Genomic DNA, 114857 nt, shown 5'->3' with positions numbered 1-114857 from the left:
CCGTCAAGGCTGTGCAGGAATTCGGCATCACCCGCATCGATGACGGCGACCGGCTTATCGGCGGTCTGTCAGGTGGCGAGCGCCAATCGCTGGCAATCGCCCGGGCCGTACACTTCGGAGCCAGGGTATTGATCCTTGATGAGCCTACCGCGGCACTTGGCGTCAAGGAAGCGGCCCACGTCCTGCGGATCGTGCTGGAGGCACGCCGACGTGGCCTCGCTGTGATCTTTATCACCCATCAGGTGACGCATGCGATGACCGTCGGCAACCATTTTGCGGTGCTGATCCGTGGCGCGGTTGCCGCCGATTTCCGCAAGGGCGAAAGGTCCCGCGAAGAAATCACCGATCTGATGGCAGGCGGCGAAGCCATGGCGGAACTCGAGGCTGAGATCGAAGGCCATCTCGCAGCACAACATAATCCTCCCGCGGCTTGAAGCCGAACCTGCCCCCGGCCGCCACCGGCCGGGGGTTCTTTAACAGCCGCCAACACTCGGAGTAAAACATATGAAGATCGCTCTCGACCCGTTCATGCATCGCCATTTGAACCTTGAGCAACTGCCTGCCAAGGTGAAAGAACTCGGCTACGACTGGATTGAACTTTCTCCTCGCGGAGACTTCCTTGAGTGGTTCAAGGCGCCCCGCGTATTTCCTGATCGGATCAAATCGTTCAAGCGTGCACTGAAGGATGCAAACGTCGGAATTGCTTCTATCCTGCCGATGTATCGCTGGGCCTCCAACGACGAGGCCGAGCGGCAAGCAGCCGTCAAGCACTGGAAGCGTGCCATCGAGATCGCGGTCGAGATGGAAGTGGATGTGATGAACTCTGAATTCGGACGCGGACCGCATCCCGACAAGGGATCCTGTTACTGCTGCCACACCGGCAGCATGATCGAGACCTGTGAGGATGCATGGTGGCGCTCGATGGAGGAGCTGGTGCCTCTATTCGAGAGGGAAGGCATCAACCTTCATGTCGAGCCACATCCCGAAGACTGGTGCGAGACACTGCAACCCGCCGTGGACATCATCCGCACGGTGAACTCCAAGAACGTCAAGTTCCTCTATTGCGCTCCTCATACTTTCTACTTCGGCGACGATACGAAAGCGATGCTGCGGGAATGTGCTGATGTGCTGGCTCATGTTCATGTTGGCGATACGTTCAATCACAAGGCCAGTTCGGGCTTGCGTTACATTCTCAATCCGCCGGGCACGCAGGCGCGCGTCCATCAGCATCTTAATATCGGCCAAGGCGAAGTGCCGTGGGACGATTTCTTCGGCACACTGGCCGAGGTGGGCTTTGACGGAATCATGACGGCCTGCGTCTTTGCTTGGGAGGACAAGGCCGACCATTCGGGCACGTTCATGCGCTCCGAGATGCAGCGTTACGTGGACAAATACTGGAAGAAATAGGCCAGGGAGGCCAGTGCGCGGAAGCAACCGGACAGGCAAGTTTCAACGAGACAGCTTACGTGGGCGACGGGACCGTCCCGTCGCAGGGCGGAGCTTTGGCAAACCAAAGCCGGCACGAGGCCGGAGGAGAACAGACATGATAAATGGCGAACGACTGATAGAACGGCCACTGCGCTGGGGTATGGTTGGCGGCGGACGCACCGGTCAGGTGGGCTACAAGCATCGGACCGGAGCTTTGCGCGACGGGACCTACAAGCTCATCTGCGGGGCCTTCGATCTTGACGCCGCGCGTGGCCGCGACTTCGGCGTCAAACTCGGTGTCGAAGCTGAACGCTGCTATGCCGATTACAAGGAACTGATCGCCAACGAGACAGCACGTGAGGACGGTGTCGAAGTCGTCTCGATTGCCACGCCGAACTTCACGCATTACGAAATCACCAAGGCCTGCCTTGAAGCCGGTCTGCATGTGATTTGCGAAAAGCCTCTGTTCTTTACAGTTGCGGAATGCGACGAAGTGGCGCAACTGGCCGAGGAAAAAGGTCTGATCGTCGGCGTGACGTATGGTTTCACAGGCCATCCGCTGGTTCACCAGATGGCAGCCATGGTGAAAAAAGGCATGCTCGGCGACATCCGCATCGTCGACATGCAGTACACCCACGGCTTTAACGCTGGTGACGACGTTGGCGCGGGCGAAGCCCTGAAATGGCGCACCAATCCGAAGACGGCCGGCCCAACTTTCGTTCTCGGCGACATCGGCACGCATCTCTATTACCTCTCCGAAGTGGTTCTGCCTGATTTGAAGATCGAAAGGCTCCTTTGCGACCGCAAGGCCTTCATTCCGACCCGTGCGCCGCTTGAAGACCACGCAACAGTTCTGATGCATTATGACAATGGAGCTCGTGGTCGCCTGTGGGTTTCGTCTGTCAATGCCGGCAATATGGGTTCGCAGCGCTATCGTTTCGTTGGCTCAAAGGCTTCCATTGAATGGTCCGACGCGCATCCTGACCAGCTGATCTACGAAGTTCAGGGTGAACCGAACCGTATCCTGCATCACGGCATGCCCTATCTTGAAGAGGAAAGCCTTGCCGTTGACCGCATGGGCGCGCTGCATACGGAAGGTCTCGGCGATAGCTGGTCGAATATCTATCTCTGGATCGCGCAGGCGATCGACGCGAAAAATCGCGGCGACGAAGCCTTCCTGAAGACGCACCACTACCCTGGCATCAAGGCGGGCACCGAAGGTGTGCGCTGGTTGGAAAACTGCGTCCATTCGGCCGATGCAGGCTCCGCCTGGGTCGATTTCAAGTGACCAAAAAGAGGCGCGTCGCTGCCCACGTCATCGAGCGCCCCGACAATCTCTACTCCGGAAAGATAGTACAATGAAACTTTCGATTTGCACCGACGTGATGGGCGACCTGTCATTCACCGATATGCTCGACAAATGTGTAAAGCTCGGTGTTGAAGGCATCGAAATGACTGGTGGCGGCTGGTCCCGCGCGCCGCATTTCCGCGCTGACGAGCTTCTGGCTGACAAGGGGCTCTTGAAAACCAAACTCAAGGAAATCGACGCGCGCGGTCTGGAGATCGCGGCACTGAATTGCTCCGCCAATCCCCTCGATCCCGGTGACATGGGCAAGCGCCATCGCAAGGAGATGGAACAAACCATCCGCCTCGCCGGCGAGATTGGGATTAAGACCATCGTGACGATGTCCGGGTTGCCGGAAGCGGCACCTGGCGACAGCGTGCCCAACTGGCTTGTCTACACCAAGAGCTGGCCCGATGAGATGCCGCAGCGTGATCGCTATCAGTGGGAAGACCGTGCCTTTCCGCTTTGGCACGATCTGGTGAAGCTCGCCAAGGAAGTAGGCGTTGAAAAATACGCGCTTGAAAACTTCTCGGCTATGCTCGTGTGGAATCCGGAAACCCTGTTTCGCCTGCGCAACGAGGTTGGCGCATCCGTTGGCATGAATCTCGACCCGTCGCACCTAATGTGGATGGGCGCCGATCCGATCGCCTCGGCGCGTGCGCTCGGTCCGGCCATCCACCATTGCCATGGCAAGGATACCCGTATCGAACGCGGGCTCGCGGATGTAAACGGCCTGCTTGAACTGAAGGACGTAACCGACGTTGCAAACCGCTCCTGGAATTACGTTGCCGTCGGGGCAGGCCACGACCTGCAATGGTGGAAGGAGTTCTTCTCGGTGGTCCGCATGGTCGGCTACAATGGTTGGGTCAGCCTCGAGATGGAAGACTTCACCATGTCGACCAACGCTGGCATCCAGTCCTCCATTGACGCGCTGCAGGCGACGATTAGCCGCTGATTTCGGCGCGGGCCGCCGTCGCGGCCCCGCCAACTCCTTGAGGACGAGATGGCTAACCCAATCACCATTACTACCGCGCCCTGCTGCTGGGGTGTCGATGATGTGAAGAACCCGCATCTGCCCCATTGGGAGAAGGTGCTCGACGAGGCGCAGGCGGCCGGATTTGGCGGACTTGAGCTTGGACCGTATGGTTATCTGCCGCTCGACCTTGGCCTGGTGTCTGAGGCGCTCAACCAACGCGGCCTGAAGGTTGTCGCTGGCACGATCTTTGACGATCTCGTTTCGCCGTCGAACCGCGACAATCTGCTGCGCCAGACTGAAGAGATTTGCGCGCTGGTCACCCGATTGCCGAAGCCCGAAACCCATCCGGGCCAGCGCTATGCGGCGCCCTTTCTGACGGTGATGGACTGGGGACATGACGAGCGAGACTATGCTGCCGGTCATTCGGACCGTGCCCCACGACTTGACGATGCCGCGTGGGACGCGATGGTCGAAAACATCGGCGCCGTCGCGAGGCTTGCTCGTGACACATATGGTGTACGCGCCACTATCCATCCGCACGCCGGCGGCTATATCGAATTTGCCGACGAACTGAAGCGTATCGCGGACGACGTTCCCGCCGAGTTGGCAGGCCTCTGCCTTGACACCGGGCACATGGCCTATTCCGCGATGGACCCCGTTGCCACCTTGCGCCGCTATTGGGACCGCGTCGACTATATCCATTTCAAGGACATCGATGCCGGAACCTACCAGGAAGTGATGGGCGAGCGTATCCGCTTCTTCGATGCTTGTGCCAAAGGCGTCATGTGTCCGATCGGGCGTGGCTCGATCGATTATCCAGCCATCCGCACACTTCTCACAGAACTTGATTACAGCGGCTACATCACCATCGAACAGGAGCGCGATCCGCGTAACACCGGTTCAATCCTTGAGGATTTGGCGGCCAGCCGCTCTTTCCTCGCGCGTACCGGTTTCTGAATAGCTCGGAGTCTTGACATGAAATCACTCGACGTCATCACTATCGGCCGGTCCTCGGTCGACCTCTACGGCCTACAGGTTGGCGGACGACTGGAGGATATGGGCTCGTTCAACAAATATATTGGCGGGTCACCGACCAATATCGCCTGCGGCGCGGCCCGCCTTGGACTGAGGTCGGGCTTGATTACGAAAGTTGGCGACGAACATATGGGCCGCTTCATCCGCGAGCAACTTCAACGCGAAGGCGTCGACATAGGCGGTGTGGTGACAGATCCGGAGCGGCTGACGGCGCTGGTTCTCCTCGGAATTCGAGATGAGGACACATTTCCTCTGATTTTCTACCGCGAGAACTGCGCCGATATGGCACTCAATGAAGGCGACATCCACGAAAAATATGTTGCGTCTGCTCGCGCCGTGGTCGTCACCGGCACGCATCTGTCCAATCCCCGGACAGAAGCAGCCGTCCTAAAAGCGCTTGGGTTCGCACGTGCGCACGGTGCCAAAACTGCCCTCGACATTGATTATCGGCCGAACCTTTGGGGTGTCGCCGGTCATGGCGACGGGGAAAGCCGCTATGTGGCGAGCCGGCAAGTGACCGATAAACTCCAGTCGACACTCCATTTCTTCGATCTGATCGTGGGTACGGAGGAAGAATTCCACATTGCCGGCGGCACGTCGGACACCGTGGCAGCGCTGAAGGCCGTCCGTGCGGTTTCCGCGGCGACGCTTGTCTGCAAGCGCGGCGCGAAAGGTGCGGTCGCTTTCGAGGGCGTAATCCCGGACAATCTTGATGAGGGCGTATCGGGCGAAGGTTTTCCCATCGAAGTCTTTAATGTCCTTGGGGCAGGGGATGGTTTCTTCTCTGGACTGCTGAAAGGCTGGCTCGATGGCAAGGATTGGGCGTTAGCCCTCAAACACGCCAATGCTTGCGGTGCTTTCGCCGTTTCCCGCCATGGCTGTACGCCGGCCTATCCCTCTTTGGAGGAATTGGAGTTCTTCCTGAAACGTGGCATCCAGCAGCCGGATCTGCGCAACGATGCGGAGCTCGAGCAGATCCACTGGTCGACAAACCGCCATCGAAATCACGCAGAAGACTGGCCCGAATATCGGGTCTTCGCCTTCGATCACCGCATGCAGCTTGAGCAACTGGCGGGGTACACGCTCGAAAAGGGTGGCGCCTTCAAGGAACTTTGCCTTCAGGCGGCTTTGCAAGTTCAGGCAGGACGGCCTGGTTACGGGATTCTGTGCGACAACCGGATCGGACGAAAGGCGCTGCATGCGGCGTCGGGGTCCGGCCTGTGGATCGGACGGCCCTGCGAGTGGCCGGGGTCGCGCCCGCTGACTTTGGAGCCGGAACTGGGCAGCGACTATGGTGGCCTTGGCGAGTGGGCGCGAGAAAACGTCGTTAAGGTGCTTTGCTTTTGCCATCCGGACGACGATGCTGAAACGCGCGCAGACCAGGAAGCAACGGTAAAGCGGTTGTTCGATGCCTCGCGGCGCAACGGCCTGGAATTCCTCCTGGAGATCATTCCGTCAAAGGTCGGGCCGGTCGACGACCAGACGGCCGCCGTTCTGATCCAGCAATTCTATGACATCGGCATCTTTCCAGACTGGTGGAAGCTTGAGCCGATGAAGACGCAAGCCGCTTGGGCGAACACGATTTCCGCGATTGAAAAAAATGACCGTCACACACGCGGCATCGTGGTGTTGGGGCTGGACGCGCCGGAGGCAGAGCTGGCGGCGAGCTTCGAGGTCGCCGCAGCATTCCCTCTGGTCAAGGGCTTCGCGGTTGGCCGGACAATTTTCGGCGACGTTGCAAGGCTTTGGATGACTGGTGAAATGGAAGACGAGGAAGCCATCACAGAGATGGCGGAGCGGTATCGGCGCCTATGCTCGATTTGGGATCAGGCGAGAACCGTCGCACGGGAGAAGGCAGCATGACAAAGACGATCCGACTGACAGCCGCGCAGGCCATGGTGAAATGGCTGTCGGTACAGATGACCGAAGAGGGCGAACGCTTCATCGAAGGCGTATGGGCAATCTTCGGGCATGGCAACGTGGCGGGACTAGGTGAGGCGTTGTATGGGATCGGCGATGCGCTGCAGACATGGCGCGGGCAGAACGAGCAGACGATGGCTCATGCGGCGATCGCTTATGCAAAAACGTTAAAGCGCACCCGGGCACAGGCTGTAACCTCCTCGATCGGGCCTGGGGCTTTGAACATGGTGACGGCATGCGCGCTTGCCCATGTCAATCGCCTGCCCGCGCTGTTCATTCCGGGTGACGTTTTCGCCAATCGCCGTCCGAACCCGGTCTTGCAACAAATCGAGGATATGAACGACGGAACCGTCAGCGCCAACGACTGCTTCCGGCCGATTTCTGCCTACTTTGATCGCATTACCCGGCCAGAGCATCTTCTCACCTGCCTGCCGCGAGCGCTTGCCGTCATGACCGATCCAGCCAATTGCGGTCCAGCAACGCTTGCCTTCAGCCAGGATGTCCAAGCCGAGCTTTATGACTATCCGGAAGCCTTCTTTGAACAGAAGACCTGGCGCATCCGTCGCCCGGAGCCGGACCCGCGAGACGTTGCGGACTTGGCCGCTGCGATCCGCGGCGCGCTGAAGCCGGTAATCATTTCCGGGGGCGGTGTCATTTATTCGCGGGCCGAAGCCGAGCTTGCCGCGTTTGCCGAGGTTCATAATATTCCGTTCGTCGAAACCCAGGCAGGCAAGGGCGCGAATGGGTGGGATCATCCGTTGAATTTCGGGTCTCCGGGTGTCACCGGCTCGGAATGCGCCAATGCCCTTTGTGCGGACGCTGACCTCATCATTGGCGTCGGGACGCGCTTTCAGGATTTCACCACCGGAAGCTGGGCACTCTTCCGCAATCCGGCGCGCCGGCTGGGCTCGATCAATCTTGCCGGGTACGACGCAATGAAGCATGGCGCGTTGCCTTGCGTGGGAGATGCCAAAGTCACGCTCGAGCGTTTGACAGCGGCACTTTGTCCGTTTCGTGTCCCCGACGTCAACGGTCAGAGCCGTCTTGACTGGCATGCTGCCGTTGGTCGGGTGACGGCCGCTCCCGCTTCGGATGGGCCGGACAACCTGCCCACCGACGCGCAGGTGATAGGTGCTGTGCAACGCGTGGCGACCGACAACACAGTCGTCATGTGTGCTGCAGGCACGATGCCCGGCGCGTTGCAGGTGCTGTGGCAATCGGTGCCAGGCGGGTATCACATGGAGTACGGCTTTTCCTGCATGGGATACGAGGTCGCCGGCGCCATGGGCATCAAGCTTGCCCGGCCCGACAAGGAAGTCATCTGCTTCGTCGGAGACGGTTCTTATATGATGGCAAATTCGGAACTCGCGACCGCTGTCACGCGCCGCATCCCGTTCACCGTCGTGCTGACTGACAATCGCGGCTACGGATGCATCAATCGGCTCCAGATCGAGTGCGGTGGCGCCGAATTCAACAACATGTACAAGGACTGCAATGTCGAGACGCAGCCAGAGATCGACTTTGTTGCGCATGCTGCGTCTATGGGAGCGCATGCGGAGAAGGTTGCCTCGATAGCGGAACTGCAAGTCCGGATCGTTGAAGCCCGGAACCGGGATATTCCCAGCGTGATTGTTATCGACACGGACGCTGTTCCCGGCACAGGTATTGGCGGTCACTGGTGGGATGTCGCAGTGCCCCAGGTTGGAGGACCGGGCCGTCTCGAGCACGCGCGCGCGCGCTACAACCAAAACGCTGCCCATCAACGAACGTTTGATTGACGGAGAGAGATAATGACCGGATTGCTGCGCAGGCCATTTGGCTCTCATGGGAAAGTTCATGAGATCACCCCTCAATCCGCCGGCTGGCGCTATGTCGGCTTTTCGGTCTACCGTTTGAGGCCGGGTGAAGTCGTCGAGGAAGCAACTGGCGACCGCGAGGTGATCCTCGTCATGGTCGAGGGGAAGGCGGCTTTCCATGCGGCCGGCCAGGACTGGGGTCTGCTGGGCAACCGTATGGACGTGTTCGAAAAAACGGCGCCCCATTGCCTCTATGTGCCAAATGCGAGTGATTGGCGGGCGGACGCCGAAACCGAATGCACAATCGCGGTGTGCTCGGCGCCCGGCAAGAGCGGCCATCGTGCACGGCGCATCGGTCCCGACGGAATGTCGCTGACGGCGCGCGGCAAGGGAGCTAACACGCGGCATATCAACAATATCGCCATGGAGGCTGAAGACTATTGCGACAGTCTGCTGGTGACGGAGGTATTCACGCCAGCTGGGCATTGGTCGTCCTATCCGAGCCACAGGCATGATGAAGACGATTTTCCCCGGGTTACCTATCTCGAGGAGACCTATTATCATCGATTGAATCCTGCTTCTGGCTTTGGAATTCAGCGCGTCTACACCGATGACGGACTCCTCGATGAAACCATGGCGGTCAAGGATCACGACGTTGTCCTGGTTCCCCGCGGACACCATCCCTGCGGCGCACCTTATGGTTTTGAGATGTACTATCTCAATGTCATGGCCGGTCCGCTGCGCAAGTGGCGGTTCATTCCCGCGCCTGAGGTCGAGTGGATCGTGGAGCGGGATGCAAAATGATCAACCGTGCACTCAATCAGAAGACGGGTCGCCACCTCGGCTATGAAGCAGTTTTGGATCTGGCAAGGGATATTGGCTGTGTCGGCGTCGATCACAAAGAGCCCGACATTCGCGCAAGACGTTGCGAAATCTTTTGAGTCTATCGATGCGTCACGGCAGTTGAGACGAACCTGACCAAACTGATCGCTTTAATCTGTGCCTTTATTGAGGGCCTCACCCTGACTGGAGAAGGTATCCCATGCCGCTTTTGAAGTTCCATCTTTACAAGGGCCGCTCAACGGATGAGCTTGATGGTCTGCTGGATGTCGCCCACGACGTGATGGTCCAGACATTCGGCGTGTCGGCTGAGGATCGCTACCAAATCGTCAACGAGCATGCCCCTTCCCATATGCGAGCACTTGACACAGGTCTTGACATCCCCCGGACGGAAAAGTTCGTTCTGCTGGAGGTGGTCTCGCGTCCAAGGGGAACGCCGGCCAAAGTCGCCTTCTATGAAAATCTCTGCTCCGCCCTCCAAGAGAAATGCGGCGTACCGGCATCCGACGTGATGATCTCATTCACCGAAAACTCCGATGATGATTGGTCTTTCGGGCTCGGTCGCGCTCAATTTCTGACGGGCGAACTGTAACTTTGTATCTTGCAATAGGTGACGAAGACAATATTTGATCACGTTGCGGCAGGCTCTCGACCACGCCTCGGAGAACAACTACGCGCTACTTCAACGAAGACGTTCCGTTGGGGTGTTGACTTTATATTCTTGACAGATCGTTCCAGAATTCCTATTTGGCTTTGCATGGCAAGGATCAAAGAGTTCGACAGAGACAAGGCACTGGATGCCGCAGTGGGCGTATTTCGGGAGCACGGCTTCGAGGGCACGTCGACGGAGATGCTGGTGCGGGCCATGAAGATCGGCAGACAGAGCCTCTATGACACCTTCGGGGACAAGTGGGCGCTCTACCGCCTCGCGGTGGAACGTTATGCATCCGAGGAAACCGATGCGCACATTGCGATGTTGCGCGGCAAACCGCGAGCCCTTGAAGGTATCGCGGCGATGATCGAGCGGGTGGTGGCAACCGCGAACCAGGCTTGCCTCGGCGTCAATTCAATCTGCGAATTCGGCCAGAGTCGGCCGGACCTTGCAGAGGTCCATCAGGCCGCCGACCGTAGGTTGAGAAGTGCCGCAAGCGCGCGGATCAGGCAAGCGCAGGACGCAGGCGACGTGGACAAATCGTTATCGGCAGATGCCGTGATTGATTTCCTCTTCGCCAGCATAGCCGGAATTCGGGTTGCCGCGCGCGGGGGAGCCGATAGCGACAAACTCGCGTCCCTTGGACGGCTGGCACTTCGCGCGATCATATAGCGGCAAAAATTTTACACAATTTTGGAACGATCAGTCAAGAAAGGAATGCAGATGAAAGCTGTTGTCATGAACGGCATCGGTGACACCGATGTCATGGAAGTCGTGGATCGTCCGGAGCCGGCCGCGACGCCGGGACATGTTCTCGTCGAAATCGCCATGGCGGGCGTGAACTTTATGGACATCGGTGTTCGCCAGGGTATGGCCTGGACGGAAACGCCAAATCCGAAAGTACTTGGTGTCGAAGGGGCTGGCCGCGTGCTAGCGATCGGCGAAGGCGTGTCGGAGTTTGCTATCGGTGATCGCGTCGCCTGGGTTTACGCCCCGGGAAGCTATGCGGAACGCATTTCGATTCCTGCGACGTCGCTCGTGAAAGTCCCTGAATTTATTGATGATCGAACGGCGGCTTCGCTCATGATGCAGGGATTGACCGCCAGCCACTTCGCCACCGATTTCCATCCAATTCAGCCCGGGGATACTGCTCTCGTACATGCAGCGGCAGGCGGCGTCGGCCTGTTGCTGACACAGATAATCAGGTTGAGAGGAGGCCGCGTTATCGGTCGCGTATCGTCCGACGACAAGGTCGCAATCGCCAAGCAGGCAGGTGCCGAGGCCGTCATCGTGGATACGGAGGGAGAATTCGCTGACGAAGTCCTGCGCCTGACCGACGGCAGGGGCGTGGAAGTGGTCTATGACGGTTCCGGACCCAAGACCTTTAAGGGTTCGCTCGACGCACTTCGCCGGTCAGGTACGTTGTGCTGGTATGGCCCGGTGCTCGGAGGGCCTGGACCCCTGGATATTATAAGCCTGCCGAAAAGCATCAGGATCGGTTACGCCGTCTTTTCCGACCACATCCATACGCCCGAGCTCCTTCGCGCCCGCACCAGGCAGCTTTTTGATTGGATTGAGAATGGGTCGCTCAAGGTCAGCATCGGTGGAATCTATCCCCTCGCGCAAGCCGCCCAGGCGCACGCGGACATAGCTAGCCGCGCGACCACGGGTAAGCTGCTTTTGATCCCATAAAGGAGCAAGTGATCAGCGATACAGTGAATTGACCGGCCCTGTTGGCAGGGCGCTTGTCGCTTGGCACTTAATTGTAAGAATGCGGCCATTGCGAGCAGAGACCGGTAATTTCTCTGGGGTGACCTCAGCCACGAATTGTTAGCATCATGTGGTTCACCATCGTCGCTTTGTTAACGGAGGCATCGATGGCGTTGGAATGGACGATCACGATCGAGGGCAGGAACGAATTCGGTGAGGTTTGCCGGAAGCAGATCCAGATCGACAAAAGTTGGGAGCGCCTGCGCGACGGTGAGATCGGGCTGTCGATCGAAATGTTCACAGCCGATGTCCGTAACTAAGATAGAAAGGCATCCAAGGCGGAGTGAGGCGCGAGCCGACGCAGTCCTTGAGCGGAGCGTGATGTTTGCGCAGGGCATCGTAATATAGTTATTCGGCTCAATATCTACTAATTCACGATCTCACTCTCCCGGAATACAACATTGGCAACGAGTTCTTGAACATAGCCGCTCCATTTGTTCATCGCCTCGCGCTTCTCGTCGAGGTAATCATAACGGTCATAGACAATGGCCATGCGCATTTTGTTTTTGGGGCGGTGGTTTACCAATAGCTCTGCAATGTGTCTCGGGACCTTCAATCGGGAAAGACCCGAATACATCGTTGCCCTTAGATCATGAATTGTCCATGGCTCAACGTATGGATCACGCTCCTGTTGCAGCAGCAGCCGCCTCGTCGTTGCATCCAGCCGCCGCTTCGAGCCGGGAAAACCTGCCACTATCCCTTTGCCCCTCTCACTCTTGAAGTACAGCCCATTGCGTACGTGTTGTTCAAGTCCCTCGAGAATTTCGACAATTGCCGGAGTCAGAGGAATGAGATTCTCCAAGCCATTTTTTGTGCGCCACCTTGGTATCAGCCACTGCGGATTGTCACCAAAGGTGATTTCACTGCGTCTCATGCCCGCGACTTCACCCCGCCTTTAGCCAGTCAGAAGTGCCAATTGATCAATTTTGCCGAAAGGATAGCCAATCAGGCTACTAGCAAGCCAAAACAGCCGTATCTCATCATCGCTCAGCAGCCGATCTCGGGACTCTTCCACAACTCCTGTGTCGACTCCCGCGCACGGTTTATCTTGTGGTTGTATCCGCTTCTTGCCGGCGGGGCTTGCCAGCCAGTTGAAGAAACAGCTTAATGTGCCCTTGACCCGATTGGCCGTAACGCCTTTGCCACCCTTCTCCTGTATCCGATTCCGAATCGAGCGCAACAATAAGGTAACATCATCAAAGGTGATGTCCGTCGCAAGGCGGTGTTCCCAGTCGGGGTAGATCTCGACTCTGAACTGCCGATCCACTTCCTGCCATCTCTTCCGGTAGACCTTGGCATAATCTTCAATGAAGGCGTCTCCGAGAGCTTTGACTGTATCGTTAGACGCAATAACGGGGGCGGGGCCTATTGTCAGGGATGGTCGCGCGGCTGCCTTTGCCATCGCAGGATCCCTGCCGCTATCCACGTCAACATAGGCCGCTTTTGCCTTCTTGACAGCCTCGCTCAGTGTGAACCCGTTATCATTCGGCGTCTTGCGTTCCTTGAGCACCTCACCAATCGTAAGCTTCCGGACTTTCCCGTCCACTCTGCTACGATAGCGATATGCCCATGAGGCTCGGCCGGTAGGCTTCTTGCCGCCGCAACAAAGTACTTTGCATGGCATGCAAGAGGTCAGCGGTTCGATCCCGCTTGGCTCCACCACTACCTTCAAGTCCTAGCTTGGTTCGGCAGGAGCATCTTGCAGCCTGTATTGCCGGTCGTCTCCCTACTCCGCCTGCGCGAACCGTGCCCTCGAGCGCTCGCGTGCCTTCTCAGCTTCGATGACACGGTCGCGCGCTGGTGCATGAGTATGCAGGGCAGACAGCAGCCGCCGCGCAGCGTCGGAGACTTCGGTGACCGCACGCTCGAAGATTTCAGCGTTCGCCTGCGACGGTTTGTTGAAACCGGATAGCTTGCGCACGAACTGCAGCGCAGAAGCGTCGATTTCATCCTGGGTCGCCGGAGGGTCGAAGTTAAACAGTGTTCTTATATTGCGGCACATAGCGATCTCCTGTTCTCAATCACAAACATAGGAGCGGGGCTCGCCTCGCGAAACACCCACGAATACTTCGGTGGCATCACAAACCTGCCGAGGGGTTCTCGTTGGTGAGAAATGCTCTCACTATCCAACCGCGAAGCAGTGAATTTTGCAAGAACGTGGCCTTGAACGATAACGCAAGCCCAATGGCTTGCCGGGCTTGATCACCGATGGCACCGACAACAAACAAATGGCGCATATAGCGGATACCTGCCTGCGCCAGCGCAAGTGCTAATCACTCTTTGATCTGAATATTGCCCGAAGAGCTAAATCTTTAGATAAGCTACCGCGCGCGATATCTCGGGGCACCATAACTAATTGGTAGTATTTTTTCAGTTTTATCACGACAGGACGAGTAAAGAGATATAATATGTAATGTGGCATTTGCATTCAAACTCTGCAGAGACGGGGAGAATGGGGGAGCAGTGTCCAATAATATTGAAACAAAACGCCGTAGGGCGCGCCATGTGCCGGCCGTCATCGTTATAGATCAACATACCCTTGCACGAACAACTATCGTAAGACTCCTTGCGCATGAACTTGCTGGCTGGGATTTTATCGACATGATGGGCATCGAGAGCCTCGATAGCGCCATTGGAATGGATGTGCGTCTGGTAGCCTTGGATGTGGCAGGCAGGAACGTAGAGAGTTCCAGTTTGCACAACGACCTTGCAGCTATTACAGAGCTGTTTCCGGAGGCTTCGATCGCCCTCCTGTCAAATACGGACGATCCTTTGATGGCATCACATGCGCTTGCGATGGGCATCCGCGGGTACTTCACCACGTCTTTGCCCATTGAAATAGCGCTTGCTGGAATACGGCTGGTCCTTGCAGGCGGCATCTTTTGCCCAAATCCGCTGGGCACGTTTGTCACCGAGTTGCCAAAGAGCGACAAATCTTTCCGGGAACCACGAGGAAACATGAACGGTAACGCACGTTATATGAGCGTCGCCGACTTTACGCCGAGAGAGGCGGATGTCTTGGCGGAGTTGCAGCGCGGTCATCCAAACAAGGTCATTGCGGGAAAACTCAATCTATCAGGCAACACCGTGAAAATGCATTTGCAACATATCATGCGCAAACTGAACGTTCAGAACAGGACCGAGGTCGTCGCGCGGTTGGGTCAAACCACCTCCTCAGGACAAGAATTTACAGCAACATAGTTCATGCATTTCCCCTTGATGAGGTATTTGCGAGCATCTCACTAAGAGTGGCCGCAGCCAGCATGGCTTCGGCCAATAGCTTTTTGAGCTTCTGATTCTCTTCCTCCAATGCCTTGAGTTTTTTGACATCAAAACCCGCGTTTTGTGCCTTGAGTTTTTTGACATCAAAACCCGCGTTTCTAAGCTGCAAGGACTGCCATCGGTAGAACGTTGGTTCACTGATCCCATGTTCGCGGCATAGGTCCGCCACCCTGATTCCGCTGCGATGTTCCTTCAGAATGTCCATAACCTCGTCGTCATTGAATCTTCTTTTGCTCATCGCAATGTCCCTCCGGCGGGTGTGAATTCGAAGTTTGAGGGCATCAGGAAGAGTAGGATGCCGGCCCAGGCTTCGTTGCCTATTAGGCGATCAAGTTTTTGTCAGTCCTCGCGGAATGCCCTGTTGAAACTGTCTAGAAGTGGTCTGACGGCGTAAAACGCCACAGTGCTCTCGCCGGTTTCGATCAATGTTTGGGCTGGCATGCCGGGAACCAGTTCAACATTGCGCATTTTCGCCAGCCGTTCATCCGTCACTCGGATCGTCGCCGCGTAATAGGGTTGACCGGTCGGTTTGTCGACGAGACGATCGGCTGACACGTATTCGACGATACCTTTGAGAAGCGGGACCCGACGTTGATTATATGGGAGAAGATGAACTTGTGCCGACAATCCCGAGTGCACGAGGTTGATGTCTTCCGGCCGAACGTGTGCGGTGATGATGAGCCGACCTTCGCGCGGCACAAGATCAACAAGCGGTTCGCCCGCGCCTATGACTCCGCCCGCCGTATGGATGCGCAAATCCATGATCACACCGTCTTCGGGTGCCTTGATCTGGGTCCTGGAGAGTTGGTCATCGATTGCCCGAAGTCTCTCGCTCAGTTGCAGTACCTGGCTTTCGGTTTCGCGCAGACCCTGTGCGACCTCGTTCAATCGATCATTTTCGAGCTTCACAAGGTAAGCCTGGCTTTCGCCTATCATCTGATAGGCCCGCGAAATTTGTGCCGTTACTTCGCCAAGCTGACCTTCGAGATCCGCTTTTTCTCGTCCCAGATTAAGGAGTCTGCTCTTTTTTTCGATCCCCTTCGTCACGAGCGGCGTAACAGCGGCAAGTTCCTGCCGGGCGATTTCCGCCCTTTGCGTCAACCCCGCCTTTTGTGCGGCGAGCCCTGCAATCTCCTGTTGCACCTGTTCCATCTTGCTCTGTGTGATCGCGATTTCGGATCGCATTACAAGCCTGCGTGTCGCGAAGATGCGCTGCTGGCCCGTCAGAATGCCGTCGACCGCCGGATTCGTGCTTCTGATTGCCTCAAGATCCGCGGTATAGGTGACCCGGTCGCTGCCTTTTTGTTCTGCGCTCAAGCGCGCATGGCTTGCCTCGGCGTCCCAAAGCTGTCCCTGCAGCGCATCACGTTCCGAGCGCGATTTTGTGTCTTCAAGCTGGATCAATACCTGTCCAGATTTGACCGAATCTCCATTCTTGACGAGAATTTGCCGTACGATGCCGCCTTCCAGGTGCTGAATTGTCTTGCGACTCGACTCGGGTTCTACGACACCCGAAGCAATTGCAGCGCTTTTGAGCGGGGCAAAGACAGACCAGATGCCGAAGCCAATAATGAAGATGCAGATCAGCAGGTTGCCGACATAGACGACGGTACGAAGCCTCGGCATTGGAGAGGCCGGCGCCAAGGCCGTAGGACTGTCCGTCGGCGCATAAATCAAAAGTCGTTTCCTGCTTCCTGACCTTCCGATAGACTGTCGGAGTGTGGTCAACGCACCCGCAACTTTCACTGGAATGTCGAACCGAGCGAGGGTCATGATAAGAGCGTTTCCTTATGTCCCTGTCCGAGATGAAGGTTGAAGATAGGTGTCGTAGATTTCGTCACTATCCCCAAAGGCATCGACAGTGCCGTTGCGCATGATTGCGATCTTGTTGGTAACGGGAAGAACTCCCATCCGATGGGTAATAACCACCACGGTCATTCCTCTTGCTTTCATACGTTCGATCGCATTGAACAATATGCGCTCGCCGTCATAATCCAGGCTCGAATTCGGATCGTCGAGCACGACCAGAGATGGGTTGCCGTAAGCCGCCCTAGCGAGTCCGAGTTGCTGGCGCTGGGCGCGCAGTAGCAAGGTTCCGCCTTCGCCGACATCGGTCTCATAACCTTGAGGCAGACGCATGATCGCCTCGTGCAAACCGACAAGTTTCGCCGCTTCGATTGCTTTGCCCGGACCTGCACCGTCAAGCCGTCCGATCACGTCCTTGATGGCACCACCAAAAAGCTCGATGTCCTGCGGCAAATATCCGATGTGGCGCGCTCCTCCACAAAGACGTAAGGCAGATATATCGACGCCGCCAAGGAGGGCGCATCCGCTGGTCGGCTGCAAGACCCCCGCGATAATCCGGCCAAGTGTCGACTTACCCGATCCGGAAGCGCCGATGAGCGCCATGCAATCTCCTGGCGCCAGACGGAGCGTGACGCCGTTTAGTATGGGCCGACCAGCGAACGGAAACGCATAACCGACATTGTCCAGAATAAGACCACTAGGCTCCGGGACCGGTACCATGCGAGCGTCGGCGTCAGACGCAACGGCGATCAGCATCCTATTGAGACGGTTGAAGGCGTTGCGCGCATATGCAAAGGAACGCCAGGCACCGATTGCGCCCTCGACCGGAGCAAGCCCGCGGCCGAGCAAAAGGCTGGCGACAAAAATTATCCCGGGACTGCTATTTTCTGCCAGCACCAGCCATGTGGCAGCTCCCATCACGAGAATTTGGGTCAACGTGCGAATGGACTTCGAGAATCCCAGGATGATCTCGGTCCGATGCATGGCACTGTCTTGCGCTTTCCTTGCAACCTCGGCGTCGCGATAGACGATCTGCGCTGCGCCATCCTGCATACCCATTGCACGGATTACCTGGATATATTTGAGCGCCGTTCCAAACCGCGCGTAGCTCCTTGCCAGCGCAACGTTCGCATATGTGAGTGGTTCACGTGTCGCGAGTTCGGTAAGCAGTGCAAGCAGCAACAGTGCGAGTGCGCTCAAGACACCGATTGCTCCGAGCAAAGGGTGGACGAGGAAAAGCAGAAGCAGGAAAACTGGCGCCCAGGGCACGTCGAAAAGAAGAGCGCTTGCGGGCGAATCGAGAAACTGTCGCAACGAGGCAAGGTCACGGTAGCAATCGGTGGCCACGCCCGTATCGGCTCTTGCCGCGTATTCGAATGATGCGGTGAGGACGCAAGGCCGCAGGCGATGATCCAACCAGCTGCCAATACGAGAAAGAGCTGCGCGCCTTACAATATCGAGCACAGATCCGACTATCACAGCGACCGCGATGATGAGCGTCAGCATCAGTAGCGTATCGGTGCTGCGGCTGGACAAGACGCGATCATATATCTGCAGGAGATAGATGGACGGTGCGAGAAGAAAGAGGTTGTAACCGCAGCTATAGACGAAAACCAAACCGAAGGCCCCGGCACAGGCGCGAAGGGCTACGACCAGATGCGTTGGTGGACGCTGCGATTGTACGACACTTGTTGTCATTTATCAGGTGCTCTCGGTACTGAAAGGGCAGCCGATTGGTCACCCCGTCCGGATATAAGGATCGCCGGTCGCAACCGGCGATCCTGGCGACTTGATCTTATGAACCCAGATCGTGCAGATCGATCGACCCGAAGGCATTGATGAAATGGTCAAGAGCTGTGTTGACCGTCGTGGTTTCGGGATCCGAGTGAACCACTGCCGCCGTGATATCGCCGCCCTGGGCCAGATTGCCGTTACCGCCATTGCCGCCAACACCGGCGAGAATAGTGGCATGCTGATCTGCGAAGAATTGAGTATTCTGCTGCGCAGTCGTAGCTGCAGAAACCGCTGCTATATCGCCACCGCTTGTGTTTCCCTGACTGCCATTGGAATTGGCGTCTCCACCTGCTCCACCAGAGCCATTGTTGGTGATGTTGGACAGGAAACCATTCTCTGCCTCGGCTTCTCCACCGTGCCCGGCAATGCCGGCACCCCAATCGGCTGTTTGCCAAACATGATCGCCATTGTGCAAATCAGTATCTGCTCCATACACTTCTTGTGTGTTGGAGACATATGCAGTGGGGTCGTAGTGGATATTTCCGTAGTTGTATCCGTCACCGCCATTGCCGGCATTTGCATCGCCTGCATCGGAATGGTTGAGCTGGATCGTGTCAGATAATTGTGGAATAGGCATAACTTTACTCCTCTACTAAGTTTTTCCGTGTTTCTCCCACGGCCAGGTACCCGCGACGTCATCGTCAGGCAGAATAACCGCCGTGGAACAGTGCTCGCGATTTGGCTTGCGAACTAGCTGGATATTCGGGGACGTTCTTTTGGGTGGGGTGTGTACCTGATGGGAGCATGTACTGGACGAACAGCAAAATGGTTACATCCGGTCGCGGGGAGGCATATCGGTGACGAGCGGGAAAACCGCTTCCGACGAAAGATCTATTTCGGGAACCTGGAGAAGCTAGGTGTGCAGGAACGAAAGAATATCGTCCACAAGTGCGGAGTGGTTGTCGGCAAGGTTACCCTCTCCGCCATGGCCGCCAATGCCTGCCATTTGCAGCGCGTGCTGATCGTAAAGCACATGATCGATCTGCTGGGCGTCGGCTGTGCCGCCAGCAGGTACGGCGATGTTGATCGGATGGAAGTATCCGATGTTGACGTCGACAAAGCTGCCGTTCGAGTAGCCTGAGCCACCACCGCCGCCGTCATGGCTGCCGGTAAAAATCGTATCCGAACTCAAATTGAAGCCGCCGCCATCGCCGCCTATACCTGCGATCTGGACGCCGCCCTGGTCGAAAATTGCGTTATTGGTCTGATGCGCCTGAGCGGAACCACCTGCCGCGCCGATGGCAATGTTGATAGGTGAAAAGATCGCAACGTTTACGTCGATCATACTTCCCATGAAATATCCGTTGCCGCCATGGCCCGCGAACATGTCACCGGTATAGGTATGGGTTCCGACACCTCCGGAAGGACCATCGATTGCCGCGTTGTGGTCTCCACCGGAACCACCGACACCGCCAATTTGTGTGCCACCTTGCAGCATGACGGCGTTATTTGTCTGATCTGCAATCGCGGAGGAACCACTGCCGCCCGCCACTGCGGTGTTGACAGGGGCGAATACTCCGACATCGGAACTTACAATGCCACCAAAGAAGAGCCCATTGCCGCCGCTTCCCGCATTGTGTATGGCGTTGTCGCCTCCGCCTCCGAGAGCGAGATTGCCGTTGCCACCGTCTCCGCCCATACCAGCTATTTCGGTAGAATGTTGATTGATCAGCGCGTCATTTCCCTGATGCGCTTCGACTGCTGAATTGGGGCCAGCGATTGCGGCATTGGACGGCGTGAAGACGGCGAGGGGCGTGCTGCTGATGACACCCATGGCTATTCCATCGCCGCCGCTGCCGGCCGAATAGGACGGGCCTGCGACATCGAATGGCAGCCATGTTGGTACCAATGCGAGGTGCCCGGCCGCGGAACCAGCGATGGCGGTTTGGCTCACGTTCGTATTAGGCGCTTCTTCCGTCACGGGACGAGTTTCCGGCATTGGGTCTCTCCATTCGCTTCCGAAGTACCACAAAATTTGCGGTCCATTTCCTCGACGTATTGTGAAGTCAGATGAAGAAAAAGAAGAGCCTGCAATTCGGCTACACCCGTTTGGGCGTGCATTGGACGGCAATCGACCGCTCCGTCAACGATCTGCACGACACATCAACCACACTTAAACCAACTTGTCTATGACCGATGCAAGGGACACATTCCATTTTGGTGCGCGCCAATTAAATACGCCAAAGAACCTGTCCGTCGACAATCTGGAGTTCAGCGGGCGCGCTGCCTTTGTCGGATATTCCGCGGTAAGAATATCCCTGACCTCGGCATTGGGGCCACCTTTCTGGCGGCTCGCCGCAAAAATCTCCCTGGCAAACGAACTCCAGTTCGTGTTGCCGGTTCCTGCGAGATGATAAATGCCGAAAGCATCGAATGCCGGGTCCGTCCGAAGCCGATCCGCGACATGTAAAATGCCATCTGCAATATCGAGTGCCGATGTCGGATTACCCCATTGATCCGAAACCACGGAGACAGTATCGCGATTTTCTGCCAGCGTGAGCATGGTCTTGACGAAATTCTTGCCAAATGGACTGTAGACCCATGCCGTTCGCAAGATCAGATGGCGGGAGTTTGCGGCTCCAACAGTCAGTTCACCATCAAGCTTGGACCGGCCGTAGACGCTGCGCGGTCCGGTAGGATCGGTTTCCACATAGGGCTTTTCACCTTCCCCTGAAAACACATAGTCGGTGGAGAGATGAATTATAGGGGCGCCCATCTCTGCGGCGGCCTGCGCCACGGTTCCTGCACCAATCGCGTTTATAGCCTGCGCGAGCTCAGGCTCGTCCTCGGCCTGATCCACGGCTGTGTAGGCGGCCGCGGAGACAACGAGATCGGGCCTGGCGGCGTGAATGGCATCGCCTATCGTTTCAGGTCGCGCCAGGTCAAGTTCCGGACGCCCGAGAGCAATGAGTTCCATAGAGGGATGGTGTGCTGCCCGTTCGATAAGGCTGCGTACGACCTGTCCTTCCCGTCCTGTGACGACAATCCTCATACTTCGCCTTTGGTCGCTGCGCCAAGCCGCTCGCCCGCGTAAGTTTCGCCGCGAATCGGCCGCCACCACCAATCATTGTCGAGATACCACTGCACAGTCCGCTCCAGGCCAGTTTCGAACGTCTCCGTCGGCTTCCAGCCGAGCTCCCGCTCGATCTTGGAAGCATCTATGGCGTAACGGCGATCATGGCCCGGCCGGTCGGTGACAAACGTGATCAGTTCGCGGTAGCGCCGGCCACCGCTCCGTGGACGTTTCTGGTCGAGAATATCGCAGATCGTCTCGACAACGCTGAGATTGGTGCGTTCTGCCCGCCCGCCGATATTATAGCTCTCGCCGGGTTTGCCCTTGGTGACCACCAGTTCCAGCGCACGGGCGTGGTCTTCGACGAAGAGCCAGTCACGGATGTTTGCACCCGCGCCGTAGACGGGCAACGGTTTGCCATCCAGAGCATTGAGAATGACCAGTGGGATCAGTTTTTCGGGAAAATGGAAGGGGCCGTAATTGTTCGAGCAATTCGACAAAACGACAGGCAGGCCATAGGTCTCATGCCAGGCCCGGACCAAGTGGTCGGAGGACGCCTTTGAAGCAGAATAGGGCGATGACGGCGCATAAGGTGTTTCTTCGGTGAAGATACCGCTGTCGAAGGGCAGATCGCCAAATACTTCGTCCGTGGAAATGTGATGGAAGCGGAACGCCGATTTCGCCGGCTCCGGCAGTTCTCGCCAATATGTCAGCGCCGCATTGAGCATGCGGAATGTACCGACAATGTTGGTTTCAATGAAGGCAGCCGGAGCGTCGATGGAGCGATCGACGTGACTTTCAGCAGCCAGATGCATGACTGCATCGATCTTCTCGTTGCGCAAGATACCGAGGATCGTTGTATGATCGCAGATATCGGCCTTGAAGAAACTGTAATTGGTATGATTTTCCAGCGGGCGCAGCGAGGCGAGATTGCCCGCATAGGTCAGCTTGTCGACATTGACAACATGGTTCTTCGGGTTGGCCGCGAGATGACGGCAGACCGCTGATCCGATAAAGCCGGCACCGCCTGTAACAAGAATCTTCATGAAACTGATTGCTCCTCAGGGAAAAATATCGGCACCATCGAGCAAGGGCGCCTTCCGGTCCTTGTCAGACAGCTGAATGGCGGAGGTCTCGAATGGCCAGTCAATGCCTATGGAAGGATCGTCGAAGCGGATATTGCGATCGTGTTCGGATGAATAATAATCCGTCACCTTGTAGATGACCTCGGTATTTTCCTCCAAGGTCAGAAACCCATGCGCGAAGCCTTTTGGAACGAGAATCTGGTTCCATTTCGCCGCGGACACTTCAAGTGAAACCCATTTCCTGAAGGTCGGCGACGACCTGCGAATATCGACAACGACATCAAGTATCGAGCCGCTCACCACCCGCACGAGCTTGTCCTGAGCGCATGGCGGCAATTGGTAGTGTAATCCGCGCAGAACGCCCTTGGCGCTCGAAAGAGAGTGGTTGTCCTGGACGAATTGCAGATCGATCCCCGCCTTGGTGAAGGCCTGCTTGTTATAGGTTTCGGAGAAGAAGCCCCTGTCGTCGCCGAATTTACGCGGCAGGATCTCAAGTACGCCTTCCAGGGCGAGAGGTATGACTTCAACCATCATTTCCTACCTCCGCGGCGCGGCGCCGCAAATAACCGGCATACTCTGTCTTGCCCATTTTCTCCGCTCTCGCGAGAACCTGGTCGGCGCTAAGCCAGCCCCACTCCAGACCGATCTCCTCTGGGCAGGCAATCTTGATGCCCTGCCGGTGTTCGATCGTCCGCACGAACGAGGAAGCCTCGTGCAGACTGTCATGGGTTCCCGTATCCAGCCAGGCATAGCCACGCCCCAATCGCTGGACACGCAAATCGCCGCGCTCGAGATAGATATTGTTGATGCTGGTAATCTCCAGTTCGCCGCGTTGTGAGGGTTTGATGGATCTGGCGATATCGACAACTTCATTGTCGTAGAAATACAGGCCAGTGACAGCCCAGCTGGATTTCGGCTTGACGGGCTTTTCCTCGATGGAAAGCGCCCGGCCCGTTGTCTTGTCAAACTCGACGACACCGTAACGTTGCGGATCCTCAACGTGGTAGGCAAAAACCGTACCGCCTTTCTCGCCGGACGATGCCAGCTGGCAAAGTTTGGAAAGGCCGTCGCCGAAATAGATATTGTCGCCGAGGATCATCGCGACGCTGTCGTCGCCGATGAAGTCGCGCCCGATGATGAACGCTTCCGCCAGGCCGTTCGGATTCGGCTGCTCGGCATAGGAAAAATTCACGCCGAAATCGGTGCCGTCACCAAGCAGTTTCTGGAAAAGCGGCAAATCATGCGGTGTTGAGATCACCAGAATGTCGCGTATCCCCGCAAGCATCAACACGCTCAACGGATAATAGATCATCGGCTTGTCGTAGATAGGAAGCATTTGCTTCGACATGGCAATGGTCAATGGATAGAGACGTGTACCGCTTCCACCTGCGAGTATTATTCCCTTCATTAGACCTCTTCCCTACATAAAACGCGTAAGAGAACGCGGAAAATAATCTACTGGACAAACAGAGCCGATTTCAGCACAAGCGCGGGATGCGGTTCGCTTATCTTTGTGCAGACATTTCGCGGCAATGGATAGACAAGTCAACCGTGCCGAGGGCTCTGTTCGTTCTGCTTCCAACAGATATCATTTATTTTTGTAGCGCGATCGCACCTGATAGCGAACCATGGGTTTGAAATGCAGATTGAACGCCAGTTAGAAGTCAGCGGCATTATCGTCACGTATAATCCTGACTTCGAAGGCCTGAAATTGCTTCTCGCTGCGATCGTACCGCAGCTCGGCTCCGTGATCATCGTTGACAATGGTTCGAAAGCCGACATCGGAGCGTGGCTGCTTCAGCAGGATATCCGTGTCGATCTTGTGGTGCTCGGCGATAATTTGGGCATCGCCAAGGCACAGAATGTCGGCATCGACCATGCACGTGCGAATGGATCAGGATTTGTGCTGCTTCTCGATCAGGATAGTCTTCCGGCACCCGATATGGTTGCAACGCTGCTATCGGCTGCAAAAGCCCAGATTTCCGACGGTGTGAAACTCGGATGTGTTGGCCCACGATATGAAGACACCCGGCAGAACAACCCGCCACCCTTCATCAGGACGAACGGCTTCCGGCTTGAGCGACAGGCCTGCACCACGCCGGATGATGTTGTCGATGTTGACTATCTGATCGCTTCGGGCTGTCTCATCCCGATGCAAACGCTCGATGATGTCGGCGGGATGAGGGAGGAGATGTTCATCGACTACGTGGACATCGAATGGGGACTGCGAGCTCAGAACAAGGGTTATCGCTCCTTCGGGGTTTGCGCGGCGCTCATGAAGCACGACCTTGGTGACAAACCGATTTCGTTTCTCGGCAGGCAAATCCCGGTGCACAGTCCGCTACGGCATTATTACCACTTCAGAAATGCGATCTGGCTCTACCGTCAGCCGTGGTTGCGTTTCAACTGGAAGGTCGTGGATGGCTCCCGCCTCCTGCGAAAGTACATATTCTATAGTCTCATGACTGTGCCCCGGCTTCAACACGCGAAGATGATGACGATCGGTATCCTCCACGGCCTTGTCGGCAAGATGGGAAAGAAGGCCGGCAATGGCTGAACCGCAGGATTTCGAACTGACGGTCTGCATCGTCATATTCAAACCCGACAGGCCGACCGTCACCAGAACCTTGGAAAGCCTGCGGCGGGCGCTTCATTTCCTGTCGCCGTCGCATGTAAGGCTCACCATTGTCGACAACTCGCCGGGCGCGTCCGACCATGCATGGCTCACGAGCGCGTGGGGCGATTTACCCTGCGAGATCATTTCCGGCCAAGGCAATATTGGATTCGGCAGAGCCAACAACATGGTGCTCGACCGCGCGGGCAAATATCATCTGGTGCTCAATCCGGATGTGGAGATGGAGCGGGATGCCATCGAGCAGGCGCTGATGTTCATGCGCGAAAACGCGGATTGCGGTCTCCTTACCCCGCAGGCTTTCAATCCGGACGGCAGCAAGCAATATCTGTGCAAACGGTATCCGACGCTGTTCGACCTTCTCCTGCGCGGTTTTGCGCCGCGCTGGCTCAAATCATTGTTCCAGAAGCGCTTGGACAGATACGAGATGCACGACCAGCCAGCCAATTCCGTCGCATGGGATCCGCCAATCGTCAGCGGATGCTTCATGTTCTTTCGCGGTGACGTCTTCCGGAAATTGAAAGGGTTCGATCCGCGATACCTGCTTTATTTCGAAGACTTCGACATTTCACTGCGTACGGGTGAAATCGCACGCATCGCCTACGTGCCGGCCGTAAGGATAGTGCATGAGGGCGGACGTGCGGCTGACAAGGGTCTCTGGCACATTTGGCAGTTCCTGCGCTCGGCCGCCATATTCTTCACACAGCACGCGATGAAAGTGTTCTAAAGCTTAGGACGCCTCGATTGAAGCCAAGGCCACTTCTGCGCGCTTCAGACCCCACTCCAGAAGCTGATCCGCGCGCTCATCCGTTGCCGCTTCCGCATAGCAGCGCAACTCGGGTGCATTGCCCGAGGCGCGATAATGGATCACTTCGCCGGTCGAAAGCACGATGCGAACGCCGTCGATAGCGTCGTTTTCCCTGATTGCGCCGAGCTCTACGAAAAAGCTTTCCCGCTGGCTGGCATCGAGCAGGTTTTGCAGGAAAGGGCCACTCCGGCTCGCATCAACATGCTCGATCCGGCCGCTGCGCGTAAACCGCGACGGCATGTTCTCCAGGAGCTTCGATAGCGCGACACCTTCCTTTGCAGCCATGCCAAGAACAGCGAGGATGGGAAGCATCGCGTCGCGCGTCGGCAAGGCATCGAGCCGTCCGCCATCCGTGGCGACGGATGAACCCAGCAGAACACCGCCATTGGCTTCGAACCCGACAATGCGCTGGTAGCCATCCTTGCTTGCCTGTTCCATGCCTTCAATGACATATGGCGAACCGACGCGCGTCCGGTAGACCTTTGAAAAAAGGCCGCTGAGTTCGATCGCCGTGTTGGAGGTGACAGGGGTGACAACCGCATCGGCCTGGAGAAAACGCGCCGTCAGAAGCCCGACGCTATCCCCGCGCATAAACACCCCCTGTTCATCGGCGATGAGAGGCCGGTCCGCGTCGCCATCCGTGGAAACCAATGCGTCGAGCTTGTATTTCTTGGCAGCCGCATCCGCAAATTCGATGTCCTCCGGGCGCAACGCCTCGGTGTCGACGGGCACGAAAATCTCTGAACGGCCGAGGGCGACTGCGTCGGCACCCAGTTCCTGCAATATATTCACGATCAGATCGCGCGCGACTGAACTGTGCTGGTAAACGCCGATCCGTCTTCCGGCCAACGCTGTCGGTGTGAGAAGCGAAAGGCAACGCTTGGCGTAGTTTTCCAGAGCGTCGGGGGTGATCACTACAGATTCACCACCTGACGGCAAGGACGCCACTGATTCAAGGTCGAGAGCGGAAAGAATCCCCGCTTCATCGGTTTTGTCGATTTCGCCATCGGGGCGATAGAACTTGAGGCCGTTGCGATCCGCGGGAATGTGGCTGCCCGTAACCATGATGGCCGGCACCTTCAGGCTCATCGCCCGGAACGCCAGTGCCGGCGTTGGTACTGGGCCGCAGTTTTCGACATTCATGCCAAATTCCTGTGCTGCCGATATGCAAGCGGCGGCCATCTGCGGACTGCTTGATCGCAGATCATATCCGACAAGCAGGTTGCCGCCTGAGGGCGTCCCATGAGCCAACTGCATGTGCTTTAGAAATGCCAGGGTATAGGCCCGGCAAATTGCGTCCGGCAGCTCGGTTACAAGGCCGCGAAGCCCACTCGTTCCAAATTTCAGACTTGTCATGAACATCATCATTGTTGAGACGAACGCGGACAGGGCCGAGCCGCAAATTCGACGTTGAGCTTGAGAGGCAATTCACAGGCTCGTGTAACTCTTTTCGCCAGCGATGACAACGAGAGCAAGCGGACATTCAGGAGCAATAAACGTCATGAGAGCCACCCGGATGAGTCCGGGCTTGCAATCGTTTGGAATAAGTCTTTGATTTTGCTGGCTGGGGAACCTGGATTCGAACCAGGACTAACGGAGTCAGAGTGTTTTAATTGAAGTTGTTTTCATTGTGCTTTTTACTGCTATGTCGCGCCTATGTCGCACTCGCGGCGAGCAGCCGGCTTTCAGCTTCGGCCAATGCCTGCCCCTCATCGATTGCTGGGAAAAGGTGTCCGTAGGTGTCGAACGTCACTTGAATGCTGGAATGTCCCATGCGCGATTGTACGGCCTTGGGAGACAATTCGAGGCCACCATCAGCCTTGCTGTTGATGCACCACGACGCGAACCAGTGCCGTAGCGCGTGCATGCCAGTGTATTTCGCTTTGGTCACCACCTCCCCATTCGTGCTCGGTTTGTCGATCGAGACCCCGGCCGCGATCAACGTTGGATGCAGCCCACGCTTGATGATATTCTGATGCCATTCGATGTTGCCCTCGCCGTTGGGGAACACCAGGTTCAGATCCCCCTTCGGGCAGGCGAGCCTCCATTCCCTCAAAGCATTGATCACCATAGGTGCGAGCGGTATTGTTCGTTGACCGGCGTCGGATTTTGGCATGCCGATGACATGGTATTTGTCGGCCCGTTGTCGGACGTGCAACTGCCCTTTATCCAAGTCGACATCGGTCCAGGTGAGGCCGCGAAGCTCAGATGCCCGCAGCCCAGTAAAGATTGCGGTAATCAAGAAGGACCGATACCTACCGTCGGATGCCCGAAGAATGGCCCTGATCTCGTCCACTGTCGGGATATCCACACCATACCGCAGTCGCGCCTTCTGGCGCTTCTCTGCCTTGGCAGCGACTTTGCCACGTTTCTTGGCCATCTCGTGCACGGCATTGCGTACGACCAAGCCGCGCTCTTGTGCATCGGAAAGAATGCTGCCGAGGCTAACTGTCACGCGCTTGATCATGGCCCCCGATCGGCCTTCCTCGCGCAATGTGTCCTGAAACTCTCTCACAGCTGGCACGGTGATTTTGCTCAATTTTATGGATCCGATGGTGGGATCGATGTGGAGATTGAGGTGCTGGGTGTACTGATCGATCGTAGAACGTTCAAGCCCGGCGCTGTCGCAGCTCGCGAGCCATAACTTTCCCGCCTGGGCAACAGTTACGGTAGCGCTATCGGCTACATGCACACCCTCTCGCACCTCGATACTAGCAGTCGACGCGAAGGTATCAGCCTGTTTCTTCAACTTGAACGTTTTCAGCCGGCGCCTGCCTTTGGTGTCGAGGTAGTCGACCACCCAGGCGTGTTGATTGCCACTGAGAACTGACCCGGCAACAAAGGATATTTCCATCGAGAATTGACCCATGTTTGAACCTTGCCCTGCGTGTTTACAGCGGGGGCTACGGAGTGATCGACATGGCATTACTGAGCGTGATCCGACGCTGGCATTTTCGAGAGCATTTATCGATCCGGGAGATTTGCCGCAGGACTGGCTTATCCCGGAACACCATCCGCAAATATCTGCGATCAGACGGCGTGGAGCCGAGGTTCGAGGTACCGGATCGGCCGAGTAAGCTTGATCCCTTCGCTGACCGACTGTCGGCGTGGCTAAAGACGGAAGCTAACAAGCCCCGCAAACAGAAGCGGACCCTCAAGCAGTTGCATGCCGATCTTCTGAGCCTGGGCTATGACGGTTCTTACAATCGTGTGGCGGCATTCGCCCGGGAATGGAAGTTCGACCGGCAAAGAGAGTTGCAGACATCGGGACGTGGGACATTCGTGCCTCTGGCGTTTGAACCCGGCGAGGCGTTCCAGTTCGACTGGTCGGAAGATTGGGCGATCATCGGCAATGAGCGAACCAAGCTGCAGGTAGCGCATACGAAGCTGAGCTATAGCCGCGCGTTCATTGTGCGGGCTTATCTGCTGCAGACGCACGAGATGCTGTTCGATGCTCATAACCATGCGTTCCGTGTGTTTGGCGGCGTTCCCCGGCGCGGCATTTACGACAACATGAGGACTGCCATCGACAAGGTCGGCCGCGGAAAAGATCGTGACGTCAACGTCCGCTTCATGGCGATGGCCAGCCACTATCTCTATGAACCCGAGTTCTGCAATCCGGCATCTGGCTGGGAGAAGGGCCAGGTCGAGAAGAATGTTCAGGATGCGCGTCATCGCTTCTTTCAACCGATCCCGCGCTTTCCATCACTGGAAGCCCTGAACGATTGGTTGGAGCTTCGCTGCAAGGAGTTTTGGCAGCAGACCTCGCATGGGAAGATGCGCGGGACTATTGCCGATCTCTGGGCCGAGGAAGCACAGGCTCTGATGCCAACATCCCGTCTCTTCGACGGCTTTGTTGAATACACCAAGCGGGTTTCCCCGACCTGCCTCGTGCACCTGGATCGTAATCGCTACAGCGTTCCAGCATCCTTCGCCAATCGGCCCGTCAGCGTTCGGGTTTACCCGGATCGCATCGTTGTCGCTGCAGAGGGCCTGATCATCTGCGAACACCGCCGCATCATCAGCCGCTCGCATGATGGACCGGGACAGACGGTTTACGACTGGCGGCATTATCTGGCGGTCGTGCAGCGCAAACCGGGCGCTCTTCGCAACGGTGCACCGTTCACCGAACTCCCAGACGCCTTCAGGACGCTGCAGCAACACCTGCTCAAGAAGCCGGGAGGTGATCGCGAGATGGTCGACATCCTGGCGCTTGTCCTTCAGCACGATGAACAAGCCGTGCTCTCGGCCGTCGACATGGCATTGAAGTCCAGCGTTCCAACGAAGACGCATGTGCTGAACCTGCTTCATCGCTTGGTCGATGGCAAATCCTTCACGCCGCCAACTATCGATGCGCCGCAGGCCCTGATGCTCACCAACGAGCCCAAGGCCAATGTCGAACGCTACGACGCCCTGAGGAAGACGGAGGTGCGCCATGCGTCATAATCCTGCCAGCGGTGCTATCGTGATCATGTTGAGGCAATTGAAGATGCACGGCATGGCGCAAGCAGTCGGTGAACTGACCGAACAGGGATCGCCGGCCTTCGAGACCGCCATTCCGATCCTGTCGCAACTCCTCAAGGCCGAGACGGCGGAAAGGGAGGTTAGATCGACAGCTTATCAGCTCAAGACGGCACGCTTTCCAGCCTATCGCGATCTGAACGGCTTCGACTCCTCAAGCAGCGAGATCAATGAAGCCCTCGTGCGCCAGCTCCATCGCTGCGAATTCCTCAATGAGGCCAACAATATTGTCCTCATCGGTGGACCCGGCACAGGCAAGACGCACATCGCAACGGCGATCGGCATCCAGGCCATCGAGCATCATCACAAGCGGGTCCGTTTCTTCTCAACGGTCGAGCTGGTCAATGCGCTTGAGCAAGAGAAAGCACAGGGGCGTTCCGGGCAGATCGCCAATCGGCTCGTCCACTCCGATCTCGTCATTCTCGATGAGCTTGGATACCTGCCGTTCAGTGCATCAGGCGGGGCTTTACTCTTCCATCTGTTGAGCAAGCTCTATGAGCGCACCAGCATCATCATTACCACCAATCTCAGCTTCAGCGAGTGGGCCAGCGTGTTTGGCGATGCCAAGATGACCACGGCACTGCTCGATCGGCTCACACATCACTGCCACATACTCGAAACCGGGAACGACAGTTTCCGCTTCAAGAACAGTTCAGCCCATAAACCGAAAACCACGAAGGAGAAAAACAGGAACTTGACCACAACACCCGATCCGAAACATACATAAAGGCGGGTCAAATCTCGGTGGAAATACCGGGTCAGTTCTCAGTGGAAATCAACACCATGCCCTCCCGCATGTAGTTTTTGAAATGGCGGCTATACTGCCAAGCGCCGGATATGTTGTGAACGTATCGCAGCACAACAAACACGTCGATTCTGAAAATAATCCATCTCATTTGCTTTTCCTCAGGAGGCAACTTGCATCATCCAGCTAAACCATCCCGGGCTTAATCCTCCAATTTGGTGTCCGGAATGCTGTAGTTTGGAATGGTCCGAGTATTCATCGCGCGGCCGATGATTACTATTCTACCTAAGGTCAGGAATCTGGTGAATTGGTATGATGGTGGTAGCCGTTAGTTTACATTAATACGAACAGCGCACGCTTATTCCAAAGAGCGCCTCCAGAATCAGCAGCAAGCACTTTTCGCTGTTTTTAGAGCATGCGCGCGAGGGTTGAGTTGGTGCTATGGAGGACTCTGGTGATATCCGCCCTCTACGAAAATTCGGGAGACCTCTTACGCTTTCGAGGCGTTCGCGAGAGAGGCTTGATTCGAGGTTTTGAGCTCCTTGACGAGGGCCTGAGCATTTTTATCCGAGGCCATTTGCGGACCTTTGGAGCTTGGGTCATGGGTTCCTGTGTATCAAAGCGTTGCCAATTTCGTCATAGGAACCGCTAACCAGCGTTACCTTGCCACGTCAAGCCAGTCCCGGAGAACGTCTGACCAATCCGACATTTCGAGCGAAGAAAAATCGGCGGTCGGCACCTCCGCGACCATCCTTCTATCAAAACTGATCAGATCTTCGTCGGTCATGGTTCCTACATCGATCTCGGCCATCTCCTATCCCATGTTGCATCCATGTCGCATGGATTTGCGGATAGCGGCAGAAAATCGTTGTAAATCAATGGGAGCCAGTTGCAACATGATGCAACATGAATTCAACCTAGGTGAGACGGTCACACTAAGTTAAGGTACTGATTTTACTTCGGAAAAGTTTGGCTGGGGAACCTGGATTCGAACCAGGACTAACGGAGTCAGAGTCCGTGGGTCTACCGTTAACCTATTCCCCAAAAAAGCTGGCAGCATTGGCCGGTGCGGGTCGTCATATAGTTGAATTCCACCGATATGCAAACCCCTGATCTCAAGTTTTTTGGCAATGAGTAATCGCTATCTCAACAACGACCTTGTGGTTGGTGAAAGCCGGGCGATGTCTGGCGGGGCGATCAGGTACCTTGAAAGCTGCTGTCGTACGGTCTGCCATGCAGGACTACCACCGAGCAATTCGTTGAATGCCGCTTGTGCATCGACTGAGTGGAAACGTGAGAAAATGACGACGACATTCTCACCCAGACGTACGGGCAGGCGCGTGAACGTGTTGGCACTGTGTTCGGAGGTGAAGGTTGCAATTCTGTGTTCGCCCCACGTGCAGAGAATCGGTGAAAGCATCTCCTCGTAGAAGGCAAGGAACCCCAGTTCCGGGGGAACCTTGAGCTTGTAGGTCACAGCCTCGATGACCGCCGATGAGGGGTTGATAGAAACTGGTCCGGGACGTTCGTCCGGGAGTGCGAACCGGCCAGCGTCACCCACAGGATGTAGCAGCAAGACGTCGTCTGAATCGATCATCGTTTCGTTAGCCGTATTGCGATGCGCGGCCCATACAGGACCGTCATAAAATGCGGTCAGTGCCCGGTGGCGAGCCTGCATATCAGCGAAACCGCGCAACCAGACGAAGGCGTCGGGATCATCGATATCGCGGAATTGGCCGATGATCTTCATGCCGCATGTTTCTTGACCTTCGACAAAATACGTATCGAAGAGCGAAATCAGATCATCACGCCGACCCGGATGCAATGTATAGCGCCGCAGTTCCACAATCGGACTATGGAGTTGGCTTTTGTTTGTTGGTGCAGGCGCGACAATAGACATGAGATATTCTCAAAACAAACGGGTCATCCTGTTTTAAATAATACCGGTTGTCCTGTTTTGTCAATTTGCTATTTTAGATACAGACGAGGTTCATGATGACGCAAGACACCACCGAGCGCCCCAAACGCATCAACAATCCGCAGGCGATGCGCGCGCGAATTCTCGATGTTGCTGCCGACCTCTTCCAGCGAAACGGATATAACGCGACCAGCGTCCACGATGTGGTGCGCGGCGCAGCGACGACCGGCGGCGCGCTGCACCATCATTTCGCGACGAAGAAAATCCTCGGTCTCGCCGTTATTGCCGAACGCGTGGCGAAGGAAGTGGACGAAACTGCGATCCAGCCCATCACCACCGCCGCGTCAGCAGCAGTTGGCATTCGCACGGTTTTCAACGGCGTGGCCGATGTGCTGGAGCGCAACCGCGCCGTGTCGGGCTGCCCTCTGAACAATCTGGCGTTGGAATTATCCCTGGCGGATACGGATTTTCGTGAAGCAGTTAACGCTGTCTTCGACCGCTGGCGCTCTGCGCTGTCGCTGAGATTGCGAGCCGACAGGCCGGATCTGGATGCGTCGCGTGCACATGATCTTGCGACACTGGTGGTCGCCAGTTATTCGGGCGCCATGGCTATGGCCAAGGCGAGCCAGAGCGCCGAACCACTGCGGGCATGCGCCAAGCAGCTGGAAACCCTTTTGGGCTAGCTTGCCAAAAGTTTTCGATTTTCGTGCTTTTCGGCTGGATTGGCGGCGGAAAATAGCTCAAAGCAGTCGAAAAATATTTGAATTTCAGGAAACGCCTCATGTCTACCGCCCCGGCGCGCTTTCCCAGCGCGTCCATATCCTCAGCAGCGCGTAGCGGCGTGCTGCTTATGCTCCTCGGTATGCTGATGTTTTCGCTCAATGACGTCATGGGCAAATGGCTCGTATCGACCTATTCCGTCGGGCAGGTGGTTTTCATCCGCAGTATCGCAGCACTCATTGTGCTCGCACCGTTTCTCTGGTTCAACGGCCCCGCAAAGATCGTGCAGGTCGACCGCCCCTGGTTGCAGGCAGCACGCGTAGTCCTTTCCACGGCTGAAGTCTTTGCTTTCTATTTCGCCGTGGTCTATCTGCCATTGGCCGATGTCATGACCTATTGGCTGGCGGCACCGATCTATGTGGCAGCCGTCTCACCATTTGTTCTGAAGGAACCCGTGGGCTGGAGACGCTGGACTGCCATCATCGTCGGTTTTATTGGTGTGGTGATTGCGCTCGAGCCCTCGTCGCAGGCACTGACACCGCAGGCAATCATATCCATCCTCGGCAGCATGTTCTTTGCCTTCATGCTGCTGCTTGGGCGCTCGCTGCGCGGCACGCCGGATACGACGCTGGTATTCTGGCAGATCGTTGGCGCTGGACTTGCCGGACTGGCTGCCGTGAGTTTCCAATGGACACCCGTGAGCCTCCGCGATCTCTTCTTGCTGGCATTGCTCGGCGTTGTCGCCATGCTCGCGCATGTGCTGGTCAACCGCGCATTGAAACTTGCCGATGCCGCGACTGTCGCGCCTCTGCAGTATACACTGCTCTTCTGGGCGATCCTCTTCGGTTGGCTGGTGTTCGGCGATGTGCCGCGCCTGTCGATGCTTGTCGGCTCAGGTTTCATCATCGCGTCGGGACTGTTTATCTTCTTCCGCGAACAGCAGTTGAAGCGTCAGGGCCGGATCAAAGCGCCTGCCGAGACCGTCGTCACGGGCTCGGGTGAAGCGCCTTGATGTCACAGATCAAGCGTTGACGCCGGCACCTTCCAGGGATCTGCCGAGCGCATCCAGGAGGTCTTCGGTACCCCGTCTGCGCAAGGATGGATCGTCGAAATCATCAAGATAGGCGCCTTGTTCGGTAAGGACCAGCTTTGTACCGGTGCCCTCCGGCCGCAGTTCCATCGTTGCCAGCGAAACCGAGATGCGCTTGTCGCCAATATGCATATCGTATGTGTAGACGATGCGCTCGTTCTCGACGATGTCCTGATAGACGGCGTCAAAACGGTGGCTCGGACCGTCGGCCGGCGCAACGCTATTGGACTCGCGTCCGCCAACACGAAAATCCATTTCGTGGTAATTGGTGCCCCATTCCGGAGGTCCGACGAACCACTTTTCCTTGGCCTGTTTGTCGCTCAGCGCAAAAAATACGCGTGCAGGGGATGCTGAATAGCTGCGTTCGATGACGAAGGTGTCGTGTGTCACGGATCGTTTGGTCATTGATCTATCCTTTTTCCTGTTCGGCGAGAAAATCACCCAATCTGTCGAGGCGATGTTCCCAAGTCTTGCGCCGCTCCAGCATCCACTCTTCAGCCGTCTGCAGTGCTGCCCATTCGATATGGCAGGTGCGGACGCGCCCCACTTTCTCGGACCGAATGAGTCCGCTTGCCTCCAGCACCTGCAAATGCTGAACCACCGCAGGGAGCGACATGGCAAACGGCTTTGCAAGTTCGCTGACCGAGGCTGGTCCTCGGCTCAGCCGCTCTACCATGATGCGGCGTGAAGGATCCGCCAGCGCCTGGAACATGAGATCGAGTGGAGCTTGTTGGTTAAGCATGTACTTAAGTATTGTGGTTGAGCAGGATTGTCAATCGAAATTGTTTTGGGTCTGTACGCTTTCGTGGCTGCGGCGCTGCCTCGAAATGATTGATGGCTTTTTCAAACTTGTCACGACAGCCGGGGTTGCAGAACCCGACAACCGCACCGTTATAAAGCGTCAGGCTATCCTCCTTGATCGGATCCCCAGACCAGGGGCAGGTGGTGTTGATCGCATTGCCGATCTTGAGTTCAGACATGATATCTCCTCCGTTCCTGTGAAGTTCAGGTGGGCTGAACTTCGATATGGGTGAGCACGGAATTTGCAATGAAGCATTGCTCGTGCGCGTCATGGTGCAAGTGTTGCTCCGTCTCTGCATCCGGCGCGGCACCCGCATAGGTTACATGCGGCTTGAGTGTCACGCGGCTGACATGGAGCTTGCCTTTGTCGTTTTTTGCGAGTTCGCCTTCCGCGGCATCACGGTATTCGTCAATGACAAATCCCTTCTTGGCGGCACCGCTTAGAAAAAACAGCATGTGGCAGCTCGAAATCGAGGCGACAAAGGCCTCTTCCGGATCGACATTCTCCGCCGTGGAATAGGGCAGGCGGACAATGTGCGGAGAGGACGAGGCAGGCACTTCAGCACCACCATCGAACTGCCAGACATGAGCCCGGCTGTATTTATTGTCAGTGAAGGTAGCGCCTTCCGGCCGCGTCCAGAGAACAGTGGCGCCGAATGTAGTCATAGCCTTGCGTTTCCCGAATCCGATTTGTTTGAGGTCGAGCTTGTCAAAACGCGCCGGAATTGTCGATAAGGGATCACACAGCAAGAATCGGCGAGGACATCATGGATCTGGGTATCAAAGGCAAGCGCGCCATCGTCTGCGCGAGTTCAAAAGGCCTTGGCCGCGGCGTTGCGGAAAAACTGGCCGAGGCGGGTGTCGACCTGACGCTGAATGCGCGCACCGAGGAAACGCTGCGCGCCACAGCTGACGAGATTGCGGACAAGTACGGCGTCAAGGTTCAGATCGTTGCAGAAGATGTGACGACGGAAGCCGGACGGCAGGCGCTGCTGAAGGCAGAGCCGCAGCCGGATATCCTCGTCAACAATGCCGGAGGCCCGCCTGCCGGTGTCTGGTCCGAATGGGGCGAGGAGGAATGGCTGAAGGCGATCAACAACAATATGCTGACCCCGATCCTTCTGATGAACGCCATCCTGCCCGGCATGATCGAGCGGAAATGGGGCCGGGTGCTCAACATCACCTCCGGCTCGGTCAAATCGCCGATCGCCTCGCTCGGGCTTTCCAACGCCGCCCGCAACGGTCTGACCGGTTTCGTCGCCGGCACTGCGCGGCAGGTGGCAAAGCATGGCGTTATCATCAACAATCTGCTGCCTGGATCGCATGATACGGACCGCACCAAAGGCTTCCTCGATCGGACGGCGAAGGCCAAGGGCATCTCCATCGAGGAGGCGCGGGCCGAATCCTATGCGGAAAATCCCACGGGGCGCTACGGCACGGCGGAAGAATTCGGCGCCGCCGCGGCTTTCCTGTGCAGCCAGTATTCCGGCTTCATTGTCGGCCAGAACCTGCTGCTTGATGGCGGCGCATATAATTCTACTCAGGGGTGAGCCTAGCCGCTGATTTCACTCCGCAATAAACCGATAGCCGACCCCCGCCTCGGTGCGGATGAATTGCGGGTTGTTCGCATCGTCTTCGATCTTGGCGCGCAGCTGGCCGACAAAGACGCGCAGATATTGCAAATCATGCACATGGGCTGCGCCCCAAACCGAGGCAAGCAGCTGACGGTGTGTAACCACCATGCCCGCATGCAGGACGAGGTGCACGAGCAGCTGATATTCCTTGCGGGTCACGTGCACTTCCTCACCGTTGCGGCTGACGAGGCGCTTGACCATATCGACGACAAGCCCATTGGCCTCGAAACGGGACGGCACGCTTGTGCCAGCCGCCTGCTGGCGCAGCGCCGTGCGTATACGTGCCAGCAACTCACCAATACCGAAGGGTTTTCCAACATAATCATTGGCGCCGAGATCAAGCGACGCGATCTTTTCGGCCTCGCGGTCCCGCGCCGACAGGACAATGATCGGCACTTCGGAAAAGGCCCGTATTGTCTCGATCACTTCCTTGCCATCCTTGTCGGGAAGGCCAAGATCGAGAATGATCAGATCCGGCGCACTGGTGGCAGCCAGCCGCTCGGCTTCAGCGCCGGTCGAGGCCATGATGACTTCATAGCCCGATGCCGTGAGTGCGGGGTTGAGAAAACGCTGGATCTGCGGCTCGTCATCGACGATGAGGATACGATGCTGGTTCATGCCGCTGCCTCGTCATCGGGATTGGCGACAGGAAGCCGGATAATGATCCGGGTCCCGCGCTTGCGAATGGCGGGGCTTTCCGCCTTGATCGTACCGCCCATGGATTCGACGAAACCGCGGGAGATCGAAAGGCCCAGCCCCGTCCCCGGCGCACGGCCGTCACCTTTGACGCGCCTATAGAACTTGTCGAAAATCTTGTCCAGATCCTTGGGCGGAATCCCCTTGCCCTGGTCGGTAATGCTGATGGCGACTTCCGGGCCGTCGCCCTTAGCGTAGACTGCGATCGGGCCATCACCCGCATATTTCGCGGCATTATCCAACAGATTGAACAGTGTCTGGCCCAGCAGAGAAGCATCGCCGTTCACCATGGGCAAATCTGGGGCGATGCTAGTGTCGATAGCAATCCCGGGCTTGAGCTTTTTCATGCGCTCAATGGAAGACACGATAATTTCGGCCGCATCGACGGGAAGATTTTTGGCCTTGAGGGTTCCAGCCTCGATGCGCGTCATATCGAATAGGTTGGCGACGAAGCGGTTCAACCGTCCGGCTTCTTCCTCGATGGAAAGCAAGAGATCGTCACGCGTGTCGGCTTTGATGCGGCTACCTAGCTGCCGCAGCGTCGTGACGGCGCCGGTAATCGAGGCAAGCGGTGTTTTCAAATCGTGTGAGAGGGATGAGAACAGAGCCGTGTGCAGCTTGTCGCTCTCCTGCAATGCGGCCGTCTTGGCATTTTCCCGCACAAGTTGAGCGCGATCAATCGCGATGGCCGTCTGATCGAGGATAGCGGTGAGCATGCGGTCGTCGTTCTCGCTCAGCGTCGCACGATCCTGCATGGAAAGGCCCAGCACGCCCGCCACTCCATTTGAAGTGAGAATGGGAAGAAACTGCCATCCGATCTGCGGCAATGTCGCCGTATCGGAACCGGCACGCTCATTCTTCTCATAAGCCCAGCGTACGGCGGTCATATCTGTGCCGTCCAGTGTCAGGTCCGGCGGCCATGCGGTCTGCAGCGAGAGGTCGCCGTCATAAGGCATCAGGATGACAACGCCGGTTCCAAAGGTCGAATGCAGATGTGTGGCGGTGGAAACGAGCACATCATCGAGCCGCGCCGTACCGGAAAGCTTGCGCGAGAATTCGTAGAGCGCCTGCATATTCTTCGCTTGGTTGCGTGAACGGGCGACCTGATCGCGCAGACGCCCGGCAAGGTCGCCGATCATCAAGGCAACCCCAAGGAAGATAATCAGCGAGAACAATTGATGCGGCTTGGCAATACTCAGATCGTGCAGCGGTTCGAGGAAGAAGAAGTTATAGAAAACAAAGGAAAGGCCCGCTGCTATGACCGCTGAAAGCCGTCCGCAAATCATTGCCGAGAGGATAACCGCGACAAGGAACAGCATCGAGAGGTTTTGCGCGTGAACGATATCGCTGACGCCAAGGCCGAGCAGTGTGGTCACACCCGTTGCTGCAACGGGAAGCGCGATTGCCTTGGCAAGTTCGAGCCTGGTACGCTTGCGCATCGACGGCGGCACATAGGGCGTGCCCTGTTCCTCGCCGGTGACGATGTGCACGCCGATATCGGTGAAACGTTTGATAATCTCGTCGGGCAGCGAGCGCCGGAAAGGATTGGCAAACCGCGCCGACTTCGGACGGCCAACAACGATCTGGGTGACGTTTTCGCGCCGGGCGATACGGAAAATCTCCTCGACGAAATCCAGGGCGATCACACGCCGTGTTTCTGCACCGAGCCGTTCGGCAAGATCGAGGAGTTCATCGATGCGCTTGCTTGTCTCGGCCCCCGCATCATTGGTCTGAGTGAGCGAAACCACCAGCCAGCGGGCATTCAGTCCTGACGCCAGACGGCTGGCCGTGCGCACGACCTTGTCGGAAAGGCTGTCCGGACCGACGCAGACGAGCAGGCGTTCGCCTGTCGCCCATGGGCCTTCGATAGCGTTTTGGCGCAACAGATCGATCATCTGATCGTCGACACGATCCGCCGTCCGCCGTAACGCCAGTTCGCGTAGCGCCGTGAGATTGGCGGGTTTGAAGAAACCCTCAGCCGCGCGTTCGGCATTACCGGGAAGATAGACCTTGCCTTCCTTCAGGCGCGCGATCAGTTCTGCCGGAGGCAGGTCGACAAGCAGGACGTCGTCGGCCCGCTTCAGAACAACATCCGGCACGATCTCGCGAACAGTCACGCCGGTGATGCTGGTGACGACGTCAGACAGGCTTTCCAGATGCTGGACATTCATTGCCGTCCAGACGTCGATGCCCTGCCAAAGCAGTTCCTCGATGTCCTGATAGCGTTTCGGGTGGCGGCTGCCGGGTACATTGCTATGGGCAAGCTCGTCGACGACGAGAATTTTCGGCTTGCGGGCGATTGCCGCATCGATATCAAACTCTTCCAGCACCTTGCCGCGATAGCTGACCTGTTTTCGCGGGATTCCCTCGAGCCCATCGAGCAGTTCAGCGGTCTCGACCCGGCCATGGGTTTCGGCAAGCCCGATGACGATATCGGCGCCATCCTCCTTCAGGCGGCGGGCGCGCAAAAGCATGGCATAGGTCTTGCCCACACCGGGTGCTGCCCCCAGAAAAACAGTCAGCTTGCCGCGCGTTTCACGGGCGGCAAGCTCCAGCAATTTATCGGGATCTGGTCGATTTTTTTGACCGTGATCGGCCATATACGCCTCAAATTATTCGTTCCGTGCGTGGAGCACCTGAACGTTTAGCCCAGCTTGGCTGCAAATGCCAAGGGGAGGTGCATTTTTGTGCCGAAGCAGGCTTCATTCAACCTACCACGGGGAACTCCGTCGAATCACGCGCAATTGTTGCGCCATGGGATAAGCCAAAATTATCCCCGCGGTCTGATTCCGCTGAGAATAATGCTCAGCACCGCCTGTGCGGTCTGTTCTCTAAAGCCAGGCCGGCCAACCTGGCTACCCATGATTGCGCGCACCTGTACGTCGAAATCCGCGTAATGCTGCGTCGTCGCCCAGATCATGAAGATGAGGTGGTAGGGGTCGACCGGCGCGAGCTTGCCTTCACCCACCCAACGGCGAATCACGGCAGCCTTTTCGTCAACCAATGGCTTCAGGTGCTTGGTGAGAAAATCGCTGATAGCCGGTGCGCCGTGTAGAATTTCGTTGGCAAACAACCGGGACGCCTCCGGGTGGGTCTCGGACATGTTGATCTTCAAGGTGATGTATTTACGCAATTGCTCGATCGGATCGCCCTCCGCATCGATCTCAGCAAGCGGTGCCAGCCATTCCGTCAGCGTCTCTTCAAGCAGTGTTACGTAGATATTCTGCTTGCGCGGGAAATAATAAAGGAGATTGGGCTTGGACATGCCGGCCCTCTCGGCGATCTGGTCGATCGTGGTGCCGCGAAACCCATAGGTGGAGAAGACATCGAGAGCTGCATCGAGGATCAGACGGCGGTTAAGTTCCTGAATCCGCGTCGTCTTTTCGGGCGCTTCCTTCAGTTTCTTCTTTTCCGCCCTTGCCATGCCCTGCGTCCCTTTATCGTTTGCCCGGAGGGGCCTTTTCGTCGCATCCTGGAACTGCTTTAAAGACTTATAAAGCGCTTGACCGCCTTCCTATGCTCTTCTAGCCTGCATTTTGACCAAGTAGTCAAGTTTTTGATTGTGCCGCAGGTTCAATCATTCGGGAACACAAAACAAGCGGTAACATCCGCGCTATTGGAGGCTTCATAAAATGTCTAAAGCGGCATACGGGACCAATAACCTCGACGCGTTCTGGATGCCATTCACGGCAAACCGGCAGTTCAAGGAGAAGCCTCGCCTTCTGGTGAGCGCCAAGGACATGCACTATAAATCCCATGACGGCCGCGAGATTCTGGACGGTACGGCGGGCCTGTGGTGCTGTAATGCGGGTCATGGTCGTCCCAAGATCGTCGAGGCCGTGCAGAAACAGGTCGCCGAACTTGACTACGCCCCCGCTTTCCAGATGGGCCATCCGAAAGCTTTTGAACTCGCCGCGCGTCTCGCCGCAATGCTGCCGTCGCCGCTGGATCATGTGTTCTTCACCAATTCCGGCTCGGAATCGGTTGATACCGCGCTGAAGATTGCGCTGGCCTATCATCGCGCCAAGGGCAATGGCACCAAGGTCAAGCTCATTGGCCGTGAGCGCGGCTATCACGGCGTCGGTTTTGGCGGCATTTCAGTCGGCGGCATTTCCGGCAATCGCAAGACTTTCGGCAATGCGCTTAGTGGCATCGATCACATCCGCCACACCCATGATCTCGCCCGCAACGCCTATACGCGCGGCGAACCCGAGTATGGTGTTGAGTTTGCCGATGATCTGGAGAAGGTCATCGCCCTGCATGATGCGTCGAACATCGCTGCGGTGATCGTAGAGCCTGTTGCCGGATCGACCGGCGTATTGATCCCGCCAAAGGGGTACCTCAAGCGCCTGCGCGAGATTTGCACCAAGCACGACATCCTGTTGATTTTCGATGAGGTCATCACAGGTTTCGGCCGTCTCGGCACACCGTTCGCCGTTGATTATTTCGGCGTGATCCCGGACCTTGTCACCACCGCCAAGGGCATCACCAGCGGCGTGATCCCGATGGGTGCGGTTTTCGCGTCGAAGCAGATTTATGAAACCTTCATGACCGGCCCGGAAAACATGATCGAGCTTTTCCACGGCTACACTTATTCTGGTCATCCGGTGGCTTGCGCCGCCGCGCTGGCAACGCTCGATACGTACGAAGAAGAAGGCCTGCTGACCCGCGCCTCCGAGATTTCCAGCTATTGGGAGGATGCGCTGCATGCGCTGAAGGGTCTCCCGCATGTTATCGACATCCGCAACCTGGGACTGATCGGTGCCATCGAGCTTGAGCCTATCGAAGGTGCGCCGACCAAGCGTGCTTTCCAGGCGTTCCTCGATGCCTATGAGAAGGGCGTGTTGATTCGCACGACTGGAGACATCATCGCGCTGTCACCGCCGCTCACCATCAGCAAGGGGCAGATCGAACATCTCTTCGACACGCTGGCTGACGTTTTGAAAAATCTGGATTAAGGGCTCTAAGCATGGCGCTCACAGGAAATCTCAGGATCAACGGCGACCGTCTCTGGGACAGCCTGATGGAGATGGCGAAAATCGGACCTGGCGTGCGCGGTGGCAACAACCGCCAGACCCTGACCGATGAGGACGGTGAAGGCCGCCGCTTGTTCCAGTCCTGGTGCGAGAAGGCGGGCCTTTCCATGGGCATCGACACCATGGGCAGCATGTTCTTCACCCGAGAGGGGACTGACCCCGATGCGCTGCCGGTCTATGTCGGCAGCCATCTCGACACACAGCCAACAGGCGGAAAGTATGATGGTGTTCTAGGCGTGCTCGGCGGGCTCGAATTGATCCGCACGCTCAACGATCTCAATATCAAGACCAAACACCCGATCGTCGTCGTCAATTGGACCAATGAGGAGGGCACGCGCTTTGCTCCGGCCATGCTGGCTTCCGGTGTCTTCGCAGGTATTCACGATCAGGAGTGGGCCTACAATCGCGAAGACGCCAAGGGCAAGAAGTTCGGCGACGAGCTTGAGCGCGTCGGCTGGAAGGGCGACGAAAAGGTCGGCGCACGCAAGATGCACGCGCTGTTCGAACTGCACATCGAGCAGGGCCCGATCCTCGAAGCCGAAGGCAAGGAAATCGGCGTCGTCACCCATGGCCAAGGCTTGTGGTGGCTGCAGATCACGCTGACCGGCAAGGAAAGCCATACTGGCTCGACGCCCATGCCAATGCGCAAGAATGCCGGCCTCGGTATGGCGCGTATCACGGAACTCGTCCACACCGTTGCCATGGCGCACCAGCCGAGTGCTGTCGGCGCAATCGGTCATGTCGATGTCTATCCGAACTCGCGCAATGTCATTCCGGGCAAGGTGGTGTTCACGGTCGATATCCGTTCGCCTGACCTTGCGACGTTGAACGCGATGAAGGCCGAGATCGAAGACAAGGCTCCCAAAATCGCAAAGGAACTTGGCCTTGAAATTGCTATTGAGGAAGCGGGCCATTTCGATCCCGTCACCTTCAACGAAGGTTGTGTGACCGCAGTACGCAATGCGGCAGAACGGCTAGGCTACAGTCATCGCAATATTGTTTCCGGTGCAGGACATGACGCATGCTGGATCAATCGCGTCGCGCCGACAGCGATGGTCATGTGCCCCTGCGTCGATGGGCTCAGCCATAACGAAGATGAAGATATTTCGAAGGAATGGGCTGCCGCCGGCGCTGATGTCCTCTTGCACGCGGTTCTGGAGACTGCGGAAATCCAGTCCTGACCCGCTAACCCAAATAGACAGCGACACGTTCGGCAAAAAACCAAAAAGGGGAACGGACACATGGCTACGAAAGTGATCAAGGGCGGCACCATCATCGCCGCCGACCGCACCTACAAGGCGGATGTGCTGATTGACGGCGAAACCATTGCAGCCATCGGTGCTGATCTTACTGGCGATGATATTATCGATGCGACCGGCTGCTATCTGATGCCGGGGGGTATCGATCCGCACACCCACCTCGAAATGCCGTTCATGGGCACTCATTCCTCCGACGATTTCGATACAGGCACCGCTGCTGGGCTGGCTGGCGGCACGACCATGGTCGTCGATTTCGTGCTACCGGGCTCAGATGGTCTGCTCGTCGCGCTGCAGGACTGGTTCCAGAAGGCAGGCAAGGCGCGCACCGACTATTCCTTCCACATGGCGATCACCAGCTGGAACAAGCAGGTCTTCGACGAGATGCCGAAAGTGGTCGAGCGCGGCATCAACACCTTCAAGCATTTCATGGCCTATAAGGGCGCCTTGATGGTGGATGATGACGAAATGTTCGCCTCGTTCATGCGCTGTGCCGAAATCGGCGCCATGCCGCTGGTGCATGCGGAAAATGGCGATGTGGTTGCGCATCTGCAGCAGAAGCTTCTGGCTGAGGGCAACAACGGTCCGGAAGCCCACGCCTATTCTCGCCCGCCAGAGGTTGAAGGGGAGGCGGCCAACCGCGCCATCATGATTGCCGATCAGGCCGGCGTGCCGCTCTACATCGTGCATGTCTCCTGCGAGCAGGCGCATGAAGCCATTCGCCGTGCGCGGGCAAAAGGCATGCGCGTCTATGGCGAGCCGCTGGTCCAGCACCTGACACTGGACGAGAGCGAATACAAGAACGAGGATTGGGACTATGCAGCACGGCGGGTCATGTCGCCGCCCTTCCGCGACAAGATCCATCAGGACGGCCTGTGGGCTGGTCTCGCCTCCGGCAGTCTGCAGGTCGTTGCCACCGACCATTGCGCCTTCACCACGCAGCAGAAGCGTTTCGGCGCCGGCGATTTCACCAAGATCCCGAACGGCACAGGCGGGCTTGAGGACCGCCTGCCGGTGCTGTGGACCAAAGGTGTACGTACGGGCCGCCTGACGCCGAACGAATTCGTGGCTGTCACCTCCACCAATATCGCGCGCATTCTCAATATTTATCCGCGCAAGGGCGCAATCCTGCCGGGCTCCGACGCGGATATCGTCATCTGGGATCCGAATGCTACGAAGGTTATTTCTGCTAAGACCCAGAAATCCGCTATCGACTACAATGTCTTCGAAGGCATCGAGGTGACGGGACTGCCACGCATGACCCTGTCGCGCGGAAACATCGCCTATAAAGACGGCGAGGTGCTGGCGCCGACGGGCAGTGGCCGCTTTGTTGAACGTGAAGCGAATGCGCCGGCAAACCGTGCACTTTCCACGTGGAAGGAATTGACGGCACCGCGTAGAGTGGAGCGCGATCCGAAAAACATTCCGGCAGGCGTATAGACCCATGTCAGTCGTCACGCTCCGACCCAAGGCGAAGACAATGCCACTAGCGGCCAAAAACGTGATCGACGTCAAAGACCTGTCGCTGGTGTTCCAGACCAATGACGGGCCGGTCAACGCATTGTCCAACATCAACCTTGCGGTCAATGGCGGCGAATTCGTCTCTTTCATCGGCCCGTCCGGCTGCGGCAAGACCACATTGCTAAGGGTGATCGCCGATCTGGAACAGCCGACCTCCGGCTCGATTTCCGTTAATGGCATGACACCATCCGAGGCGCGGCAGAAGCGCGCCTATGGCTACGTGTTCCAGGCGGCGGCGCTTTATCCGTGGCGCACCATCGGCGGCAATATTTCCCTGCCGCTGGAAGTGATGGGCGTGCCCAGGGCAGAACGGAAAACGCGGATCGCCAAGAACCTCGATCTGGTCAATCTGTCCGGTTTCGAAAAGAAGTTTCCCTGGCAATTGTCCGGCGGCATGCAGCAGCGTGCCTCCATTGCCCGCGCGCTTTCGTTCGATCCGGATCTGTTGCTGATGGACGAGCCTTTTGGCGCACTCGACGAGATCGTTCGCGATCATCTCAACGAGGAGCTCCTGAAGCTTTGGGCGAAGACGCAGAAGACAGTGATTTTTGTCACCCACTCCATTCCTGAAGCCGTATTCCTTTCCACGAAAATCGTAGTGATGAGCCCGCGGCCAGGCCGCATTCACGAAATCATCGACTGCAATCTCGGCCCGGAACGCACGCTCGACATCCGCGAGTCTCCAAAGTTCCTCGAAATCGCCCACCGCGTGCGCGAAGGCCTGCGCCACGGTCATTCCTACGATGAGGCACATCTATGACGCCGGAGCGGGGCGCATAATGATCATCCGTGCCGCCAAACTGCGCGACATGTCCGAATGCGCGGAGATCGTCAATGCGTGGATTGATGCGACGAAATGGATGCCGCGCGTTCACCCCAGGGAGGACGTAGCGGAGTTTTATCGTGATACCGTTTTTACAAGGTTCGAGGTTTTCGTAGCAGAGAATGACAACCACGTTGCCGGTATGGTTGCACTGGCCCCTGACAACACTGTCAGCGCGCTCTATGTGCATGGCGACGAGCGCGGCAAAGGAGTCGGGAAAGCGCTGCTCGACCGTGTGAAAAAAGAAGCCTCAGGTCCTATTGAACTCTGGACATTCGTCGCCAACCGCGATGCACAGGCCTTCTACGAACGCGAAGGTTTCGCGGAAGTCAGGCGCACCGACGGCGACAACGAAGAGAAACTGCCGGACATTCTCTATCGCTGGCAGCCGGATGATTTGGAGATGAAGTCATGAACTTCATCCGCAACAGCGTCATTCCCGTGGGTACCGTACTGATCGCCATTCTTGCGCTCTGGTATGTCTTTGCCGTCATTCTCAATGCCCCGTTCGAGCGCGATCAGGCGGTACGCGCCAATACGACGATTTCGACCGGCCAGCTGATCGCCAACACCATGGCACAGGAGCGTCCCGTCCTGCCCGCGCCGCATCAGGTGGCGGCGGAAATCCGCAAGAGCGTTTTCGAGATCAGCCCGGCGTCGAAGCGCAGCCTCGTCTATCACGGCTGGGTGACGCTCTCCTCGACGCTGCTCGGCTTTGCCCTCGGCACCTTGCTCGGCATCCTTTTGGCGATCGCCATCGTCCATTCGCGCACGCTCGACAAGAGCCTGATGCCATGGATCATCACCTCGCAGACGGTGCCTATCCTTGCCATCGCACCGATGATCATCGTGGTGCTCAACGCGGTGAATATCACCGGCCTTCTGCCCAAGGCGATGATCTCCACGTACCTTTCGTTCTTCCCCGTCGCCGTCGGCATGGTGAAAGGCCTGCGCTCGCCCGAAATTATGCATCTCGATCTGATGCGCACCTATAATGCCTCGAAGGCGCAAGTGTTCTGGAAGCTGCGCTGGCCTGCCTCCATGCCCTATCTGTTCACGTCGATGAAAATCGCCGTCGCCATCAGCCTTGTCGGCGCCATTGTCGGTGAGTTGCCGACCGGTGCGGTGGCAGGCATTGGCGCGCGGCTACTGGCCGGTTCCTATTATGGCCAGACCGTGCAGATCTGGGCGGCGCTGATTGCGGCGGCCTTGATGGCGGCTGTCCTTGTCAGCCTGATCGGACTGATTGCAACGTTGGTCAACCGGCGGATGGGAGTGCGGACATGAAGCGGTCTCCGCTTGCCATTGTTGCCTTCCTGCTCGCAGCGGCGTCGTTGGTGCTGCCGACGGGCGCGGACGGACCGGGGCTCGTCTTCTTTGCAGCTCCTGCCTTGTTGTTCGCGGCATCCGCGGTGGCGCTCTTCGCATCCGCGTCCAACAGCTCTTCGGTCGCGCTGCTCGTGCTGGTCCATATTGAAGCGTTCTTCCTGGTTGGGCTGCTTGGCTCCTTTTCGATGAGCAGTCCTGCAATCGGTTATTGGTGCATGGTGGTCGCCGCATGGTTGCTGGCGTGGCTTGCTGTACAGAGATTGGCGGAGCTACGTCTCAAATCCGTGGACGCCCAGCGTCTTGTCAATCTCGCTCTGCCCGTATTGTTCGGTGCGTGGCTGCTGATCCTCTGGGAAATCATCGTTCGCGGCTTTGGCGTGCCGACGATCCTGCTGCCGCCACCCTCGATGATTGCGACCCGCATTGCCGCTTCAGTGCCAACGCTCTGGGCGGACTTCCAGCAGACGTTCCTGAAGGCCGCGATTGCCGGCTATGTCATCGGTTGCGGCTCCGGCTTTCTCGCGGCGATCATCGTCGATCGCGTACCTTTCCTGCGCAAGGGCCTGCTGCCGATCGGCAATCTCGTCGCGGCGCTCCCCGTTGTTGGCATCGCGCCGATCATGGTCATGTGGTTTGGTTCCTACTGGGAGTCGAAGGCGGCGGTAGTCGTTATCATGACGTTCTTCCCGATGCTGGTGAACACTGTGGCGGGGCTTGCCGCCTCGGGCGCCATGGAGCGCGATCTTATGCGCACCTATGGTTCCACCTACACTCAGACCCTGCTGAAGCTGCGCCTGCCTGCAGCCATGCCGTTTATTTTCAACGCGCTGAAAATCAATTCGACGCTTGCGTTGATCGGGGCGATCGTCGCCGAATTCTTCGGCTCGCCCATTGTCGGCATGGGCTTTCGCATATCGGCCGAGGTCGGCCGCATGAATGTCGATATGGTCTGGGCTGAAATCTTCGTTGCAGCGCTTGCCGGCTCACTATCCTACGGGCTGATCACACTCATCGAACGGGCTGTCACTTTCTGGCATCCTTCCTATCGAACTTAGGTCGTGAACTCATGAATAGGATCGACAATGGCGCCTGAAACGGCAAGAAGATGCGAGGAGAAGCGTGAAGGGCTGGGTGTTTCCCCCGGCCAAGCGGTTCGACACTGCAGCTTGCAGCCGTTTCGGCGTCCGGAGGATATGGTCTTTTCGCCCGGCTACTTCGTCGCAAAGGCTCGAAAATGGATAAACATTTCCGTCGCCTTTGCTCCTCGTATCCGAACGAAAAGCCTCATACCATTTCGACCCTATCCGTGAGTTTACGACCTTATTACAAGAATAGAGGAGAACTGAAACATGAAAAACAGAATCGCATTCTCACTAGGCCTCGCGGCCATGACCTTGATGGCAAGTTCGGCACTTGCCGCCGACAAGCTTGTGCTCCAGCTTAAATGGGTCACGCAGGGCCAGTTTGCCGGTTATTACGTGGCAAAGGACAAAGGTTTCTATGAGGAAGCCGGGCTCGATGTGGAAATCAAGCCGGGCGGCCCGGACGTCGCCCCGCCGCAGGTGATCGCCGGTGGCGGTGCCGACGTCGTGATTGACTGGATGCCCTCGGCGCTGGCTACGCGCGAAAAGGGCTTGCCGCTGGTCAATATTGCCCAGCCGTTCAAGCGTTCGGGCATGATGCTGACGTGCCGCAAGGAAACCGGCATTACCAAGCCGGAGGACTTCAAGGGCAAGACCCTTGGCGTCTGGTTCGGCGGCAACGAATATCCGTTCCTGTCGTGGATGAATCATCTCGGCCTCAAGACCGATGGCGGGCCGAACGGCGTGACCGTCCTCAAGCAGGGCTTCAACGTCGATCCGCTGATCCAGAAGCAGGCTGACTGCATCTCCACCATGACCTATAATGAATATTGGCAGGTGATCGATGCAGGCATTCCCGCCGATGAGCTGGTGACGTTCAAATACGAGGACGAAAAGGTCGCGACGCTGGAAGACGGTCTCTATGTGCTGCAGAAGAGCCTGGATGACCCGAAGATGGTCGACAAGCTCGCCCGCTTCGTCAAGGCCTCGATGAAGGGTTGGGAATATACCCGCGCCAATCCCGATGAGGCAGCGACCATCGTGCTCGACAACGATGCCAGCGGCGCTCAGACCGAAAAGCACCAGAAGCGCATGGTAGCCGAGATCAACAAGCTTACGGAAGGTTCCGATGGCGTCTTGGATGTGGCAGCTGCTGACCGCACTGTTGAGACATTGCTCGGCGGTGGTTCAGATCCGGTTATCACCAAAAAGCCGGAAGGCGCCTGGACGACGAAAATTACGGATGCAGCGAAGTAAAGCGGGACATCTTACCCTCCCCCTTGTGGGGAGGGACGGACCTTAGGTCCGGGGAGGGGTCTTTGCCCCATTAGCAGATTTTAGAAATACCCCTCCCGGCGCTTTGCGCCACCCTCCCCACAAGGGGGAGGGCAAGGGGCGGCATGTCACTCCCAATGATCAGGTATTTGCCGGACAGCGCCACGAGCAGCACTTGTTGCCATGGCACCATAGGCACGCAGCGCAGTGGTAATCTTCCGCTTGCGCTTTTCTTCAGGCTTCCATGCTGCCGTGCCCTTGGCTTCCATATGCCCGCGGCGATCGGCAATAACAGCATCGTCGACGGCAAGGTGTATCCGGCGGTTGGGTATATCGATATCGATGATATCGCCCTCGTGAACCAGCCCGATCAACCCGCCTTCCGCCGCTTCCGGCGAAACGTGGCCGATGGAAAGACCTGACGAGCCACCGGAGAAACGGCCGTCGGTGATGAGGGCGCAGGCCTTGCCGAGACCCTTCGACTTCAGATAGCTGGTCGGGTAGAGCATTTCCTGCATGCCAGGTCCGCCGCGGGGCCCCTCATAGCGGATCAGCACGATATCGCCCGGCTTGACGCCGCCATTCAGGATGCCGAGGACTGCGCTGTCCTGGCTCTCGAAAATACGGGCGGGGCCGGAGAATTTCAGGATCGAATCGTCGACGCCAGCCGTTTTGACGATGCAGCCGTCCTCGGCGAGATTACCGTAAAGCACCGCCAACCCGCCATCCTTGGAATAGGCGTGTTCGGCATTGCGGATGACACCCTTTTCGCGGTCGAGATCGACATCGGCGAAGCGTCGCTCCTGGCTGAAGGCGACCTGCGTCGGCACGCCCCCCGGTGCAGCCATGAAGAAATCATGCACGGACTTGTTTTTGCTGCGAACGACGTCCCAACGATCGAGCGCTGCACCAAGATTGGCCGCATGCACCGAATAAACCGACGTATCGAGCAGACCGGCGCGGTCGAGTTCGCCGAGAATCCCCATGACGCCACCCGCATGGTGCACATCTTCCATATGTACGTTGGCCACTGCTGGTGCCACTTTGCACAGGACCGGAACGCGGCGGGACAGCCGGTCGATATCTGCCATGGTGAAGTCTACCTCGCCCTCATGCGCGGCAGCAAGCAGATGCAGTACGGTATTGGTCGAGCCGCCCATGGCGATATCCAGCGTCATGGCGTTCTCGAAGGCGGCAAAGGACGCGATGGAGCGCGGCAGGGCGGTCTCGTCATCCTGCTCATAGTAACGGCGGGCGAGATCGACGACGAGATGACCGGCCTCGACGAAGAGGCGGCGGCGATCCGCATGGGTTGCCAGCGTCGAGCCGTTGCCCGGCAGCGACAGACCAAGCGCTTCGGTCAAGCAGTTCATGGAGTTTGCCGTGAACATGCCGGAGCAGGAGCCACAGGTCGGGCAGGCCGAGCGCTCGATTGCCTTGACCTCTTCGTCGGAGATGCGGTCATCGGCAGCGGCAACCATGGCATCGACCAGATCGAGCTTCTTTTCCTTGTCGTCCCATACGACCTTGCCGGCTTCCATTGGGCCGCCGGAAACGAACACAACCGGAATGTTGAGGCGCAGCGCAGCCATCAGCATGCCCGGGGTGATCTTGTCGCAATTGGAGATGCAAACCATAGCGTCGGCGCAATGCGCGTTGACCATATATTCGACGCTGTCGGCAATGATCTCGCGCGATGGCAACGAATACAGCATGCCGTCATGGCCCATGGCGATGCCGTCATCGACCGCAATGGTGTTGAATTCCTTGGCAACACCGCCAGCGCTCTCGATTTCACGCGCGACGAGCTGACCAAGATCTTTCAAATGCACATGGCCCGGCACGAACTGCGTGAAGGAATTGACCACGGCGATAATCGGCTTGCCAAAATCCTCATCCTTCATGCCGGTCGCGCGCCAGAGCCCGCGGGCACCTGCCATGTTGCGGCCATGTGTGGTTGTGCGTGAACGATAGGGCGGCATCTGCGTAAATCCTGATGGTAAATTGCTTGGGAAGTATCTTTATAGAAAAACCACTTCCATGGCAAAAGAATGGAGTTTTGTTACCCGGTTGGGGCATTTTATTTGCATTGATTACATAGTGAAGATCATCGCCGCAGAAAACGGGACGTAATGTCTCGTCTAAAGCCGAGGGTCAGAACCTGTTAATCTGGTCGAAATGGTATGAGGCTTTTCGTTCGGATACGAGGAGCAAAGGCGATGGAAATGTTTACCCATTTTCAAGTCCTTTGCGACGATGTTGCCGGGCGAAAAGACCATATCCTGCGGACGCCGAAACGGCTGCAAGCTGCAGTGTCGAGCCGCTCGGACGGGGGGAAGACCCCGTCCTTCCCGTCTCTCAGAGCATGGTCCCGAAAAGTTGTTCGACTTTTCGGGCAAGACCATGCTCCAAAGAAAAAAGCGGCGCATGTATCTTCCGACCCGGCGAAGAGCCGGATCGGAACATGCGCTGCATCTTCTTGCCGTTTCAGGCGCCATTTCGATCATATTAATAGGTCCTGACCCTAGAACGCGGTGAAAGTCATGGTCGACAGCGAGCGCGCAATCCCCTGGATGTCGAGCACATTGTCGTTGATGAACTTGCCAATGTCCTGGTCCTCGGGAATGTAGATCTTCATCAGAAGATCGTAGTCGCCGCTGGTCGAATAGAGTTCCGAGACGATTTCCCGTTCGAAAAGCGCAGCGGCTACCTCATAGGTTTTGCCGGGAAAGCATTGCAGCTGCAGGAAGACGGGTTTCATGAAATTCACTCCGGAAGGTCAGGTCTGATCTTCCATAACCTAATTTGGTTGCAAGGGCAGCGCAATTGCGCGTGAGATCAAGCTGCTTCTATAAACTGCTGTCATTACAGCGGCCTAACAAAAAGTGATTGCCGCGCCTGCCTCATACAGGCCGCTTTTGTGGCCGTACGGCCACAAGCCAAGCTCCGCGGAACCTCGGACAGGCCATTGCGGGTTGGCCTGCATATCCCGTCATGTTATCGTTTTCTTAAGCTCGGGAGGCGAATTTTATCGATCGCAGGTAAGGTTTCTCCGTATCCGCGGCGTGTTTGTGTGTCTGAGTTGGGGATTTTACTGGTTGATGGACTTCAAGCGCCCACAGGCCAGTTTGTTTGGCGCAGCCCTTTTGGCTTGCACTGCGCTCGTTTCGCCCGCCCATGCATTCGATCTTTTTGGCATTCATCTCTGGGGTCAAAAGAAAGACGCTGATGCGGATGCGGTGATCGCCGATCCGCATAAATATACCGTCGAGATTTCAGCAGACGAAGACAAAGAGACGAAAAAGCTTGTCGAAGGCGCTTCCAGCCTCGTCGCCGACAAGGATAAACCTGCGTCCGGAGCTGCCGGGCTGCTGGCAAAGGCGCGTGGCGATTATCGCCGCATTCTCGGCGCACTCTATGCGGATGGCCGCTACGGCGGCACGATCAGCATCAAGGTCGATGGTCGCGAGGCGAGCGATATTCCGCCTGACGCCGTTCTGGCCAATCCAGCACCTGTGATGATTTCCGTCGATCCCGGACCGCAGTTCCTCTTTGCCACCGCGCGCGTAGAGAACATGGCACCGCCGACGCTGGACCCGAAGGATATGGTTGACCGGCCGGAAAACCAGGGCTTTGCGCCCGGCGACATTGCGAGGTCGACGGCGATCGTCAAGGCAGAACGGCTTGCCGTCGATGCGTGGCGCGAGCAAGGCCACCCGAAAGCGAAGATCGTATCGCGCAACGTGCTTGCCAATCACAACAACAACAAGGTTGACACCACGATCGATGTCGACCCCGACCGCCGCGCCGCTTTCGGTCCCGTTCAGGTGACGGGCACCGAGCGCATGGATCCGGAGTTCGTCGCCTTCATCACCGGTCTGCAGCCTGGCGTCGAGTACGATCCGGACGAGATCGAGCGTGCCAAGAAGCGCCTGTCGCGACTGGAAGTGTTCCGTTCGGCTCGCATCGAAGAAGCAGATGCGATCACCAATGACGGTCTGTTACCGATCACGGTTGCCGTGCAGGAACAGAAACTCCGGCGTTTTGGTATTGGAGGTAGTTATTCTACGCTCGATGGCGCCGGTTTCGACGCTTACTGGATGCACCGCAACCTTTTTGGTCATGCGGAGCGTCTGCGCTTCGATGCCAAGATCGGTGGCATTGGCGCGCAGTCCTTTAGTCCCCAGGACTACAATTATCTGCTTGGCGTGACCTTCACCAAACCCGGCGTCTATACACCCGATACGGATTTCTTTACGTCGCTGATTGGCAGGCGGGAGGTTCTGGATGCCTATACCCAGACATCGCTGACAGCCGAAGCGGGTTTCACCCAGATTTTTTCGGACGAACTGACCGGCAAGATAAGTGCGATTGTTTCCAAGTCGCACTTCGATGATGACTTCTTCGGCAAACGGGATTTTCTGACTGCCGGCCTCCTCGGTGGTCTCACTTATGACAGCCGTGACAGCAAGGTCGATCCCTCACGCGGCTATTTCCTTGAGGGGCTCGTTTCGCCTTTCTATGAATTCGAATACGGCAATTTCGCCACAAAATTCACTGCGGAGGGCCGCACCTATTACAGTTTCGATGCCGACAACCGCTTTATTCTGGCTGGCCGTCTGAAGCTCGGCTCGATCGTCGGTGCCGAAGTCGCCGAATTGCCACCGGACCAGTTGTTCTTCGCCGGTGGTGGCGGTTCGATACGCGGCTACGCCTATCGCAATGTCGGCGTCAATGTGACGAGGGATGGCGAAACATTTGTCATAGGCGGCCGCTCGCTCGTCGAGAGCTCGGTGGAAGCACGTATCCGCATGACCGATACGATCGGAGTCGTCGGCTTCGTCGATGCGGGCTATGTCGGCGAAGGGTCATTCCCCGATTTCGCCGATCAGATGCGGGTCGGCGTTGGCGCCGGTCTGCGCTATAATACCGGCCTCGGTCCGATCCGGCTCGATTTTGCAGTGCCGCTCGACCGCACGAACGACGATCCCAGTTTTGCTTTTTACGTTGGCATAGGACAGGCGTTTTGACGCGGATTATTGCAGCTCTCTTTCTCTTGCTCTTTGTGAGCCCGATCCTTGCCCAGGACGCCTTGGCGCAGGATAGTTCCGAGGCCGAAAAATCCTTTTTCCTGAGCTTCGTGCAGAACCAGCTGTCGACGCCAAACCGCCAGATCGTCATCTCCGACATTCGGGGCGTTCTCTCGTCCGAAGCCAGCATAGGCAGTATTACGATTGCCGATCGCGAGGGCATCTGGCTGAAGGTCACCAATGCCAGGATCGTCTGGAGTCGTCTGGCGCTGCTGCGCGGCCGGCTCGACATCAACACCCTTGCCGCCGACCGAATTGATATCCTGCGCAAGCCGCTGCCCGACGATAGCCTGCCTTCACCGGAGGCCAAGGGATTCAGCCTGCCTGAATTGCCACTGGCGGTGATCCTGCAGCAACTGAACATTGGGCGCATCGCCTTTGGCGATGGTGTTTTTGGTCTGAAATCCGAAATCTCCCTGGCCGGCAATCTGAGGCTAGAAGGCGGATCGCTGGATTCCAACCTGCAGGTGCACCGGCTTGATGGTCCGGGAGGTGAATTCCTGATCAAGGCCGCCTATGCTAATCAGAGCCAACAGCTCGATCTCGACCTGACGCTGAACGAACCGCAAAACGGTATCGTCGCCAATCTCCTCAACATCGAAGGCAAGCCGCCAGTTGCATTGGCGCTGAAAGGTTCCGGTCCCCTGAGCGATCTCCTGTTGCAATTGACGCTCGATGCGGCAGGCAAGCGCGTCCTCACAGGAGATGCGAAGCTCGACCGGCAGAGTGACGGACTTGGCTTCAAGACCACGCTCAACGGCGAGATCGCGTCGCTGATCCCGCCGATTTTCCGTGATTTCTTCGGCAATGAAACGGCGCTGATCGCCAACGGCGTGATGCGCGACGCGGGCGGCGTTGCGCTTGACCGCCTCAACATCAAGAGCAACGCCTTGGTTCTCGATGCGGCCGGTGAAACCACCAATGACGGCTTTCTGCGCCGGCTCAAGGTTGATGCGACGATCGCCGATCCGACTGGCAAGAAGGTGATTTTGCCGGTCAAGGGTGGCCAAACGACGGTCGACAAGGCTGTATTGACTGTCGCCTACGGCACCAATCGAGGCGACGACTGGACGAGCAGCGTCGACGTAACGAACTTTACATCGGACAGCTTTGCCTCGAAATCTATCAATCTCGTGGGTAAGGGCCTTGCAGAGAATATCGATGATCCAGCCGCCCGCTCTCTGATCTATGATGTCACCGGCGAAGTTTCCGGCATCACCGCCAAGCGGGCGGACATCGCCGAAGCGCTGGGCGAGCTGATCCAGCTGAAGATCAACGGCGACTGGAAAGCCGGAAGCCCGGTTAATCTCAAGCAGGCACTGCTGGCCGCCAACGGGCTCAGCGCGGCGCTGGCCGGTACCATCAACAACTTCGCCTATAGTGGCGACATTCTCGTCAAGGCGTCGAGCATCGCACCGTTTTCCGCGTTGGCGGGACGCGATCTCGCCGGATCGATCGACCTGAAGGCCAATGGTCTCGTCGAGGCATTGACTGGCGGCTTTGACCTGACGCTGGACGGATACGCCACTGGCATGCAGCTTGGCGTCGAGGCGGCCGACAAGATACTTGCGGGAACGACGCGTATCACCGGCGGTGTGGCGCGCGGGGCGAACGGCCTCAGTGCCAAGAATTTCAAAATTGTGAATCCGCAGACGCTGGTCACCGCCAACGGGACATTCGCGACCGGCGCAGCGAACTTCGATTTCGGCCTCGACCTGACTGATCTGGCGCTGCTTTCCGAAAAGGCTGGCGGCGCCCTGAAGGTCAAGGGCAGCGCCCGCGGCAAGGACAATATCATCGCACTTGCCTTCAACGCCGATGTGCCGGAAGGCACCCTCTCCGGACGTAAGCTGACGCAGGGCGACCTCACATTTAACGGTACGCTGTACAAGGATATTGTCGATGGCAAGGTTTCGGGCCTGGCCTTTTTGGATGGCATACGTGCCGACCTTGCCACGGAAATCGCGCTGCATCAGGATGAGAAACGGCTTACCAATATCTCGTTCATCGCAGGAGGCACGCGGCTGCGCGGCGATGTCACGCAATCGAAACAGGGCCTCTATCAAGGCAATCTGACGCTCGCCTCCAGCGATGTCTCGACCGCAGCGGCGCTGTTCCTTGTCGAGGCAACCGGTAAGGCTGACGCCACCATTGCGCTTGCCCCCGATGGGGAGAAGCAGAATATCGACATCAACGGCCAGATCGACAATTTGAAGGCCAATGACATCGTCGTCGGCAAGGCGGCGATCGCGCTGGCGGCGCAGGACATATTCAAGGTCCCTTCGGCCAACGGTTCCGTGACGGCATCCGATGTGTCGGCTGCGGGCATCATCGTCAATAATCTCGATGCACAGGCAACGCAGGACGGCAAGACCACCAATTTCAAGCTGAATGCCGGCTTGAACAATGGCGCAAGAACGTCGCTAGACGGTTCATTGCAGCCAACGGACAAGGGTTATCTCCTGTCTCTGGCCAATGCGGACCTGACGCGCGGCGCGCTCGCTGCCCGGCTGGTCCAGCCGGCCACGATCAATGTCGCGGGTAGCAATGTGTCGTTTGGCAATATCGTTCTTGACGTTGGTCAGGGCAGGGTGACGGTCAGTGGTGATGTGGCTGAAACACTCAATCTTGCCGTCGCCATCCAGAAACTGCCGCTTGATATCGCCAACACAATCAAGCCGGACCTCGGCCTCGGCGGTGAGATCAACGGCACGGCGAAGATTGGCGGCACGCGCCAGAAGCCGGACGTGAATTTCGACATGCAGGCCCGCGCGATTACTGCCGCGGCTCTGAAAAAGGCAGGGCTTGACGCGCTTAGTCTGGACGCTAAAGGCACCTCGACCACGGATGTGCTGAATGTCGACGCGCATCTGACCGGTGCCGGTGGGCTCGATGCATCGGCCAAGGGCTCCGTGCCCCTCGTCCAAGGCCAGCTCGGTGTCGATTTTGATTTGAAGAGTTTCCCGCTGACAGCTTTGAATGGTGTCGTCAAGGATCAGAATCTGGCTGGCATCATTTCTGGCAGGGGTCGTGTCACCGGCACATTGCAAAGGCCCAATGCCGATTTCGACCTGAGGGGCGCAGGACTTTCCGCCAAGCCTTTGCAGGAGGCAGGTCTATCCCCATTGCAGCTGGCGGCCGCGGGGCGTTTCGCCAATAACACGTTGACGCTTTCCTCCGCCAAGGCCGATGGCCCGCAGGGCTTCACCGTTTCGGCGAGCGGCAATGTCCCCATGTCAGGGTCAGGGCTCGGTATCAACGTCACCGGCAACATTCCGTTGTCGCTTGCCAATCGCTTCCTTGCCGATCGCGGCACACAGGCCACCGGTACGATCGATGTGACGGCCTCCGTATCTGGTAGCTTCGCGCAGCCGCAAATACGCGGGATGTTTTCCGCCAATGGCGCGGAGGTCGTCGATCCAGAGGCCAATATAAGGCTGCAGCGCATCACCCTGCTTGGCAGCATGGATGGCACGACGGTCACCATTCGCACGTTCAATGCTGCGCTCTCGACGGGCGGCACCATCAGCGCCACGGGCACGATTTCCACCAATGCAGCCGCCAATTTCCCGGCCAATATCGATATCAGGCTGGACAAGGCGCGTTATGCCGACGGTAATCTTGTGGTCGCCACTGTTACAGGTGCGCTGGCCGTCAAAGGGCCGCTGACCCGCGATCCGGTCATTTCCGGGAATATCAATATCGACCGTGCCGAAATTACGGTTCCGGAAAGCTTCGGGGGCTCTTCCGCAGTCATCGATGTCAAGCACAAGGACCCGTCGAAGGCCGTCGCGCAGACCCTGAAACGCGCCAGGGCCGATCAGCCGCAGGTGGCGACGCCAACTGCCCGGCCAAGCGTCGTGCGGCTCGATATCAACGTCACTGCGCCCAACAGGATATTCGTGCGCGGTCGCGGCCTGGATGCGGAAATCGGCGGCTCAGTGCGGCTCACGGGCCCGGCGACCAATATCCAGCCGGTCGGCGCCTTCGACCTCATTCGCGGACGGCTCGGCATTCTTGGCCAGCGCATCACCTTCACCGAAGGTCAGGTGACTTTGGTTGGCGATCTCGATCCGGACATCAACTTCGTTGCCAGTACGCAAGGCTCCGACATCACCGTGAATGTCACGGTCAGGGGCCGCGTCTCGGACCTGCAGATCACCTTCTCCTCGCAGCCGGAATTGCCACAGGATGAAGTCTTGGCGCGGCTGATCTTCAATCGCTCGATCAATGATCTTTCGCCACTGCAGGTAGCCAGGCTCGCCTCCGCTGCAGCCGAACTCGCCGGTGGTTCGAATTCCTCGCTGCTCGACAGCTTGCGCAAGAATACGGGTCTTGACGATCTCGACGTCGTGACTGACAGCCAGGGCAACGCCGGCGTGCGTGCCGGCCGCTACATTCGCGACAATGTCTATTTGGGCGTCGAAGCCGGTGCCGCGGGTTCCACCAAGGGCACGATCAATCTCGATATCACGCCGAATCTCAAGGCCAAGGGTGCCGTCGGTGCCAATGGCGATTCAGGCGCAGGGTTGTTTTTCGAGAAGGATTATTGAGGCGGTGCTCCCGCTTATCTCCGCCCTTGTGGGGGAGAAAGGATTTTCTTGGATTTAGCCCTTGCTAAATCCTTAGAGAATCCAAGAGAGGGGATAGTGTTGTGAGTTCAAATCCCCTCTCTGGCGATTTCTAGCACTTAGCATGGGCTAAGATGCTGAAATCGCTTTCTCTCCCGCAAGGGGAGAGATAATCGGCATGTTCTGTCCGCGCGAATCTATCCCTGCACTACATCCTGGCGTTGCTCACCAAGCCCCTCGATACCGAGCGTGATCACATCGCCTTCCTTGAGGAACACGTTCGGCTTCAAGCCAAGTCCGACGCCGGGAGGCGTACCAGTGGAGATGATGTCACCCGGATGCAGACTCATGAACTGCGACAGGTAAGCTACGAGATATTTGACGCCATAGACCATCGTTGCGGATGAACCGTTCTGGTAGCGGTGGCCGTTGACCTCGAGCCACATCTTCAGATTCTGCGGATCCTCGACCTCGTCCTTTGTCACCAGCCACGGGCCGATCGGGCCGAACGTGTCGCAGCTCTTGCCCTTGGTCCACTGACCCTGGCGTTCTGCCTGGAAGGCGCGTTCCGATACATCGTTGATCAGGCAATAACCGGCAACGTAATCGAGCGACTCGTCTTCGCTGACATATTTGGCGTGCTTGCCGATGACCACGCCGAGTTCGACTTCCCAGTCGGTCTTGAGCGAGCCGCGCGGGATTTCGACGTTGTCGTTCGGGCCCACGATAGCCGAGGTTGCTTTCATGAAGATGATCGGCTCCGGCGGTACCGTTGCCCCTGTCTCGGCGGCATGGTCGGAATAATTGAGCCCGATGCAGATGAACTTGCCGGTGCCGGCAACACAGGGGCCGTAGCGGTCTACATTGACCACCGGCAGCGAAGCCGGGTCGATAGCCGCCAGTTTCTTCAAGCCCTCCGGGGAAATTGCATCGCCGGCAATATCTTTGACGTGTCCGGACAGATCACGCACCTTGCCGTCCTTGTCGACAAGACCGGGCTTTTCCTGACCAACAGGACCGTAGCGCAAGAGTTTCATGGAATAACCTTTCTAGCTTGGGAGATTAGTAGGTAGCACGGCCACCGGAAATATCGAAGACGGCACCGGTCGTGAACGAGCATTCCTCGCTGGCGATCCATGTGATCAACGATGCCAGCTCTTCGACCTTGCCGAAGCGCTGCATGGGAATTTTCGAAAGCATGTAGTCGATGAACGATGGCTGCAGCTGCTGAAGGATCGGTGTATCCACCGTGGCCGGGGTGATCGCATTGACGGTAATGCCGTCGCCGACGAGCTCCTTGCCAAGCGATTTGGTGAGGCCGATAACCGCCGCCTTGGAGGCACTGTAGGCAGAGGCATTGGGGTTGCCTTCCTTGCCGGCGATCGAGGCGACATTGACGATACGGCCGTAGCCATTCTTTTGCATGACCGGTACGACGAAGCGGTTGCAGTAGAAGAGGCCGTTGATATTGATATCGAAGACACGCTTCCACTGGTCGATCGGATAATCGGCAACTTTGGCGTTGGGGCCGGTAATGCCGGCTGAACACACCAGAACGTCGATCTTGCCAAACGCCCCGGCTGTCGCCTGCGCCGCCTTCTCCACCTGGTCCGGATCGGAGACATCGAGCCTTATGCCGTGCGCCGACGGTCCAAGTGTAGCCCGTGCCTCATCGATCTTCGCTGCATCGACATCCCATAGAGAAACCGTGCCGCCCTCCGACACGATCCGCTCCGCTGTCTTGAAGCCTATGCCCGACGCGCCACCGGTAATGACCGCGTGCCGCCCCTCATAGCGCCTGATCGAATTCGCCATGCTTCCTCCCGAATGTCCGGCGTCAGCGCCCAATCTCGCTCTAGTGATTGTCGCGAGGCAGGCCCTTGGTCTGGGCGACGCGCTGGTACTTCACGGCGGGCTTCAGAACCATGCCCTCGTCGAGCTGGCCAACCATGCTGCGCTGGATTTCCTGCCATGGGGTCTGGCTCGCGGGGTATTTGTAGCCGCCCGCCGCGATCAGGTCATCCTTGCGCTTTTGCAGTTCCTCGTCATCGATCAGGATGTTGGCCGTACCCTTGTTGAGGTCGATACGCAGATGATCGCCGGAGCGCACCAGAGCGAGACCGCCATTCACTGCCGCTTCCGGCGACGCGTTGAGGATGGAGGGCGAACCGGATGTGCCTGACTGGCGTCCGTCACCAAGGCAGGGCAGGGCATGAATGCCCTTCTTCAGAAGGTAAGCCGGGGGTTGCATGTTGACGACTTCCGCTGCGCCCGGATAACCGATCGGGCCAGTTCCACGCATGATCAGAATGCTGTTCTCGTCGAGGCCAAGCTTCGGGTCGTCGATGCGATGATGGTAATCTTCCGGTCCCTCGAAAACTTCGGCGATTCCTTCGAAAGCCTCGGGATCGTCCGGATTGGAGAGATAGCGCTCGCGGAATTCCTCTGAAATTACGCTGGTTTTCATGATGGCGCTGTCGAAGAGGTTGCCCTTCAGATTGATGAATCCGGCCTTTTTCTTCAGCGGCGCATCGTAGGTCTTGATGACATCGGTGTTGAGATTTTCGGCATTTTCGCAATTCGTACCGATGCTCTTGCCGTTGACGGTCACGGCGCCCGGATGCGGCAGCTTGCGCGCCTTCATCAGTTCGGCAACCACGGCTGGCACTCCCCCGGCGCGGTGATAGTCCTCGCCGAGATATTCACCCGCCGGTTGCAGATTGACCAGCAGCGGCACATCATGGCCGATGGCCTGCCAGTCGTCATTGTCGAGCGGAATGTCGAGGTGGCGGGCGATGGCGTTCAGATGGATCGGAGCATTGGTCGAGCCGCCGATAGCCGAATTGATGACGATGGCGTTCTCGAAGGCCGCGCGTGTCATGATATCCGACGGCTTCAGATCCTCACGCACCATGTCGACAATACGCTTGCCGGTATCATAGGCAATCTGTCCGCGCTCGCGGTATGGTGCAGGGATTGCCGCGCCGCCGGGCAATTCCATGCCGAGCGCTTCGGCCAGTGAATTCATCGTCGTTGCCGTGCCCATCGTATTGCAATAGCCGACCGACGGAGCCGATGAAGCGACGATATCCATGAACTGGTCGTAGTTGATGTCGCCTGCGGTGAGCTTCTCGCGCGACTTCCAGACGATCGTGCCGGAGCCCGTCCGTTCGCCGCGATGCCAGCCATTGAGCATCGGCCCGACCGAAAGCGCGATTGCCGGGATATTGACGGTGGCAGCGCCCATCAGCATGGCAGGCGTGGTCTTGTCGCAGCCAATGGTCAGAACAACGCCGTCGAGCGGATAGCCGAACAGCACTTCCACGAGGCCGAGATAGGCGAGGTTGCGGTCGAGTGCAGCACCCGGACGCTTGCCGGTTTCCTGGATCGGGTGCACCGGAAACTCGAAGGGAATACCGCCCGCCGCAATGATGCCGTCGCGCACGCGTTTCGCCAGCTCAATATGATGGCGGTTGCACGGCGACAGGTCGGAGCCGGTCTGCGCGATGCCGATGATCGGCTTGCCGGATTGCAGCTCGCCGCGCGTCAGGCCGTAGTTGAGATAACGCTCAAGATAGAGCGCCGTCATCCCCGGATTGTCAGGATTGTCGAACCATTCCTGCGAGCGAAGTTTTTTCGGGGAATTGCTGTTTGTCATTTTAGAGGAACTCCTGGGTGTCCGTCATTCCTTGACCGCACCGGTCATGGAAGAAACGTAATAGTCGACAAAGAACGAGTAGAGAATGACGACGGGCAACGACCCGAAAAGTGCGCCTGCCATCAAAGAGCCCCACTCGAAAACATCGCCTCGCACCAGTTCCGTCAGGACACCGACCGGGACAGTCTTGTTTTCCGAGGATTGGATGAAGGTCAGCGCATAGATGAACTCATTCCACGACAAAGTGAAGGCAAAAATACCAGCCGAGATCAATCCAGGTACCGCCAGCGGCAATATGACCCTGATGAGGATCTGCCAGCGCGACGCGCCGTCCACCAAAGCGCTTTCCTCCAGCTCGAACGGGATCGAGCGAAAGTAGCCCATCAGCAGCCAGGTGCAGAAGGGAATGAGGAAGGTCGGGTAGGTGAAGATCAGCGCGAGCTTGGTATCGTACATGCCGAATTTGAAGACGATGACCGCCAGCGGAATGAACAGGATCGAAGGCGGCACCAGATAGGCGAGGAAGATCAACAGGCCGACCGGTCGCGACCCGGAGAAGCGCACGCGCTCGATAGCATAGGCGGCAAACACCGATGCCGCCAGCGACAGCGCCGTCGCGCAAACGGCGACGACCAATGTGTTCCACAGCCAGCCTGGATAGGAGGTCTCGAACAGCAGGTATTTGATGTGGTCGAGTGTCGGTTGAACCACCCAGAACGGACTGAAATTGCTGTAGTCGGTCAATTGCGAGTTTGGCTTCACCGCCGTGATCGCCATCCAGTAGAACGGGAATATCAGCACGAAGACAAAGATGGCGAGCGGCAGGTACAAGACGACGATCCGCCTCGGCAGCCGGTTGAGATAGCTCATGCCCTGCGCATCGTCGGTAAGCAATTGGGCGTTGGTCTGTTCGGTAATGCTCATGATCGTGTCCCCCTTAATCCTGTCCGCCCTGTTGCCATTTGCGGCGCTGCAGACCGAAAAATGAGAACAGTATCGATGCAAGCAGGAACGGGATCATGGCAACGGCGATTGCCGCGCCTTCGCCAAGCTGGCCACCAGGAATACCGCGCTGGAATGACAGCGTCGCCATCAGGTGTGTGGCATTGACCGGTCCGCCTTTGGTCAAAACGTAGATCAGCTGGAAATCGGTGAAGGTAAACAGCACCGAGAACGTCATCACCACGGCGATGATCGGCGTCAGCATCGGCAGCGTGATGAAGCGGAAACGCTGCCAACTGGTGGCGCCGTCGAGCGACGCGGCCTCATGCAGCGATTGTGGAATGGTCTGCAGCCCCGCAAGGAGCGAAATCGCGACGAAGGGAATGCCGCGCCAGACATTGGCTGCGATCACCGAAGCGCGCGCATTATTCGGGTCGCCAAGGAAATTGATCGGGCTGTGGATCCAGCCGAGCTTCATCAGTGACCAGGAAATGATCGAGAATTGCGCATCGTAGATCCACCAGAAGGCCAGCGCCGACAGCACGGTCGGTACGACCCAGGGCAAGAGGATGATGGCGCGGAAGAAAGACTTGAATGGCAGATGCTCGTTGAGGATCAATGCCAGCCAGAGGCCGAAACCGAATTTCAGAATTGACGCGATGAGCGTGTAGAACACCGTGTTGTAGACCGCCATCCAGAAGACTGAATCGCGAGCGAGTGCCTCGTAATTTTCGAGCCCGATGAAGATACCGTCCCTGCCAATCGTCGCATCGGTAAAGCCGAGCCAGACGCCAAGGCCGAGCGGATAGGTCAAAAAACACAGGAGAAAGACGGCGGCCGGCAGCATGAAGAACAAGCCGACGGCAGTGTTGCTCCGGGCGATATTTCCGAAGGCCAAAGGCTGCTTCGCAGTTGTCGTCATTGTCATCGGATATCTCCGGTTGCCAAATTAGTTTGGATAGCCGGCTTCCACTGCCTTTGTGACAGCGGAAGCCGATCTTGTTGCCTAGACCTTGTAGTAGCGGTTCGCCCGCTTCTCGGCCTGGGCGATAGCGTCTTCCGCTGTCATCTGGCCAGTCACGGCAGTGGCATACATATCCACGAGCACATAGTCGGCCATCACGCCCGCCGAAGCTGCGCCGAGTGGTCCCGCATAGCCGTTCGGCCGCAGCGTTCCGGATGCCTTGGCGTAAGCGGCGTGGATGGGATCGGACTTCCACACCGGGTTGTCGGCGAATTCCTTCAAGGGTTGGCAGCAGTACGCGCTGGCACCCTGGATCCACGCATTCATGTTTTCGCTCTGGTACATGAACTGCAGATAGGCTTTCGCAGCTTCCGGATATTTGGTGTGCTTGAAGATCGATACCGTCGAAGTCTGGTGCAGTTCGACCGATTGACCGACCGGTCCGACCGGCAGATTGGTCGAGCGCATGTCCGCGGCGATCGCTGCCATCGCAGGGTCCTTCTTGGCGGCATAGTAAACCGAGACGCCATTGGCCGTCAGTGAGACCTGCCCGGCGAGGAAAGCGCGGTTGTTATTGACGTCCTGCCAGCTTTCCGTGCCCGGAATGAAGGTCTTGTAGAGCTCCTGCGCATATTTGACCGATGCCAGCGTCTCGGGGCTGTTGATCACCACCGTGCCGCTCTCATCGACCATCTTGCCGCCATGGCTCCAGAGCAACCAATGGGCATAGTTATTGCCATCGCCGACTGCCTTGCCATGCGGGAAACCCGCCGGTGTGCCCTTGGCCTGCATGGCTTTGCACAGCTCAAGGAAGCCCGCCGTATCCTTCGGAAACTCGCTGAAGCCCGCAGCCTTCATGTGGCTGTCGCGATAGACGACCGCGTTGCCGATGGCACAGAGCGGCAGCGCGATGAACTTGCCGTTGCGCTTGGCATAGCCCTCGAGGCCTGGATACCAGCCGCCATGTGCTCCGCCCAGATATTCGCCAAGCTCGGTCACATCGACAAGCTTGTCAGGATATTGCTGCGGATCGTCAAACCAGCTCATGACCATGTCCGGTCCGGAGCCGACATTGGCGGCCACCGCAGCTTTCGGACGAACGTCCTCCCAGCTTTCCTTGTCGATGCGCACCTGAACGCCTGTGGCGTCGCTGAATTTCTTGGTATTGGCCAGCCATGCAGCCTCTTCAGCCGGCACAAACGGCACCCAGCGCAGCAGGCGAAGGGTCGCGCCCTCTTCCGGTTTATATGCTGGCGCTGATTGCGCGAAAGCCGGCGTAAGACCGAACCGGTTCAATCCGGCTGCGGCGACGAGCCCGGCAGATGCGCCGAGAAGATGTCTTCTGTTGATGGTCATTGATGCTCCTCCATTAAACGACCGGATAAACTCAAAGGCTTGCAAAATGCGTCCGCATCCTGGGCCTGCTTACGGGGAATTGTATCCGGCACCTGCACCCCGACTGGCAGATGCCGTTTGGACACCTCTAGGCGAGACGCTTGCCCGTCTCAGCATCAAACAGATACGTCGCCTCCGCATGGATCGACAGGCCGACAGTTTCGCCGGGTTTCGCACTGATGCGCTGATGGAAAACACCGGTGACGAGATCACCGCCAACGCGCATGATCATCTGCGTTTCCGAGCCCGTTGGCTCGATGACCACCACTTCGGCGGGGATACCACCATCTGCAATGGTCATGTGTTCGGGACGCAGTCCATAGATCAAGGTGCGGCCCTTGGCGCTTTCAGGCGCCTTGGCAACCGGCAGGACGACACCCTTTTCCGTCGTGAATTTCAGCCCATGGTTCGGATCGAGCTTGCCCTTGATCATATTCATCGCCGGCGAGCCGATAAAGCTTGCCACAAAGAGATTGGCCGGCTGGTCATAAAGCTCGAGCGGCGCGCCGATCTGCTCGACGAGTCCGTCATGCATCACGACAATCTTGTCGGCCATGGTCATGGCTTCGATCTGGTCATGCGTGACATAGACGGTGGTCGTCTTCAGCCGCTGGTGCAGTTCCTTGATTTCCGCCCGCATCGCGACGCGCAGCTTGGCATCGAGGTTCGATAGCGGTTCATCGAACAGGAAGACTTGCGGATCGCGCACGATGGCGCGGCCCATGGCGACGCGCTGACGCTGACCGCCGGAAAGCTGGCGCGGAAAGCGGTCGAGCAGCGGCGACAGCCCCAGAATCTCGGCCGCCGGCTTCACGCGCTTGTCGATCTCCGACTTTGGCGCACCCTTCAGCTTCAGCGAAAAGGCCATATTGTCGGCGACGGTCATGTGTGGATAGAGCGCATAGTTCTGGAACACCATGGCGATGTCCCGCTCTTTCGGCGCGAGATTATTGACCACCTTCCCGCCAATGCGGATATCGCCTGCCGAGATGTTTTCGAGTCCCGCCAGCATGCGCAGTAAGGTGGACTTGCCGCAACCGGAAGGCCCGACAAGAATGACGAATTCGCCATCGGCGATCTCGATATCGACACCCTTGATAACCGGGTGTGTCCCGAATGATTTTCGTACGTTGGCGAATTCAACCGATGCCATGCCTTCTCCTCCAAAATTTCCGTGAGACAACGCTTTTCGAAAAATCGCTGTCGAAATATCTTTTAGCCGCGTCCGACGAGCGGCATCTTCGTCGCCATGATCGTCATCGTCAGCACATTGGCCTCCAGCGGCAAACTTGCCATATGCACCACCGCATCGCCGATATGATGCGCCGGGATTGTCGGTTCGGTGGCGGTCTCGCCATTGGCTTGTAGCACGCCGGTTGCCATCTTCGATGTCATCTCGGTTGTCGCATTGCCGATGTCGATCTGGCCACAGGCAATGTCGAATGGTCTGCCATCCAGCGCTGTCGATTTGGTCAGGCCGGTGACCGCGTGTTTCGTCGCCGTATAGGGCGCGGAATTCGGCCGCGGCGTCTGTGCCGATATTGAACCATTGTTGATGATACGCCCGCCGCGCGGCGTCTGGGCCTTCATCAGCTTCATCGCCTGCTGCGTACACAGGAAGACACCCGTAAGGTTGGCGCCGACAATCGAATTCCAGTGATCAAAGGTGAGTTCTTCCATGGGGATGTTCGGAACGTTGACCCCGGCATTGTTGATCAGAAGATCGAGACGCCCGAATTCGGATTTGATCGCCTCGAACAGGGCAGCAACCGATTTCGGGTCGCTTACATCGGCCGTTATGGCCTTGACTGTACCGTTGGTCTCTGAGGCCAGAGCCTTGGCTGCATCATCCAGCACGTCCTTACGCCGGCCGGAAATGACCACCGTATAGCCCGCGCCGAGCAGAGCGGTGGTAATCGCCTTGCCGACACCGGTGCCGCCGCCGGTAACCAGCGCGATCTTGCCTTTGCCTGAATCTTCTTTGCTCATGCCGCAACGTTCCCGCCCAGTTCGTCTTCAATATGAGCCTTGATGATATCATCGAAGGCAGTTTCTGCCTTGAAGCCGAGCTTCGTCGCACGCGTCGTGTCAAAATCGGTTGCCCATCCGGCGACGATTTTCTGGATGGTAGCGTCGGGTTCGCGGCGGATCAGCTTGACCGCTTTTTCGCCGGCGACGCGACGCAACGCGGCAATTTCCTCACCGACCAGTGCTGAAAGCCCCGGCATGGAAAGATTACGGCGAGCGCCGACCTTGTCGAGATCGAGCGTGGCTGCGTGGACGAAAAATCCGACTGCGGAGCGGGGGCTGGCAAACCAGTGACGAACATTCTCATCCACAGGCAGCACAGCCTCCTGTCCTGCCAAAGGTTCGCGCAGGATATTGGAGAAGAAACCAGACGCCGCCTTGTTTGGTTTGCCGGGACGAATGCAGATCGTCGGCAGGCGAATGCCGATTCCGTCAAAGAAACCGCGGCGGCTGTAGTCCGACAGCAACAGCTCGGAGATCGCCTTCTGTGTACCGTAGCTGGTCAGTGGCGTGGTGAAGAATTCGTCGCCGATCTTGTCCGGAAACGGCGTTCCGAAAACCGCGATCGATGAGGCAAATACCACGCGCGGCTTGTAGGGAGCGTTTCTGCTTTCCAGCCGGATCGCCTCGAACAAGGAACGCGTGCCGTCGAGATTGACCTTGTAGCCCTTTTCGAAATCGGCTTCCGCTTCGCCGGAGACGATGGCGGCGAGATGGAAGATCATGTCCGGACGGCTTGCGATCAGTGTCTCGGCCACGCCTGGATCGGAAAGGTCTGCCGCCTTGGTCACGGAAATGCTGGCAAAGGGTGCCGGCGCGACGGGTTCGATCACATCGACCAGCGTCAGCCTGTCGATGTCTCCACCCAGAGAGCCGGGCTCTGCAGCGATCCTGTCGAGTAATTTGCGGCCAACCATTCCGGCTGCACCGATGACCAAAACATGCATAAGAAGAATTCCTCCCTGCAAGCCCCTCCCGGGCTCGTTGCATTAGGTCGTAAACTCACTATAGGATCGAAATGGTATGAGGCTTTTCGTTTGGATACGAGGAGCGAAGGCGATGGAAATGTTTATCCATTTTTCGAGCCTTTGCGACAAAGTAGCCGGGCGAAAAGACCATATCCTCCGGACGCCGAAACGGCTGCAAGCTGCAGTGTCGAACCGCTCGGACGGGGGAAAGACCCCGCCCTTCGCGCTTCTCCTCGCATCTTTTTGCCGTTTCTGGCGCCATTGTCGATCCTATAGTGAGTTTACGACCTAATATATAAGAACGTGGCGCAAAGTTATGCACACTGACTAGCATTCATCAAGCTTTTTATGGTAGCGCTGTCATAAATCTTGTCAATCGCACTGGATTGGTGCCCATGCCGCGCAAACGCAACGCTCACCGAAGTCCTGACATGCCGACGCTTGCCGATGTCGCGCGCCTTGCGGGCGTGAGCGAGATCACGGCATCACGCGTGGTCCGCGCTCAAGGGCCTATCGCCGATTCTACCCGCGCCCGTGTGCTGACGGCCATCGCCGAGCTTGGCTATATTCCCAACCGTGCCGCTGGCAGCCTCGCTTCTGCGGGGTCTACTTTGATGAGCGTGCTGCTGCCGTCGCTCTCCAACATTGTCTTTCCCGATGTGCTGCGCGGCATCCACACCGCGCTCACCGAAACGGCCTTTCAACCGGTGATCGGTGTTACGGACTACGATCCGCTGATCGAAGAGCGCATCCTTGTCTCCTTTCTCGCATGGCAACCGGCGGCGGTGATCCTCGCTGGTCTACATCACACACCCACTGCACGCCGCCATCTGGAGCATGGCCGCTTCCGCGTCGCCGAGTTGATGGATATCGACGGAGAGCCCGTAGATATTGCCGTCGGCATGTCGCACCGCCGAGCGGGCTATGAAACCGGGCGGCATCTTATTCAGCGCGGTTACCGCCGCTTCGGCTATGCGAGGCACAATGTAGTCACCGACGATCGCGCCAGTGCGCGTTACGAGGGACTTTGCTCCGCATTGCAGGAAGCGGGACTTTCGTTGACAGCGGAGCATCGCTACCCCGGTCCAAGCTCAACTTTGGCAGGCCGTGAGGCGTTGGAAGTTCTTCTCGCCGCACATCCGGAACTCGACGTGGTCGTATTTCCGAACGATGACATGGCGATGGGCGGCATTTTCCATTGCACGCATGCGGGAATCGCCGTCAAGGAGAAGCTCGGCATTTTTGGCTTCAATGGTCTCGATATAGGACAAGCCATGCCAATGCCGCTATCGACGATCCTGTCGAAGCGCTTTCTCATCGGCAAGACGGCCGCTGAAAAACTGCTGGAAAGCCGCGAGCGGCCCGCCGAAAAAACCATCATCAATACCGGTTTCGATATCATCGAGGGCGCGACGGCATAGGGAAATGAGCCGGTTTCGTTTTTGATCAGATTGACATATGCGCATTTTCGTTTTCGTATAGACTACAGAAAAACGAAAATGAAAGCCCACGCCCATGTTCCTCGCTCCCAGGCACGCCGAAATTCTGGAGATGGCCAAGGAGCACGGGCGTGTCCTGGTGGACGACCTTGCTGTTCATTTCAATGTCACACCGCAAACCATTCGCAAGGATCTCAATGATCTGTGCGACCAGCGCCTGCTCAACCGTATTCACGGCGGTGCGCTGTTTCCTTCCGGCGTGCAGAATTTGGAATATGAGGCGCGGCGGTTGATTGCCGCGAGCGAGAAGGAAGCGATCGGCCGTGCCGCTGCCAACCTTATCCCCGACAATGCCTCCCTCTTCGTCAACATCGGCACCACCACGGAAGCGGTTGGCCAGGCGCTGCTCGACCGCAAGGGCCTGATGATAATTACCAATAATATCAATGTTGCCAACAAGTTACGTGTTTACCCCGATATCGAAGTGGTCATCGCCGGCGGTGTTGTGCGCGGTTCCGATGGCGGCATTGTCGGCGAAGCGGCGGTTGATTTCATCCGCCAGTTCAAGGTGGATTTCGCCGTCATTGGCACATCCGCGATCGATAGCGACGGCGCGCTGCTCGATTTCGATTTCCGCGAAGTCAAGGTCGCGCAGGCGATCATGGCCAATGCGCGCCATGTGATTCTCGTTTCCGATTCGACCAAGTTCGAGCGTACGGCGCCGGTGCGCATCGGTCATCTGTCGCAAGTCCACACCTTCATCACCGATCGTTGCGAGAGCGAGGCAATCCGGCAGATTTGCCTCGATGCAGACGTACGGCTCATCGAAACTTCAGTTTGACAACGCCTCTTGTGCGACGCGGCAATGCGCGTTATAGTTCCTTTTGGTTTCGTATTGCTTTCGTAATGCTACCATATGTCTTTCGCAATTGCGAAGAAATGGTGCGCTGCGAAATGGGGAGCGCGGAAATTGCCTAATCTGGTAGACATGGTCTACGACATCTTCGTCATCGGCGGCGGCATCAATGGATGCGGCATTGCGCGTGATGCCGTTGGCCGTGGGTTTTCCGTCTTCCTCGCGGAAATGAATGATCTCGCCAGCGGTACGTCCTCCGGTTCGACCAAGCTCATCCACGGCGGCCTGCGCTATCTCGAATATTACGAATTCCGGCTGGTGCGCGAATCGCTGATGGAGCGCGAAGTGCTCTGGGCCAGCGCGCCGCATATCATCTGGCCGCTGCGTTTTGTCTTGCCGCATCACGCGGGTCTTCGCCCGGCCTGGCTGCTGCGGCTCGGTCTCTTCCTCTATGACCATATCGGCGGGCGCAAGAAGCTTCCGGCCACACGCACGCTGGACATGACCCGCGATCCGGCGGCCAAGCCGCTGAAATCGCTCTATACCAAGGCCTTCGAATATTCCGACTGCTGGGTCAATGATGCGCGCTTCGTTGCGCTCAATGCTCGTGATGCGGCAGACCGTGGCGCAGTCATCCGCACCCGTACGAAAGTCGTCAGCGCCCGCCGCGATGCGGATCACTGGACGCTGACGCTGCAGGACGGCCTGACAGGCGCCACCGAGGAAGTTCGCTCGCGTCTCCTGGTCAATGCGGCTGGTCCATGGGTCGATGAAGTTTTGACCGGCGTCGTTGGCAGCAACAACGCGCATAATGTTCGTCTCGTGCAGGGCAGCCATATCGTCGTGAAGAAGAAGTTCGACGATCCGCGCGCCTACTTCTTCCAGAACACCGATGGCCGCATCATTTTCGCCATTCCCTATGAGCAGGATTTCACCCTCATCGGCACCACCGATCAGGACTATCACGGCAATCCGGCCGAGGTGAAAATCAGCGATGCCGAGATCGACTATCTCTGCGCCGCCGCCAGCGAATATTTCGTCGACCCGGTCAAGCGCGAGCATGTCGTTTGGACCTATTCCGGCGTGCGTCCGCTCTATGATGACGGCGCTTCGAAGGCGCAGGAAGCCACGCGCGATTATGTACTGAAGACCGACGCGCCGGAAGGTCAGGCGCCACTGCTCAACATATTCGGTGGGAAAATCACTACGTTCAGGCGCCTGTCCGAGCATATGCTGGAAAAGATCGAAGACCAGCTTGGCAAGCGCGGCAAGCCTTGGACCGCTGGTGGCACGTTGCCAGGGGGGGATTTCGCAGCGACCGCTTTCGATACAGAACTGCAAAAGCTGCAAGCTGACTACCCGTTTCTCGATCCGCGCCATGCGCATCGCCTGTTCCGGCTTTATGGTACGAAAGCGCGTATATTGCTTGGCAAGGCGACATCAATTGATACGCTCGGCAGGCATTTCGGCTCTGATCTTTACGAGGCGGAAGTGCGCTACCAGATCGAGCATGAATGGGCGGTGACGGCACAGGACGTGTTGTGGCGCCGCACCAAGAAGGGTTTGCATTTGAGTGCCGATGAGGCCGCTGTGCTCGACCGTTTCATGGAAAATGCGGTCGATAGACGGCGCCAGATCGCGGCGGAATAGAATTGAATTTACGCGGCGTGGACGAGAGGTTCGCGCCGTCTCTGGGAGGGGTAGGAATGTTAGAACTGCGGAATGTATCCAAGGTGGTGGGTGGCAAGCCCCATCTCAGCGATATTTCGCTCAACTTGGAACATGCAACGCTGAATGTCCTGCTCGGGCCGACCCTCTCCGGCAAGACCAGCCTCATGCGGATCATGGCCGGGCTCGATGTGCCGACTTCCGGCTCGGTCTGGTTCGACGGCAAGGATGTGACCGGCGTGCCGGTACAAAAGCGCTCGGTCGCCATGGTCTATCAGCAGTTCATCAATTACCCGGCCTTCACGGTCTATGAGAACATCGCCTCGCCGATGCGCGTGGCCGGTGCCGACAAGGCGACGATCGACCGCGAAGTGCGCAAGGCCGCCGATATGCTGAAGCTCACCCCCTTCCTTGATCGCACGCCGCTCAGTCTCTCCGGCGGCCAGCAGCAGCGCACCGCACTCGCCCGCGCCATCGTCAAGAATGCCAAGCTGGTGCTGCTCGATGAGCCGCTGGCCAATCTCGACTACAAGCTGCGTGAAGAACTGCGGCAGGAGCTGCCGCGGATATTTGCCGAATCCGGCACGATTTTTGTTTATGCCACGACTGAACCCCACGAGGCGCTGCTGCTCGGGGGCAACACGGCGACATTGGCCGAAGGCCGCATCACCCAGTTCGGGCCGACCATTGACGTGTTCCGCAAGCCGGATGATCTCATCACCGCGCAGACGTTCGCTGACCCGCCACTCAACACCATTGCGCTGGCAAAATTCGGCAAGGCGTTTCAGCTCGAGGGCGGCGTTACGCTACCAGTGCCGGCACATCTCGCCGAGTTCGCCGATGGCACCTATACGATCGGCTTCCAGCCGCATCATATCAACACAGTCCGCAGCAATGCCGATGAGATTGGCTTGAGAGCAACTGTCACCGCGACCGAAATCACCGGTTCGGAAAGCTTCGTGCATCTCTCCTTTGCCGATGCACGCTGGACGATGCTTACGCACGGCATCCACATCTACACGCCCGATGAGGCGATCGACATTTTCATCGATCCGCGCAATCTGATGATTTTCGACGTGAGCGGCAATTCCGTCAGCCGCCGCCAGAAGCTGGCAGCATAGGGGGAACCATGGCACGCATCGACCTCAACCATATCCGCCACGCCTACGGCCCCAACCCGAAGTCGGATAAGGATTACGCGCTGAAGGAAGTCCATCACAGCTGGGAAGATGGCGGCGCCTATGCGCTGCTCGGCCCGTCCGGTTGCGGCAAGACCACGCTCTTGAACATCATTTCCGGGCTGATCCATCCCTCGCACGGGCAATTGCTGTTCGACGGCGTCGATGTAACGAACCTTTCAACGCAGGAACGCAATATCGCGCAGGTGTTCCAGTTCCCTGTGATCTACGACACGATGACCGTCTACGACAATCTTGCCTTTCCGTTGCGCAATCGCGGCGTGCCGGAAGTGGAAATCGACCGCAAGGTGCGCGAGACGCTGGAGATGATCGACCTTGCCAGCTGGGCCAAGAGGAAGGCGCGCGGTCTGACAGCTGACCAGAAGCAGAAGATTTCGCTCGGGCGCGGCCTTGTCCGCTCCGACGTCAACGCCATCCTTTTCGATGAACCGCTGACCGTCATCGATCCGCATATGAAATGGGTGCTGCGCTCGCAGTTGAAACAGCTGCACCAGCGCTTCGGCTACACCATGGTCTATGTCACGCACGACCAGACGGAAGCGCTGACCTTCGCCCAGAAGGTCGTGGTCATGTATGACGGCGAGATCGTGCAAATCGGTACACCGGAAGAATTGTTCGAACGGCCGAAACATACCTTCGTCGGCTATTTTATCGGCTCGCCCGGCATGAACGTCATGCCGGTGAAGCTTTCCGGTGGCATCGCCCAGATCGGCAGTCATCAGATCCAGCTGCCTGCGCCGGTAATGCCCGCCGAGGCGAAGACGGTCGAACTCGGCATTCGCCCGGAATATGTGCGGCTCGGCCGTTCCGGCATGCCTGTAAAGATCGCCAAGGTCGAGGATATCGGCCGCCACAAGATCGTCCGCACCCGGCTCGAAAACCAGGATATCGCTATCATCGTCGGCGAGGGCGAGGATATTCCGGCCGAGCCGCATATCGCCTTCGATCCGAAGGGCATCAATATCTATGCCGATAGCTGGCGCGTGGGAGGGAACTGAGCCATGGAAAAAACCTGGAACAACAAAGCCTGGTTCATGGTCCTGCCGGTGCTGCTGCTCGTCGCCTTTTCAGCCGTTATCCCGCTGATGACCGTCGTCAATTATTCGGTGCAGGACACATTCGGCAACAACCAGTTTTTCTGGGCCGGAACCGAGTGGTTTGACGAAATCCTCCACTCCGAACGCTTTCATGCATCGCTCGGGCGCAATCTCATCTTCTCCTTCATCATCCTTGCGATCGAGATTCCGCTGGGTATCGTCATCGCACTCAATATGCCGCGCAAGGGCTGGGGCGTTCCAGTCTGCCTGGTGCTGATGGCATTGCCGCTGCTCATCCCGTGGAATGTGGTCGGTACGATCTGGCAGGTCTTTGGCCGTACCGATATCGGTTTGCTCGGCCACACGCTGGAAAGTCTCGGCATCAACTACAACTACGTGCAGAACCCGATGCATGCCTGGTTCACGGTCATCATCATGGATATCTGGCACTGGACGAGCCTCGTCGTGCTGCTCTGCTATGCTGGTCTCGTCTCGATCCCCGATGCCTTCTATCAGGCCGCCAAGATCGATGGTGCCTCGCGCTGGGCGGTGTTCCGTTACATCCAGCTGCCGAAGATGAACCGCGTTTTGCTTATCGCCGTTCTCTTGCGCTTCATGGACAGTTTCATGATCTATACGGAACCCTTCGTCGTTACTGGCGGCGGCCCTGGCAATTCGACGACGTTCCTGTCGATCGATCTGGTCAAGATGGCGGTTGGCCAGTTCGACCTTGGACCCGCAGCGGCCATGTCGATCATCTACTTCCTGATCATCCTGCTGATGTCGTGGGTGTTCTACACCATCATGACCAATTACGATGCGGAGCGCTGAAATGAGTGTGCGACAAGAAACACTTGCACGCACCAGCGAGCGGCCGGAAACCGAGCAGCGCCAGATCGACAAGGCGCTGGCGCGAAAGATGCGCAAGCGCGGCGACGAGTCCAAATTCTGGTGGCTGATCCCGACGCTCTACATCATCTTCCTGATGCTGCCGATCTACTGGCTCATCAATATGAGCTTCAAGACCAATCAGGAAATCCTCGGCGCCTTCTCGCTCTGGCCACAGAACCCGACCCTGCACAACTACGCGGTCATCTTCACCGATCCGTCCTGGTACAAGGGCTATATCAACTCCATCATCTATGTGGTGATGAACACGGTTATTTCGGTGCTGGTGGCCTTGCCTGCAGCCTATGCATTTTCGCGCTACCGGTTTCTCGGCGACAAGCATTTGTTCTTCTGGCTGCTGACCAACCGCATGGCACCGCCCGCAGTTTTTGCCTTGCCGTTCTTCCAGCTTTATTCGGCCTTCGGCCTGATCGATACGCACATCGCCGTGGCATTGGCGCATTGTCTGTTCAACGTACCGCTGGCGGTGTGGATCCTTGAAGGTTTTATGTCGGGTGTGCCGAAAGAAATCGATGAGACGGCCTATATCGATGGCTATTCCTTCCCGCGCTTCTTCCTGAAGATTTTCATTCCGCTCATCGCCAGCGGCATCGGTGTGGCCGCCTTCTTCTGCTTCATGTTCTCATGGGTGGAATTGCTGATCGCCCGTACGCTGACGACGACTGCCGCAAAGCCGATCGCCGCCATCATGACGCGCACGGTTTCTGCTTCCGGCATGGATTGGGGCGTTCTGGCTGCGGCCGGTGTGTTGACGATCATCCCTGGTGCGATCGTCATCTATTTCGTCCGTAACTATATCGCCAAGGGCTTTGCCCTGGGGAGGGTGTAATGGAAACGACAAGGCGTTGGCCTGTAGCGCTGGCGGTTCTCGCCATAGCTTTCGCAATCATGATCGGGCTTCTCGTTGCAGCCGTACCTGTCAAGGACGGTGCGCGTGACTGGTCCGCGCCATTGATCGCTGGTGGGTGGATGGCCTGGACGTTCCCGACGGCGCTGTTCTTCCTGACCATCTTTGCACTCATGTCGCTTATGGCCGTCTGGGAATATGCCTCGCCGGGCGGCAATCCGCGCGTCGGCATCCTGCGCTTTGAAACCACGCGCGGCGACCGCCTGTTCGTGTCGCTGCTTGGCAGCGCATTCATTCACCTCGCCTGGCTTGGACTTGTCGGTCCGAACCTCTGGTGGGCTTTGGCTTTATCCGTGGTCTACGCCATCGGCGTATTCCGCTTCGTTTAGGAATTAGATGCCCGGCACCCGCCGGGCATTTGACGATGCAATCGCAACTTTGGGAGGACAATCATGCGAACGCGAATTTTAACGACAACGACAGCCTTGGCGCTGCTGTTCGGTGCAGGCAGTGCCTGGGCCGGAATGGACGAAGCCAAGGCATTCCTTGACAAGGAAATTGGCGACATGTCGACGCTCGACCGGGCGGCCCAGGAGAAGGAAATGCAGTGGTTCGTCGATGCGGCGAAGCCTTTCGCCGGCATGGACATCAAGGTGGTTTCAGAAACCATCACCACCCACGAATATGAATCCAAGGTGCTCGCCAAGGCATTTGCCGACATCACCGGTATCAAGGTGACGCACGACATCATCGGTGAAGGTGATGTGGTGGAAAAGCTGCAGACACAGATGCAGTCGGGCGAAAACATTTATGATGCCTATATCAACGACTCGGATTTGATCGGCACGCATTGGCGCTACCAGCAGGCACGCAATCTGACCGACTGGATGGCCAATGAAGGCAAGGATGTCACCAATCCGGGCCTTGACGTAGATGATTTTGTCGGCAAGTCGTTCACAACCGCTCCGGACGGCAAGCTCTATCAGTTGCCCGATCAGCAGTTCGCCAACCTTTACTGGTTCCGCTATGACTGGTTCAACGACGAAAAGAACAAGGCGGATTTCAAGGCAAAATATGGCTATGATCTTGGCGTCCCGGTCAACTGGTCAGCCTATGAGGACATTGCAGAATTCTTCACCGGCCGTGATGTCGACGGCAAGAAGGTCTTCGGCCACATGGACTATGGCAAGAAGGATCCGTCACTCGGCTGGCGGTTCACCGATGCCTGGCTTTCCATGGCTGGCAATGGTGACAAGGGTCTGCCGAATGGTCTGCCTGTCGACGAATGGGGCATCAAGGTCAACGACAAGTCACAGCCCGTCGGGTCTTGCGTTGCGCGCGGCGGCGACACCAACGGCCCTGCTGCAGTCTACTCGATCCAGAAATATCTCGATTGGCTGAAGGCCTATGCACCGCCGGAAGCTCAGGGCATGACCTTCTCCGAATCCGGTCCGGTTCCGGCGCAGGGCAATGTCGCCCAGCAGATTTTCTGGTATACCGCCTTCACAGCCGACATGGTCAAGCCCGGCTTGCCGGTCATGAATGCAGACGGCACGCCGAAATGGCGTATGGCGCCCTCGCCACACGGCGTCTACTGGAAGGATGGTATGAAGCTCGGCTATCAGGACGCCGGCTCCTGGACGCTGATGAAGTCAACTCCGGTAGACCGCGCGAAGGCGGCTTGGCTCTACGCTCAGTTCGTCACGTCGAAGACCGTGGATGTGAAGAAGAGCCATGTGGGCCTGACTTTCATCCGTGAAAGCACGATCCAGGACAAGAGCTTTACCAAGCGTGCGCCGGAACTCGGTGGTTTGATCGAATTCTATCGTTCGCCAGCCCGCGTGCAGTGGTCGCCAACCGGCACCAACGTCCCGGACTATCCGAAGCTGGCTCAGCTCTGGTGGCAGGCGATCGGCGATGCTTCTTCCGGTGCAAAGTCTGCACAGGAAGCCATGGACTCGCTCTGCGCCGAGCAGGAAAAGGTCTTGGGCCGCATCGAGAAATCCGGTGTTCAGGGTGATATCGGCCCGAAACTGGCCGAAGAGCATGATCTTGCCTACTGGAATGCCGATGCCGTCAAGGCCGGCCATCTGGCACCGCAGCTGAAGATCGAGAACGAAAAAGAGAAGCCCCAGACCATCAATTACGATGAACTGGTCAAGAGCTGGAACAAGTAAGTTTCAAGCGTTTTGGTGGGGGAAGGGGGTGGCGCTTCGGCTCCGCCCCCTTTTTCTCTATAAGAGCCCATAAACCTGCAGCAGGCACTTCATCCGGTTTACCGCAAGCTCGGGCTTGTCCAGGACATTGGCCTGATCGGCCAGCTGGAAGATATCTGCATAGTGGACGATACCGCGTGCCGACTGCATGCCAGCCGGCATGGTGAAATGGCTCTGATGGCCGTTGAGCCAGGCGAGAAACACCACGCCGGCCTTGTAATATTGCGTCGGCGCCTCGAAGATCTTGCGCGATAAGGGAACTGTCGGTTCGATTACATCGCGAAATTGTTGAATCTCGCCTTTGGCGAGATGGCTTAATGCCTTGGAGGCGGATGGCGCTACCGCATCGAAGATGCCAAGCAGCGCATGACTGTACCGCTGGCCATCGCCTTCGATCAGTTCGGCATAGTTGAAATCATCACCTGTGAAGCAGAGCACGCCCTCTGGCAGACGCTTGCGCAGCTCGATTTCCTTGGCGTTGTCGAGCAACGAGATTTTGATGCCTTCGACCTTGTCCCTGTTATCGTTAATGATCGCGAGGACGGTTTCCAGCGCCTGCTCGAACGAGGGCGAGCCCCAGTATCCGGCAAGCTGCGGGTCGAACATGTCACCGAGCCAGTGCAGCACCACTTTCTCGCGCGTCTGGCTCAAGATATGGTTGTAGACCGTACGGTAGTCGCCAGCTGAACGCGCCACACGCGCCAGCGCTCGGCTCGCCATCATGACCGCTCGTCCGCCTTCGGCCTCGACAAAACCAATTTGCGTTTCATAGGCTTCGATGACGTCCTGAAGCGTACGCGCAACCTCGGGCAAAAGCTGATCGGTACCTGCGCCGCAGGCGAGGTCCGCACCCGGAACGGTTCGCGATTCCGCCAGCGAGCGGCGGATCAGTTCGCGTGCTCCGGCCCAATTCACACCCATGCCGCGCTGTGCCGTGTCCATGGCCTCGGCGATCTTGAAACCGAGTGACCAGAGGTGGTGACGGAACGCCATGGTCGCGTCCCAATCGATGGCAGGCGCACCCCAGGGTTGAACATCGCGCAGCGGATCGGAGACCACATGAGCAGCGGCATAGGCGATACGGTTGAAGGTTGGAGGACTTGATGGCGCGGCAATCGGGACGCCCTTCAAAGCGTAATGCGTGACTATGCCACTTGCATTTGGCAACTGAAGTTTGAGGGTCATTCGCATTGCTCCCAGTCCAATAATTCACTTTTAATTTGGAACGTTCCAAAAAACAAGAGGTAATAAGAAGCGCCGATATGAACATTATAAGCCAATTATTATGGCAATTGCGATAAAAGCGCTTGACGAATTTGGAACGTTCCAATTATATGAATGCCTGTGGAGGATTTTCGGTTGAACAAGACCCGGACCAGTATTGTGGATATTGCGCGCGCCGCCGGCGTGTCGAAATCCACTGTGTCGCTGGTTCTGCAGGGCAGTCCGCTCGTCAACGAAAAGACCCGCGAAAAGGTCAACGCCCTCATCGGCGATCTTGGCTATGTCTATAATCGCGGTGCTGCCAATCTGCGTCAGTCGAAGTCGAAAATCATCGGCATTGTCGTCAACGACCTGACCAACAGTTTCTTTGCCGAGCTTGCCGTTGGTATGGACATGATGGTTCAATCAGCCGGCTACGTGCAGTTCCTCGCCCATAGCGGCGAGAGCGTCGACCGGCAGCGCGAAGTTATTTCCACCATGCGCGAGAACGGTATTGCCGGGTTGATCCTGTCGCCAGCACGCGGCACCGAAGCCAGTGACATCAAACCGCTGGCTGATAGCGGCATTCCCGTGGTGCTGGTGGTCCGCAACGTGCCCGGCGCGAAAGTCTCGACGCTCCTTTCCGACAACTATGCTGGCGCCAAAGCTGCGATCCGCCATCTGATCGGTCTGGGTCATAGCCGCATTGCCTTCATGGGCGGCTTTGCCGATACGGCGGTTTTTGGCGAACGGCTGCGCGGCTATCGCGATGCGCTGGCTGAAGCGAACATCCCTCTCAACGAAAAATTCGTCATCCATTCCGCGCCGTCCCGCGCCGGTGGTGTCGCTGCGGTCGAACGCATGATGGTCTTTGCCGAGCGCCCGACCTCGGCCCTCTGCCTCAATGATGCGGTGGCCTTCGGCGTCTGCGACGGCCTGCGCTCCAATAATATCGAGCCCGGAAAAGGCTTCGGCATCATCGGTTTCGACGATGTGATCGAGGCGAAGACCGCTGTCCCCGCGCTGACCACCGTCTCGGTCGATCCGCAGGGCATGGGACAGCGCGCCGCGCAACTGGTCCTGAAGCAGATCAATGCCGGGCAAACCGATCCGGAATCCATCGTGACGTCGGTGCGCCTTGTCGTGCGCCAAAGTTGCGGTGCGCCTGTAAAGCAACTGGAGGAATTGGCATGACACGCTGGGGACTGATCGGCGCAAGCACGATTGCGCATGAATGGGTAATCGACGCGATCCGCGCCAGCGGCGGCGAGATCGTCTCCGTGATGAGCACCAATGAAGAGCGCGGCAAGAAATATGCGGCGGACCACGGCATCCCCAATTCAGTGACCACCCTAGATGCGCTGGTCAGCGATCCGGCTATTGATGCCATTTATATTTCAACGACCAACGAGTTGCACAAGGATCAGGTTCTGGCAGCGGCAAAGGCCGGAAAGCACATATTGTGCGAGAAGCCGTTGGCGACCAGCCTCGCCGATGCACGCGCCATGGTCGACGCCTGCCGCGCTGCCAATGTCGTATTCGCCACCAATCATCATCTGCGCAATGCAGCCAGCCACACAGTGATGCGCGACGCGATCGCCGCTGGCAAGATCGGCCAGCCGCTCGCCGCCAAGGTCTTCCACGCGGTCTATCTGCCACCCCATCTGCAGGGCTGGCGCCTCGATCGTCCGGAGGCCGGCGGCGGCGTTATTCTGGATATCACCGTGCATGATACGGACACACTGCGCTACGTTCTTGGCGATGATCCTGTCGAGGCCACAGCGTTCTCACAGAAAAGCGGGCTTGCCAAGGCCGGGCTGGAAGACGCGGTCATGGGCGTCATGCGCTTCAAATCGGGACTGATCGCCCTGTTCCACGACGGCTTCACCACCAAATATTCCGAGACCGGCTTCGAAGTGCACGGTACCGAGGGTTCGCTTGTCGGCCGCAATGTGATGACGCAAAAGCCGATCGGCACCGTCACCCTGCGCAATGCGGACGGCGAGACGGAGCTGAAGCTCGATCACAAGAACCTCTACGAAACCGGCATCGCCAGGTTCCATGCTGCCATTGCCGGCAATGGCAAGCCGGCAGCAAGTGGCGAAGATGGCTTGTGGTCGCTGGCAGCCGGTCTCGCTGTCACCGAAGCGGCAAAGACCGGCACTGCGCAAAAGATCAATCCAGGCCTCTGAGAAATTAGAAATACAAGTATGAACAAGCACATCACCCCCGAAGAGGCCGCAAACCTCATCCCCGACGAGGCGATCATATCGGTGTCGTCGTCGAGCGGTCTCGGCTGCCCGGATTTGATGCTCAAGGCCATCGGCGAGCGTTTCGATGCGACCGGCCATCCGCGCGATTTGACGACACTGCATCCGATCGCAGCGGGGGATATGAGCGGCATCAAGGGTGTCGACTACATCGCCAAAAAGGGCCTGCTGAAAAGGATCATCGGCGGCTCCTATCCATCCGGCCCGTCCAGCGCCGAACCGCCGTTGATCTGGCAGATGATCGGCAATGACGAGGTTGCCGCCTATAATATCCCTTCCGGCATCCTCTTCGACATGCACCGCGAGGCCGCTGCAAAACGTCCGGGCGTTTTCACCAAGGTCGGGCTTGATACCTTTGTCGACCCGGATCGGCAGGGCTGCGCCATGAACGCCTCTGCGGCCGAGGAACCGGTTGTCCGCAAGATCGAATTCGGGGGCGAGGAATGGCTGTTCTTCAAGCCCATCATCCCGCAGGTCGCGATCATTCGCGCCACGACGGCCGATGAGCGCGGAAATCTCACTTACGAGCACGAAGGCGCCTATCTCGGCGGTTTCGATCAGGCGCTTGCCGTGCGCAACAATGGCGGCATCGTCATCGCGCAGGTCAAGCGCATAACCAAGAGCGGTTCGATGAAACCGCATGATGTGCGCGTTCCCGGAATCCTGGTCGACTACGTGATCGTTGATCCGGAACAGAAACAGACGACGCAAACGCTCTACGATCCGGCCATTTCCGGCGAAATTTTCCACCCGCTGGAAGATTTTGCTCTTCCGGATTTCAACATCCAGAAAGTCATCGCGCGCCGTGTCGCCGTGGAACTCGAAGCGGGCAGCGCCGTCAATCTTGGCTTCGGCATCTCGGCCAATGTGCCGCGCATTTTGCTGGAGGAAGGCCTGCATGGCGCGGTTACCTGGGTGATCGAGCAGGGGCCGGTTGGCGGCATTCCGCTGCTCGATTTCGCCTTCGGCTGCGCTTCCAATGCGGAAGCCTTCGTGCCGTCGCCGCATCAGTTCACCTATTTCCAGGGCGCAGGCTTTGATGCCTCGCTGCTGTCCTTCCTCGAAATCGATAGATCTGGCTCCGTCAATGTCTCCAAGCTGAGCTTCCGTCCGCATGTGACAGCCGGAGCCGGCGGCTTTGTCGATATCACCGCAAGGGCGCGCAAGATCGTTTTTTCCGGCATGTTCAATGCCGGCGCCAAGGTGCATGTGGAAGACGGCAAGCTGGTGATCGAGAAGGAAGGCAAGCTGAAGAAGCTGGTCAACGAGGTCGAGCACGTCACCTTCTCCGGCCGCCGCGCCGTCGAGCAGGGCCAGGACATCACCTATGTCACCGAGCGCTGCGTCATGGTGCTTCGACCGGAAGGCGTGGTGCTGACAGAAATCGCACCCGGCGTTGATCTGCAGACGCATATCCTCGATCAGTCTGAATTCCCGCTGGTCGTCGCGCGCGATCTGAAACTGATGGACGCGCATTTGTTCGCGCCGCAGCCTTTCGGTCTGAAACTGCCGCAAAAACCGCAGAGGACGCTCCATGGCTGAGGTAAGCAAACACGTGCTTAAAGTTCGCATAGAGGGTGCCGCCTCTTGCCCTCCCCCTTGTGGGGAGGGACGGACCAACGGTCCGGGGAGGGGTCTTGTTATGCTTACAAAAACGCTGTCGCACGAAAACGCACGGGTTCAAAGACCCCTCCCTGTTGCTACGCAGCCTCCCTCCCCACGAGGGGGAGGGCAAGAAGCGGCCACGCTTTGGTTTAATTTTGAAAAGGCTTCAAATGCGGACACAGGTGGATGGCATGGCTGATCCGCGCATTAACGTCACCTTCGCGGGGCCTGTTGCCACGATCACCGTGTCGCGCCCGGAAAAGCTCAACGCCTTCGACCTCGACATGTTGAAGGAACTCAGCGCGGCCTGCGATGCGGTGGAGGCAAACGGGCAAGTGCGTGTTGCGATCCTTACCGGCGCTGGCAAGGCATTTTCGGCAGGCGGCGATATCAAGGCTTGGGCGGCGATGACGCCGAACGAATTCGGTCACGCCTGGGTGCGTTTCGGTCACCGCGTGTTCGAACGGCTGGCGACACTGCGTGTGCCACTCATCGCGGCCCTAAACGGCCATGCACTCGGCGGCGGGCTTGAACTTGCGGCAGCCGCCGACATCCGTATCGCCGAAACGCAGATCAAGCTTGGCCTGCCGGAAACCGGCCTCGGCATGGTGCCGGGCTGGTCCGGCACGCAGCGTCTGGTACGACGCTTCGGAGCGCAGGTGGTGCGCCGCATGGCGCTCGGCGGCGAAATCTTCAGCGCAAGCGAAGGTCACGCACTCGGTCTGGTCGATCACGTTGTTGAAACCGGCGAGGCCGTTTCCGCGGCGCAGGCCTATGCGGAGCGGATCGCCAAGCGCGGTCCGGCCGCTGTCGAGGTGGCAAAACTGATGATTGCTTCAGCCAATGGCGAAGACAATGGAACGGCGGTCGAGGCCCTCGGCTCGATCCTCGTCGCAAAAACAGCGGACCTGAAAGAAGGTGTTTCGGCCTTTGCCGAAAAGCGTGAGCCCGTGTTCAAGGGAGAATGGTAATGACGGTTCTGGTGCGCCCTCAGGCACTCGACAATTTCAAGGTGCGCGAATTCCAGATGCTGATCGACGGCAGATGGACAGACGGCGCGGAAGGCGGCGTCATCGAGCGCAAGAGCCCCGGTCACGGCGTGGTCGTCTCCCGGTATCAGGCTGCGACCAAGGCCGACGCGGAACGCGCAATCCGTGCAGCGCGGCATGCCTTCGACGATGGCCCCTGGTCGCGCATGACTGGCGCCGAGCGCTCGAATATCATCCTCAAGGCTGCGGATCTGATCGCGGCGCGCTCGGACGAACTCGCCTATCTGGACTGCATCGAATCTGGAAAGCCCATCAGCCAGGCCAAGGCCGAGCTCGGCGGCGCCGTCGATATCTGGCGTTATGCGGCGGCGCTTGGTCGCGACTTGCATGGCGAAAGCTATAACACGCTTGGCGATGGAACGCTGGGTGTCGTGCTGCGCGAGGCGATCGGCGTGGTCTCGATCATCACGCCGTGGAACTTCCCCTTCCTCATCGTAAGCCAGAAGTTACCCTTTGCGCTCGCTGCCGGATGCACCGCTGTGGTCAAGCCATCGGAACTTACATCCGGCTCGACACTTGTTCTCGGTGAAATCCTTATGGAAGCCGGGGTTCCGGCGGGCGTGGTCAATATCGTCGCCGGTACGGGCGCCGAAGTCGGTGCGCCTATGACGACGCATCCGGATGTCGATATGGTTTCCTTCACCGGCTCCACCCTCGTCGGCAAGCTGACCATGGCCAACGCCGCGCAGACCCTGAAGAAGGTCTCGCTCGAACTCGGCGGTAAAAACCCGCAGATCGTGTTTCCGGATGCCAATCTCGATGATTTCATCGATGCGGCGGTGTTCGGTGCCTATTTCAACGCAGGCGAATGCTGCAATGCCGGTTCACGTCTCATCGTTCATCGTGATATCGCGGATGAAGTCGTGCAGCGTGTCGCCGCGCTTTCCGCCAAGGTCAGGGTCGGCGATCCGCTCGATCCGCGGACCAAGGTCGGCGCGATCATCACGCCCGAACATCTCACCAAGATCGATACTTATGTGCGCAACGCTGCCTCTGCCGGAGCGAATGTCAGCCATGGCGGTGAAGCACTCGATCTCGGCATGGGGCAGTTCATGTCGCCGACAATTCTCTCTGCCGTTCAGCCGGACATGGCTGTGGCACGCGAAGAAGTATTCGGACCGGTCCTGTCTGTGCTAACATTTGAAACATTGGAGGATGCCATCCGTATTGCGAATTCCATCGACTATGGATTGTCGGCCGGCGTGTGGAGTCGCGACTTCGATACGTGCCTCACTGTTGGCCGCCGCGTACGTGCTGGAACAATCTGGATGAACACGTTCATGGACGGCGCCTCGGAGTTGCCGTTCGGTGGATACAAGCAATCCGGGCTCGGTCGTGAACTCGGCAGGCACGCAGTGGAGGATTACACGGAAACCAAGACTTTGAACATGCACGTGGGTAGGCGGAAAGTAGTATGGTCAGGAGATTAAATCGATTGTAATAGCCATTCTGCCTATTGTATGAATGCCCCAGACCTTAGGGCACCTTCGGTCGGATATGTTAAATTTTATCTCTTTTTTCTCGTGGGAGGACTGTTATGAAAAAGTTGATGAATACTGTTGCCGCTGCAGCAATGCTGCTCGGTACAGCAACCATGGCCCGTGCGGCTGAAAACGTCGAGGTTCTGCATTGGTGGACCTCCGGCGGCGAAGCGACGGCGCTGGAAGTGCTCAAGAAGGATCTGGAATCCAAGGGCATCACCTGGTCCGACATGCCGGTTTCCGGCGGTGGCGGCACGGAAGCGATGACCGTATTGCGCGCCCGCGTTACCGCAGGCAATCCGCCAACGGCCGTACAGATGCTCGGCTTCGACATCACCGACTGGGCGAAACAGGGCGCTCTCGGCAATCTCGACGAGGTCGCGGCGAAAGAGAAGTGGGATGAAGTTGTTCCGACTGCCTTGCAGAAGTTCTCGAAATATGACGGTCACTGGATTGCCGCGCCGGTCAACGTGCACTCGACCAACTGGATCTGGATCAACAAGGCTGCCCTTGACAAGGCCGGTGGCAAGGAGCCTGCGAATTGGGACGAGCTGATCGCTCTTCTCGACAACTTCAAGGCGCAGGGCATCATTCCGATCGCCCATGGTGGCGTGCCATGGGAAGATGCGACGATCTTCGATGCTGTCGTCCTGTCGCTGGGCAATGACTTCTACAAGTCAGCTTTCATCGACCTCGATCCAACGGCCCTCGGCAGCGACAAGATGAAGGAAGCCTTCGACCGCATGACCAAGCTGCGTAGCTATGTGGATGACAACTTCTCCGGTCGCGACTGGAATCTTGCTTCCGCCATGGTCATCGAAAACAAGGCAGGTCTGCAGTTCATGGGCGATTGGGCCAAGGGCGAATTCATCAAGGCCGGCAAAGTGCCGGGCAAGGATTTCGTCTGCATGCGCTTCCCTGGCACGCAAGGCTCGGTCACGTTCAACTCCGACCAGTTCGCCATGTTCAAGGTCAGTGATGCACAGCGCGCGCCTCAGCTCGTCATGGCATCGGCCATTGAAAGCCCGACCTTCCAGTCGGCGTTCAATGTCGTGAAGGGTTCTGCTCCTGCACGTACCGATGTTCCGGATACGGCTTTTGACGATTGTGGCAAGAAGGCCATCAAGGATCTTGCCGAAGCCAACAAGGCTGGCACGCTCTTTGGGTCGATGGCCCACGGCCATGCCAATCCGGCGGCTGTCAAGAACGCGATCTATGACGTCGTGACGCGTGAGTTCAATGGCGATCTGACTTCGGAAGAAGCAGTCAAGGAACTCGTTTCCGCTGTTGCTGCCGCGAAATAAGTTAGGCGTTTCTGTCCGGGGCGTCGCCGCCCCGGACAGGTTTTCCGCGCTTTGATGCGTGGCAACAACAAAAATCGAAATAGTTAAGGGGTGAGGCTATGGATACCCGCAGCCGCATACAGGACCTGATACCCAAACTGGTGTTGGGACCGAGTTTTCTGATCGTCCTGGTCTTCGTCTACGGCTTCATCGCCTATACCGGCATCCTGTCGTTCACCGACAGCAAGATGCTGCCATCCTATGGCTTTGTCGGGTTTGAAAACTATCGCAAGCTCTGGGCGCTGCCGCATTGGTGGCGTGCGATCACCAATCTCGGTATTTTCGCCTCGCTCTATATCATCATCTGCACGGTCATCGGCCTCGGCCTTGCCATCCTGCTCGACCAGAAGATCCGCATCGAAGGGTTCTTGCGCCCGATTTATCTCTATCCCATGGCGTTATCCTTCATCGTCACCGGCGTTGCCTGGAAATGGTTCCTCGATCCCGGCATCGGTCTTGAAAACACCATGCATCAATGGGGCTGGGAGAGTTTTCACTTCAACTGGATCAAGGATTCGAAGATGGCGATCTATACGGTGGTCATTGCCGCCGTGTGGCAATCATCCGGCTTCGTCATGGCCATGTTCCTTGCCGGCCTGCGCGGCGTCGACAATGAGATCATCAAGGCGGCGCAAATCGATGGCGCTTCCACCGGGACGATCTATCGCCGCATCATCATTCCCCTGATGCGCCCGGTTTTCCTCTCGGCCTTCGTCGTTCTCGCCCACCTCGCCATCAAGGCCTATGACCTTGTCATCGCGCTGACAGGCGGCGGACCGGGCCAGGCCACGGAATTGCCCGCGACCTTCATGTATTCCTATACGTTTACCCGCAATTCCATGGGCATCGGCGCCTCATCGGCCATCATCATGCTGATCATGATCTTCTCGATCATCGTTCCCTATCTCTATTCGGAAATAAGAGGGGGCAACAAATGAGCGCCCAAAGCCCGGACAACGCAATTTCCAGCGGCAAGCTGACGCGCGTTCTGATCTACGCAGCGTTGTTTCTGTTCGCCTTCTATTACCTGCTGCCGCTTTACGTCATGCTGGTCAACTCGCTGAAGACACTGGACGAGATCCGCCAGGGCGGCATGCTTTCGCCGCCGCATGAGTGGACCATCCAGCCCTGGCTTTCCGCCTGGTCGACGGCACAGATCGGCGTACAACCGACAGGCCTCAGACCCTATTTCATCAATTCGATCCTCATGGTCGTGCCTGCGGTCGCCATCTCCACGGTTGTGGGTGCGCTCAATGGATATGTCCTGACCAAGTGGAAGTTCCGTGGCTCCAATCTGATGTTCGGCATGCTGCTGCTCGGCTGCTTCATACCGTTCCAGATCGTGCTCATTCCCATGGCGCGCATGCTCGGGTTGCTCGGCATGGCCGGGACGATCCAGGGTCTGATCCTCGTCCATATCGTGTATGGCCTTGGCTTCACCACCCTCTACTTCCGCAACTATTACGAGGCGTTCCCGACCGAGCTCGTTCGCGCGGCTCAGATCGACGGCGCGAGCTTCTTCCAGATATTCCGCCGCATCCTTCTGCCGTCATCGGGTCCGATCATCGTCGTGTCCGTCATCTGGCAGTTCACCAATATCTGGAACGACTTCCTGTTCGGTGCCTCCTTCTCCGGTTTCTCGAGCACGCCCATGACGGTCGCGCTCAATAACCTCGTCAATTCGTCGACGGGCGTGAAGGAATACAACGTGCATTTCGCCGGCGCGATCCTCGCGGCGCTGCCAACTCTCATCGTCTACATCGTTTCCGGACGCTATTTCGTCCGCGGCCTCATGTCCGGCGCCGTGAAGGGATAAATCAATGTCATTTCTCCAGATCAAAGACCTGCATAAATCCTATGGCAATGTGCCAATCCTCAAGGATATCAACATCGAGATAGACGAGGGCGGTTTCCTCGTGCTCGTTGGCCCTTCCGGCTGCGGAAAATCCACTTTGCTCAACACCATTGCCGGGCTGGAGCCGATCACCTCCGGCGATATTTCCATCAAGGGCAAGTCGATCAGCGGGCTGCATCCTTCCAAGCGCGATATCGCCATGGTGTTCCAGTCCTATGCGCTTTATCCGAACATGACTGTTGGCGGCAATATTGCCTTCGGCATGGAAATCCGCGGCGTCCCGAAGCCTGAGCGCGAAAAGGCCATCAAGCAGGTTGCCGATATGCTGCAGATCGGCCATCTGCTCGACCGCAAGCCGAGCCAGCTTTCCGGGGGCCAGCGCCAGCGTGTCGCCATGGGCCGCGCGCTTGTGCGCAACCCGCAGGTGTTTCTGTTCGACGAGCCGCTCTCCAACCTCGATGCCAAGTTGCGCGTCGATATGCGTACGGAAATCAAGCGCCTGCACCAGCGCATGAAGACGACGATCGTCTATGTGACGCACGACCAGATCGAGGCGATGACGCTTGCCAGCAAGATTGCAGTTCTGAAGGATGGCGTGCTTCAACAGTTCGGCACTCCGGCGGAAATCTATAACAACCCGACCAATCTTTTCGTTGCCGATTTCATGGGTTCACCGGCGATGAACCTGCTCAAGGCCAAGATCGAAGGTAGCGCTTCGGATCTGCATGTCGTGCTCGATCGGCCCGATGCAGCGCCTTTGCGCTTGCCGATCAAAAGCACCAACAGCGCTCTCATCAACTACGCCGGCAAGGATGTCATCTTCGGCATTCGTCCCGAAGCCCTGACCGATCCGGACGGCGCCGACCGCAATGCGAGCTCGCTGGTTGAAGGCGAGTGCCTGATCGAAGTGGTTGAGCCGGCAGGTTCAGACACGTTCGCGGTAACGAAGCTTGGCGGCAAGGAAGTCGTTGCCCGCCTGCGTGCTGACGCGCAAATCGTTCCGGGGCAGAAGACACAGCTCGCTTTCAACCTGGACAAGGCCGTATTCTTCGATCCGCAATCGCAACTGCGTATCGGCGCCTGATCGATCGAACTCATGAACCCCGTTCTGCAACCGCACACAGCCGCAGATATTGTCATCATAGGCTCGGGGATAGGCGGCGCGACCATGGCGGCAGGACTTGCCACCTCCGGTGCGGACATCCTCATCCTCGAAGCGGGCGATCATCTGCCGGATCGTCCCGAAAACCGCGATCCCCGGGCGATTTTCCAGCGCGGCTTCTTCCGCCCCAGGGAAAACTGGTACGACGAGACCGGTCGCGCCTTCAACCCCGGCAATTACTACAATGTCGGCGGCAATTCGAAATTCTACGGGGCGGTACTGACGCGCTATCGCTCCGAGGATTTCGAAGAGATGCAGCATCTCGAAGGCGTGTCTCCTGCCTGGCCTTTTCCCTATGAGGAATTGGAGCCTTGGTATGGCAAGGCCGAAGCTCTGTTTCAGGTTCGCGGAAAATTGGGCGAAGACCCGACGGAGCCGCTCCATTCGACACCGTACAATTTCCCACCAGTTCCTGATGAAGCGCCGATCGCTGCCTTGCGGGAGCGCCTGAAGGCAACGGGTGTTCATCCATCGACCTTGCCGCTCGGTGTCGATATCGATGCGTGGCTGTCGCACGGAAAAACGCCGTGGGATGCGCATCCCGACAGTTTCAGCGGCAAGATGGATGCCGAGACCACAGCCTTGGCATCTGCGCTCAAACACGAGAATGTCCGGCTGCAGGCCAATTCGCGGGTCACGCGGCTGGAAACTGCACCCGACGGCAAGGCCATCTCCGCGGTGCATTACGAGAAAGACGGCAAAAGCTACGTGATCCAACCGAAGCTCGTCGTTCTTTCTGCTGGTGCCGTCCAGTCCGCCGTGCTGCTGCTGCGTTCCGCCAATGACGCCAATCCTGCCGGGCTTGCCAACAAGTCCGATCAAGTCGGACGCAACTTCATGAACCACAACCTCTCTGCGGTCATCGGCTTCGATCCCCGCTTCAGGAATGATTCCGTCTATCAGAAGACGTTTGGCTTCAATGATTTCTACCTTTCCGATGGCGAAGGCGGTGCGCCGCTCGGCAATGTGCAACTGCTCGGTCGCATCAGTGGACCGGTTTTGAAGTCCGACCTCAAGCTGGTACCGGAATGGATTTTGAATCGGTTCTGTGCCCACACGGTGGATTTCCTCGCCATGAGCGAAGACGTTCCAAAGCCGGAAAGTCGCGTTCGCGTCGACGGTGACAGGATCATCCTGCAATGGATCCGCAGCAACTGGCCGGCGCATCTGAAGCTGGTCGCGCAGATCAAGTCGGTGCTGCGCGCGGCCGGTTTTCCGCTGGTGCTATCCAAGGCTTTCGATCGCAAGACGCCCTCGCACCAGTGCGGCACCATCCGCATGGGCGACGACCCGGCGTCCGCGCCGCTCGACATCTACTGCCGCGCCTATCAGCACCCCAACCTGTTCGTGGTCGATGCTGCGTTCCTGCCAACCTCAGCCGCCGTCAATCCGGCGCTGACCATTGCTGCGCAAGCGTTGCGTGTGGCGGATCATATCGCCGAGAAGGAGCTTGCATGATGAAAAAGCTGCAGGTTTCACGCGATGCGCAAACATTGCAGTCCCTTACCCTCCCCCAACGTGGGGAGGGTCGCTGCGTAGCAGCGGGGTGGGGGGGCTTGCGGTGTTCCCCCCACCCCGGACCTGCGGTCCGACCCTCCCCACGTTGGGGGAGGGTAAAGGGCGCTAAACCTTCAGTACGCCTTGCCGGTCGCTTCGTCTCAAGGGAGCTTGCCCAATGAAACCTGTTGCTCTCGTCACCGGCGCGCGCCGCGGTATCGGGCTTGGAATCGCCAAGGCGCTGGCCGCGAAAGGCTTCGACCTGGCAATCACCGATATTGTCGATGACGAGGCCAGCCAATCGGCGATAAAGGCGCTGCAAAAGCTGGGCGCAAACACGGTGTTTATCCAGTCGGATATTGCTGATCTGGCAAGCCATGGCGCGACAGTCGAGACCGTCATTAAAAAGTTCGGCCGCATCGATTGCCTCGTCAACAATGCCGGTATCGGCTCGAAAGTACGGGGAGATTTCCTCGATCTTGAGCCAGCTAACTATAACGCCATTTTCGACGTCAATCTGCGCGGTACAGTGTTTTTCACGCAGGCTGTCTTGAAGGCAATGCTGACCCAACAGGGGACGTCCGCACCACGCTCGATTATCAACATCACCTCGGTTTCCGCCAAGATGACCTCGCCGGAGCGACTCGACTACTGCATGACAAAAGCGGCATTGGCCGCCTTTACCCAAGGTCTGGCGCTGCGTCTGGCGGATCAGGGTATCAGCGTTTTCGATGTGCGCCCCGGTATCATTCGCTCCGACATGACAGCGGTTGCTGCAGCGAAATACGACAAACTTATCGGGGACGGTCTCGTGCCAATGAAGCGCTGGGGCGAACCGGATGATCTCGGCCGCATTGTTGCCGCGCTTGCCAGCGGCGATTTCAGTTTTGCCACCGGCTCCGTCATCAATGCCGACGGCGCCCTTTCGATAAGCAGGCTCTAGAATGACGACTTACGATTACATCATCACCGGTGCCGGTCCTGCGGGCTGCGTCCTTGCCAATCGCCTCAGCGAAGATCCGGCGGTTTCCGTGCTGCTGCTGGAAGCTGGTGGTGGCGACTGGAACCCGTTGTTCCACATGCCCGCGGGCTTTGCCAAGATGACCAAGGGCGTCGCCAGTTGGGGCTGGGAAACAGTGCCGCAGAAGCACATGAAGAACCGCGTCCTTCGCTATACGCAGGCCAAGGTTATCGGCGGCGGCTCGAGCATCAATGCGCAGCTTTATACGCGCGGCAATGCAACCGACTACGATCTGTGGGCGAAGGAAGATGGTTGCGCAGGCTGGAGCTATCGCGACGTGCTACCTTATTTCAAGCGCGCCGAAGACAATCAACGCTTTGCCGACGACTATCATTCCTATGGTGGACCGCTCGGCGTTTCCATGCCTGCCGCCACATTGCCGATCTGCGATGCCTATATCCGTGCCGGGCAGGAACTCGGCATCCCCTACAATCATGATTTCAACGGCAAGCAGCAGGCTGGTGTCGGTTTCTACCAGCTGACCCAGCGCGACCGCCGCCGATCGTCCGCGTCGATGGCCTATCTCGCGCCCATAAAAGATCGAAAAAACCTGACCGTCCGCACGGGCGCGCAAGTGTCGAAAATCGTCGTCGAAGGCAAACGCGCCATTGGCGTCGAGATCATCAACGGCAGTGCACGTGAGGTCGTCCACGCCAATCGTGAGGTTCTGGTGAGCTCCGGCGCAATAGGCTCACCCAAGCTTCTCCTGCAGTCGGGCATCGGCCCCGCCGATCATCTGAAAAGCGTCGGCGTGCCGGTGATGCATGATCTGCCGGGCGTCGGCGAGAACATGCAGGATCATCTCGATCTTTTCGTCATCTGCGAATGTACCGGCGATCACACCTATGATGGCGTTGCCAAGCTGCACAGGACACTGTGGGCCGGTCTGCAATATGTGCTGTTCCGCTCCGGGCCGGTGGCGTCGAGCCTGTTCGAAACCGGCGGCTTCTGGTACGCCGATGACAAAGCCCGCTCACCGGACATCCAGTTCCATCTTGGCCTCGGCTCCGGCATCGAAGCGGGCGTCGAACGGTTGAAAAATGCCGGCGTCACGCTGAACTCAGCCTATCTGCATCCGCGTTCGCGCGGCACGGTGCGCCTGCAATCGGGCGATCCGTTCGCAGCGCCGCTGATCGATCCGAACTACTGGAGCGATCCGTACGACCAAAAAATGTCGATCGAGGGTCTGAAGCTCGCACGCGAAATCATGCAGCAGGCGGCATTGAAACCCTTCATCATGGCGGAGCGTCTGCCCGGGCCAAAATACAATTCCGATGAGGAACTGTTCGACTATGGCTGCGCCAATGCCAAGACCGACCATCACCCCGTCGGTACGTGCAAGATGGGGACCGACTCCATGGCCGTCGTTGATCTCGAGCTGAAAGTTCGGGGGCTTGAAGGTCTACGTGTCTGCGACAGTTCGGTGATACCGCGCGTCCCGTCATGCAACACCAATGCACCAACGATCATGATGGGCGAAAAAGGCTCGGACATCATCCGTGAAATGACGCCGCTGCCGCCAGCGATCTTCTCCAATGAAATGAATGAAAAACGCCCGCGGGCACGAGCAGATATTCGCTGATGCGAGATACTTTTACGCGGGGGGCTCCGCTTACCCTCCCCCTTGTGGGGAGGGAGGCTGCGTAGCAGCAGGGAGGGGTTATTTTGCAATAGTTAATAGGGTGATGGCTGTGTTGTTTGAGCGTCAGAAAGGCCCCTCCCCGTCGCTTCGCTCTGCCCCTCCCCACAAGGGGGAGGGTAAAAGTGGCGCCACTTCCACTAATGCAGTCTGGTATCCAGAATTACGCCAGCCTCGCGCGCGGCGCTGATAAAGGCATGCCGCGCCTTATGCGCGGGCTTCCAGCCATCAAGCGCATCAAGACAGGCTTGCAAAGCCCGACGATAGCTCGGTCCTTTCTTGGTGGGCCAATAACTTCGCAGGCATTCGATCGCTTCCCAAACACTGGTGACTGCGCGTTGACCGGCAGCTCCAAGAGTGATCATAACCGGGATGGGAAAACGTTTGTCGTTCATCACTTCCTCCATAAATGTCGGATAGTTTGGCAGCAGTTTTGCGCTGCTCAGCCAACCACAGAAATGAGTCCGGTATGAGTCCGGTTCCATGACAATTTGAAGAAATATTTTTGACCATCCGCGCCGGAGTGGGGGCTACTGTCCCCGCGGACGCGCCAGCCAACCGTAGAGTGCACCGCCGCCAAGCATCAGGCAGGTGCCGAGAAAGACGGCGCGCATGCCGAAATGCCCGCCAACGAACCCGCCGGCAAGCGGCCCGATTACCTGCCCCACATATTGCGAGGAGGTGGCGTAGCCCAGAATGTTGCCGGCAATGCGGTCCGGAACATTATGGCGGATCACGCTGGTGATACAGGGCAGGAGCCCGCCGAGCGAAAGCCCCATCAGGAAACGCAAGACGATCAGTTGCCAGCCCTCCGTTACGAAGGCCTGCGGGATCAACAGGAGTGCCGATACGCCAAGCGCGGCAACGATGACGTTCCAATGGCCGATGCGGTCAGCAAGCTTGCCGAGACGCGATGCCGAAAGAATGCTGCCGAGCGCTGCCGCCGACATGACGATTCCTGCAACCATTGTGATATGAGCCGGATTGTCGACCAGTTGCGCCACATAGACCGTTATGATCGGTTCGATCGACATATTGGCGAGCATCAGCAGCATTCCCGCGAGCAGCATCACGATGACGGGCCGCTTGTCGGGAATCGTCGACCAGCCACCGCTTTGTTGGTCAGCCTTCGATTTCGCCGGGCGGCGTTCTTCCTTAATGAAAAAACTTGTTGCCAGAAAGGTGATGAAGATGACGCCCCCGGCCAGCCAGAAGGTCTGGCGGATGCCGATCAGAGGCGGCAACGCGCCACCGATCAGCGGACCAACAAGATTGCCTGCCATGATGCCCGAGGCGAGGGTGCCAAGCGCCCAACCGGTTCGTGCTTTCGGTGTCTGGGTAGCGACCAGGACTGTGGAGCCCGAGGCATAGCCGCCGAGCAGCCCGGTCAAAAGGCGCAGGAACACCAGCTGCCAGACATCCGTCGCCATGCCGATCAGTGACATTGCAACGGCCATGCCGAGACTGGCGCGGATGAGCATCAACTTGCGTCCATAGAGATCGGCGAGGCGTCCCCAGAGTGGTGCGACCAGCGCCGCGGTGAAAAACGTTGCACCATAGGCAACGCCTGACCATTGCACGATCGCCGCATGGTCCTTCACGCCAAGCTGTTCAACGTAAAGTGGCAGGAAAGGCAGGATCAGCGTCATCGCGACGATTGTGGTAAACGAGCCAAGCAGACAGACGACGAGGTTCTGCCGCCAATAGAGTGACTCACTCGAGGAGCCAGGTTCATCAATGTCGGTCATGCTGGGAATCAGATTTCCGCACCGGAAAATTTCCGATGGGCCTCTCATTGCAAGAGTGCGAATAGGCGTCCAGTTTTTCACCGGATTGCGGCAATAGCAACGTCTTGGAGGGGGAAGCGGCAACGAGCCGCAAGACTTGCCGACGCTCAGCCGGATCGAGCGCGGAAATCAAACAGAAAAGTTCGATTCCTGCGTAACTTTATCCGATTCTTACGCAACAAAGGTCGATTCTGGCGCAAGAATCTCGCCCCTCGGTTGAATTTTGGGTGCAGGCAGTTGAAGTCGGAATGCGGCACAAAAGTGGTGGCTTTTACTGCAATGACCGCAAGCGACTATGCGGTTCGTGGGAGCAAATCGTCCGGCTATTGCTGCGAGGGTTTCCCAATCGCGAAATTGCCGTGGGGCTGGGCATAGGAGAGAAGACGGTCAAGAACTATATGACGATCCTGATGCAGAAATTGCATGCTCGAAATCGGCTCGAAGTTCTTATTGCCGCCCAGAAGCTTGAGGTTGGCGGCCATGGGGAGCCAATGTCGCGCCATTAGAGCCCTTTACCATAAAATGCGCCCCGGCGTATTATCAGCGGCTGGAATCCTCCTGCCTTGCGGTAACGGTAGCGCCTTGCGAGAGCAGTTTGACTTCATCGGCGACAGTGCCGTTCAAGATCTTTTCGAACCTCACCAGTGCGCGCGCGACGTTGGCTCCATCCATGACCCGGTGATCGTAGTGAATGCGGACATTCACAGATCCGTCCTGGCCGATCAGACCGTAGTTGAGGAGTGTGGTCAAAGGCGTAAGCGGATTGAGTGACTCTGCCCCGAGGCCCGAATATACGGACAGCTGGAATGTGCCGAAGCGGTTTGCTCTTTGCCGACCGATGTTCAGTCCGAGCCACATTAGCAGCCGCCTGATTGGTGTCGGGACGCGAGCAATGCTCAACGCACGGCGAAACTCCTTCACCTCAAGGACCGGACGTGACCGCGCCGCGTGGATCAACGCCTCAAGTTCCGCAACAGATCGGTGCTCCGGGTCCTTGATGAGGCTCAAGAGTACGACCCGCTCGCCGTCATGCTCGCGCTCATGAGCAATTGAGGCAACGCTGAGAGGGTATTCGTAAAGTCGTGGCCAGGGAAACTTTACGTAGGCGCGCCGTAATTCAGGCGCCTCCTGAGCAAGAAGCGCATAGCCTTTCAAGAAGAGCACCGTCCAGGAGGGCTTGATATTTAGCGGCATTCTTGCCTGCAAGAGCGGGCCGAGATTCATGTGACGCTGCACCGTCACTCGCGGTATCCCGATCGAAAACCTCATCAGGTCGTTGACCAGGCGGCGGGAAGCTGAAAGCTTGAGGGCTCGGCCTCGCATCGTGTAACCTCTAGTAGAGATAAGGGATAATTCTCTTGGTTCTCTCCATATAAGCGCGGTACTGAGGGCCGAAATTTTCCAACATCATACGCTCTTCCTCATCTACTCGCAGGAAAAAAAGAACTGCGAAACCGGCTAAGCCAGCCAAACCCACAACCCAGTTCGACAGCAGCAAGGCTTGGCCCAATGCCATAAGCAGGAAAGAGGTGTACATGGGGTGGCGTATGATGGCGTAAGGCCCGGAGCTGACCAGTTGATGCTTTTCACGAATCTCCAACGTGATCGACCAATTCCGGCCCAGTTCTTTGTGGGATATGCGAAAAACCCAAAGTGCCAGACCGAAAATGACCGCTCCCAGAGTAACCGCCCACACATTAGCGGGATAATCGGCGGTTTGGGGAATACCGGTGGCGACATAAAACCCAGGCAATATCGCAAGACCAAAGAGGGCCGAGACAAGCCCGACTATATCGTAGAGCGAGCGGGCGTCGCTTACAACTTGCACGCGCTTGGCGCGGCGTTCGAAGGGGTAGCGGATGACATACCAAGCAACGATGCCGAGCACCCATACGATCTCGCCAACTGCAGCTATCGATATGCTCACGCTATGTCACCGGCGCCTTTTCTGCGATCTGCAATCATCATAAGCCGTGCTCAAGATGCACCACCGGCTTCGGTGCAGCGGCCTACCAAAATCTAACCTGCAGGCCCCGTGTACCCTACTGCATTCGGACCGCCGTTCATCTCTCGAAGCCTGGTTATGAATTGTTGGGGGCGCAGCCAGATGCCGGGCGTTTTATATCCCATGGAACGCGCTATCTCTCCCACGAAGGCATTGCAATTATAGACCGTCGCTTGCCATAGATGGGATCGGGCCTGCAGTTTGCGTATGAATGCAACGACTTGGTTGTATTCGGTTTCGCTCAGCGTAACGCGCCAGCTTGCCGACCTGTACTTGTCTTCGAGATCGCCGTCGCTCGCCCCGGTCTCGGCTGGCACCGGTATGTAGTGCCCCAGAACGTAGGGGATGGCACTATTCGAAGCCGGGTGGAGACCGGCTACTTCGCGATCGATCATCCTGCCGGCACTGTCCTGCCGCCCGAAGATTACATAGGTATGGCCGTAGCTGAGCGCATAACGGGAGCGGAACTCGATAAAATACCGCCCTTGCTGCTGTCGCGCTGCCGCTGTTTCCAAGGCACCGTTTCGTGTCTTGGAATTCGAAAGTGTCGCGACGACCACTGAGCCTTCATTGTCATAGGACACGACATTCGGCTTGATTGCCGCATCCGGCGCACATCCCGCTACCGCGAGGGCAAAGAGAAACACAACCGATAGACGACCACAGAAGAGCGCCATATCATTCCCGAACTCCGAAGAGCGAAGACATGCAGGTACCCATGTCCGCTACCAACAACTGGTGACCACCCGATTTTGTGAGCCGACTTAGTCCGGATCACATGCCGGTGGGGGAAGGATCACGCGACACTTCCCCCACCGGGATTGAAGGGCAGTTATTTGGTTATTACTGCAGGAGCAGGCTCAGGCGGGGGAGCTTTCCCTTTTCCGATTGACCCGCAGGCACTTAGACTAGCAACCGCCAGTACGGCAACTACAGCGATCAGAATACTTCTCATCTGATAATCCTTTCCTCAAAGGCGAGTAGGCCAACAACGGTATGCTACCATAAATAGTAGTGAACGCCAGTGACAGGTGGAGGAAACGCACAGATTGTGTCCGATTTACCACAATCAGGGTTAATGTGCCGATGGTCGCCGTGGTCAGCAATGTCCTGCATGCGAGGCAAGCAACGCGATACGCTCGGCAAAACCGAGATCATTAAATGATCAGTACTGGTGTCCCCAAAGGCGTGCGATCATAAAGATCTATGGCGTCCTCATTTGTCAGGCGGATGCACCCGTTCGACACTGCCTGGCCTATCAACCAGGGCTCGTTTGTGCCGTGCAGGCGGAACATGGTGTCGCGTCCGCCCTGGTAGAGATAAAGGGCGCGCGCTCCGAGCGGATTATTCGGTCCACCGGGGACACCGCCCGCATACTGCCATAGGCGCGGCTTGCGCTGTATCATACTTTCAGTGGGCGTCCATGAGGGCCACTCTTCTTTGCGCCCGACCGTCGCCCGGCCCTTCATGGTTAGTCCTTCTTCGCCGACAGCGATGCCATAACGGGTCGCCCATCCGTCTCCCTCGACTGCATAGAGGTAACGCTCATATGTGTTGACGACGAGGGTTCCAGGCGCCTCGCTTCCGGTATAATGCACACGCTGTCGCCTCAAACGAGGATCCATGTAGGGTTTGCCTGAGAAGGCACTGGAGATAGGCTCCCATGCCTGTCGTACTGTCGACGTGCATCCCGAAGCCATCAGCGTCACGCCGCCCAGCAGGAGTCCCCTGCGCGTAATCTTTACATTTTCCATTGCGACCCCTGCCCGGACACCGACCGACACGTATTAGGTTCACCCTAACATTCCAACACCTGCTGGCCAAGTCTCACACGTCGGGGGGTGATGGACTATGCACAACCGTAGAACAGCGACAACCAGGCGTTGTTCGGACGCTGGTCCTTCAGGACATGGGCTATATGCTCATCTGCTGGAATTGGTATCCTGGCATTTCTCAACAAGGCGCCGCTCCCCGGGCGCATGCTTCGTCCAAAGCGGCGGAGCCTGTTTGTACAATGCTCCGGATTTTACCTTTACCGGCTGAACAGCCAACCTGCGAAAAGTACCGCTGCAGTTATCACGACGAACAGCACCACGTAGGGCTGCATCGGGGTGAGATACGGCTCATACTCGGTTTTTGGCGGGTCTCTGTCGTCTGAATCCATTTATGATCATATGCAGGTTCATGGGAGAGAGGCCCGGCGGGGCTAGGGGGTAAATGGGGCACCGGGCCTCTGCTGGGGTCAATCAGCCATGCCAGTTTGCACAGATACGATAATCGCTTCAATTAACCGCTACTCGCTACTATTTCTTAGAAAAGAGTGTCCGAAAGCATTGGGCGCGAGCGCCATTACGTATCTTCTGATTGGATGTTTAGCAATTTCAGAAAAAATACGCGACGAGCGCTGCCACTATTACCCCGGCGATAAATACACCGAGATACCATCCGAGGGAGTTGTGAACTGCCCAGGCATCTTCATCGTCTTCGTCAAAGTCATCGACCATGGGAGTCATCCTTTCGGCGACCAAAGCGATGTGCTGAAAGTGATCAGCAATAGCAGAACGCTGCGGCGAACTGATGGTTTCATTTGGGCGGGTTCATGGCCGTAACAGGTCGCACTATTCGCGACAGCCGCGATCCACTCAAGGTTGATCTTCCCAACCAATTTCCACGATGTTACGTTCACTCTCTGTTCGCAGCTGATTCGCCAGGCTGCCTTTGGGGATCATATGAGCGCTGCCTATCTGGAAAAACTGAATGCCGAGCAGCGCATGGCAGTGGAATACGGCGTAGGGCAGGTGGCAGGCCCGCTTCTGGTAATCGCCGGTGCCGGTTCTGGCAAGACCAACACACTTGCCCATCGCGTCGCACATCTGATCGTGAATGGAGCTGATCCGCGCCGGATTTTGCTGATGACCTTTTCACGCCGGGCTGCCGCGGAGATGTCGCGTCGCGTCGAGCGTATTTGCGGTCAGGTACTTGGTGCGAAGTCAGGTGTCATGGTCGACGCTCTGGAATGGGCGGGTACGTTTCATGGTATTGGCGCACGTCTTTTGCGCGAATATGCCGACCAGATCGGCCTCAGCCCGGATTTTACCATTCACGACCGCGAGGATTCTGCCGATCTGATGAACATTGTCCGGCACGAGCTGGGCTTTTCCAAAAAAGAAAGCAGGTTTCCGACAAAGGGCACCTGTCTCGCTATCTATTCCCGCACCGTCAATTCGGAACGCCCACTCGAAGAAGTGCTCAAGGATTTCTTTCCCTGGTGCGCGACCTGGGATGCGCAACTGCGCCAGCTTTTCGCCGCCTATGTCGAAGCAAAGCAGATGCAGAACATTCTCGATTATGACGATCTGCTGCTTTACTGGGCCCAAACGGCAAGTGTTTCATCGCTCGCCGACGATATGGGCGGCCGGTTCGACCACGTATTGGTCGATGAATACCAGGACACCAACCGTCTGCAATCCTCGATTCTTCTTGCGCTGAAGCCGGGTGGCCGAGGCCTGACTGTGGTTGGAGATGACGCGCAATCGATCTATTCCTTTCGCGCGGCGACCGTACGCAACATCCTGGATTTCCCCAAGGCATTCAGCCCATCCGCCGACATTATAACGCTCGATCGAAATTATCGCTCGACGCAGACCATCCTTGCTGCTGCCAATGGTGTCATCGATCTGGCCGCGGAACGGTTCACCAAGAACCTTTGGACCGAACGGCAATCGGCTGAGCGTCCACAACTTGTCAGTGTTCGCGACGAGGCAGATCAGGCGCGCTACATCGTGGAACATGTGCTGGAAAACCGCGAAACCGGGATACTCTTGAAACAACAGGCAGTGCTTTTTCGCACGTCGCATCACAGCGGACCGCTCGAAGTTGAGTTGACGCGCCGCAACATACCCTTTGTCAAATTCGGGGGACTCAAGTTTCTCGACAGCGCCCACATAAAGGACATGCTTGCAGCACTACGCTTTGCGCAGAACCCGCGCGACCGCGTGGCCGGTTTCCGTTTACTGCAGCTCCTGCCCGGCGTCGGGCCCTCTTCGGCGCAACGTGTGCTGGATCAGATGGCCGAAAATGCCGATCCCATCGCAGCACTCACCGATATTCCGGCGCCGCCGCGTGCCGGCGAGGACTGGATGGGCTTTGTTCGAACGCTGCAGCAAATCCGTGCAGGGAAAGCTGGGTGGCCGGCCGAAATCGAGCAGGCGCGGCTCTGGTACGAACCGCATCTGGAACGCATCCATGAAGACGCGTCGACGCGGCAGGCTGATCTTTTGCAATTGCAGCAGATTGCAGCGGGTTATCCGTCGCGTGAGCGGTTTCTCACTGAATTGACGCTTGATCCGCCGGACGCAACCAGCGACCAATCCGGCGTGCCGCTGCTCGACGAGGATTACCTGATCCTCTCGACCATTCACTCGGCCAAAGGCCAGGAGTGGAAATCCGTCTATATGCTCAATGTTGTCGATGGCTGCATGCCTTCCGACCTCGGTGTCGGTTCGTCGGCGGAACTCGAAGAGGAACGGCGATTGCTCTACGTCGCCATGACCCGCGCAAAGGACAATCTCCACCTTGTTGTGCCGCAGCGCTTCTTTACCCATGGTCAGAATGCCCAGGGCGACCGGCATGTCTATGCTGCACGGACACGATTCATCCCCGCGACGCTGCTGCAATATTTCGAATGCGTTTCATGGCCCTTGGCGCGGTCCGCCGCTGCCGGACAATCCGAGCTTCCAAAGATGCGTGTGGACATTGGGGCGCGTATGCGAGGAATGTGGAAATAACGGTCGACAAGGCACCTGCATTGGCATCGAGCGAACGGTCCTCCCTTGACGTTATTCGACTGGCCTTGGCCGCTTTGCTCCTCGTCTGGCCAGAAGATTGGCGACGACGAGCAAAATGATCGAAAGCATCATCATCAGCGTTGCAGCGGCGGTGATTGCCGGGCTCAGCCTTTCGCGCAAACCGATGAACATTTCGAGCGGCATCGTCCGTTGATTGGCGCTGGCAAGGAACTGGGCGACGACGACCTCATCAAACGATGTGACGAAGGCAAAGGCTGCCCCGGACAGGACCCCGGGCAGGATCAAGGGTAGCATTACCCTGTAGAATGCCACGATAGGTTTCGCCCCGGCAATCGATGCCGCCCGCATGAGGTTGCGATCAAATCCCGTCAGGCTCGCCCCCACCGTTACCACCACAAAGGGACTAGCGAGTGCGGTGTGGGCGAGGATGATTCCGATATAAGTGCTAGCCAATCCAACACGTGCGTAGAAGAGATAGGAGCCGACAGCTGTGATGACCACCGGTACGATCAGGGGGGAGATCACCAGCGGCATGACGATGCGCCGCGCCGGGAATCTCTCGCTCGACAGCGCGATCGCGGTCAAAGTTCCGAGTGTTGTAGCAAGGGCGGTCGTGCCGAAGGCGATGATGAGGCTGTTGCCTATTGCCATCTGCCAGCGGTCCGTGCCGAGAACCACCTCGTACCAGCGGGTGGAAAGCCCTTCCAGCGGAAATACGAAGAAGGCTCCGCTATTGAACGAAAGCGGCACCGGAATGAGGATCGGCACCATCAGAAACGCAATGACGAGTGCGCCCCAGAGCCACAACAACGTAACCCGTATTCGTTCACCGATCGTGGGATAGGGAGACAACAGCATGATCACACCGGCTTCAAGCGATCGAGACCGAGCATGCGTGCGAACACCGCATAAAGTCCCATGGTGAAAACGAGGAGGATGAAACTGAGCGCCGCGGCCATTTCCCAATTCAGTTCGACATTGACGTAGTTGGCAATGAAGTTGCTGATCAACTGGTCGCCAGCACCGCCGACAAGGGCTGGTGTAATGTAGTAGCCTAGGCAAAGAATGAATGTCAGAAGGCAGCCTGCCATGATTCCCGGCACCACCTGCGGAAGATAGACACGCAAGAACGACGTCAACGGCCTGCCGCCGAGGGAATAGGCTGCCCGCATCTGCGATGGCTGTATGGTTCGCATGACGCTGTAGATCGGCAGCAGCGTGAACGGCAATTGAATATGCGTCATGGCGATGATGAGTCCAAGCCGACTGTACATCAGGTCGAGTCTGGTGCTGGTCACGCCGAGCCAGAGGAGAACATCATTGACCAAGCCGAATTTCTGCAAGAGCACCGTCCAGGCCGCGGTCCGCACCAGGATTGATGTCCAGAATGGCAGCAGCACGGCAACGATCAGTATGGCACCTACGGTTTTTGGCACACTGGAAATCAAGTAGGCCAACGGAAATCCGAGTATCAGCGTTGCAAGCGTAACTGTTGCCGCCACGAGGAAGGTACGTGCGAAAACGCGCAGGAATATAGCCTGCTCTGGCGGCACCCGTTCGATGCTGCCATCGGCATTCCAGCGAAGGTCGACCGCACTCAAGAGATAGAATGAGGTGAGGGCGTGTCTTCCTCTCTCTATCGTCGCCCATGTGCCAGGGCTGGTCCAGAACGGGACGGATTTGATGACGGATACGGTATCGGTGATACCTTCCTTGTCGAGCGCGCGGGCGGTCTTGAGGATCTGGCTGCGGGCGCCGGGTAATCGCGCATTGAGGCTCTTGGCAAATTCCGCAAGATTTCCCCTTTGCTGATTGGTTTTCAGATCGGCGGCGAGCGCTTCAAGGGTTCTGTCATCGGGAATGCCGCTACCGCTCCAGTTCTGCATCGCAGCGCTGGTGAGCGGCAAGGCGTTGGCGATTGTCGGATCGTAGACAGCCCTCGACAGGAGAATGGCGATAGGAATGCCGAAACTGAGAAGCAACAGGGCAAGGAGCGGCGTAGCAAGGACGAACGACCGCAGTCGTTCGCGTGCCTGGGATCGCCGGATCGCCGCCACAACCGATCTGGTGTCGGCCACGTTGGGGGCGGTTCCGATGAACTGCCCCTGATCCATGTTTGTGGGCTGGGCCGTAGACATGGACTATTGGGCCAGCCAGGCGTTGAAGCGCTTGACCAGATCCTCACCATAATCCCCCCAGAACTCCGTATCTGCGACGAGATATGACTTCATGTGGTCCGGCGCATTCGGGAGCTTGGGCAATGCATCCTGGGCCACGAACTCGGTGGCGTCCGCCCTTACCGGTCCGTAGGTGATGTAGCTTGCGAGCTTGGCGTTGTTCTCGGGCTTGCTGATATAGGCGAGATATTTATAGGCAAGCTCCGGGTTCTTCGCGCCTTTTGGAATGCTGATCATGTCATATTCGAGGATCTGGCCGTCCCAGACGATCTTGAACGGCTTGGAATCAGTGTCGATCGCGTTTTGGATGCGGCCGTTCCATGCGGTCGTCATGACCACTTCCTTTGAGGCAAGCAATTGCGCGGGTTGTGCGCCGGCATCCCACCAGACAATGTCGCTCTTGATCGTATCCAGCTTCTTGAACGCGCGGTCAACGCCTTCGGGCGTTGCCAAGACCTCGTAGACCCGGTTCGCCGGAACACCATCCGCCATCAGCGCCCATTCGAGATTTTGCGCGGGAAACTTTCGCATGGCGCGCTTGCCGGGAAACTTCTTGGTGTCGAAGATGTCAAGCACCGATGTTGGCGCGTCCTTCAGGACATTCGGATCATAGGCGAGAATGTCGCCATAGGCATCAAGTCCGACGCCGCATTTGAGCGCGGAGCCTTCAATGAATTTGGACTGATCGGCAATCTTCGAGTAATCAAGAGGTTCGAGAATACCGGCATCACAGCCTTGGAGAACCGTCGCAGTCTCGACGGTGACGAGATCGATCGGCACATTGCCCGTGTCGACCATGGCTTTGACCTTGCCGAGGTCACCAAGATATTCCTGCTCGACAATCTTGACGCCGGTTTCCTTGCTGAATGGTTCGAACCAGGCTTTGCGCTGCGCGTCCTGCCAGGCACCGCCGCTGGCCATGATCGAGAGTTCTTCGGCAATTGCCGATTGACCGAAGAGTGCGCAGGCGGCGACCGTCGCCAAGGCAACGGAATGGAAAGAATGACGTTTCATGAGTTCCTCTCTTGTTCTTAGTTGAATTCTTGGTCCTAATGCTGTGCCGGAAATGCGCGGCAATCCCTGTGCGACCAGCCAAGCCCAATTCGTTGGCCCTCTGTCGTTATGGTTTCGGGACCAACCTTCACGCTCAGCAACTGGCCGTTGTCGAGCCGTGCCAGGAGCCGCAGATGATCGCCGAGATAGATTCTTCCTTCGACGGTCGCCTCGAAATCATTTTCTTCATTGGAAGCGACAGTGATCCGAATACGTTCCGGACGGATGGCGACCTGGCACGAAGTTCCGTCCGCGCCGATCTCGATGGCCGTTGCGCGGATGTGTCCGCCACCCGTCAGGGCGATTTGGCAAACATCGCCCGAAACCTGTTCGATAACGCCTTCAAGTGTATTGTTCTCGCCGATGAAGCTCGCGACGAAGGGGCTCTCCGGCCGGTTGTACAGACTGTCCGGGGTGCCGATCTGGGCGACGCCGCCATTGTTGAACACAGCGACGCGGTCCGACATGGTCAGCGCTTCGCTCTGATCATGGGTTACGTAAACGATGGTCACGCCCAGCATCGAATGAAGCTGCTTGATCTCAAGCTGCATGTGTTCGCGCAGTTTCTTGTCGAGCGCTCCAAGCGGTTCGTCCATCAGCACTAGGCTAGGCTCGAATACCAGCGCACGCGCCAGCGCCACGCGCTGTTGCTGACCGCCTGAAAGCTGGGCTGGCCGACGATCGCTGAATTTTCGAAGCTGGATCATATCCAGCGCTTTGTGAACGCGACTGGTTACTTCTGCCTTCGAAAATTTTCGCACTGAAAGCGGGAACGCGACGTTTTCCTCAACGGTCATATGCGGAAACAGCGCATAGTTTTGGAAGACCATGCCAATGTTGCGTTCATAGGGCGGTCGCCGATCGACGGATTGCCCGTCCAACATGATGCTGCCATTGGTTGGACGCTCGAATCCCGCCAGCATGTTCAGCGTGGTCGTCTTGCCGGAGCCGGAGGGACCGAGCAGTGTAAGAAACTCGCCTTTGGCCACATGCATGTTGAGCCGTGTCACGGCAAAGGTGCGGCCATCGTATGACTTCTCGACGTCGATGAATTCGACAAAGCGATCGGCTTTCGTGTGCAGGGCGCTGCCCGCAGCCAAAGTTTCGAATTGTCTGGTCGTATGGGCGACCATCATAGGACTGCGTCACCAGTGACACCATGCGATTCGCCCGCATTGGCTGCCAGCTTCCGCGTTGGTTCACGCAACCAAGGTCTTGGACTCATCTGCTCCTCCTCATGTGATCGCTGAACTTATATGATCATACAATCTACTAGAAGGAGATAATGAACCATACAAAATGGATGTCAAGGCCTTATTGTGTGGCATGTATGGGCAAAATTGGTGTTGATTGAGCGATTGTCCTATATGAATTCGATTGTTTGGTCATTTATCGTATGGTACAAGCCGGATGTTAACCGCACAGAATGGCTCAACGGCGATGATGCAAGACTTACAGCTTTCCGGAGGCGAGGGCCCGGTATACCGTCGCCTGGCAGACGCCATTGCCGACCGGATCGCGAGCGGCATACTCTCGGCCGGCGAGCGATTGCCGCCCCAACGCGAGATCGCTCAAAGTCTTGGAATCAATGTAACAACCGTGACGCGGGCTTTCTCCACTCTCCAGGAACGTGGTTTGATCGACGCGCGGCCAGGCAGGGGCATGCTTGTCGCTGAGCAGAAGAGCAATGCTGGTCCCGGCTTCGTTTCAGCTCCGAGTGACGAGGCAGGTGTCATCGACCTTTCGATCAACCGGCCCGCCACCAACGCCTATCTCGACGTTTTCACGGCACTCCTGCCGCGTCTTGCAAAGAATCGGCACTATGCCGCAATCCAGGACTATCATCCCGCGGAAGGGCCAATTTGGGCGCGATCCGCGGTGGCGGAATGGCTGAAGCCGGTCGCGGGTGACGGCGATCCTGGGAGGGTCGTACTGACAATCGGTGCGCAGCATGCCCTTGATTGCGTCCTCAGTGCAGTCGCCCAGAAGGGTGATGTCATTCTTGCCGATGAAGTGACGTACCAAGGCATCAACGCCCTATGCCGCTCGCACGGCATAGAACTCCGAGGTCTTGCGATGGACAAGGGCGGGCTTCGGCCCGACGCCTTCGACGCCGCCTGCGTACAATGGCGCCCCCGGGCCGTTTTTCTCGTACCTAGCCTCCATAATCCAACGACCATCACGCTCACGGAAGAACGGCGCAGAGAACTCGTTGCTATAGCGCGGCGACACAATGTGCTGATCATCGAAGATGATGTCTACCGTCCGCTGCTCAATGAGTCGCCGCCGTCGTTCGCTAATCTCGAACCGGAGCTAACGGTTTATATCGGCGGATTTTCCAAGTGCGTGGCACCGGGACTGAGGTTTGGCTTTGTCATTGGGCCGCGATTCATGATGGGGCAGGTGGCAGCGGCGCTCCGGATCAATTGCTGGAGTGTCAATCCGATGGCGGCGCTGATCGCAACCATTCTTCTTGAAGAGGGCAGTGCGGTCGAGATAATCGAGGCCCAGAAGGCCGAGCTTATGCAACGGCAACACATTCTCACTGACATTCTCGGTGGCTTCGATCTGCAGACCGACGCGACCTCAACCCACGCATGGCTGCGCTTGCCTGAACCCTGGCGCGGTGCCGGCTTTGCCCGCACGTGCCTGCAGCGAGGCGTCGGCGTTTTGCCCGGCGATGCCTTCGCGGTTGGGCGCGAACCCGTGCAGCATGGCGTACGTATCAATGTCGGCGCGGCGCGATCGCGGGACGATCTTCGACGTGCCTTGAAAACAATGCGCGAACTGCTCGAAGCGGGGCATCTGCAAATTCCTGGCTTTGTCTAGGAGAGTCGGGTGAGCGAGCCGAAGCGTGTTGAAATTGCGATTATTGGGGCTGGCGTCATCGGTCTAACCATTGCGCTGCGACTGGTCTCTGAAGGGCGCGAGGTCGTCTTGATCGACCCGAACGAGCCTGGCTCAGGAGCGTCGTTTGGAAATGCCGGAACATTTGCCGACTACGCCTGTGTTCCGGTCGGCACTCCCGATGTTCTGAAAAATCTCCCACGTCTGCTGCTCGATTCCAACAGTCCGTTTTCATTGCGTTGGGCCGCGCTTTTTCAAATCGCGCCATGGCTCGTGCAGTTTGCTCGCCAATCTCTCCCTCAGGCTGCGCGAACAAATGCCGTAGCGTTGGCGGGACTACTTGCGGAAGCCCTGCCCGCGTGGGAAGAGGTGACCATGGAGGCAGGCGCGCAGGACCTTATGCGCAGAAGCGGATGCCTTTATCTGCAACAAAACCCGTATCGTGCGAGCCAGTCGTGGGCTCATGCGATACGATCGGAGCTGGGTGTCCACCAGGAAATACTGACAGCGGAAGAAGTCGGAGTGATGGAGCCGACACTTCCGCGCTTTGATGGCAATGGCGTCTTTTTCCCCGACTCGATGAATGTCACTGATCCGCGCGCTTTGATGCAGATGCTTCTTGTCGCGGGGGGATCCAAAGGCGCGTTCGTTCGAAGATCGCGTGTGACTACACTCGAAATCAACGGGGATCGGGCGCAACTCAAGGGGCCTGATCTTGATCTGACGGCTCAAACCGTGGTGATAGCGGCCGGTGCTTTTTCCCGGAACCTGGCCCTACAGGCTGGGGATAGAATTCCGCTCGAAACCGAGCGCGGTTACCATCTAGAATATGCAACGGAAAGCCCGCTGCTCCAGCGTCCCGTCTGCCCCACTCATCTCGGATTTTACATGACACCGATGGCCGGCAGGCTGCGGGTGGCCGGCACGGTAGAACTCGGCGGAACCGACGCCGGCCCCAATCCTTCGCGGTTTGAGCTTCTGGATCGCGGCTTGCGCCAATATTTTCCCGGACTCGACCTCCCTTCAGCAAAGTGGTTGGGGTTCCGTCCGTCGCTTCCGGATTCACGCCCGGTGATTGGTCGAAGCCGCAACAGTGAGAACGTGATTTACGCGTTTGGCCACGGCCATCTCGGACTGACACTGGCAGCGATCACAAGCAGATTGGTTTCAAAACTTATCAAGGGCAATGAGGAGCCTTTGGTAACAGCTTTCGCTCCAAACCGATTTCACAACTGATCGGATAGCAGACGGCTGCTGTTGGCGGTTTCAGGGGAGCAGACCCCCTGTGCGGAAATTGCGACGAGCAATACCCCCAAATGACGTGACACGTAAAATCCATCAGCAACTACCGATCCTAAATTCAAATCCGTGGGGTTCGTCGATGCATGCGCAACCTTGAATGTCCCCAAGTTCTTGCGCCAGCGTTAGCTGCGGAAAACATTTGGTTCCCATACCTTGTTAACAGGTCCCAAGATCGACGATCAACTTTGTAAACCAAGTTTTTCGATAAGCTCCCCGAGGTCCTCCATATCGCGGGCTGTACAATCGACCAGCGGGGCTCGAACCGGACCGGCAGGGCGGCCAACGATCGAAGCGCCTGCCTTGACGATACTCACCGCATAGCCGGGAACGCGGTTGCGGATCGCAATATAAGGCAGGAAGAACTCGCCCAGCAGTTTCGCCGTCGTATTGGTATCGTTCTCGGTGACCGCCCTGTAGAAGGTGAGGGCGGTGCGTGGAATGAAATTGAACACGGCGGACGAGTAGACACCCACACCCATTGCCCTATAGGCCTCCGCATAGACTTCCGCCGTTGGCAGGCCGCCGAGATAGGCGAAGCGATCGCCGAGGCGGCGGCGGATCGATACCATGTTTTCGATGTCACCCACGCCATCCTTGAACCCGATCAGATTAGGACACTTATCGGCTAGGCGCTCCAGTGCATCGGCATTCAGCTTGCAGACATTGCGATTGTAGACGATGACGCCAAGGCTCGTTGCGGCGCACACTGCTTCGACGTGACGGCAAATTCCTTCAACGCTGGTCTCGGTGAGATAATGCGGGAGCAGAAGCAGACCGGCAGCACCATTCTTCTCGGCATTGCGCGCCATCTCCGCAGCAATGCGGGTTCCATAGGCGGAAGCGGCAATGATTGGCACTTCCCTGCCGCAAGCTCCCACCGCCGTGCGAACGACGTCCTCGTGCTCGGCGGGTGTCAGCGAGAAGCCTTCGCCTGTGCCCCCACCGACAAACAGTGCCGACGCGCCATAAGGGGCAAGCCATTCCAGACGTTTTGTATAGTCCGCAGGGGCGAAATCGCCATTCTCATGAAAATCTGTGACGGGGAAGGAAAGAAGACCGGAGCTGATTATCTGCTTGAGCGTTTGTGAATGCATGGGAGCCTCGTCTGAAATCGGGAGTCACTCACAACTAGCATCATGTATGTCATCATACAACTGTGATTATTGAATCGTTACAAGTTTCAACCCATCGCAAGGGTCCAATAAAAAGGTCTAATTGTGCTTCTTTTTCGCATTCAGAGCATTGTTGCGCAGCCGATCGCGGCTGCTGCCGAGATGAAGGCGCATAGCGGCGCGAGCGCCTTCCACATCTTGTGCCTTGATGGATTGATAGATTTGGTCATGCTCGCGATTGACACGTTCCAGATACTCGCGCTGCGGCAGACCACCGATTTTATGTGTTTGCAATCGCGTGCGGGGAATGAGAACCTCACCTAAATAGTTGAACATGCTGAGAAAGTGTCGATTTTTTGTAGCGGATGCAATCGCGCGGTGAAACTCAAGATCCGCATGGATCGAGCTTTCGCCGCGTTCAATCGCCTCATTCATCATATCAAGCGCGTTCTTGATCCTGGCAAGTTCGCTCTCGTCACGCCGCACGGCTGCAAGCGCTGCCGCTTCAAGTTCGATGCTGATTCGCAATTCCATGACGCTGAGGATTTCTTCGACAAGTTCAAGGTTGTCTTCCTCGATCCGGAAGGGAGCGGAAGGAATATCCTTCAAGACAAAGGCTCCAACGCCTTGCTGCGTGTGGACCAGACCTTTTGCCTTAAGATTGGCAATCGCCTCGCGCACCACAGTGCGGCTGACGTTGAACTCGCCAATCATGTCCTGTTCGGTTGGAAGCCGCTCGCCGGGCTTGTACTGTCCCGACGTTATACGGTCTGCTACGGCCTTAACCAGTTGACCTGTAAGCGTTTCTCGTTTGCCAATGCTCGACATAAGGTCCTTCAGTATGTTGTATCCGGGTTGCTGTGCCAGTCCGCGAACGGCAAATCAGAACGGGCTCAAAGCTCGCGTCTGAAAGTAAGATATCATATATTTCATCGCAGAAAACCGTTATCGCTGGGACTCCCTTGAAATGGAACGTTTCCTGTTGATTATCTGGTTCAAACCCGTTCTTGGCCAAATATTTGACTAGGATCCAGCATATTCAACAAATTTGGCCTTGCGTGCTCCAATAATCAATACTACGATGTCATACAACTAAGAGCGCGATCCATAGGGAGGAAATCTATGTCGCACTATCTCGCTTTTCTGGCGGGGACCACGGCCGTCATAGCTGCCATGACAATGAACGTGGCCGAGGCAAAGACGCCGCAGGATCAGCTGGTCATCG

At 57.6% G+C, this 114857-nt stretch carries 105 protein-coding genes, 1 tRNA gene and 1 pseudogene (2 of these 107 only partly in view); 57 read left to right on the top strand and 50 right to left on the bottom strand.

Annotation, left to right across the window (positions count from 1 at the left end; genetic code table 11):
- The 13 genes from ACSQ3H_RS02425 to ACSQ3H_RS02365 all read left to right on the top strand — a co-directional run.
- A protein-coding gene (locus ACSQ3H_RS02425; protein ID WP_436115571.1) for an ATP-binding cassette domain-containing protein crosses the window boundary here: on the top strand, positions 1–434 show its 3' portion. 376 nt of this gene lie to the left of the window's left edge; the window shows 434 of its 810 coding nt (coding positions 377–810); its start codon lies beyond the left edge, outside the window; it ends in the stop codon at positions 432–434.
- Positions 435–504: 70 nt separating this feature from the next.
- Positions 505–1407, top strand: a complete 903-nt coding sequence (locus ACSQ3H_RS02420; RefSeq protein WP_436115570.1) for a sugar phosphate isomerase/epimerase family protein — start codon at positions 505–507, stop codon at positions 1405–1407.
- Between the two features lie 136 nt (positions 1408–1543).
- Positions 1544–2716, top strand: a complete 1173-nt coding sequence (locus ACSQ3H_RS02415; RefSeq protein WP_436115569.1) for a Gfo/Idh/MocA family protein — start codon at positions 1544–1546, stop codon at positions 2714–2716.
- A gap of 70 nt (positions 2717–2786) precedes the next feature.
- Positions 2787–3728, top strand: a complete 942-nt coding sequence (locus ACSQ3H_RS02410) for a sugar phosphate isomerase/epimerase family protein (RefSeq protein ID WP_436115568.1) — start codon at positions 2787–2789, stop codon at positions 3726–3728.
- Between the two features lie 48 nt (positions 3729–3776).
- On the top strand, positions 3777–4706 hold the full coding sequence (locus ACSQ3H_RS02405) for a TIM barrel protein (RefSeq protein ID WP_436115567.1): 930 nt from the start codon (positions 3777–3779) through the stop codon (positions 4704–4706).
- Between the two features lie 18 nt (positions 4707–4724).
- Positions 4725–6647 carry a bifunctional 5-dehydro-2-deoxygluconokinase/5-dehydro-2-deoxyphosphogluconate aldolase gene (locus tag ACSQ3H_RS02400; RefSeq protein WP_436115566.1) on the top strand — a complete coding sequence of 641 codons (1923 nt, stop codon included), beginning with the start codon at positions 4725–4727 and terminating at the stop codon, positions 6645–6647.
- Complete coding sequence (gene iolD / locus ACSQ3H_RS02395; RefSeq protein ID WP_436115565.1) at positions 6644–8482, top strand: 3D-(3,5/4)-trihydroxycyclohexane-1,2-dione acylhydrolase (decyclizing); 1839 nt, start codon at positions 6644–6646, stop codon at positions 8480–8482. Before ACSQ3H_RS02400 ends, iolD begins: the two co-directional genes overlap by 4 nt.
- A 12-nt stretch (positions 8483–8494) precedes the next feature.
- Complete coding sequence (iolB, locus tag ACSQ3H_RS02390; RefSeq protein ID WP_436115564.1) at positions 8495–9304, top strand: 5-deoxy-glucuronate isomerase; 810 nt, start codon at positions 8495–8497, stop codon at positions 9302–9304.
- On the top strand, positions 9301–9441 hold the full coding sequence (locus tag ACSQ3H_RS02385) for a hypothetical protein (RefSeq protein ID WP_436115563.1): 141 nt from the start codon (positions 9301–9303) through the stop codon (positions 9439–9441). Before iolB ends, ACSQ3H_RS02385 begins: the two co-directional genes overlap by 4 nt.
- 101 nt (positions 9442–9542) lie before the next feature.
- Entirely contained in the window at positions 9543–9932 is a 390-nt protein-coding gene (locus ACSQ3H_RS02380; RefSeq protein ID WP_436115562.1) for a tautomerase family protein, read from the top strand.
- Positions 9933–10097: 165 nt separating this feature from the next.
- Positions 10098–10664: a TetR/AcrR family transcriptional regulator gene (locus ACSQ3H_RS02375; RefSeq protein ID WP_436115561.1), complete on the top strand. Its 567-nt coding sequence runs from the start codon at positions 10098–10100 to the stop codon at positions 10662–10664.
- A 51-nt stretch (positions 10665–10715) separates the two neighbouring features.
- Positions 10716–11684: a quinone oxidoreductase family protein gene (locus ACSQ3H_RS02370; RefSeq protein ID WP_436115560.1), complete on the top strand. Its 969-nt coding sequence runs from the start codon at positions 10716–10718 to the stop codon at positions 11682–11684.
- A 185-nt stretch (positions 11685–11869) separates the two neighbouring features.
- Complete coding sequence (locus tag ACSQ3H_RS02365) at positions 11870–12022, top strand: hypothetical protein (RefSeq protein WP_436115559.1); 153 nt, start codon at positions 11870–11872, stop codon at positions 12020–12022.
- Between the two features lie 107 nt (positions 12023–12129).
- Here ACSQ3H_RS02365 and ACSQ3H_RS02360 read toward each other — a convergent pair.
- The 3 genes and pseudogenes from ACSQ3H_RS02360 to ACSQ3H_RS02350 all read right to left on the bottom strand — a co-directional run.
- Positions 12130–12645 (bottom strand): annotated as a pseudogene (locus ACSQ3H_RS02360) (hypothetical protein); the annotation flags it as partial.
- Positions 12646–12657: 12 nt separating this feature from the next.
- Positions 12658–13386, bottom strand: a complete 729-nt coding sequence (locus ACSQ3H_RS02355) for an integrase arm-type DNA-binding domain-containing protein (protein ID WP_436119325.1) — start codon at positions 13384–13386, stop codon at positions 12658–12660.
- A gap of 102 nt (positions 13387–13488) precedes the next feature.
- Positions 13489–13764, bottom strand: a complete 276-nt coding sequence (locus tag ACSQ3H_RS02350) for a DUF2277 domain-containing protein (protein WP_436115558.1) — start codon at positions 13762–13764, stop codon at positions 13489–13491.
- Positions 13765–14225: 461 nt separating this feature from the next.
- On the opposite strand from ACSQ3H_RS02350, the gene ACSQ3H_RS02345 reads away from it, so the two are divergent.
- On the top strand, positions 14226–14963 hold the full coding sequence (locus tag ACSQ3H_RS02345; RefSeq protein ID WP_436115557.1) for a LuxR C-terminal-related transcriptional regulator: 738 nt from the start codon (positions 14226–14228) through the stop codon (positions 14961–14963).
- Position 14964: 1 nt separating this feature from the next.
- On the opposite strand, the gene ACSQ3H_RS02340 is transcribed toward ACSQ3H_RS02345, so the two are convergent.
- From ACSQ3H_RS02340 to rfbA, 9 genes are all read right to left on the bottom strand, one after another.
- Positions 14965–15282 carry a transposase gene (locus ACSQ3H_RS02340; protein ID WP_436115556.1) on the bottom strand — a complete coding sequence of 106 codons (318 nt, stop codon included), beginning with the start codon at positions 15280–15282 and terminating at the stop codon, positions 14965–14967.
- A 101-nt stretch (positions 15283–15383) separates the two neighbouring features.
- A complete protein-coding gene (locus tag ACSQ3H_RS02335) occupies positions 15384–16817 on the bottom strand; it encodes an HlyD family type I secretion periplasmic adaptor subunit (protein WP_436115555.1) in 1434 nt (477 codons plus the stop codon).
- 15 nt (positions 16818–16832) lie between these two features.
- A complete protein-coding gene (locus tag ACSQ3H_RS02330; RefSeq protein WP_436115554.1) occupies positions 16833–18548 on the bottom strand; it encodes a type I secretion system permease/ATPase in 1716 nt (571 codons plus the stop codon).
- A 97-nt stretch (positions 18549–18645) separates the two neighbouring features.
- Positions 18646–19221 carry a PE-PGRS family protein gene (locus ACSQ3H_RS02325; protein ID WP_436115553.1) on the bottom strand — a complete coding sequence of 192 codons (576 nt, stop codon included), beginning with the start codon at positions 19219–19221 and terminating at the stop codon, positions 18646–18648.
- 276 nt (positions 19222–19497) lie between these two features.
- Positions 19498–20583 carry a hypothetical protein gene (locus ACSQ3H_RS02320; RefSeq protein ID WP_436115552.1) on the bottom strand — a complete coding sequence of 362 codons (1086 nt, stop codon included), beginning with the start codon at positions 20581–20583 and terminating at the stop codon, positions 19498–19500.
- 174 nt (positions 20584–20757) lie between these two features.
- Entirely contained in the window at positions 20758–21636 is an 879-nt protein-coding gene (rfbD, locus tag ACSQ3H_RS02315) for a dTDP-4-dehydrorhamnose reductase (RefSeq protein WP_436115551.1), read from the bottom strand.
- The gene (rfbB, locus tag ACSQ3H_RS02310) at positions 21633–22703 is read right to left on the bottom strand and encodes a dTDP-glucose 4,6-dehydratase (protein ID WP_436115550.1); all 1071 of its coding nucleotides are present in this window, start codon (positions 22701–22703) and stop codon (positions 21633–21635) included. The genes rfbD and rfbB overlap by 4 nt, the downstream gene beginning before the upstream one ends.
- A gap of 15 nt (positions 22704–22718) precedes the next feature.
- The gene (gene rfbC / locus ACSQ3H_RS02305; protein WP_436119324.1) at positions 22719–23273 is read right to left on the bottom strand and encodes a dTDP-4-dehydrorhamnose 3,5-epimerase; all 555 of its coding nucleotides are present in this window, start codon (positions 23271–23273) and stop codon (positions 22719–22721) included.
- Positions 23266–24150, bottom strand: a complete 885-nt coding sequence (gene rfbA / locus ACSQ3H_RS02300) for a glucose-1-phosphate thymidylyltransferase RfbA (RefSeq protein WP_436115549.1) — start codon at positions 24148–24150, stop codon at positions 23266–23268. The genes rfbC and rfbA overlap by 8 nt, the downstream gene beginning before the upstream one ends.
- Positions 24151–24381: 231 nt before the next feature.
- Here rfbA and ACSQ3H_RS02295 point away from each other — a divergent pair, with 231 nt between their 5' ends.
- Both ACSQ3H_RS02295 and ACSQ3H_RS02290 read left to right on the top strand, forming a co-directional pair.
- Positions 24382–25299 (top strand): glycosyltransferase family 2 protein, encoded by a 918-nt coding sequence (locus ACSQ3H_RS02295; protein ID WP_436115548.1) that lies wholly within the window; start codon positions 24382–24384, stop codon positions 25297–25299.
- Positions 25292–26101, top strand: coding sequence for a glycosyltransferase (locus tag ACSQ3H_RS02290; protein WP_436115547.1), 810 nt, complete (start codon positions 25292–25294; stop codon positions 26099–26101). Before ACSQ3H_RS02295 ends, ACSQ3H_RS02290 begins: the two co-directional genes overlap by 8 nt.
- Positions 26102–26104: 3 nt before the next feature.
- Here the strand turns inward: ACSQ3H_RS02290 and ACSQ3H_RS02285 are convergent, their stop codons facing one another.
- Together ACSQ3H_RS02285 and ACSQ3H_RS02280 are read right to left on the bottom strand one after the other, a co-directional pair.
- Positions 26105–27544, bottom strand: coding sequence for a phosphomannomutase (locus ACSQ3H_RS02285; RefSeq protein ID WP_436119323.1), 1440 nt, complete (start codon positions 27542–27544; stop codon positions 26105–26107).
- Between the two features lie 292 nt (positions 27545–27836).
- On the bottom strand, positions 27837–29036 hold the full coding sequence (locus ACSQ3H_RS02280) for a tyrosine-type recombinase/integrase (RefSeq protein ID WP_436115546.1): 1200 nt from the start codon (positions 29034–29036) through the stop codon (positions 27837–27839).
- Between the two features lie 65 nt (positions 29037–29101).
- Between ACSQ3H_RS02280 and istA the strand changes: the two genes are divergently transcribed.
- Together istA and istB are read left to right on the top strand one after the other, a co-directional pair.
- Positions 29102–30628, top strand: coding sequence for an IS21 family transposase (gene istA / locus ACSQ3H_RS02275; protein WP_436115545.1), 1527 nt, complete (start codon positions 29102–29104; stop codon positions 30626–30628).
- Positions 30618–31430: an IS21-like element helper ATPase IstB gene (gene istB / locus ACSQ3H_RS02270; RefSeq protein ID WP_436115544.1), complete on the top strand. Its 813-nt coding sequence runs from the start codon at positions 30618–30620 to the stop codon at positions 31428–31430. Before istA ends, istB begins: the two co-directional genes overlap by 11 nt.
- Before the next feature lie 676 nt (positions 31431–32106).
- Here istB and ACSQ3H_RS02265 read toward each other — a convergent pair.
- From ACSQ3H_RS02265 to ACSQ3H_RS02255, 3 genes are all read right to left on the bottom strand, one after another.
- Entirely contained in the window at positions 32107–32259 is a 153-nt protein-coding gene (locus ACSQ3H_RS02265; protein WP_436115543.1) for a hypothetical protein, read from the bottom strand.
- A gap of 159 nt (positions 32260–32418) precedes the next feature.
- Positions 32419–32492, bottom strand: a tRNA-Gln gene (locus ACSQ3H_RS02260).
- 97 nt (positions 32493–32589) lie between these two features.
- Positions 32590–33348 (bottom strand): NIPSNAP family protein, encoded by a 759-nt coding sequence (locus ACSQ3H_RS02255; RefSeq protein ID WP_436115542.1) that lies wholly within the window; start codon positions 33346–33348, stop codon positions 32590–32592.
- Positions 33349–33440: 92 nt separating this feature from the next.
- Here ACSQ3H_RS02255 and ACSQ3H_RS02250 point away from each other — a divergent pair, with 92 nt between their 5' ends.
- Positions 33441–34049 (top strand): TetR/AcrR family transcriptional regulator, encoded by a 609-nt coding sequence (locus ACSQ3H_RS02250; RefSeq protein ID WP_436115541.1) that lies wholly within the window; start codon positions 33441–33443, stop codon positions 34047–34049.
- A 98-nt stretch (positions 34050–34147) separates the two neighbouring features.
- Positions 34148–35098 (top strand): DMT family transporter, encoded by a 951-nt coding sequence (locus tag ACSQ3H_RS02245; RefSeq protein WP_436115540.1) that lies wholly within the window; start codon positions 34148–34150, stop codon positions 35096–35098.
- Between the two features lie 9 nt (positions 35099–35107).
- Here ACSQ3H_RS02245 and ACSQ3H_RS02240 read toward each other — a convergent pair whose 3' ends face one another.
- From ACSQ3H_RS02240 to ACSQ3H_RS02225, 4 genes are read right to left on the bottom strand one after another with little or no spacing between them, the layout of a single operon-like run.
- Positions 35108–35581, bottom strand: coding sequence for an SRPBCC family protein (locus ACSQ3H_RS02240; RefSeq protein ID WP_436115539.1), 474 nt, complete (start codon positions 35579–35581; stop codon positions 35108–35110).
- 4 nt (positions 35582–35585) lie between these two features.
- On the bottom strand, positions 35586–35918 hold the full coding sequence (locus tag ACSQ3H_RS02235; protein ID WP_436115538.1) for an ArsR/SmtB family transcription factor: 333 nt from the start codon (positions 35916–35918) through the stop codon (positions 35586–35588).
- Positions 35919–35922: 4 nt separating this feature from the next.
- Positions 35923–36156, bottom strand: a complete 234-nt coding sequence (locus ACSQ3H_RS02230; RefSeq protein ID WP_436115537.1) for a glutathione S-transferase — start codon at positions 36154–36156, stop codon at positions 35923–35925.
- A 25-nt stretch (positions 36157–36181) separates the two neighbouring features.
- Entirely contained in the window at positions 36182–36643 is a 462-nt protein-coding gene (locus ACSQ3H_RS02225) for an OsmC family protein (RefSeq protein ID WP_436115536.1), read from the bottom strand.
- A gap of 101 nt (positions 36644–36744) precedes the next feature.
- Here ACSQ3H_RS02225 and ACSQ3H_RS02220 point away from each other — a divergent pair, with 101 nt between their 5' ends.
- The gene (locus tag ACSQ3H_RS02220) at positions 36745–37527 is read left to right on the top strand and encodes an SDR family oxidoreductase (protein ID WP_436115535.1); all 783 of its coding nucleotides are present in this window, start codon (positions 36745–36747) and stop codon (positions 37525–37527) included.
- Positions 37528–37542: 15 nt separating this feature from the next.
- Here ACSQ3H_RS02220 and ACSQ3H_RS02215 read toward each other — a convergent pair whose 3' ends face one another.
- The 3 genes from ACSQ3H_RS02215 to rutR all read right to left on the bottom strand — a co-directional run bounded on the left by ACSQ3H_RS02215 (position 37543) and on the right by rutR (position 41731).
- Entirely contained in the window at positions 37543–38229 is a 687-nt protein-coding gene (locus ACSQ3H_RS02215) for a response regulator (protein ID WP_436115534.1), read from the bottom strand.
- Positions 38226–40907 carry a DUF4118 domain-containing protein gene (locus ACSQ3H_RS02210; RefSeq protein ID WP_436115533.1) on the bottom strand — a complete coding sequence of 894 codons (2682 nt, stop codon included), beginning with the start codon at positions 40905–40907 and terminating at the stop codon, positions 38226–38228. Before ACSQ3H_RS02210 ends, ACSQ3H_RS02215 begins: the two co-directional genes overlap by 4 nt.
- 170 nt (positions 40908–41077) lie before the next feature.
- On the bottom strand, positions 41078–41731 hold the full coding sequence (rutR, locus tag ACSQ3H_RS02205; RefSeq protein ID WP_436115532.1) for an HTH-type transcriptional regulator RutR: 654 nt from the start codon (positions 41729–41731) through the stop codon (positions 41078–41080).
- Between the two features lie 208 nt (positions 41732–41939).
- Between rutR and ACSQ3H_RS02200 the strand changes: the two genes are divergently transcribed.
- The 8 genes from ACSQ3H_RS02200 (at position 41940) to ACSQ3H_RS02165 (ending at position 50611) form a co-directional block, all read left to right on the top strand.
- Positions 41940–43265: an aspartate aminotransferase family protein gene (locus ACSQ3H_RS02200; protein WP_436115531.1), complete on the top strand. Its 1326-nt coding sequence runs from the start codon at positions 41940–41942 to the stop codon at positions 43263–43265.
- An 11-nt stretch (positions 43266–43276) separates the two neighbouring features.
- Positions 43277–44524, top strand: a complete 1248-nt coding sequence (locus tag ACSQ3H_RS02195) for a Zn-dependent hydrolase (RefSeq protein WP_436115530.1) — start codon at positions 43277–43279, stop codon at positions 44522–44524.
- Positions 44525–44584: 60 nt separating this feature from the next.
- Positions 44585–46039: a dihydropyrimidinase gene (hydA, locus tag ACSQ3H_RS02190; protein WP_436115529.1), complete on the top strand. Its 1455-nt coding sequence runs from the start codon at positions 44585–44587 to the stop codon at positions 46037–46039.
- Positions 46040–46079: 40 nt separating this feature from the next.
- Complete coding sequence (locus tag ACSQ3H_RS02185; RefSeq protein ID WP_436115528.1) at positions 46080–46880, top strand: ABC transporter ATP-binding protein; 801 nt, start codon at positions 46080–46082, stop codon at positions 46878–46880.
- 19 nt (positions 46881–46899) lie between these two features.
- Entirely contained in the window at positions 46900–47358 is a 459-nt protein-coding gene (locus tag ACSQ3H_RS02180) for an N-acetyltransferase family protein (RefSeq protein ID WP_436115527.1), read from the top strand.
- Positions 47355–48230, top strand: coding sequence for an ABC transporter permease (locus ACSQ3H_RS02175; protein WP_436115526.1), 876 nt, complete (start codon positions 47355–47357; stop codon positions 48228–48230). The genes ACSQ3H_RS02180 and ACSQ3H_RS02175 overlap by 4 nt, the downstream gene beginning before the upstream one ends.
- On the top strand, positions 48227–49327 hold the full coding sequence (locus tag ACSQ3H_RS02170; RefSeq protein WP_436115525.1) for an ABC transporter permease: 1101 nt from the start codon (positions 48227–48229) through the stop codon (positions 49325–49327). The genes ACSQ3H_RS02175 and ACSQ3H_RS02170 overlap by 4 nt, the downstream gene beginning before the upstream one ends.
- A 294-nt stretch (positions 49328–49621) precedes the next feature.
- Positions 49622–50611 (top strand): ABC transporter substrate-binding protein, encoded by a 990-nt coding sequence (locus ACSQ3H_RS02165; RefSeq protein WP_436115524.1) that lies wholly within the window; start codon positions 49622–49624, stop codon positions 50609–50611.
- 146 nt (positions 50612–50757) lie between these two features.
- Here the strand turns inward: ACSQ3H_RS02165 and ilvD are convergent, their stop codons facing one another.
- On the bottom strand, positions 50758–52611 hold the full coding sequence (gene ilvD, locus ACSQ3H_RS02160) for a dihydroxy-acid dehydratase (RefSeq protein ID WP_436115523.1): 1854 nt from the start codon (positions 52609–52611) through the stop codon (positions 50758–50760).
- A 542-nt stretch (positions 52612–53153) separates the two neighbouring features.
- The gene (locus tag ACSQ3H_RS02155; RefSeq protein WP_436115522.1) at positions 53154–53390 is read right to left on the bottom strand and encodes an Lrp/AsnC ligand binding domain-containing protein; all 237 of its coding nucleotides are present in this window, start codon (positions 53388–53390) and stop codon (positions 53154–53156) included.
- Between the two features lie 340 nt (positions 53391–53730).
- On the opposite strand from ACSQ3H_RS02155, the gene ACSQ3H_RS02150 reads away from it, so the two are divergent.
- Both ACSQ3H_RS02150 and ACSQ3H_RS02145 read left to right on the top strand, forming a co-directional pair.
- On the top strand, positions 53731–55659 hold the full coding sequence (locus tag ACSQ3H_RS02150) for an autotransporter assembly complex protein TamA (RefSeq protein ID WP_436115521.1): 1929 nt from the start codon (positions 53731–53733) through the stop codon (positions 55657–55659).
- A complete protein-coding gene (locus ACSQ3H_RS02145) occupies positions 55656–60272 on the top strand; it encodes a translocation/assembly module TamB domain-containing protein (protein ID WP_436115520.1) in 4617 nt (1538 codons plus the stop codon). The genes ACSQ3H_RS02150 and ACSQ3H_RS02145 overlap by 4 nt, the downstream gene beginning before the upstream one ends.
- Before the next feature lie 215 nt (positions 60273–60487).
- On the opposite strand, the gene ACSQ3H_RS02140 is transcribed toward ACSQ3H_RS02145, so the two are convergent.
- The 9 genes from ACSQ3H_RS02140 to denD all read right to left on the bottom strand — a co-directional run bounded on the left by ACSQ3H_RS02140 (position 60488) and on the right by denD (position 70224).
- Positions 60488–61327 carry a fumarylacetoacetate hydrolase family protein gene (locus ACSQ3H_RS02140; protein ID WP_436115519.1) on the bottom strand — a complete coding sequence of 280 codons (840 nt, stop codon included), beginning with the start codon at positions 61325–61327 and terminating at the stop codon, positions 60488–60490.
- A gap of 25 nt (positions 61328–61352) precedes the next feature.
- On the bottom strand, positions 61353–62105 hold the full coding sequence (locus ACSQ3H_RS02135; protein ID WP_436115518.1) for an SDR family NAD(P)-dependent oxidoreductase: 753 nt from the start codon (positions 62103–62105) through the stop codon (positions 61353–61355).
- A gap of 40 nt (positions 62106–62145) precedes the next feature.
- Complete coding sequence (locus ACSQ3H_RS02130; RefSeq protein WP_436115517.1) at positions 62146–63948, bottom strand: IlvD/Edd family dehydratase; 1803 nt, start codon at positions 63946–63948, stop codon at positions 62146–62148.
- Positions 63949–63972: 24 nt separating this feature from the next.
- Positions 63973–64872, bottom strand: coding sequence for a carbohydrate ABC transporter permease (locus ACSQ3H_RS02125; protein WP_436115516.1), 900 nt, complete (start codon positions 64870–64872; stop codon positions 63973–63975).
- A gap of 13 nt (positions 64873–64885) precedes the next feature.
- A complete protein-coding gene (locus tag ACSQ3H_RS02120; protein ID WP_436119322.1) occupies positions 64886–65737 on the bottom strand; it encodes a carbohydrate ABC transporter permease in 852 nt (283 codons plus the stop codon).
- A gap of 159 nt (positions 65738–65896) precedes the next feature.
- Positions 65897–67210 carry an ABC transporter substrate-binding protein gene (locus tag ACSQ3H_RS02115; RefSeq protein WP_436115515.1) on the bottom strand — a complete coding sequence of 438 codons (1314 nt, stop codon included), beginning with the start codon at positions 67208–67210 and terminating at the stop codon, positions 65897–65899.
- Positions 67211–67337: 127 nt separating this feature from the next.
- Positions 67338–68402, bottom strand: coding sequence for an ABC transporter ATP-binding protein (locus ACSQ3H_RS02110; RefSeq protein ID WP_436115514.1), 1065 nt, complete (start codon positions 68400–68402; stop codon positions 67338–67340).
- Positions 68403–68464: 62 nt separating this feature from the next.
- The gene (locus ACSQ3H_RS02105; RefSeq protein WP_436115513.1) at positions 68465–69238 is read right to left on the bottom strand and encodes an SDR family oxidoreductase; all 774 of its coding nucleotides are present in this window, start codon (positions 69236–69238) and stop codon (positions 68465–68467) included.
- Entirely contained in the window at positions 69235–70224 is a 990-nt protein-coding gene (gene denD / locus ACSQ3H_RS02100) for a D-erythronate dehydrogenase (RefSeq protein ID WP_436115512.1), read from the bottom strand. Before denD ends, ACSQ3H_RS02105 begins: the two co-directional genes overlap by 4 nt.
- A gap of 416 nt (positions 70225–70640) precedes the next feature.
- Between denD and ACSQ3H_RS02095 the strand changes: the two genes are divergently transcribed.
- The 9 genes from ACSQ3H_RS02095 (at position 70641) to ACSQ3H_RS02055 (ending at position 80377) form a co-directional block, all read left to right on the top strand.
- Positions 70641–71666, top strand: a complete 1026-nt coding sequence (locus tag ACSQ3H_RS02095; protein WP_436115511.1) for a LacI family DNA-binding transcriptional regulator — start codon at positions 70641–70643, stop codon at positions 71664–71666.
- Between the two features lie 94 nt (positions 71667–71760).
- The gene (locus tag ACSQ3H_RS02090) at positions 71761–72525 is read left to right on the top strand and encodes a DeoR/GlpR family DNA-binding transcription regulator (RefSeq protein ID WP_436115510.1); all 765 of its coding nucleotides are present in this window, start codon (positions 71761–71763) and stop codon (positions 72523–72525) included.
- A 147-nt stretch (positions 72526–72672) separates the two neighbouring features.
- The gene (locus tag ACSQ3H_RS02085; RefSeq protein ID WP_436119321.1) at positions 72673–74190 is read left to right on the top strand and encodes a glycerol-3-phosphate dehydrogenase; all 1518 of its coding nucleotides are present in this window, start codon (positions 72673–72675) and stop codon (positions 74188–74190) included.
- Positions 74191–74246: 56 nt separating this feature from the next.
- On the top strand, positions 74247–75329 hold the full coding sequence (locus ACSQ3H_RS02080) for an ABC transporter ATP-binding protein (RefSeq protein WP_436115509.1): 1083 nt from the start codon (positions 74247–74249) through the stop codon (positions 75327–75329).
- A gap of 8 nt (positions 75330–75337) precedes the next feature.
- Positions 75338–76405, top strand: a complete 1068-nt coding sequence (locus ACSQ3H_RS02075) for an ABC transporter ATP-binding protein (protein WP_436115508.1) — start codon at positions 75338–75340, stop codon at positions 76403–76405.
- Between the two features lie 3 nt (positions 76406–76408).
- The gene (locus ACSQ3H_RS02070; RefSeq protein WP_436115507.1) at positions 76409–77275 is read left to right on the top strand and encodes a carbohydrate ABC transporter permease; all 867 of its coding nucleotides are present in this window, start codon (positions 76409–76411) and stop codon (positions 77273–77275) included.
- Between the two features lie 88 nt (positions 77276–77363).
- Positions 77364–78182 carry a carbohydrate ABC transporter permease gene (locus tag ACSQ3H_RS02065; RefSeq protein WP_436119320.1) on the top strand — a complete coding sequence of 273 codons (819 nt, stop codon included), beginning with the start codon at positions 77364–77366 and terminating at the stop codon, positions 78180–78182.
- Positions 78182–78589, top strand: coding sequence for a DUF2160 domain-containing protein (locus ACSQ3H_RS02060; protein WP_436115506.1), 408 nt, complete (start codon positions 78182–78184; stop codon positions 78587–78589). Before ACSQ3H_RS02065 ends, ACSQ3H_RS02060 begins: the two co-directional genes overlap by 1 nt.
- A gap of 63 nt (positions 78590–78652) precedes the next feature.
- Positions 78653–80377: an ABC transporter substrate-binding protein gene (locus ACSQ3H_RS02055; RefSeq protein WP_436115505.1), complete on the top strand. Its 1725-nt coding sequence runs from the start codon at positions 78653–78655 to the stop codon at positions 80375–80377.
- A 57-nt stretch (positions 80378–80434) separates the two neighbouring features.
- On the opposite strand, the gene ACSQ3H_RS02050 is transcribed toward ACSQ3H_RS02055, so the two are convergent.
- Positions 80435–81601, bottom strand: coding sequence for a dihydrodipicolinate synthase family protein (locus ACSQ3H_RS02050; RefSeq protein WP_436115504.1), 1167 nt, complete (start codon positions 81599–81601; stop codon positions 80435–80437).
- Between the two features lie 153 nt (positions 81602–81754).
- Here ACSQ3H_RS02050 and ACSQ3H_RS02045 point away from each other — a divergent pair, with 153 nt between their 5' ends.
- The 12 genes from ACSQ3H_RS02045 to ACSQ3H_RS01990 all read left to right on the top strand — a co-directional run bounded on the left by ACSQ3H_RS02045 (position 81755) and on the right by ACSQ3H_RS01990 (position 96484).
- Positions 81755–82813, top strand: a complete 1059-nt coding sequence (locus tag ACSQ3H_RS02045; protein ID WP_436115503.1) for a LacI family DNA-binding transcriptional regulator — start codon at positions 81755–81757, stop codon at positions 82811–82813.
- A complete protein-coding gene (locus ACSQ3H_RS02040; RefSeq protein ID WP_436115502.1) occupies positions 82810–83811 on the top strand; it encodes a Gfo/Idh/MocA family protein in 1002 nt (333 codons plus the stop codon). Before ACSQ3H_RS02045 ends, ACSQ3H_RS02040 begins: the two co-directional genes overlap by 4 nt.
- Positions 83812–83829: 18 nt before the next feature.
- The gene (locus tag ACSQ3H_RS02035) at positions 83830–85431 is read left to right on the top strand and encodes an acyl CoA:acetate/3-ketoacid CoA transferase (RefSeq protein ID WP_436115501.1); all 1602 of its coding nucleotides are present in this window, start codon (positions 83830–83832) and stop codon (positions 85429–85431) included.
- Between the two features lie 254 nt (positions 85432–85685).
- Complete coding sequence (locus ACSQ3H_RS02030; protein ID WP_436115500.1) at positions 85686–86465, top strand: enoyl-CoA hydratase/isomerase family protein; 780 nt, start codon at positions 85686–85688, stop codon at positions 86463–86465.
- The gene (locus ACSQ3H_RS02025; RefSeq protein ID WP_436115499.1) at positions 86465–87973 is read left to right on the top strand and encodes an aldehyde dehydrogenase family protein; all 1509 of its coding nucleotides are present in this window, start codon (positions 86465–86467) and stop codon (positions 87971–87973) included. Before ACSQ3H_RS02030 ends, ACSQ3H_RS02025 begins: the two co-directional genes overlap by 1 nt.
- A gap of 107 nt (positions 87974–88080) precedes the next feature.
- Positions 88081–89328: an ABC transporter substrate-binding protein gene (locus tag ACSQ3H_RS02020; protein WP_436115498.1), complete on the top strand. Its 1248-nt coding sequence runs from the start codon at positions 88081–88083 to the stop codon at positions 89326–89328.
- Positions 89329–89426: 98 nt separating this feature from the next.
- Positions 89427–90305 carry a carbohydrate ABC transporter permease gene (locus tag ACSQ3H_RS02015; protein WP_436115497.1) on the top strand — a complete coding sequence of 293 codons (879 nt, stop codon included), beginning with the start codon at positions 89427–89429 and terminating at the stop codon, positions 90303–90305.
- Positions 90302–91183, top strand: coding sequence for a carbohydrate ABC transporter permease (locus ACSQ3H_RS02010; protein WP_436115496.1), 882 nt, complete (start codon positions 90302–90304; stop codon positions 91181–91183). The genes ACSQ3H_RS02015 and ACSQ3H_RS02010 overlap by 4 nt, the downstream gene beginning before the upstream one ends.
- Before the next feature lie 4 nt (positions 91184–91187).
- Entirely contained in the window at positions 91188–92306 is a 1119-nt protein-coding gene (locus ACSQ3H_RS02005; protein WP_436115495.1) for an ABC transporter ATP-binding protein, read from the top strand.
- 12 nt (positions 92307–92318) lie between these two features.
- The gene (locus ACSQ3H_RS02000) at positions 92319–93842 is read left to right on the top strand and encodes a GMC oxidoreductase (protein WP_436115494.1); all 1524 of its coding nucleotides are present in this window, start codon (positions 92319–92321) and stop codon (positions 93840–93842) included.
- Between the two features lie 217 nt (positions 93843–94059).
- Positions 94060–94824 carry a 3-ketoacyl-ACP reductase gene (locus ACSQ3H_RS01995; protein WP_436115493.1) on the top strand — a complete coding sequence of 255 codons (765 nt, stop codon included), beginning with the start codon at positions 94060–94062 and terminating at the stop codon, positions 94822–94824.
- 1 nt (position 94825) lies between these two features.
- Positions 94826–96484 (top strand): GMC family oxidoreductase, encoded by a 1659-nt coding sequence (locus ACSQ3H_RS01990; RefSeq protein WP_436115492.1) that lies wholly within the window; start codon positions 94826–94828, stop codon positions 96482–96484.
- 197 nt (positions 96485–96681) lie between these two features.
- Here the strand turns inward: ACSQ3H_RS01990 and ACSQ3H_RS01985 are convergent, their stop codons facing one another.
- Positions 96682–96936 carry a DUF982 domain-containing protein gene (locus ACSQ3H_RS01985; protein WP_436115491.1) on the bottom strand — a complete coding sequence of 85 codons (255 nt, stop codon included), beginning with the start codon at positions 96934–96936 and terminating at the stop codon, positions 96682–96684.
- A gap of 135 nt (positions 96937–97071) precedes the next feature.
- Positions 97072–98289 (bottom strand): MFS transporter, encoded by a 1218-nt coding sequence (locus tag ACSQ3H_RS01980; RefSeq protein WP_436115490.1) that lies wholly within the window; start codon positions 98287–98289, stop codon positions 97072–97074.
- Between the two features lie 287 nt (positions 98290–98576).
- Between ACSQ3H_RS01980 and ACSQ3H_RS01975 the strand changes: the two genes are divergently transcribed.
- Positions 98577–98834 carry a helix-turn-helix domain-containing protein gene (locus ACSQ3H_RS01975; protein ID WP_436115489.1) on the top strand — a complete coding sequence of 86 codons (258 nt, stop codon included), beginning with the start codon at positions 98577–98579 and terminating at the stop codon, positions 98832–98834.
- Between the two features lie 34 nt (positions 98835–98868).
- On the opposite strand, the gene ACSQ3H_RS01970 is transcribed toward ACSQ3H_RS01975, so the two are convergent.
- The 6 genes from ACSQ3H_RS01970 to ACSQ3H_RS01945 form a co-directional block, all read right to left on the bottom strand.
- Positions 98869–99651, bottom strand: coding sequence for a hypothetical protein (locus ACSQ3H_RS01970; RefSeq protein ID WP_436115488.1), 783 nt, complete (start codon positions 99649–99651; stop codon positions 98869–98871).
- 10 nt (positions 99652–99661) lie between these two features.
- On the bottom strand, positions 99662–100249 hold the full coding sequence (locus ACSQ3H_RS01965; RefSeq protein ID WP_436119319.1) for a protein-S-isoprenylcysteine O-methyltransferase: 588 nt from the start codon (positions 100247–100249) through the stop codon (positions 99662–99664).
- A 98-nt stretch (positions 100250–100347) separates the two neighbouring features.
- Positions 100348–101010 (bottom strand): hypothetical protein, encoded by a 663-nt coding sequence (locus ACSQ3H_RS01960; protein ID WP_436115487.1) that lies wholly within the window; start codon positions 101008–101010, stop codon positions 100348–100350.
- A 155-nt stretch (positions 101011–101165) separates the two neighbouring features.
- Positions 101166–101288 carry an ABC transporter gene (locus ACSQ3H_RS01955; RefSeq protein ID WP_436115486.1) on the bottom strand — a complete coding sequence of 41 codons (123 nt, stop codon included), beginning with the start codon at positions 101286–101288 and terminating at the stop codon, positions 101166–101168.
- Between the two features lie 202 nt (positions 101289–101490).
- Positions 101491–102087 carry a L,D-transpeptidase gene (locus tag ACSQ3H_RS01950; RefSeq protein ID WP_436115485.1) on the bottom strand — a complete coding sequence of 199 codons (597 nt, stop codon included), beginning with the start codon at positions 102085–102087 and terminating at the stop codon, positions 101491–101493.
- Positions 102088–102714: 627 nt separating this feature from the next.
- On the bottom strand, positions 102715–102837 hold the full coding sequence (locus tag ACSQ3H_RS01945; protein ID WP_436115484.1) for a hypothetical protein: 123 nt from the start codon (positions 102835–102837) through the stop codon (positions 102715–102717).
- A 225-nt stretch (positions 102838–103062) separates the two neighbouring features.
- On the opposite strand from ACSQ3H_RS01945, the gene ACSQ3H_RS01940 reads away from it, so the two are divergent.
- Positions 103063–105120: an ATP-dependent helicase gene (locus tag ACSQ3H_RS01940; RefSeq protein ID WP_436115483.1), complete on the top strand. Its 2058-nt coding sequence runs from the start codon at positions 103063–103065 to the stop codon at positions 105118–105120.
- A 51-nt stretch (positions 105121–105171) separates the two neighbouring features.
- Here the strand turns inward: ACSQ3H_RS01940 and ACSQ3H_RS01935 are convergent, their stop codons facing one another.
- From ACSQ3H_RS01935 to ACSQ3H_RS01920, 4 genes are read right to left on the bottom strand one after another with little or no spacing between them, the layout of a single operon-like run.
- Complete coding sequence (locus ACSQ3H_RS01935; RefSeq protein ID WP_436115482.1) at positions 105172–105999, bottom strand: ABC transporter permease; 828 nt, start codon at positions 105997–105999, stop codon at positions 105172–105174.
- A gap of 2 nt (positions 106000–106001) precedes the next feature.
- Positions 106002–107279 carry an ABC transporter permease gene (locus ACSQ3H_RS01930; protein ID WP_436115481.1) on the bottom strand — a complete coding sequence of 426 codons (1278 nt, stop codon included), beginning with the start codon at positions 107277–107279 and terminating at the stop codon, positions 106002–106004.
- Positions 107280–107282: 3 nt separating this feature from the next.
- Positions 107283–108332, bottom strand: coding sequence for an ABC transporter substrate-binding protein (locus tag ACSQ3H_RS01925; RefSeq protein WP_436115480.1), 1050 nt, complete (start codon positions 108330–108332; stop codon positions 107283–107285).
- Between the two features lie 35 nt (positions 108333–108367).
- A complete protein-coding gene (locus ACSQ3H_RS01920) occupies positions 108368–109507 on the bottom strand; it encodes an ABC transporter ATP-binding protein (protein ID WP_436115479.1) in 1140 nt (379 codons plus the stop codon).
- A gap of 304 nt (positions 109508–109811) precedes the next feature.
- Between ACSQ3H_RS01920 and ACSQ3H_RS01915 the strand changes: the two genes are divergently transcribed.
- Positions 109812–111200 (top strand): PLP-dependent aminotransferase family protein, encoded by a 1389-nt coding sequence (locus ACSQ3H_RS01915; protein ID WP_436115478.1) that lies wholly within the window; start codon positions 109812–109814, stop codon positions 111198–111200.
- A 9-nt stretch (positions 111201–111209) separates the two neighbouring features.
- On the top strand, positions 111210–112454 hold the full coding sequence (locus ACSQ3H_RS01910) for an NAD(P)/FAD-dependent oxidoreductase (protein ID WP_436115477.1): 1245 nt from the start codon (positions 111210–111212) through the stop codon (positions 112452–112454).
- A gap of 245 nt (positions 112455–112699) precedes the next feature.
- Here the strand turns inward: ACSQ3H_RS01910 and kdgD are convergent, their stop codons facing one another.
- Together kdgD and ACSQ3H_RS01900 are read right to left on the bottom strand one after the other, a co-directional pair.
- Complete coding sequence (gene kdgD / locus ACSQ3H_RS01905) at positions 112700–113614, bottom strand: 5-dehydro-4-deoxyglucarate dehydratase (protein ID WP_436115476.1); 915 nt, start codon at positions 113612–113614, stop codon at positions 112700–112702.
- A 117-nt stretch (positions 113615–113731) separates the two neighbouring features.
- Positions 113732–114460: a FadR/GntR family transcriptional regulator gene (locus ACSQ3H_RS01900; RefSeq protein WP_436115475.1), complete on the bottom strand. Its 729-nt coding sequence runs from the start codon at positions 114458–114460 to the stop codon at positions 113732–113734.
- Between the two features lie 294 nt (positions 114461–114754).
- Here ACSQ3H_RS01900 and ACSQ3H_RS01895 point away from each other — a divergent pair, with 294 nt between their 5' ends.
- Positions 114755–114857, top strand: partial view of an ABC transporter substrate-binding protein gene (locus tag ACSQ3H_RS01895; protein WP_436115474.1) — the 5' end (the start) only. 1502 nt of this gene lie beyond the right edge of the window; only the first 103 of its 1605 coding nucleotides appear in the window; it begins with the start codon at positions 114755–114757; its stop codon lies off the right edge, out of view.

The organism is Phyllobacterium sp. LjRoot231, from assembly GCF_964253365.1.
GTDB lineage: Bacteria > Pseudomonadota > Alphaproteobacteria > Rhizobiales > Rhizobiaceae > Phyllobacterium.
Note: the sequence above shows the minus strand (reverse complement) of the source record. Positions and strands in the feature narration are given on the sequence as shown.

Coding starts and splice junctions, on each gene's coding strand:
- ACSQ3H_RS02155 (WP_436115522.1), bottom strand. CDS start 53,390: ATGAAACCCGTCTTCCTGCAGCTGCAATGCTTTCCCGGCAAAACCTAT.
- ACSQ3H_RS02280 (WP_436115546.1), bottom strand. CDS start 29,036: ATGGAAATATCCTTTGTTGCCGGGTCAGTTCTCAGTGGCAATCAACAC.
- ilvD (WP_436115523.1), bottom strand. CDS start 52,611: ATGCCGCCCTATCGTTCACGCACAACCACACATGGCCGCAACATGGCA.
- ACSQ3H_RS01985 (WP_436115491.1), bottom strand. CDS start 96,936: ATGAACGACAAACGTTTTCCCATCCCGGTTATGATCACTCTTGGAGCT.
- ACSQ3H_RS02185 (WP_436115528.1), top strand. CDS start 46,080: ATGCCACTAGCGGCCAAAAACGTGATCGACGTCAAAGACCTGTCGCTG.
- ACSQ3H_RS02340 (WP_436115556.1), bottom strand. CDS start 15,282: ATGAGCAAAAGAAGATTCAATGACGACGAGGTTATGGACATTCTGAAG.
- hydA (WP_436115529.1), top strand. CDS start 44,585: ATGGCTACGAAAGTGATCAAGGGCGGCACCATCATCGCCGCCGACCGC.
- ACSQ3H_RS02115 (WP_436115515.1), bottom strand. CDS start 67,210: ATGACCATCAACAGAAGACATCTTCTCGGCGCATCTGCCGGGCTCGTC.
- ACSQ3H_RS02385 (WP_436115563.1), top strand. CDS start 9,301: ATGATCAACCGTGCACTCAATCAGAAGACGGGTCGCCACCTCGGCTAT.
- ACSQ3H_RS02415 (WP_436115569.1), top strand. CDS start 1,544: ATGATAAATGGCGAACGACTGATAGAACGGCCACTGCGCTGGGGTATG.
- ACSQ3H_RS02350 (WP_436115558.1), bottom strand. CDS start 13,764: ATGTGCCGCAATATAAGAACACTGTTTAACTTCGACCCTCCGGCGACC.
- ACSQ3H_RS02240 (WP_436115539.1), bottom strand. CDS start 35,581: ATGACCAAACGATCCGTGACACACGACACCTTCGTCATCGAACGCAGC.
- ACSQ3H_RS02175 (WP_436115526.1), top strand. CDS start 47,355: ATGAACTTCATCCGCAACAGCGTCATTCCCGTGGGTACCGTACTGATC.
- ACSQ3H_RS02365 (WP_436115559.1), top strand. CDS start 11,870: ATGGCGTTGGAATGGACGATCACGATCGAGGGCAGGAACGAATTCGGT.
- ACSQ3H_RS02080 (WP_436115509.1), top strand. CDS start 74,247: ATGTTAGAACTGCGGAATGTATCCAAGGTGGTGGGTGGCAAGCCCCAT.
- ACSQ3H_RS01990 (WP_436115492.1), top strand. CDS start 94,826: ATGACGACTTACGATTACATCATCACCGGTGCCGGTCCTGCGGGCTGC.
- ACSQ3H_RS01970 (WP_436115488.1), bottom strand. CDS start 99,651: ATGCGAGGCCGAGCCCTCAAGCTTTCAGCTTCCCGCCGCCTGGTCAAC.
- ACSQ3H_RS02420 (WP_436115570.1), top strand. CDS start 505: ATGAAGATCGCTCTCGACCCGTTCATGCATCGCCATTTGAACCTTGAG.
- ACSQ3H_RS01995 (WP_436115493.1), top strand. CDS start 94,060: ATGAAACCTGTTGCTCTCGTCACCGGCGCGCGCCGCGGTATCGGGCTT.
- ACSQ3H_RS02320 (WP_436115552.1), bottom strand. CDS start 20,583: ATGCCGGAAACTCGTCCCGTGACGGAAGAAGCGCCTAATACGAACGTG.
- ACSQ3H_RS02095 (WP_436115511.1), top strand. CDS start 70,641: ATGCCGCGCAAACGCAACGCTCACCGAAGTCCTGACATGCCGACGCTT.
- ACSQ3H_RS02105 (WP_436115513.1), bottom strand. CDS start 69,238: ATGAGCAAAGAAGATTCAGGCAAAGGCAAGATCGCGCTGGTTACCGGC.
- ACSQ3H_RS02325 (WP_436115553.1), bottom strand. CDS start 19,221: ATGCCTATTCCACAATTATCTGACACGATCCAGCTCAACCATTCCGAT.
- ACSQ3H_RS02230 (WP_436115537.1), bottom strand. CDS start 36,156: ATGTCTGAACTCAAGATCGGCAATGCGATCAACACCACCTGCCCCTGG.
- ACSQ3H_RS02335 (WP_436115555.1), bottom strand. CDS start 16,817: ATGACCCTCGCTCGGTTCGACATTCCAGTGAAAGTTGCGGGTGCGTTG.
- ACSQ3H_RS02055 (WP_436115505.1), top strand. CDS start 78,653: ATGCGAACGCGAATTTTAACGACAACGACAGCCTTGGCGCTGCTGTTC.
- ACSQ3H_RS01930 (WP_436115481.1), bottom strand. CDS start 107,279: ATGTCTACGGCCCAGCCCACAAACATGGATCAGGGGCAGTTCATCGGA.
- ACSQ3H_RS02285 (WP_436119323.1), bottom strand. CDS start 27,544: ATGTTCATGACAAGTCTGAAATTTGGAACGAGTGGGCTTCGCGGCCTT.
- ACSQ3H_RS02035 (WP_436115501.1), top strand. CDS start 83,830: ATGAACAAGCACATCACCCCCGAAGAGGCCGCAAACCTCATCCCCGAC.
- ACSQ3H_RS02410 (WP_436115568.1), top strand. CDS start 2,787: ATGAAACTTTCGATTTGCACCGACGTGATGGGCGACCTGTCATTCACC.
- rfbD (WP_436115551.1), bottom strand. CDS start 21,636: ATGAGGATTGTCGTCACAGGACGGGAAGGACAGGTCGTACGCAGCCTT.
- ACSQ3H_RS02170 (WP_436115525.1), top strand. CDS start 48,227: ATGAAGCGGTCTCCGCTTGCCATTGTTGCCTTCCTGCTCGCAGCGGCG.
- ACSQ3H_RS01945 (WP_436115484.1), bottom strand. CDS start 102,837: ATGGTCGATGACTTTGACGAAGACGATGAAGATGCCTGGGCAGTTCAC.
- ACSQ3H_RS02085 (WP_436119321.1), top strand. CDS start 72,673: ATGGTCTACGACATCTTCGTCATCGGCGGCGGCATCAATGGATGCGGC.
- ACSQ3H_RS02000 (WP_436115494.1), top strand. CDS start 92,319: ATGAACCCCGTTCTGCAACCGCACACAGCCGCAGATATTGTCATCATA.
- ACSQ3H_RS01915 (WP_436115478.1), top strand. CDS start 109,812: ATGATGCAAGACTTACAGCTTTCCGGAGGCGAGGGCCCGGTATACCGT.
- kdgD (WP_436115476.1), bottom strand. CDS start 113,614: ATGCATTCACAAACGCTCAAGCAGATAATCAGCTCCGGTCTTCTTTCC.
- ACSQ3H_RS01980 (WP_436115490.1), bottom strand. CDS start 98,289: ATGACCGACATTGATGAACCTGGCTCCTCGAGTGAGTCACTCTATTGG.
- ACSQ3H_RS02200 (WP_436115531.1), top strand. CDS start 41,940: ATGTCTAAAGCGGCATACGGGACCAATAACCTCGACGCGTTCTGGATG.
- ACSQ3H_RS02075 (WP_436115508.1), top strand. CDS start 75,338: ATGGCACGCATCGACCTCAACCATATCCGCCACGCCTACGGCCCCAAC.
- ACSQ3H_RS02355 (WP_436119325.1), bottom strand. CDS start 13,386: ATGCCATGCAAAGTACTTTGTTGCGGCGGCAAGAAGCCTACCGGCCGA.
- ACSQ3H_RS02255 (WP_436115542.1), bottom strand. CDS start 33,348: ATGTCTATTGTCGCGCCTGCACCAACAAACAAAAGCCAACTCCATAGT.
- rutR (WP_436115532.1), bottom strand. CDS start 41,731: ATGGCAAGGGCGGAAAAGAAGAAACTGAAGGAAGCGCCCGAAAAGACG.
- ACSQ3H_RS02290 (WP_436115547.1), top strand. CDS start 25,292: ATGGCTGAACCGCAGGATTTCGAACTGACGGTCTGCATCGTCATATTC.
- rfbA (WP_436115549.1), bottom strand. CDS start 24,150: ATGAAGGGAATAATACTCGCAGGTGGAAGCGGTACACGTCTCTATCCA.
- ACSQ3H_RS01975 (WP_436115489.1), top strand. CDS start 98,577: ATGCGGCACAAAAGTGGTGGCTTTTACTGCAATGACCGCAAGCGACTA.
- ACSQ3H_RS02015 (WP_436115497.1), top strand. CDS start 89,427: ATGGATACCCGCAGCCGCATACAGGACCTGATACCCAAACTGGTGTTG.
- ACSQ3H_RS02060 (WP_436115506.1), top strand. CDS start 78,182: ATGGAAACGACAAGGCGTTGGCCTGTAGCGCTGGCGGTTCTCGCCATA.
- ACSQ3H_RS02050 (WP_436115504.1), bottom strand. CDS start 81,601: ATGACCCTCAAACTTCAGTTGCCAAATGCAAGTGGCATAGTCACGCAT.
- ACSQ3H_RS02040 (WP_436115502.1), top strand. CDS start 82,810: ATGACACGCTGGGGACTGATCGGCGCAAGCACGATTGCGCATGAATGG.
- ACSQ3H_RS02025 (WP_436115499.1), top strand. CDS start 86,465: ATGACGGTTCTGGTGCGCCCTCAGGCACTCGACAATTTCAAGGTGCGC.
- ACSQ3H_RS02110 (WP_436115514.1), bottom strand. CDS start 68,402: ATGGCATCGGTTGAATTCGCCAACGTACGAAAATCATTCGGGACACAC.
- ACSQ3H_RS02215 (WP_436115534.1), bottom strand. CDS start 38,229: ATGAACCAGCATCGTATCCTCATCGTCGATGACGAGCCGCAGATCCAG.
- ACSQ3H_RS02180 (WP_436115527.1), top strand. CDS start 46,900: ATGATCATCCGTGCCGCCAAACTGCGCGACATGTCCGAATGCGCGGAG.
- ACSQ3H_RS02235 (WP_436115538.1), bottom strand. CDS start 35,918: ATGCTTAACCAACAAGCTCCACTCGATCTCATGTTCCAGGCGCTGGCG.
- ACSQ3H_RS01955 (WP_436115486.1), bottom strand. CDS start 101,288: ATGAGAAGTATTCTGATCGCTGTAGTTGCCGTACTGGCGGTTGCTAGT.
- ACSQ3H_RS01960 (WP_436115487.1), bottom strand. CDS start 101,010: ATGGCGCTCTTCTGTGGTCGTCTATCGGTTGTGTTTCTCTTTGCCCTC.
- ACSQ3H_RS02210 (WP_436115533.1), bottom strand. CDS start 40,907: ATGGCCGATCACGGTCAAAAAAATCGACCAGATCCCGATAAATTGCTG.
- ACSQ3H_RS02120 (WP_436119322.1), bottom strand. CDS start 65,737: ATGCTGCCGGCCGCCGTCTTTCTCCTGTGTTTTTTGACCTATCCGCTC.
- ACSQ3H_RS02090 (WP_436115510.1), top strand. CDS start 71,761: ATGTTCCTCGCTCCCAGGCACGCCGAAATTCTGGAGATGGCCAAGGAG.
- ACSQ3H_RS01950 (WP_436115485.1), bottom strand. CDS start 102,087: ATGGAAAATGTAAAGATTACGCGCAGGGGACTCCTGCTGGGCGGCGTG.
- ACSQ3H_RS02030 (WP_436115500.1), top strand. CDS start 85,686: ATGGCTGATCCGCGCATTAACGTCACCTTCGCGGGGCCTGTTGCCACG.
- ACSQ3H_RS01925 (WP_436115480.1), bottom strand. CDS start 108,332: ATGAAACGTCATTCTTTCCATTCCGTTGCCTTGGCGACGGTCGCCGCC.
- ACSQ3H_RS02165 (WP_436115524.1), top strand. CDS start 49,622: ATGAAAAACAGAATCGCATTCTCACTAGGCCTCGCGGCCATGACCTTG.
- istB (WP_436115544.1), top strand. CDS start 30,618: ATGCGTCATAATCCTGCCAGCGGTGCTATCGTGATCATGTTGAGGCAA.
- ACSQ3H_RS02220 (WP_436115535.1), top strand. CDS start 36,745: ATGGATCTGGGTATCAAAGGCAAGCGCGCCATCGTCTGCGCGAGTTCA.
- ACSQ3H_RS02045 (WP_436115503.1), top strand. CDS start 81,755: ATGCCTGTGGAGGATTTTCGGTTGAACAAGACCCGGACCAGTATTGTG.
- ACSQ3H_RS02250 (WP_436115541.1), top strand. CDS start 33,441: ATGATGACGCAAGACACCACCGAGCGCCCCAAACGCATCAACAATCCG.
- ACSQ3H_RS01935 (WP_436115482.1), bottom strand. CDS start 105,999: ATGCTGTTGTCTCCCTATCCCACGATCGGTGAACGAATACGGGTTACG.
- rfbC (WP_436119324.1), bottom strand. CDS start 23,273: ATGGTTGAAGTCATACCTCTCGCCCTGGAAGGCGTACTTGAGATCCTG.
- ACSQ3H_RS02130 (WP_436115517.1), bottom strand. CDS start 63,948: ATGACAAACAGCAATTCCCCGAAAAAACTTCGCTCGCAGGAATGGTTC.
- ACSQ3H_RS02125 (WP_436115516.1), bottom strand. CDS start 64,872: ATGAGCATTACCGAACAGACCAACGCCCAATTGCTTACCGACGATGCG.
- ACSQ3H_RS02070 (WP_436115507.1), top strand. CDS start 76,409: ATGGAAAAAACCTGGAACAACAAAGCCTGGTTCATGGTCCTGCCGGTG.
- ACSQ3H_RS02225 (WP_436115536.1), bottom strand. CDS start 36,643: ATGACTACATTCGGCGCCACTGTTCTCTGGACGCGGCCGGAAGGCGCT.
- ACSQ3H_RS01920 (WP_436115479.1), bottom strand. CDS start 109,507: ATGATGGTCGCCCATACGACCAGACAATTCGAAACTTTGGCTGCGGGC.
- ACSQ3H_RS02330 (WP_436115554.1), bottom strand. CDS start 18,548: ATGACAACAAGTGTCGTACAATCGCAGCGTCCACCAACGCATCTGGTC.
- ACSQ3H_RS01940 (WP_436115483.1), top strand. CDS start 103,063: ATGAGCGCTGCCTATCTGGAAAAACTGAATGCCGAGCAGCGCATGGCA.
- ACSQ3H_RS02245 (WP_436115540.1), top strand. CDS start 34,148: ATGTCTACCGCCCCGGCGCGCTTTCCCAGCGCGTCCATATCCTCAGCA.
- ACSQ3H_RS02375 (WP_436115561.1), top strand. CDS start 10,098: ATGGCAAGGATCAAAGAGTTCGACAGAGACAAGGCACTGGATGCCGCA.
- ACSQ3H_RS02195 (WP_436115530.1), top strand. CDS start 43,277: ATGGCGCTCACAGGAAATCTCAGGATCAACGGCGACCGTCTCTGGGAC.
- istA (WP_436115545.1), top strand. CDS start 29,102: ATGGCATTACTGAGCGTGATCCGACGCTGGCATTTTCGAGAGCATTTA.
- ACSQ3H_RS02005 (WP_436115495.1), top strand. CDS start 91,188: ATGTCATTTCTCCAGATCAAAGACCTGCATAAATCCTATGGCAATGTG.
- ACSQ3H_RS02400 (WP_436115566.1), top strand. CDS start 4,725: ATGAAATCACTCGACGTCATCACTATCGGCCGGTCCTCGGTCGACCTC.
- ACSQ3H_RS01900 (WP_436115475.1), bottom strand. CDS start 114,460: ATGTCGAGCATTGGCAAACGAGAAACGCTTACAGGTCAACTGGTTAAG.
- denD (WP_436115512.1), bottom strand. CDS start 70,224: ATGCATGTTTTGGTCATCGGTGCAGCCGGAATGGTTGGCCGCAAATTA.
- ACSQ3H_RS02065 (WP_436119320.1), top strand. CDS start 77,364: ATGCGCAAGCGCGGCGACGAGTCCAAATTCTGGTGGCTGATCCCGACG.
- ACSQ3H_RS02135 (WP_436115518.1), bottom strand. CDS start 62,105: ATGGCGAATTCGATCAGGCGCTATGAGGGGCGGCACGCGGTCATTACC.
- ACSQ3H_RS02405 (WP_436115567.1), top strand. CDS start 3,777: ATGGCTAACCCAATCACCATTACTACCGCGCCCTGCTGCTGGGGTGTC.
- ACSQ3H_RS02380 (WP_436115562.1), top strand. CDS start 9,543: ATGCCGCTTTTGAAGTTCCATCTTTACAAGGGCCGCTCAACGGATGAG.
- iolB (WP_436115564.1), top strand. CDS start 8,495: ATGACCGGATTGCTGCGCAGGCCATTTGGCTCTCATGGGAAAGTTCAT.
- ACSQ3H_RS02370 (WP_436115560.1), top strand. CDS start 10,716: ATGAAAGCTGTTGTCATGAACGGCATCGGTGACACCGATGTCATGGAA.
- ACSQ3H_RS02010 (WP_436115496.1), top strand. CDS start 90,302: ATGAGCGCCCAAAGCCCGGACAACGCAATTTCCAGCGGCAAGCTGACG.
- ACSQ3H_RS02140 (WP_436115519.1), bottom strand. CDS start 61,327: ATGAAACTCTTGCGCTACGGTCCTGTTGGTCAGGAAAAGCCCGGTCTT.
- ACSQ3H_RS02265 (WP_436115543.1), bottom strand. CDS start 32,259: ATGGCCGAGATCGATGTAGGAACCATGACCGACGAAGATCTGATCAGT.
- ACSQ3H_RS02150 (WP_436115521.1), top strand. CDS start 53,731: ATGGACTTCAAGCGCCCACAGGCCAGTTTGTTTGGCGCAGCCCTTTTG.
- iolD (WP_436115565.1), top strand. CDS start 6,644: ATGACAAAGACGATCCGACTGACAGCCGCGCAGGCCATGGTGAAATGG.
- rfbB (WP_436115550.1), bottom strand. CDS start 22,703: ATGAAGATTCTTGTTACAGGCGGTGCCGGCTTTATCGGATCAGCGGTC.
- ACSQ3H_RS02020 (WP_436115498.1), top strand. CDS start 88,081: ATGAAAAAGTTGATGAATACTGTTGCCGCTGCAGCAATGCTGCTCGGT.
- ACSQ3H_RS02295 (WP_436115548.1), top strand. CDS start 24,382: ATGCAGATTGAACGCCAGTTAGAAGTCAGCGGCATTATCGTCACGTAT.